At 28.9% G+C, this 98,075-nt stretch carries 87 protein-coding genes, 2 tRNA genes, 2 riboswitches and 3 other annotated features; of the genes, 19 read left to right on the forward strand and 70 right to left on the reverse strand.

The window, feature by feature from the left end:
• Positions 1-270, forward strand: a 270-nt coding sequence (locus I2E98_RS15865) for a hypothetical protein (protein ID WP_207737595.1), incomplete at its 5' end; no start/stop codon positions are given.
• Between the two features lie 80 nt (positions 271-350).
• Here the strand turns inward: I2E98_RS15865 and I2E98_RS09710 are convergent.
• The 19 genes from I2E98_RS09710 to purR all read right to left on the reverse strand — a co-directional run bounded on the left by I2E98_RS09710 (position 351) and on the right by purR (position 19,410).
• Positions 351-749: a S1 domain-containing RNA-binding protein gene (locus tag I2E98_RS09710; protein WP_133014606.1), complete on the reverse strand. Its 399-nt coding sequence runs from the start codon at positions 747-749 to the stop codon at positions 351-353.
• Positions 750-835: 86 nt separating this feature from the next.
• Positions 836-1,117, reverse strand: coding sequence for a septum formation initiator family protein (locus I2E98_RS09715; RefSeq protein ID WP_195468723.1), 282 nt, complete (start codon positions 1,115-1,117; stop codon positions 836-838).
• An 82-nt stretch (positions 1,118-1,199) separates the two neighbouring features.
• Entirely contained in the window at positions 1,200-1,592 is a 393-nt protein-coding gene (yabQ, locus tag I2E98_RS09720; protein WP_195468724.1) for a spore cortex biosynthesis protein YabQ, read from the reverse strand.
• A gap of 9 nt (positions 1,593-1,601) precedes the next feature.
• On the reverse strand, positions 1,602-1,895 hold the full coding sequence (gene yabP, locus I2E98_RS09725) for a sporulation protein YabP (protein WP_195468725.1): 294 nt from the start codon (positions 1,893-1,895) through the stop codon (positions 1,602-1,604).
• A 52-nt stretch (positions 1,896-1,947) separates the two neighbouring features.
• Complete coding sequence (locus tag I2E98_RS09730; RefSeq protein ID WP_195468726.1) at positions 1,948-2,208, reverse strand: RNA-binding S4 domain-containing protein; 261 nt, start codon at positions 2,206-2,208, stop codon at positions 1,948-1,950.
• A 73-nt stretch (positions 2,209-2,281) separates the two neighbouring features.
• On the reverse strand, positions 2,282-2,557 hold the full coding sequence (locus tag I2E98_RS09735) for an HU family DNA-binding protein (protein ID WP_042400053.1): 276 nt from the start codon (positions 2,555-2,557) through the stop codon (positions 2,282-2,284).
• 256 nt (positions 2,558-2,813) lie between these two features.
• Positions 2,814-4,262: a nucleoside triphosphate pyrophosphohydrolase gene (mazG, locus tag I2E98_RS09740; RefSeq protein ID WP_195468727.1), complete on the reverse strand. Its 1,449-nt coding sequence runs from the start codon at positions 4,260-4,262 to the stop codon at positions 2,814-2,816.
• A 17-nt stretch (positions 4,263-4,279) separates the two neighbouring features.
• Positions 4,280-5,809 (reverse strand): polysaccharide biosynthesis protein, encoded by a 1,530-nt coding sequence (locus tag I2E98_RS09745; protein ID WP_195468728.1) that lies wholly within the window; start codon positions 5,807-5,809, stop codon positions 4,280-4,282.
• A gap of 115 nt (positions 5,810-5,924) precedes the next feature.
• Positions 5,925-6,473 (reverse strand): stage V sporulation protein T, encoded by a 549-nt coding sequence (spoVT, locus tag I2E98_RS09750; protein ID WP_195468729.1) that lies wholly within the window; start codon positions 6,471-6,473, stop codon positions 5,925-5,927.
• 211 nt (positions 6,474-6,684) lie between these two features.
• Positions 6,685-7,701 (reverse strand): peptidylprolyl isomerase, encoded by a 1,017-nt coding sequence (locus I2E98_RS09755; protein ID WP_195468730.1) that lies wholly within the window; start codon positions 7,699-7,701, stop codon positions 6,685-6,687.
• 84 nt (positions 7,702-7,785) lie between these two features.
• Positions 7,786-11,310, reverse strand: a complete 3,525-nt coding sequence (mfd, locus tag I2E98_RS09760; RefSeq protein ID WP_195468802.1) for a transcription-repair coupling factor — start codon at positions 11,308-11,310, stop codon at positions 7,786-7,788.
• 24 nt (positions 11,311-11,334) lie between these two features.
• Positions 11,335-11,910: an aminoacyl-tRNA hydrolase gene (gene pth, locus I2E98_RS09765; RefSeq protein WP_195468731.1), complete on the reverse strand. Its 576-nt coding sequence runs from the start codon at positions 11,908-11,910 to the stop codon at positions 11,335-11,337.
• Positions 11,911-12,135: 225 nt separating this feature from the next.
• Complete coding sequence (locus I2E98_RS09770; RefSeq protein ID WP_195468732.1) at positions 12,136-13,272, reverse strand: S1C family serine protease; 1,137 nt, start codon at positions 13,270-13,272, stop codon at positions 12,136-12,138.
• Positions 13,273-13,376: 104 nt separating this feature from the next.
• On the reverse strand, positions 13,377-14,786 hold the full coding sequence (locus I2E98_RS09775; RefSeq protein WP_195468733.1) for a HAMP domain-containing sensor histidine kinase: 1,410 nt from the start codon (positions 14,784-14,786) through the stop codon (positions 13,377-13,379).
• Complete coding sequence (locus I2E98_RS09780; protein WP_195468734.1) at positions 14,787-15,473, reverse strand: response regulator transcription factor; 687 nt, start codon at positions 15,471-15,473, stop codon at positions 14,787-14,789.
• Positions 15,474-15,613: 140 nt separating this feature from the next.
• On the reverse strand, positions 15,614-16,573 hold the full coding sequence (locus tag I2E98_RS09785) for a ribose-phosphate diphosphokinase (protein WP_195468735.1): 960 nt from the start codon (positions 16,571-16,573) through the stop codon (positions 15,614-15,616).
• Between the two features lie 64 nt (positions 16,574-16,637).
• On the reverse strand, positions 16,638-18,011 hold the full coding sequence (gene glmU / locus I2E98_RS09790) for a bifunctional UDP-N-acetylglucosamine diphosphorylase/glucosamine-1-phosphate N-acetyltransferase GlmU (protein WP_195468736.1): 1,374 nt from the start codon (positions 18,009-18,011) through the stop codon (positions 16,638-16,640).
• 168 nt (positions 18,012-18,179) lie between these two features.
• A complete protein-coding gene (gene spoVG, locus I2E98_RS09795) occupies positions 18,180-18,461 on the reverse strand; it encodes a septation regulator SpoVG (RefSeq protein ID WP_195468737.1) in 282 nt (93 codons plus the stop codon).
• 133 nt (positions 18,462-18,594) lie between these two features.
• Positions 18,595-19,410: a pur operon repressor gene (gene purR / locus I2E98_RS09800; protein ID WP_195468738.1), complete on the reverse strand. Its 816-nt coding sequence runs from the start codon at positions 19,408-19,410 to the stop codon at positions 18,595-18,597.
• Between the two features lie 418 nt (positions 19,411-19,828).
• Between purR and murC the strand changes: the two genes are divergently transcribed.
• Both murC and I2E98_RS09810 read left to right on the forward strand, forming a co-directional pair.
• A complete protein-coding gene (murC, locus tag I2E98_RS09805) occupies positions 19,829-21,217 on the forward strand; it encodes a UDP-N-acetylmuramate--L-alanine ligase (protein WP_195468739.1) in 1,389 nt (462 codons plus the stop codon).
• 13 nt (positions 21,218-21,230) lie between these two features.
• Positions 21,231-22,049, forward strand: coding sequence for a purine-nucleoside phosphorylase (locus I2E98_RS09810; RefSeq protein WP_195468740.1), 819 nt, complete (start codon positions 21,231-21,233; stop codon positions 22,047-22,049).
• 89 nt (positions 22,050-22,138) lie between these two features.
• On the opposite strand, the gene I2E98_RS09815 is transcribed toward I2E98_RS09810, so the two are convergent.
• The gene (locus tag I2E98_RS09815) at positions 22,139-23,215 is read right to left on the reverse strand and encodes a Xaa-Pro peptidase family protein (protein ID WP_195468741.1); all 1,077 of its coding nucleotides are present in this window, start codon (positions 23,213-23,215) and stop codon (positions 22,139-22,141) included.
• A 198-nt stretch (positions 23,216-23,413) separates the two neighbouring features.
• On the opposite strand from I2E98_RS09815, the gene I2E98_RS09820 reads away from it, so the two are divergent.
• On the forward strand, positions 23,414-24,112 hold the full coding sequence (locus tag I2E98_RS09820) for a metallophosphoesterase family protein (RefSeq protein ID WP_195468742.1): 699 nt from the start codon (positions 23,414-23,416) through the stop codon (positions 24,110-24,112).
• An 803-nt stretch (positions 24,113-24,915) separates the two neighbouring features.
• On the opposite strand, the gene I2E98_RS09825 is transcribed toward I2E98_RS09820, so the two are convergent.
• A complete protein-coding gene (locus I2E98_RS09825; protein WP_195468743.1) occupies positions 24,916-25,338 on the reverse strand; it encodes a cytochrome b5 domain-containing protein in 423 nt (140 codons plus the stop codon).
• A gap of 98 nt (positions 25,339-25,436) precedes the next feature.
• Positions 25,437-25,725, forward strand: a binding site (T-box leader).
• 78 nt (positions 25,726-25,803) lie between these two features.
• Between I2E98_RS09825 and asnS the strand changes: the two genes are divergently transcribed.
• Positions 25,804-27,198, forward strand: coding sequence for an asparagine--tRNA ligase (gene asnS, locus I2E98_RS09830; protein ID WP_195468744.1), 1,395 nt, complete (start codon positions 25,804-25,806; stop codon positions 27,196-27,198).
• Positions 27,199-27,441: 243 nt separating this feature from the next.
• Here the strand turns inward: asnS and nrdG are convergent, their stop codons facing one another.
• The 4 genes from nrdG to nrdD form a co-directional block, all read right to left on the reverse strand.
• A complete protein-coding gene (gene nrdG, locus I2E98_RS09835) occupies positions 27,442-27,948 on the reverse strand; it encodes an anaerobic ribonucleoside-triphosphate reductase activating protein (protein ID WP_195468745.1) in 507 nt (168 codons plus the stop codon).
• A gap of 30 nt (positions 27,949-27,978) precedes the next feature.
• Entirely contained in the window at positions 27,979-30,264 is a 2,286-nt protein-coding gene (locus I2E98_RS09840) for a hydratase (RefSeq protein WP_195468746.1), read from the reverse strand.
• 2 nt (positions 30,265-30,266) lie between these two features.
• The gene (nifV, locus tag I2E98_RS09845) at positions 30,267-31,439 is read right to left on the reverse strand and encodes a homocitrate synthase (RefSeq protein WP_195468747.1); all 1,173 of its coding nucleotides are present in this window, start codon (positions 31,437-31,439) and stop codon (positions 30,267-30,269) included.
• Positions 31,440-31,766: 327 nt separating this feature from the next.
• Entirely contained in the window at positions 31,767-33,884 is a 2,118-nt protein-coding gene (gene nrdD, locus I2E98_RS09850; RefSeq protein ID WP_195468748.1) for an anaerobic ribonucleoside-triphosphate reductase, read from the reverse strand.
• Between the two features lie 225 nt (positions 33,885-34,109).
• Here nrdD and I2E98_RS09855 point away from each other — a divergent pair, with 225 nt between their 5' ends.
• From I2E98_RS09855 to thiT, 4 genes are all read left to right on the forward strand, one after another.
• Positions 34,110-34,955: a DegV family protein gene (locus tag I2E98_RS09855; RefSeq protein WP_195468749.1), complete on the forward strand. Its 846-nt coding sequence runs from the start codon at positions 34,110-34,112 to the stop codon at positions 34,953-34,955.
• Positions 34,956-34,958: 3 nt separating this feature from the next.
• Positions 34,959-35,414 (forward strand): PadR family transcriptional regulator, encoded by a 456-nt coding sequence (locus tag I2E98_RS09860; RefSeq protein ID WP_195468750.1) that lies wholly within the window; start codon positions 34,959-34,961, stop codon positions 35,412-35,414.
• Between the two features lie 85 nt (positions 35,415-35,499).
• A complete protein-coding gene (locus tag I2E98_RS09865) occupies positions 35,500-35,703 on the forward strand; it encodes a hypothetical protein (RefSeq protein ID WP_195468751.1) in 204 nt (67 codons plus the stop codon).
• A 25-nt stretch (positions 35,704-35,728) separates the two neighbouring features.
• Positions 35,729-35,829: riboswitch (TPP riboswitch) on the forward strand.
• Between the two features lie 51 nt (positions 35,830-35,880).
• A complete protein-coding gene (gene thiT, locus I2E98_RS09870; RefSeq protein WP_195468752.1) occupies positions 35,881-36,528 on the forward strand; it encodes an energy-coupled thiamine transporter ThiT in 648 nt (215 codons plus the stop codon).
• 109 nt (positions 36,529-36,637) lie between these two features.
• Here thiT and I2E98_RS09875 read toward each other — a convergent pair whose 3' ends face one another.
• The 9 genes from I2E98_RS09875 to metG (I2E98_RS09915) form a co-directional block, all read right to left on the reverse strand.
• Positions 36,638-36,826: a ferredoxin gene (locus I2E98_RS09875; RefSeq protein ID WP_195468803.1), complete on the reverse strand. Its 189-nt coding sequence runs from the start codon at positions 36,824-36,826 to the stop codon at positions 36,638-36,640.
• Between the two features lie 83 nt (positions 36,827-36,909).
• Positions 36,910-37,734 carry a hypothetical protein gene (locus I2E98_RS09880; protein WP_195468753.1) on the reverse strand — a complete coding sequence of 275 codons (825 nt, stop codon included), beginning with the start codon at positions 37,732-37,734 and terminating at the stop codon, positions 36,910-36,912.
• Between the two features lie 157 nt (positions 37,735-37,891).
• Complete coding sequence (locus tag I2E98_RS09885) at positions 37,892-39,091, reverse strand: hypothetical protein (protein ID WP_195468754.1); 1,200 nt, start codon at positions 39,089-39,091, stop codon at positions 37,892-37,894.
• Between the two features lie 97 nt (positions 39,092-39,188).
• On the reverse strand, positions 39,189-40,031 hold the full coding sequence (gene rsmA, locus I2E98_RS09890) for a 16S rRNA (adenine(1518)-N(6)/adenine(1519)-N(6))-dimethyltransferase RsmA (RefSeq protein ID WP_195468755.1): 843 nt from the start codon (positions 40,029-40,031) through the stop codon (positions 39,189-39,191).
• The gene (gene rnmV / locus I2E98_RS09895) at positions 40,032-40,586 is read right to left on the reverse strand and encodes a ribonuclease M5 (RefSeq protein WP_195468756.1); all 555 of its coding nucleotides are present in this window, start codon (positions 40,584-40,586) and stop codon (positions 40,032-40,034) included.
• A gap of 247 nt (positions 40,587-40,833) precedes the next feature.
• A complete protein-coding gene (locus I2E98_RS09900; protein ID WP_195468757.1) occupies positions 40,834-41,883 on the reverse strand; it encodes a G5 and 3D domain-containing protein in 1,050 nt (349 codons plus the stop codon).
• A 227-nt stretch (positions 41,884-42,110) separates the two neighbouring features.
• Positions 42,111-42,896: a TatD family hydrolase gene (locus tag I2E98_RS09905; protein WP_195468758.1), complete on the reverse strand. Its 786-nt coding sequence runs from the start codon at positions 42,894-42,896 to the stop codon at positions 42,111-42,113.
• A 365-nt stretch (positions 42,897-43,261) separates the two neighbouring features.
• Complete coding sequence (gene metG, locus I2E98_RS09910) at positions 43,262-44,890, reverse strand: methionine--tRNA ligase (RefSeq protein ID WP_195468759.1); 1,629 nt, start codon at positions 44,888-44,890, stop codon at positions 43,262-43,264.
• A gap of 239 nt (positions 44,891-45,129) precedes the next feature.
• Entirely contained in the window at positions 45,130-47,073 is a 1,944-nt protein-coding gene (metG, locus tag I2E98_RS09915; protein ID WP_195468760.1) for a methionine--tRNA ligase, read from the reverse strand.
• 139 nt (positions 47,074-47,212) lie between these two features.
• Positions 47,213-47,449, reverse strand: a binding site (T-box leader).
• A gap of 247 nt (positions 47,450-47,696) precedes the next feature.
• On the opposite strand from metG (I2E98_RS09915), the gene I2E98_RS09920 reads away from it, so the two are divergent.
• Complete coding sequence (locus I2E98_RS09920) at positions 47,697-48,194, forward strand: aromatic acid exporter family protein (protein WP_195468761.1); 498 nt, start codon at positions 47,697-47,699, stop codon at positions 48,192-48,194.
• A gap of 193 nt (positions 48,195-48,387) precedes the next feature.
• Here the strand turns inward: I2E98_RS09920 and I2E98_RS09925 are convergent, their stop codons facing one another.
• From I2E98_RS09925 to I2E98_RS09945, 5 genes are all read right to left on the reverse strand, one after another.
• Positions 48,388-50,103, reverse strand: a complete 1,716-nt coding sequence (locus I2E98_RS09925) for a Na+/H+ antiporter NhaC family protein (RefSeq protein WP_347708026.1) — start codon at positions 50,101-50,103, stop codon at positions 48,388-48,390.
• A 123-nt stretch (positions 50,104-50,226) separates the two neighbouring features.
• Positions 50,227-50,401, reverse strand: a riboswitch (Lysine riboswitch).
• 85 nt (positions 50,402-50,486) lie between these two features.
• A complete protein-coding gene (locus I2E98_RS09930; protein WP_195468762.1) occupies positions 50,487-51,743 on the reverse strand; it encodes an aminopeptidase P family protein in 1,257 nt (418 codons plus the stop codon).
• 40 nt (positions 51,744-51,783) lie between these two features.
• Positions 51,784-52,224, reverse strand: a complete 441-nt coding sequence (locus I2E98_RS09935; RefSeq protein ID WP_347708027.1) for an ACT domain-containing protein — start codon at positions 52,222-52,224, stop codon at positions 51,784-51,786.
• Positions 52,225-52,635: 411 nt separating this feature from the next.
• Positions 52,636-53,160 carry a nucleoside recognition domain-containing protein gene (locus I2E98_RS09940; protein WP_195468764.1) on the reverse strand — a complete coding sequence of 175 codons (525 nt, stop codon included), beginning with the start codon at positions 53,158-53,160 and terminating at the stop codon, positions 52,636-52,638.
• Positions 53,161-53,178: 18 nt separating this feature from the next.
• Positions 53,179-53,754, reverse strand: a complete 576-nt coding sequence (locus tag I2E98_RS09945; RefSeq protein ID WP_195468765.1) for a nucleoside recognition domain-containing protein — start codon at positions 53,752-53,754, stop codon at positions 53,179-53,181.
• A 208-nt stretch (positions 53,755-53,962) separates the two neighbouring features.
• On the opposite strand from I2E98_RS09945, the gene I2E98_RS09950 reads away from it, so the two are divergent.
• On the forward strand, positions 53,963-54,148 hold the full coding sequence (locus I2E98_RS09950) for a hypothetical protein (RefSeq protein WP_195468766.1): 186 nt from the start codon (positions 53,963-53,965) through the stop codon (positions 54,146-54,148).
• Positions 54,149-54,430: 282 nt separating this feature from the next.
• Here I2E98_RS09950 and I2E98_RS09955 read toward each other — a convergent pair whose 3' ends face one another.
• Positions 54,431-55,429 carry a LacI family DNA-binding transcriptional regulator gene (locus tag I2E98_RS09955; RefSeq protein ID WP_195468767.1) on the reverse strand — a complete coding sequence of 333 codons (999 nt, stop codon included), beginning with the start codon at positions 55,427-55,429 and terminating at the stop codon, positions 54,431-54,433.
• Between the two features lie 175 nt (positions 55,430-55,604).
• Positions 55,605-58,715, reverse strand: coding sequence for an isoleucine--tRNA ligase (gene ileS / locus I2E98_RS09960; RefSeq protein WP_195468768.1), 3,111 nt, complete (start codon positions 58,713-58,715; stop codon positions 55,605-55,607).
• A 163-nt stretch (positions 58,716-58,878) separates the two neighbouring features.
• Positions 58,879-59,124 (reverse strand) — a binding site (T-box leader).
• A 291-nt stretch (positions 59,125-59,415) separates the two neighbouring features.
• On the opposite strand from ileS, the gene I2E98_RS09965 reads away from it, so the two are divergent.
• Positions 59,416-59,628, forward strand: a complete 213-nt coding sequence (locus I2E98_RS09965) for a (2Fe-2S)-binding protein (protein ID WP_195468769.1) — start codon at positions 59,416-59,418, stop codon at positions 59,626-59,628.
• Positions 59,629-59,756: 128 nt separating this feature from the next.
• Here I2E98_RS09965 and I2E98_RS09970 read toward each other — a convergent pair whose 3' ends face one another.
• Positions 59,757-60,017, reverse strand: a complete 261-nt coding sequence (locus I2E98_RS09970) for a GIY-YIG nuclease family protein (protein WP_195468770.1) — start codon at positions 60,015-60,017, stop codon at positions 59,757-59,759.
• A 146-nt stretch (positions 60,018-60,163) separates the two neighbouring features.
• On the opposite strand from I2E98_RS09970, the gene I2E98_RS09975 reads away from it, so the two are divergent.
• Positions 60,164-61,339 carry a class I SAM-dependent rRNA methyltransferase gene (locus I2E98_RS09975; RefSeq protein WP_195468771.1) on the forward strand — a complete coding sequence of 392 codons (1,176 nt, stop codon included), beginning with the start codon at positions 60,164-60,166 and terminating at the stop codon, positions 61,337-61,339.
• 90 nt (positions 61,340-61,429) lie between these two features.
• On the opposite strand, the gene I2E98_RS09980 is transcribed toward I2E98_RS09975, so the two are convergent.
• From I2E98_RS09980 to I2E98_RS10000, 5 genes are all read right to left on the reverse strand, one after another.
• Entirely contained in the window at positions 61,430-61,858 is a 429-nt protein-coding gene (locus I2E98_RS09980) for a DUF2752 domain-containing protein (protein WP_195468772.1), read from the reverse strand.
• 25 nt (positions 61,859-61,883) lie between these two features.
• Positions 61,884-62,618, reverse strand: a complete 735-nt coding sequence (locus tag I2E98_RS09985; RefSeq protein ID WP_195468773.1) for a hypothetical protein — start codon at positions 62,616-62,618, stop codon at positions 61,884-61,886.
• A complete protein-coding gene (locus tag I2E98_RS09990; RefSeq protein WP_243251049.1) occupies positions 62,611-63,156 on the reverse strand; it encodes a sigma-70 family RNA polymerase sigma factor in 546 nt (181 codons plus the stop codon). Before I2E98_RS09990 ends, I2E98_RS09985 begins: the two co-directional genes overlap by 8 nt.
• A gap of 223 nt (positions 63,157-63,379) precedes the next feature.
• Positions 63,380-64,306, reverse strand: coding sequence for a TIGR01212 family radical SAM protein (locus I2E98_RS09995; protein ID WP_195468774.1), 927 nt, complete (start codon positions 64,304-64,306; stop codon positions 63,380-63,382).
• Between the two features lie 154 nt (positions 64,307-64,460).
• Positions 64,461-65,543 (reverse strand): hypothetical protein, encoded by a 1,083-nt coding sequence (locus tag I2E98_RS10000; RefSeq protein ID WP_195468775.1) that lies wholly within the window; start codon positions 65,541-65,543, stop codon positions 64,461-64,463.
• Positions 65,544-65,687: 144 nt separating this feature from the next.
• On the opposite strand from I2E98_RS10000, the gene I2E98_RS10005 reads away from it, so the two are divergent.
• On the forward strand, positions 65,688-66,746 hold the full coding sequence (locus I2E98_RS10005; RefSeq protein ID WP_195468776.1) for a transporter: 1,059 nt from the start codon (positions 65,688-65,690) through the stop codon (positions 66,744-66,746).
• 593 nt (positions 66,747-67,339) lie between these two features.
• On the opposite strand, the gene I2E98_RS10010 is transcribed toward I2E98_RS10005, so the two are convergent.
• The 16 genes from I2E98_RS10010 to proB all read right to left on the reverse strand — a co-directional run bounded on the left by I2E98_RS10010 (position 67,340) and on the right by proB (position 86,204).
• The gene (locus tag I2E98_RS10010) at positions 67,340-68,671 is read right to left on the reverse strand and encodes a peptidoglycan-binding domain-containing protein (RefSeq protein ID WP_195468777.1); all 1,332 of its coding nucleotides are present in this window, start codon (positions 68,669-68,671) and stop codon (positions 67,340-67,342) included.
• 64 nt (positions 68,672-68,735) lie between these two features.
• On the reverse strand, positions 68,736-72,299 hold the full coding sequence (locus I2E98_RS10015) for a S8 family serine peptidase (RefSeq protein ID WP_347708028.1): 3,564 nt from the start codon (positions 72,297-72,299) through the stop codon (positions 68,736-68,738).
• Between the two features lie 178 nt (positions 72,300-72,477).
• On the reverse strand, positions 72,478-73,152 hold the full coding sequence (locus I2E98_RS10020) for a helix-turn-helix transcriptional regulator (protein WP_195468778.1): 675 nt from the start codon (positions 73,150-73,152) through the stop codon (positions 72,478-72,480).
• Complete coding sequence (locus tag I2E98_RS10025; protein WP_195468779.1) at positions 73,145-73,519, reverse strand: DUF3783 domain-containing protein; 375 nt, start codon at positions 73,517-73,519, stop codon at positions 73,145-73,147. The genes I2E98_RS10020 and I2E98_RS10025 overlap by 8 nt, the downstream gene beginning before the upstream one ends.
• A 128-nt stretch (positions 73,520-73,647) precedes the next feature.
• Positions 73,648-74,172 (reverse strand): peptidylprolyl isomerase, encoded by a 525-nt coding sequence (locus I2E98_RS10030; protein WP_195468780.1) that lies wholly within the window; start codon positions 74,170-74,172, stop codon positions 73,648-73,650.
• 203 nt (positions 74,173-74,375) lie between these two features.
• A complete protein-coding gene (locus I2E98_RS10035; RefSeq protein WP_195468781.1) occupies positions 74,376-74,648 on the reverse strand; it encodes an STAS-like domain-containing protein in 273 nt (90 codons plus the stop codon).
• Positions 74,649-74,804: 156 nt separating this feature from the next.
• Positions 74,805-75,581 carry a glutamate racemase gene (gene murI, locus I2E98_RS10040; RefSeq protein WP_195468782.1) on the reverse strand — a complete coding sequence of 259 codons (777 nt, stop codon included), beginning with the start codon at positions 75,579-75,581 and terminating at the stop codon, positions 74,805-74,807.
• Positions 75,582-75,701: 120 nt separating this feature from the next.
• Positions 75,702-76,004, reverse strand: a complete 303-nt coding sequence (locus tag I2E98_RS10045) for a hypothetical protein (protein WP_195468783.1) — start codon at positions 76,002-76,004, stop codon at positions 75,702-75,704.
• A gap of 184 nt (positions 76,005-76,188) precedes the next feature.
• Positions 76,189-79,398: a carbamoyl-phosphate synthase large subunit gene (gene carB, locus I2E98_RS10050; protein ID WP_195468784.1), complete on the reverse strand. Its 3,210-nt coding sequence runs from the start codon at positions 79,396-79,398 to the stop codon at positions 76,189-76,191.
• A 13-nt stretch (positions 79,399-79,411) separates the two neighbouring features.
• Positions 79,412-80,461 carry a carbamoyl phosphate synthase small subunit gene (locus I2E98_RS10055; protein WP_195468785.1) on the reverse strand — a complete coding sequence of 350 codons (1,050 nt, stop codon included), beginning with the start codon at positions 80,459-80,461 and terminating at the stop codon, positions 79,412-79,414.
• A gap of 550 nt (positions 80,462-81,011) precedes the next feature.
• Complete coding sequence (locus I2E98_RS10060) at positions 81,012-81,815, reverse strand: HAD family hydrolase (RefSeq protein ID WP_195468786.1); 804 nt, start codon at positions 81,813-81,815, stop codon at positions 81,012-81,014.
• Positions 81,816-81,826: 11 nt separating this feature from the next.
• A complete protein-coding gene (locus I2E98_RS10065) occupies positions 81,827-82,609 on the reverse strand; it encodes an SDR family oxidoreductase (protein WP_195468787.1) in 783 nt (260 codons plus the stop codon).
• A gap of 145 nt (positions 82,610-82,754) precedes the next feature.
• A complete protein-coding gene (locus I2E98_RS10070) occupies positions 82,755-83,351 on the reverse strand; it encodes an ElyC/SanA/YdcF family protein (RefSeq protein WP_195468788.1) in 597 nt (198 codons plus the stop codon).
• A gap of 70 nt (positions 83,352-83,421) precedes the next feature.
• Entirely contained in the window at positions 83,422-83,868 is a 447-nt protein-coding gene (locus I2E98_RS10075; RefSeq protein WP_195468789.1) for a GNAT family N-acetyltransferase, read from the reverse strand.
• A gap of 261 nt (positions 83,869-84,129) precedes the next feature.
• A complete protein-coding gene (locus I2E98_RS10080) occupies positions 84,130-85,374 on the reverse strand; it encodes a glutamate-5-semialdehyde dehydrogenase (RefSeq protein WP_195468790.1) in 1,245 nt (414 codons plus the stop codon).
• Positions 85,375-85,397: 23 nt separating this feature from the next.
• On the reverse strand, positions 85,398-86,204 hold the full coding sequence (gene proB / locus I2E98_RS10085; protein ID WP_195468791.1) for a glutamate 5-kinase: 807 nt from the start codon (positions 86,202-86,204) through the stop codon (positions 85,398-85,400).
• 297 nt (positions 86,205-86,501) lie between these two features.
• Between proB and I2E98_RS10090 the strand changes: the two genes are divergently transcribed.
• Entirely contained in the window at positions 86,502-87,878 is a 1,377-nt protein-coding gene (locus I2E98_RS10090) for a YjiH family protein (RefSeq protein WP_195468792.1), read from the forward strand.
• An 87-nt stretch (positions 87,879-87,965) separates the two neighbouring features.
• On the opposite strand, the gene I2E98_RS10095 is transcribed toward I2E98_RS10090, so the two are convergent.
• From I2E98_RS10095 to I2E98_RS10105, 3 genes are all read right to left on the reverse strand, one after another.
• Positions 87,966-88,040, reverse strand: a tRNA-Glu gene (locus tag I2E98_RS10095).
• Positions 88,041-88,144: 104 nt separating this feature from the next.
• The gene (locus I2E98_RS10100) at positions 88,145-89,839 is read right to left on the reverse strand and encodes an ABC-ATPase domain-containing protein (protein WP_195468793.1); all 1,695 of its coding nucleotides are present in this window, start codon (positions 89,837-89,839) and stop codon (positions 88,145-88,147) included.
• Positions 89,840-89,842: 3 nt separating this feature from the next.
• Positions 89,843-90,415 (reverse strand): DUF1836 domain-containing protein, encoded by a 573-nt coding sequence (locus tag I2E98_RS10105; RefSeq protein WP_195468794.1) that lies wholly within the window; start codon positions 90,413-90,415, stop codon positions 89,843-89,845.
• Positions 90,416-90,634: 219 nt separating this feature from the next.
• On the opposite strand from I2E98_RS10105, the gene I2E98_RS10110 reads away from it, so the two are divergent.
• Both I2E98_RS10110 and I2E98_RS10115 read left to right on the forward strand, forming a co-directional pair.
• A complete protein-coding gene (locus I2E98_RS10110; protein ID WP_195468795.1) occupies positions 90,635-91,282 on the forward strand; it encodes a hemolysin III family protein in 648 nt (215 codons plus the stop codon).
• Positions 91,283-91,642: 360 nt separating this feature from the next.
• A complete protein-coding gene (locus tag I2E98_RS10115) occupies positions 91,643-93,232 on the forward strand; it encodes an ATP-binding cassette domain-containing protein (protein ID WP_195468796.1) in 1,590 nt (529 codons plus the stop codon).
• A gap of 26 nt (positions 93,233-93,258) precedes the next feature.
• Here I2E98_RS10115 and I2E98_RS10120 read toward each other — a convergent pair whose 3' ends face one another.
• Positions 93,259-93,819: a TetR/AcrR family transcriptional regulator gene (locus I2E98_RS10120; RefSeq protein ID WP_195468797.1), complete on the reverse strand. Its 561-nt coding sequence runs from the start codon at positions 93,817-93,819 to the stop codon at positions 93,259-93,261.
• 199 nt (positions 93,820-94,018) lie between these two features.
• On the opposite strand from I2E98_RS10120, the gene I2E98_RS10125 reads away from it, so the two are divergent.
• Complete coding sequence (locus I2E98_RS10125; RefSeq protein ID WP_195468798.1) at positions 94,019-94,909, forward strand: phosphatidylserine decarboxylase; 891 nt, start codon at positions 94,019-94,021, stop codon at positions 94,907-94,909.
• A 13-nt stretch (positions 94,910-94,922) separates the two neighbouring features.
• Here the strand turns inward: I2E98_RS10125 and I2E98_RS10130 are convergent, their stop codons facing one another.
• The 3 genes from I2E98_RS10130 to I2E98_RS16195 form a co-directional block, all read right to left on the reverse strand.
• Positions 94,923-96,062 (reverse strand): DUF1887 family CARF protein, encoded by a 1,140-nt coding sequence (locus tag I2E98_RS10130; RefSeq protein ID WP_195468799.1) that lies wholly within the window; start codon positions 96,060-96,062, stop codon positions 94,923-94,925.
• A 98-nt stretch (positions 96,063-96,160) separates the two neighbouring features.
• Positions 96,161-96,235, reverse strand: a tRNA-Arg gene (locus I2E98_RS10135).
• Positions 96,236-96,304: 69 nt separating this feature from the next.
• Complete coding sequence (locus tag I2E98_RS16195; RefSeq protein WP_347708029.1) at positions 96,305-96,811, reverse strand: DUF1189 family protein; 507 nt, start codon at positions 96,809-96,811, stop codon at positions 96,305-96,307.
• A 58-nt stretch (positions 96,812-96,869) separates the two neighbouring features.
• Between I2E98_RS16195 and I2E98_RS10145 the strand changes: the two genes are divergently transcribed.
• Entirely contained in the window at positions 96,870-97,925 is a 1,056-nt protein-coding gene (locus I2E98_RS10145; RefSeq protein WP_195468801.1) for an IS1595 family transposase, read from the forward strand.
• The last annotated feature ends 150 nt before the right edge of the window (positions 97,926-98,075 follow it).

The following is a 98,075-nucleotide window of genomic DNA, read 5'->3' on the forward strand; positions in this document are numbered from 1 at the left end:
GGAATCGAACCGGTACGGTATCGCTACCGCAGGATTTTAAGTCCTGTGCGTCTGCCTGTTCCGCCACTTCAGCGTATTTTTCTTTGCCGTCATCTGACGACAAAATTAATTATATATGATGAACATAATACTGTCAACATTTTTTTCGCTTTTTTTTATATTTTTTTATATTTTTTTATAAACCCTAGTAAAATAGCCATTTCCAGCGGTCTTATTTCTGAAATTTCTCTATTAATTTTATGGTTAAAATCAATAAAATCAAAAAAATAAATAAAAAAAGAGAATGATAAATTCAAATATATCATCTCTCTCTTATATATAAAACTTATATTATGTCTAAAATCTAAAATCTAAAAACTCTTTCTTGATCTTGCTTTAAATTCTTGATGCTTTTTGAAGTCTTGTTGTCTTTCTTCACTATCTTTTAAGAATCTAGACATTATATCTTCAAAATTTGCTGGAGCAGCTTTCTTCTCAGTTTTCCATTCAATTTCTGCTGGTTTAACTGATTTTTTCTTAACATTAGCTTGCTTTATAGATAAGCTGATCTTTCCATTATCATCTATAGATATAACTTTTACCTTAACCTTATCTTGTTCATTAAGATGTTGTCTTATATCCTTAACAAAAGAATCTGCAACTTCTGAAATATGAACTAATCCTGTTTTACCTTCTATCTCTACGAAAGCTCCGAAGTTCGTAATATTTACCACTGTACCCTCTAATATGTTTCCTGCCATTAAGGTCATTTTACAAAGAATCCTCCTTAAAATTAAATAATCTATGTTATTAATAATAATAACCACATTAATAGAAATTTAAACTTAAACCAATACTATTCTGAATTGTTATCTGGAATAACTTGCTGCTCGCCTTCTTTTATTAGCCCTAATCTTTCTCTTGCTAACTTTTCTAAATATTCATTATTACTCTGAGCTCTATCTAGCTCTGCTTGCAACTTAATATTTTTTTCCTTCAACTCTTGTAATTCTTGAGTTTGAATAGCAATATCGTTCTTTATCCTTCTTAGTACAGTTAATTGCTTTATTAAGCATATACTAAAAACTCCTACAATTAAAACAACAATAATTCCCTTAAGGTTTATGTTTTTTTTCATAAATATCTAGTACCCTTCTTTTATATCATTCTATAAATATATTGTAAACACTCTACATATTTAATTCAAGATATTTTTTATACTAATTATTTTTCCCCGTAATATTATAAAATATAATTTTAAATGGATATATAATATTTTTGAAAATAATTCTAAACACTTTACCTACTCCATTAACTACTTCTAATTCAAATCTTATACACTTATTGCTAACAAATTTCATATATAACCCTAAGGATATCAACATGAATGTATAAACATATACTCCTAAGAATGCATAATTTGTGTAAAGGAGAAATGCAAAAATGATCATAGCAGCTAATACCCAAAACAACGTATCCTCTATTACTATTATAGCTTTTGGCACCTTGCTACCTCTAATTATTCTATATAAGTCAAACATTAAGCCGGTTAATATACCTGCCAATAATGCATACAATATAATGCTAAATTGTATATTAGTATCTAATGGCATAATAACCTCCTACTTGAAAAGCCTTCCTACTATGCTTTCCTTCTCTTTCTTTATTTCTTTTCCACTATAGACAATATAATATATTTCTCCATTTATCATTACATCGCCATTTTGTACATCTAATTTATTCATTTTTAAATTTAATCCCTTTATTGTTAGTGCTCCTAATTTAGTGTTAAGTAATATTTTTTCGTCATCAAAGCTAATAACCTCTTCTACTCCAGTTAATGTCATCTTCTTTCTATTTTCTAGTATAATGTTTCCTCTATTATCCTCAATTTTATTATCTATTTTTTTCTCCATTATCTATTCCTCCATATATTTCTTGATTAAATATATGAAGTATTTTAAAAAATTATTCTTGGTCTTCTACACCTTCTAAGATTTCATACATTTCCTTAGCATTTTCTTTTCTTACATGTTCTGCTATGTTTACTATTTTTGCCTTTAATTTTCTATTTGCAAATGTAATTTCAATTATATCTCCTTCTTTAACATCAGTTGATGGCTTTGCTACTTTATCATTAATAGATACTCTTCCACCTTCACAAGCTTCTTTTGCAACTGTTCTTCTTTTTATTATTCTTGAAACTTTTAAGTATTTATCTAATCTCATTTCTGTTTCCCCTTACATTCAAAGTATTTTTGTGTATCAAAAAGCCCGAGATAACTCGGGCTTAAATTTATAATTACTTATTAACTCTTTCTTTAAACTCTTTTCCTGCTTTAAATACTGGAACAGTTGAAGCTGGAATGTTTATAGTTTCTTTAGTTCTTGGGTTTCTTCCTTCTCTAGCTGCTCTTTCTCTAGTTTCAAAAGTACCAAATCCAACTAATTGAACTTTTTCTCCATTTTCTAAAGCTTCTTGAACTGAATCAATAAATGCCTTTAAAGCTGTTTCTGCATCTTTCTTTGTTAATTGGCTTTTTTCAGCCATGCTAGTAATTAATTCTGCTTTATTCACGATTTACATCCTCCTTAAATAAACAGTTAAAAATATTGTAGTTAACTATTTTTAATTATGTACTATAACTACATTACCTTATTATATATCCACTTTATAAAGTAGTCTATAGTAATATGGGTATTTTTCTATAAAAATATATTTATTACAACTTTTTCTTGTAGTATAGTCATTAATTTGTTATTCTCTTTAAAAATATTCTGCATAAACTTCAAAAATCCTTCTATTACTGCAGAAAATTCACTTTTTTTCTTTACTAATCGTACTTTTTAGAAGTTTCCCATAAACTATTCATTTCATCTAATGTAACACTTTTTAAATCTTTTCCTTGTTTTAATACATTATCTTCAATAAAGCCAAATCTTTTTATGAACTTTTTAGTTGATTTGGTTAATGCTTCTTCCTCATCTACATTTAATAATCTAGATACATTAACACAAGCAAATAATAAATCTCCAACTTCATTTATTATTTTTTCCATATTATTGGTTTTATATACATCTAATACTTCATTTATTTCTTCTTCAATCTTTTTAACTGCTTCATCCACACTTTCAAAATCAAACCCTACTTTGGCAACTTTCTTTTGCACTTTATGCGCTTTTGTTAAAGCTGGTAATGTTTTTGCTATTCCGTTTATTTCTTCAGTAAGTGTTTCATAACTTTTCTCTTTCTTTTTTAATTCATCCCAATTTGCCAATACTTCTTCTGAATTATTAGCAGTTGCATCTCCAAAAACATGCGGATGTCTATAAATCATCTTAGAAGTAATTGCTTCTATTACATCTGATATGTTAAAGTATCCATCTTCTTTTCCTATAATTGAATGGAATACAACTTGTAATAAAACATCTCCTAACTCTTCAATTAATCCATCTATATTATCATCTTCTATAGCCTCAATTACTTCATAAGCTTCTTCTAAAAGTGAATTCTTTATACTTTCATGAGTTTGTTCTCTATCCCACGCACATCCATTTTCACTTCTTAAAATTTCTATTGTATCAACTAAATCATAGAAATCTTTTTTGTTATTTATATCCTTAGGAATATATACAGAAGTTAAATAATCTATATCTTCTTGCATATCAAGTTCATATATTGGAATTTTTCTTATAGATTCTTCTCCTTCTATTCCTGCCGCTCTAACATAATAAATTTCAGTTTCATCATGATAATATTCTAGCAATTCAAGTTTAACTTCTGATGCTATTAATGGATTATACACTTGAGTTATTATAGTGCCAATTCTTTTATCTAAAATTTGATTTTTTATATCAAATGCATCTATAATCTTTAGTCCTTCTATAGGATCTATTTGTAATCTATCCATCATAGCATCTACAAAGCTAACTGCTGGTAATATTTTATACTCAATATTGTTTTTATTACATAAATTAATTAAATTTAAAACTGATCTTTCTGCAACTAAAGGATGACCTGGAACTGCATACACCAATTCTCCAGATATCTTATATTCTTCTATCATACTTCTAGCGATATTAGAATACACTTCATCAAAACTACTTCCTTCTTCATAATAATTATCACAAGTCTTAAAAGTTTCTAATCTATTCTTTAAATAATCAACTGTAGGATGCTTCTCCGTTCTAAAATATAAGTTTTTACTTCCTTGTAAAGCCTCAACAGCTCCTATAGTTAATGCATCTGGTGAACCTGGTCCTAATCCAACTATTTTTATCATATAGTACTCTCCTTACATCATTTTCTTGCTAATCTATTCTTTATTTCATCAACTTCAAATACTTTAAAGATTAAAATAGCTATCATATATATAATAATACCCATAAATATTGATAATAAGCAAGAAATACTATTACTATCTAACCTTTCCATAATAAAATTATAACTAAATAAAACTACAACTATCATTGCAACAGAAGCATAACCTGGCTTTACAAAAGAATCATATATACTTATTTTACATTTAGTTTTTGTTCTAAGTGCTATAAGATTTAATATAGTAACTACAATATATGCAGAAACACTTGCTATTACAGCTCCAAAGATATTTATTCTTGGGATAGGGACTAAAACCATTGTCAAAACAACCTTTATAATACATCCTATTATCAAGTTAATAACTGGTCTTATATAATGGTTAGTTGCTTGTAATATAGATGTAGTTGTTTGAGTTGTTATTACAAAAGGAATTGATATAGACAGATATCTTAATATTTCTACCCCTTCATATTTATCAAAAAACACCAATTTCATTATTGGACCTGCTAAACAAAACATTCCTAAGGTACATGGTAATGCTATTACAGCTGATAATTTCATTGCTATATTTATTTTGCTTTGCATTTCTTCTTTTCTGTTTAGTATATAATGCTCTGAAATTATTGGAATTAATGATGTACATATAGCCATGGATAATGTTAATGGTATATTTACTAACACAGCAGCCTTACCTGTAAGTTGTCCATATAATGCCGTAGCATTGGTAACTCCAGATTCTATTAGCTTTTGAGGAACTACAATAGAGTCTATTAAATTCATTATAGTTCCAACTGTAGCTCCTAAAGAAATAGGAATTGCCATTTTCAATATTTCATTTAATATATCTGTATTGGTTTTTATCTTTTTAATACCCATCTCTTTTCTTACTTTTATATATTTAATCCATAAATATATACATGCTATCATCGCACCACCAGCAGCTCCAAATGCAGCTCCACCTGCCGAATACTCTATTCCCTTTGGTAAAAGTATATAAGCTAGTCCAACTCCAATTACTACTCTACCTATTTGTTCTAATATTTGCGACGTTCCTGATGGAGTCATATTTTGTAATCCTTGAAAAAAGCCTCTAAATACATTAACGAAAGAAACCATCATAGGTGCGAAAGATATTCCTATTAATGCATAATATGATTTCATATCCCATTTCAAAAAATTAATTATAGGCTTTGCAAAAAAGAATAATATTAAAGATGTTCCAATACCTAATGTCATCATTAAATAAGATGATTCCTTAACAACTTCATAACCACCTTCAATATCACCCATTGCATTTTTTTCTGAAATCATTTTCGAAACTGCAACAGGTACTCCACTTGCCATAGCAACAAAAAACATATATAAAGGATAGGATAATTGATAATACCCTATTCCCTCATCACCTATTAGCATAATTAATGGCCATCTAAAGAAAAAACCTAACACTTTTGCTACCATTCCTGCTAATCCTAGAACCAAACTTCCCTTTATAAGAGATTGTTTCTTCATAAAATACCTCCAAACTTAAATTACTAACTACTACTAATTTTTATTTAAAGCTTAGAGGTATTATTACATATATTCTTTGTTTATTTTCTAAATATTGTAATACTAATTTAATAACTTATTGTTCCATTTGCTTTCCTAGGAAAGCGGCTGCAGTTTCTGCTAATTTTAATTGTAAATCGCCAAATTTTTCTCCAGTTTCTTTTGAAACAATAAGTACAGCTCCAATAGCATCTCCTTCTGTTATTATTGGTGCTATTACTTGGCTTGTATATTCTCCTTGGTCCTCGTCATTATGTAGCGGTATTGTTTTACCTTCTTCTGTTATTATAGAAGCTTTTCTACCATCCATAATTTCTTCTAGTTCTGAACTTATTTTTCTCTCAAAATAATCTTTTTTTGTTGCTCCACTTACAGATATAAAAGCATCTTTGTCCGCAATTAAAACAATATGACCAATTGATTGTTGTAAGCTTTCAGCATACTCCTTGGAGAAATCTGTTAATTCCCCAATAGGAGAATATTTTTTTAATATTACCCCACCTTCTCTATCTGTAAATATTTCTAATGGATCCCCTTCTCTAATTCTTAAAGTTCTTCTTATTTCTTTTGGTATAACTACTCTTCCTAAATCATCAATACGTCTAACTATTCCTGTCGCTTTCATTATTATGAGCTACCTCCTTGATTAGTTTATATAATTAACTGCAGTATTATTATTTGAACTATTAGAAATTTTATACACATATACCCAATATTTATCCTTTACTATTTATTGAGGAATTCTTTGAAGTCTATGGCAATAAAGCAAAAAAATTTTTAAATATAAATAAAAGGTTAAGCAAAACTTTAAATTTTGCTTAACCTTTTATTAAAAATTATAATCTATCTTCATATAACTTAACATTTAAGTCTTTTTTCCATTCTTCTAATGTTGAATTATATACTTCCTCTTGTTTTTCACTTAATAAAGTAGATTTTATACTATCTTTAACATCATCAAGTGGAGTTACCTTATCTTCTGTTTGAACACCTTCAACTTTAATTATATGGTAACCAAATGAACTTTTAACTGGTGCTGAAACTTCACCTTCTTTTAAAGTTTTGAATCCAGCTAAGAAATCTGTATCATAGCCTTCTTGCTCATTTTCAACATATCCTAAATCTTGAGAAACAGGTAGTGTTCCGCTTCCATTATTGTTAGATTCATATTGTGCATATATTTCATCAAATGTAGCTTCACCAGAATCAATTTTATTTTTAGCTGATTGTGCTTCTTCTTCAGTCTCAAATAAGATGTGCTTAGCATTTGCCCCAGCTTTAACTGTATACTTATCAATATTGTCATTATAATATTGTTCAACTTCTTCATCAGTTACAGTAACATCCTTTATGATAGCTTCTTTAACTTTGTCAGTTTTAACTAAATTTTCTATAAATGAATTAAATTTTTCATCTGACATTCCATAATATTCTAGAGCTTCTTTTAATCCTTCTTCTCCACCATATGCCTCTGTAAACTTAGCTTTTTCTTGTTCTATAGCAGTTGATAATTCTTCATCTGATGGGATATATCCAAGCTCTGTACCCTTAGTTATTAATACTTTATCGTCAACTAACTGTTGTAATACTTGTGTTCTAGCTGTTTTTAATTGTTCCTTTAAGCTATCATCAATGTTTTTTTCATAATCTTCGCCATATGTTTCTGTTAAATAGTCTATATCAGCTTGTAATTCACTATTAACATCAGCCATAGTAATTTTATCATTCCCAACCTTTGCTAAAACAGTTTTTTGTATAGCCTCTGGAGTCTTTTCTATCATTTTACATCCTGTTATAGAAAAAGCCATTGTAGTTATAGCTGCAGCTATCACTATATTTTTTATTTTTCTCAATTCATTTCCCTCACTTTACTTAAATAATAATTTGTTACATAAATTAGTATATCAGTAATATCCTTTTTATTCAAATTTTACTGTCTATTTTTTACGTGAATTTTCAATTAATTCCTTAAGAAGCTCTTTATAAAAATTCAACATTTCCTCTCTCTTTATAGTGTTAATTCTTACAGCAAAAAATGGCGTTTCTCCAAAATATAAAACTACATTATCTTTATATTTACTTAAAAGGACCCTATATACTTTATTAACATTTTTAAATCCTTTCTGGAATTTAAATCTTATTTCTTTTTGATTTTCTTTTATCTCTTCAATTAAAAGTATCTTAGCTAAACTCTTAATATATGCTATATCCATTAAATTATAAACGGCTTCTGGAATACTAGAGTATCTATCCTCTAATTCTTCTTTTATCTCAGTATAATCATCCATATTTTCAATTGCTGCTATCTTCTTGTAAACCTCTATTTTTTGTATTTCATCTTCAATATATGAAGCTGGAATATATGCATCCATTTTTATATCAACAGTAGTTTCAATAGGCTCTTGCTCTATTTCACCTTTGATTAACTTAACAGTATCTTCTAACATTCTACAGTATAAATCATATCCTATAGCAGCCATATGTCCATGTTGAGATGAGCCCATCATATTTCCCGCTCCTCTTATTTCTAAATCTCTCATGGCTATTTTAAATCCAGAACCAAGCTCTGTAAAATCTTTTAAAGCTTTTAATCTCTTTTCAGCAACTTCAGTTAATACCTTATCTTTAGTATACATAAAGTAAGCATAAGCTATTTTATTAGAACGTCCAACTCTTCCTCTTAATTGATATAATTGCGATAATCCCATTTTATCTGCATTATTTACTATCATTGTATTTACATTTGGTATATCAATACCTGTTTCTATAATAGTTGTACATACTAAAACGTCATATTCTTTTTGCATAAAATTAATCATTTCGGCTTCCAACTCTTTCTCTGTCATCTGCCCATGAATGATTCCAACTTTACATTCAGGAACTAACTCCCTTATATAATTGGCCATACTTTGTATACTTTCTACTCTGTTATAAACAAAATAAACTTGCCCACCTCTTCCAACTTCTCTTAAAATTGCATCTCTAATAAGTTGGTCATTTTGCTCTACAACATATGTTTGAATAGGGTATCTTTCCTCTGGTGGAGTTTCTATAACTGATATATCTCTAACCCCTGTAAGTGACATATGAAGAGTTCTTGGAATTGGTGTTGCACTCAATGTAAGTACATCTATATTTTTCTTTAAAGATTTTATTTTTTCCTTTTGAGCAACTCCAAATCTTTGCTCCTCATCTACTATTAATAATCCTAAATCTTTAAATGCAATATCCTTTGATACCAATCTATGAGTTCCTATTAAGATATCTACATTTCCTTCTTTTAAAGCTTGCAAAGTAGCCTTTTGTTGCTTTGCAGTTCTAAATCTACTAATCATGTCTATTTTAACTGGGAAGTCCGAAAATCTCTTTTTTAAATTTTTATAATGTTGTTCAGCTAATATAGTTGTTGGTACAAGAAATGCAACCTGTTTTCCATCCATAACAGCCTTAAAAGCAGCTCTTATAGCTACCTCTGTTTTACCATATCCAACATCTCCACAAAGCAATCTATCCATTGGCTTATCTGATTCCATATCATGCTTTATCTCTTCTAATGATGATAATTGATCAGGCGTTTCTTCATATGGGAACTCATCTTCAAATTGTCTTTGCCATTCTGTATCTTTAGAATATTTATACCCTTTTAATGCTGCTCTAGCTGCATATAACTTTACTAAATCTTCAGCAATCTCATTAATTGATTTTCTAACCTTAGCCTTAGCTTTTTGCCACTCATTTCCACCCAATTTATTAATCTTAGGTGTCTTTCCTTCACTTCCTATATATTTTTGAACTAAATCTAATTGATCCACCGGAACATAAAGCTTATCGCCCTTATCATATACAATATCTAAGTAATCTCTCGTATTACCAGCTATGTCAATTTGTTTAATTCCTTTAAATACACCTATCCCATGATTTGCATGTACTACATAATCTCCTGGTTTTAACTCTGCAAAGCTAGTTATCTTTCCTACACCCTTTTTCTTATTTGTCTTTTTAGGCAGGGACTTTTTAGCTTCACCAAATACCTCTTTATCAGATATTACACATATCTTTAAATCAGGATACTCAAACCCTTTCATTAAATTTCCAAATGTAACTACCGCTTGACCTAATTCAATATTATTTACTTCATCCTTATAAACACTTTCAACATCTCTATCTCTAAGTGTTTTTACCAATCTTTCTCCTCTAGTTCTAGTACCTGCTAATATTAAAGTTCTAAATCCCTTTGCTTTTCTTGATTTTATATCTTCAATGAGTAAATCTAATTGTCCATTATAATTATTTGATGTAATTTGATTTAATTCTATGCTAGTTAACGGAAATAGAATATCTGCTCTTGTATCAAATGTATTCAATGTTATAACATCAGACTTTTCTAATCGAATCAATAATTCTTCTTTATCTATTAATAATTTATTTTGAGAAGGTAATATATCACCTCTTTGAAGAAAAGCTAAATAATTTTCATTAAACTCATAATATATACTTTCAATTTTCCCCTGACATCTCTTTAAATCATCAATTATAAATGTATATCCTTCTAAATAATCAAAAAATGATTCCATTTCTTTATAAAAGAAAGGTAAATAACTATCAATAGTTTCAAATGTTGAAGTTTCATTCAACATTTCTAGATTTTTATTAACTATTCCTCTTATTTTATCAATTTGTTCATTATTTTTCTTATTTGATTTTTCAATTATTGAATCAAGCTCACTAATTATTTTATCATTGGCACTTTTTTTTGCCTCTTCATCGACTATTACTTCTTTTGCTGGGAAAATTTCCACAAATTCAACCTTTTCAATACTTCTTTGGGATTCTATATTAAAAGTTCTAATAGAATCTATCTCATCTCCAAAAAGCTCAATTCTATATGGATAAACAGCTATAGGAGGGAAAACATCTAGTATCCCTCCTCTGAATGAAAATTCGCCCTTACCTTCTACTACCTCAACTCTTTCATATCCACACTCAATTAACTTTTTCGAAATTTCTTTTAAATCTACTTCATCGCCATTCTTTATACTAATGCTATAATTTAAGTATTTTTCTCGAGGTGTATATAATGAGGTCATTGCATCAATTGATGTAACTATTATTTTTTTATTTTTATTATTAAGTATTTCTTTTATTACTTTTAACCTTGCCCATCTAAGATCTCCTGAAATCGCATCAACATTATAAAACACAACTTCTCTTATAGGTAAAAAGTATACATTAGTAGAGTAAAGATTCAAATCTTCATATAAATTTTTAGCCTCAATTTCATTATGTGTTACTATAACTAACGAATTATCTATCTCATTAAATATTCCATCTATTATATAACTTTTTCCTGAATCTGATAATCCAGATATATTTATTGGAAACTTTTTATTTTTTATACTATTTATCACCGTAATAAATTTGTCATTTTCCTGTAAGGGTTGTAATAGCCCTTGTAATCTCATTTTATCACCTTCCATAACTTCTCTTTAACTTTCTTTACATGCATTAAATCCATTTAACTTATTCATTGCTTCTTTAGCATCTGACTTTATCATTATACTTACCGCATCACTAGATGCCTTTATTGTTTCTCTTAAAATTTCAATCTCATCTTCACTAAATTTCCCTAATACATGCGAAACTAAATTTCCCTTTGGTGCTCCTACACCTATTTTAACTCTTGGAAATACATCAGTACCTAAGTTAGCTATGATACTTTTTATTCCATTGTGTCCACCATGACTACCTTTTTCTCTTATTCTTAATCTTCCTACTTCCAAACTAATATCATCATAAATTACAATTACTTCTTCATTGGATATTTTATAAAAGTTAATTACTTCTCTAATACTTTCTCCACTTAAGTTCATATACGTAGTTGGCTTTAATAGAATTACCTTCTTTCCGTCTATAAATCCTTCGCCAAACACACCTTTAAATTTTATCCTATTTAATTCTATATTATACTTATCAGCTATATAATCTACTGCTGCAAATCCTATATTGTGTCTTGTCCCGTCATATTCTTTCCCCGGATTTCCTAATCCAACTATTAAAAACATTCTTTATTCCTCCGTTACTTTTAAAGTGACTATTTTATATTATACCATTTTTTTCAATAATAAAAGTTTTTTATTATTATATTGTTAAACACATTATTCATTTTCATTCCTAGGTGTAAGTTCGACTAGCTAAATTGAAAATTTAGACTCTCACTTATGAAACACACTACTGATTTTAAAGCAAAAATTTAGACCAACTCTTAATTAGAATTAGTCTAAATTGCTTTATGTTAATATTTTGATATCTACATGCTTCATTTCTCCATCGCTTAAAACCTTACAATGTAGTATATCATCCTTTTTCTTATCTTGTAACAATTGTATTAAATCATCAACATTCACAACTTCATATCCATCTATTTCTATAATAATGTCTGTAGGTTTAATCCCAGCTAGATACGCGTTTCCGTTCTTATCTAGTTCTTGTATATAAAATCCATTAAAATCTCTTGTTTCATCAACAACTACTCCACCATCAATTATTCCTAAAAGTCTCTTAAATGCATTTGTTGAATTAATCATATCTTGAAGTTCTTCCATCTGTAGTCCATAATAAAGCCCATCTTCATTTCGTTCATTAGTAATAGATAAATCGGCAATTCCAACTAATTCTCCTTTAGAATTACAAATTGCACCTCCTGTATTTTTTTCATTTATAAGTGCATTTATTTGTAAAAGTGATTGGCTTTTTCCTTCTTCTATATTTAGCTTTTCATTTTTTGATGTAATAATACCTGGAATTGAGCTTCCTATATATTCATCACCTATCGCATTTCCTAATACAACTATTCCTTGCCCTTCCTTTATACTATCCGGATCTGCTATTTTTATAGCTTGTAATTCTCCATCAAATTCTATTTTTATTATTGCTAAATTTCTATCTTCATCTTCAACTAATATTCGTGCTTCTATTGGCATTGCTGCTACTGATGGTAACTTTACATATATTTTGCTTTTTTCTTTAATTGAAGAATAATTCGTTAATATTACTCCACTTGAATCTATTATAATTCCAGTTGTATTTCCTTCAAAATACTCATCTTCAGTAAGTTTTTCTTCTGAATCACTAATACTAACTAATGATTGTGATACTTCTTTTATAACTTTTGTATAATCTAATATAACCATATCTGCACTTTCTTTAATTTCTTTAATTTGCTGCATGGCTCCACCATACTTATTTCTAATGCTTATATTAGCTAAAATCGAGCCTAAAAATCCTGCTATGACTACGTACAGAATTATCTTAACCCCAAATTTAACTCTTGCTTTAGTACTATTTTTCTTTTCAAAAATTATATTAGATATCCTATCTTGTGGAGTATTTGATATTCTTCTTTTTATATTTTCTCTATTATTCATATCCACCTCTTACTATTGAAATATTGTATACCTTGAATTAATCTCAATATTTCTATATCACATAGTAAAATCTAATTTTTTATATTAAATTATGACGCATTCCTTTAGTTATTTCGTTGTAATGTAAATATAAACCTTACACCCTTATCTTCTACATTTTCTACCCATATATCTTGATTATGTTGTGATAATATTAATCTTACTATAGGTAATCCTAATCCTGTACTAATTTTATTAGTTCTTGATTTATCACTCTTATAAAATCTATCCCAAATATGATTTAGATCATGTTCTGAAAGAATATCACCTGAATTAAATATACTTACGAATATTTTTTCACTTTTTGTTGATATATTGACTTCTATTTGTCCATTATCTTCACTATATTTAATAGCATTTTCAAGTAAATTGGTCATAACTTGAAGTATCCTATCTCTATCACCTATTGCAAAGCATCTTTTTTCATGAAATGTTGCTTTAACATTTAAGCCTTTTGTCTGTATCTTACTTTCTAAATTTAATATACACAGACTTACCGTTTGATTAATATCAAACTCAGAAATATGTAAATTAAACTTTCCTGATTCCATAGCTGAAATATCTAATAAATCATTAACAAGTCTAGCTAATCTATCTATTTCATCATAAACTATTTTTAAATAATAATTTTCTTTATCTCTAGGAATAACTCCATCTAATATTCCCCCAATAAAGCCTTTTATTGAAGTTATAGGCGAACGTAATTCATGAGAAACATTTGAAATAAATTCTTTTCTAATATTATCAGATTCCTCAATAGATTGTGCCATTCTATTAAATGATTGAGCCAATTCTCCAATCTCATTGTTTCCAACAACTTTTACTCTTTCTTGTACATCACCTTTAGCTAGTCTTTTCGCAGCATTATTGATTTGTTCTATTGGCTCTACTACTAATAATTGAGCAAAATATTTTACAATTGCCGCTGCAACTATTACTGCTAATACAACAGATATCCATATTATAATTATTGTACGCTTTTCATTTACAGGATCATTTTCAATCATTATTATATAACCATCTAATTGTTTATTTGAATAAATAGGTTTAATAAATGCATCTACTTTTGAATCCTTTGTATCATCTATTGAAATTTTCTTATAAATCATTTCTCCATCAGTAGGCATTTTAGTGCTAGTTATATCTATATTAGTATATTTAAGTTCACTATATTCACTACTAGATACCATATAGATATATCCTAATCTATCTAATATAATTCCATCCATATTATTAGTTAAACAAGCTATCTTTAATAACCTATTAACTTCATCATAGGTACCTTCTTGGTATTTTAAATAACTACCTACTGATTCTGAAACAACATCTAATTGTTTGTTTAGTGTATCTACAAGTTCATTGTGGCTAATTCTATAAAACCCTATACTTAATACTAATCCAACAAGTATTAATAATCCTCCTGTTATTGAAGAAAAAGTAATTATTAACTTTCGTACTATACTATTTTTCTTCACCTATCTCACCTCAAATTTATAACCAACACCCCATACTGTTTGAAGTTCCCAACTTTCCCCGCCTTTAACCTTTTCTCTTAGTCTTTTTATATGAACATCAACAGTTCTTGAATCTCCTGGATAATCATAGCCCCATACTTCATACATAAGTTGTTCTCTAGTAAAAACTTTATTAGGATTACTTGCCATAAAATAAAGTAACTCTAATTCCTTAGGTGCTAATTTCACAGTACTTCCTTTATATGTTACCTCATATGCTCCAATATCAATTATTAAATCTGAATATTTTATTATATCCTTTGATTGATTATCAACTACATATCTTCTTGTTACAGCTTTAACTCTTGCTAATAATTCTTTAGGATCAAATGGTTTTACCATATAATCATCAGCCCCTAACTCTAATGCAAGTACCTTATCAAAAACTTCACCCTTAGCTGTTAACATTATTACTGGAATATCGCTACTTTTTCTTATATATTTAAGAACCTCTATTCCATCCCTTCCTGGTAACATTACATCTAATATTACTAATCCAATATCTTCTGTTGACACTATATTGCAAGCATCATTCCCATTAAAACATTTCTTAGTACTATATCCTCCACTTTTTAAATACATATCTATAAGTTCGTTAATGTGAGCATCATCATCTACAATTAAAACTTTTCCTAATTTATCTTCCATCTTTTATTCACCTTCCTTATTTACTATTTTATACTATATTTAAAAAAACAATAATAGAGTTCTTATAAAATTTACATTTGTAACACAATATTTAAAAAAACATAAAAATAGACTGCTACATATGTAGCAGTCACAAATTATTAATTTTCAAATAATTTACTTATTGGCTCATCGTCATATATTCTTTTAATTGCTTCTGCAAATAGTGGTGCAACAGAAATAGATTTAAATTTATCTAATCCCTCTTTTTCTGGAAGTGGAATAGTATTTAGCATTACTAGTTCTTCAATTGCAGAATTATTTATTCTTTCAAATGCTGGCCCTGATAATACTCCATGAGTACAACAAGCATAAACATTCTTTGCTCCTAATTCTTTTAATGCATTTGCAGCATTTGCAATAGTTCCAGCAGTATCAATCATATCATCAATTAATATACATCTTTTCCCATCAACATCTCCGATAATATTCATTATCTCAGATACATTTGCCTTTGGTCTTCTCTTATCAATAATTGCAATTGGTGCATTTAATTTGTCAGCAAATTTTCTTGCTCTAGTAACACTACCTAAATCTGGTGATACAACAACTACGTCATCTTGATCACTAAATCCTTTATCAACAAAGCTCTTAGCTAATATTGGTGAACCTAATAAATGATCCACTGGTATGTTAAAGTATCCTTGAATTTGAGAAGCATGTAAATCCATTGTTAATACTCTATCTGCTCCTGCTGCTGTTAATATGTCTGCAACTAATTTTGCAGTAATTGGATCTCTTGATTTTGCCTTTCTATCTTGTCTAGCATATCCATAATACGGAATAACTGCAGTTATTCTACCTGCTGATGCTCTCTTAAAGGCATCTATCATTATTAATAGTTCCATTAAGTTATTATTAACTGGTGAACTAGTTGATTGTACTATAAATACATCTACACCTCTTACCGTTTCATTAATATCTACTGATATTTCACCATCACTAAAAGTTGAAACTTTCGCATTTCCTAGTGGTAGTCCTAGTAAATCAGCAATTTCTTTAGCTAGTTCAGGATGTGAATTCCCTGTAAATATTTTTATTTTTTTCCCATGAGATATCATAATTATGAGCCCCTCCTTAATTTACAATAACGTTTGCCATATTTATCTTATAGTTTAATATATATTATTTTTTATTAATAAGACCTTTTTTATCTACCCAACCTTCAATATTTCTTTGCTTAGCTCTCGCAACGGCTAATTCTCCGCTCTTTACATTATTAGTAATAGTTGAGCCAGCTGCAATGTAAGTATTATCTTCAACTGTAATAGGTGAAATTAAGTTTGTATTACATCCAATAAAACTGTTATTTCCTATGATAGTCTTATTCTTGTTTTTCCCATCATAATTAACAGTAACAGTTCCACATCCAAAATTACATCCTTCTCCCACCTCAGCATCTCCTACATATGTTAAATGAGATACCTTAGTATTATTGCCTATCGTAGATTTTTTTATTTCTACAAAATCACCGATTCTTACATTATTTCCGATGATAGATTCTGGACGAATATAAGCGAAAGGACCAACCGTTGTATTATTACCAACTTCACTTTCTAATATCACAGATGATTGTATATCTACACCTTCACCGATAATACTATTGTTTATTCTTGAATTTGGATATAGAACACAATTCCTACCTATTATTGTTCTTCCTTCAAGAACATTTCCTGGATATATTATGGTGTCTTGACCTATCTCTACATCAATACCAATATACGTTGTATTTGGATCAATTATAGTTACACCATTTTCTAAATGTTTATTATTTATTCTCTTTCTTAAAATAGCTTCAACTTCTGCAAGCTGAACTCTTGAGTTTACTCCTAGTGTCTCTTCATGATTTATTACAAGTGCTCCAACCTTCTCATCTTTTTCTTTTAGCATTCCAATTACATCTGTTAAATAATATTCACCCTGAGAATTATTATTAGAAAGATTTCCTAGACATTCAACTAAACTTTCAATTTCAAAGCAGTACATTCCAGAATTTATTTCTTTAACCTTTAGTTCTTCCTCATTACAATCCTTATGCTCAACTATCTTTAATACTTCATCTCCATCTCTTATGATTCTTCCATATCCTGAAGCATCATCTAAAATAGAAGTAAGTATAGTTGCACTATTTCCACTTTCCTTATGCGCCTTAAATAATTCTTCTATAGTTTCTTCTTCTATTAAAGGAGCATCCCCGTTAAAAACTGCAACCGTACCTTTTTTGTTTTTTAGAAAATCTATAGCACACTTAACAGCATGACCAGTACCTAATTGCTCTTCTTGTAATGAATAACTAACATTTCTTGATTCAGTATTCTTTTTTACTAATTCTGCACCTTTACCTACAATAACATTTATATCCTCTACATTCCCTTTTCTTAATGTATCAATTACATGATTAACCATCTCTTTACCACAAACTTTATGTAAAACTTTAGGTAAATCTGATTTAATTCTCTTTCCTTGACCTGCTGCTAATATCAGAGCACATCTATACATAAACTCACCTCTCTATAAAATTTAAGGATAAAATATAAATTTTATCCTAAAACGTTCGTGTATATTTCTTATATATTATATTGCATTAACTAAAGTATTTCAACACTTCAATAAAATTATAAAATGAGAGGAATATATACATGTATATATTCCTCTCATTTTAAGTTATTATTCATTTATAACAACGTTTTCTTCTTCTACTGCAGCCTCATAAGCCTTTAATATAGATGATTGAATTTTTTCCCTAGTATCTGTGTTTATTGGGTGGGCAATATCTTTAAATTCTCCATCCGGTGTTTTTCTACTTGGCATTGCAATAAATAAACCGTTTTGTCCTTCGATAACTTTAATATCATGAACAACGAATTCATTATCAAATGTTATAGAAACTATAGCTTTCATTTTTCCTTCTGCTGCTATTTTTCTAATTCTAACGTCTGTGATTGTCATTTCACTACACCTCCAGTTGCTTTATAATAATACTATTTCTATAAAAAGTTTAAAAATCCTTTTTTTTACTTAAATTTTTTTAAATTTTTCCATTATTTATTTGGTTATATATTTAAAGCAACTGAATTTGTGACTATTTTATAAAAGATGATGGTCTAACGTTAAGTTTTTCCTCTTCTTTATTGTATTCTAAATCAATAATTGAAATATAGTCAGTAGTTCTCTTATTTTCTATTCCAACATTATCAACAAGTACTCCTGTTCCAACTAATTCACTATCAAACTCTTTTAAAAGATCTTTAATTCCTTCAGCTGTTCCACCACCTCTTAAGAAGTCATCTATAAATACACACTTACTTGATGGTTTCATGCATTTTTTAGCTAATGCCATTTGCTGAATTCTTCCACTTGTACCTGACACATAATTAATTGTAACTGTTGGTCCTTCTGTAATTTTATTATCTTTTCTTATTATTACTAGTTCTATTCCAAGACTTTTAGCGACCTCATAAGCTAAAGGAATCCCCTTTGTTTCAACAGTAACTATATAATCTATATTCATATTTTGAAAGTGTGAAGCTAAAATAACCCCAGCTTTACTTACTATTTGTGGGTTATACATTATATCTGTTAAATAAACAAAATTTCCAGGTACAATTCTACCTTCTTCTAATAACGCTTCACATAATTCATTTGCAAACTCTTCTCTAGCTTGTTTACCCATTGAAGGAATAAACTTAATTCCTCCTGCTGCTCCTGAAATAGTTTCTATAGATCCCATCCCTAATTTTTCTAATACTTCTCTAACTATTACTATATCTTCACTAATAGTTGATTTAGCTGCATTTAAAAGTTCCGAAAATCTATTTAGTCCTATAACTTTATTAGGAGTTTCTATTAATATCTTTGTAATGGCTACAACTCTATTATTTCTACTTAATTTTTCCACTTTACTCACCTTCCTTATTTTCTCAAAAACACGAATTTTTTCAATTTATCTCACCCGAATATTCATATTTTATTCTATATTCATTACATTATCAATACTTTTTTAAGTTATTTATCAGTAATTCCTTATATAAGTTATTTTCTCTGTTTAATTATAAAAATTTATCTTTTTTCTTCCATTTGTAAACGCTTTATAAACACTTTTCTTCTTATATAATTTTGCTCTTTTTTTTGTAAAATATTTTATATATTTTTTATTTTTTGTGTTCAACCTAGCAAATTTGTATATAATTATAAATATATATTTAAATGAGAATCTAATTTTTAATTTAATCATATTTAAATTATGTATAATAGGTTAATTAAATATTAGAAACAAAAATCTCATATTATAATCATACAATAAAGGGGTTGATATATTGTCTTTTGATCTTAATTCAAGTAAAAATAGAAAAGTACATTTTATCGGGATTGGCGGGGTAAGCATGAGTGGACTTGCTGCCGTTTTATTAACAAAAGGATATAAAGTATCTGGATCTGACGCTAAAGAATCTGAAGTTTTAAATAAGCTTAGAGCGTCTGGTGCTGAAATTTACATAGGGCATAAAGGTGAAAATCTTAAAAATGTTGATTTAGTAGTATATACCGCTGCGGTTGCCTCTACTAACCCTGAAATAATTGAAGCAAAAAATAAAAATATAGAATTAATGGATAGAGCTGAATTTTTAGGCTATATAATGAAAGGTCATAAATACAATGTTGCTGTTGCTGGGACTCATGGAAAAACAACTACAACTTCTATGTTATCTCATATAACATTAAATGCAGACTTAGATCCTACAATCTTAGTTGGTGGGGATGTTGATGCTATTCATGGTAACTACAAAATTGGTGAAAGTGAATATTTCGTAACAGAAGCTTGTGAATATAAAGCATCATTTTTAAAATTCTATCCTTATATAGGGATAATTTTAAATATAGACGCAGATCATTTAGATTATTATAGAGATATAAATCACATTGAAGATACTTTTAAAAAGTTCTCTGATTTAATTCCATCTGATGGATATTTAGTTGGATGTGCTGAAGATCCTAGAGTATTAGAGGTTATTAATTATGCAAAATGTAATACTATGAGCTATGGTTTTACTAAAGGTGATGTAACTGCAACTAATATTTCATTTAATAATAAAGGATGTGCTACATTTACAGTTTGTAAAGACGGTCAAAATTTATTTGACGTAACATTAAGTACAACTGGAAAACATAATATACTTAATGCTCTTGCTACTATATGTACTTCTTTAATATTAAATATCCCTAAAGAATCTATAATTAGTGGATTAGCTGAGTGTAAGGGTGCTCATAAAAGATTTGAATATAAAGGTGAGTTCAATGGTGCTACTATAATAGATGATTATGCTCATCATCCTGTTGAGATAAAAGCAACATTATCTACAGCAAAACTTATTGAACACAATAAAACATACTGTGTATTCCAACCACATACTTATACTAGAACAAAAACGCTTTTTGATGAATTTACAACTTGTTTCTCTTCTGCTGATGAGTTAATCCTAATGGATATTTATGCTGCAAGAGAAAAGGATACAGGTTTAGTATCCTCTGATGAGCTTGGAGATGCTATAAGAAAAACTGGATTAAATTGCATAAATCTTCATAGTCATGAAGAAGTTGCTGATTATTTAGCATCAAAGGTTCACCCTAAAGATCTAATACTTACAGTAGGTGCTGGAGATGTTGTTAAAGTTGGCGACATACTTTTAAATAAAGCAAAAGAAAAATAACGAGGTGATTTTTATGGATTTATTAACTCAAATTAAAGCTTCAGCTGATTTTATTTTAAAAGAAAGTAAATACAAACCAGAAATAGGATTAATACTTGGTTCTGGATTAGGTTCATTAGCAGATACTATCGAAGATGCAGAGTATTATAACTATTCTGATATTCCTAATTTTCCTACATCAACTGTAGAAGGGCATGCTGGTAGATTAGTTATTGGTAAGCTTGGAAATAAACAAGTAGTTGCTATGCAAGGAAGATTCCATTACTATGAAGGATATTCTTTAGATAAAGTAACTTTCCCTGTAAGAGTGATGAAGTTATTAGGTGTTTCAAAGCTTATAGTTACAAATGCTGCTGGTGCTGTTAATAAAGATTTTAATGCTGGAGATTTAATGATTATTACTGATCATATTAACTTCTGTGGATCAAATCCTTTATTTGGACATAATCTTGATGAATTTGGACCTAGATTCCCTGATATGTCTGAAGCTTACAACTTAGAACTTAGAAATAAGGTTTTAGAAGCTGGTAAAGGGCTAGGAATAAAATTACAACAAGGAGTATATGTAATGTTCTCTGGACCTACTTACGAAACTCCTGCTGAAGTAAGATTTGCAAAAATTATGGGTGGAGACGCTGTTGGTATGTCAACTGTTCCAGAAGTAATTGTTGCAAACCACTGTGGTATTAAAACAGTTGGTATTTCTTGCTTAACAAATATGGCTGCTGGAATACTAGATCAACCTTTAAATCATGAAGAGGTTATCGAAACTTCTGCTAGAGTTAGAAATGACTTTATAAAATTAATGAATAGAGTAATTGAAGTAATATAAAAATAGTTAAAGCTACACACTTACTAGTGCGTAGCTTTAATAATTTAATCCCTTATTTATGATATAGTTCACTTTCAATTATTTTAAAACTATAATACCGTAATTTCTTTAGTAACAGTATTTAATACTTCACATCCATCTTTAGTTACAAGAACTAAGTCTTCAATTCTAACTCCTATATTATCCTTTAAGTAAATCCCTGGCTCAACAGAGAATATCATACCAGCTTTAACTTCATCATCATTTACAGAACTAACATTTCCGAAGTCATGAACTTCAATTCCTATACTGTGACCAGTTCTATGAGTGAAATATTCTCCATATCCAGCATCAGTAATTACATTTCTAGCTGCCTTATCAATATCAGAGAACTTAACGCCTTCCTTAATTATTGAAATTGCCTTTTCATTTGCATTCTTTACTATATTATAAACTTCAGCATGTTCTTTACTTGGCTCTTTACCTATAAATACAGTTCTAGTCATATCTGAGCAGTAATTTTTATATTTTCCTCCAATATCTAAAACTACACTATCTCCAACCTTTATTTTATCCTTACCTGTTCCATGATGTGGATCAGCACCATTAGGACTTGTCGCTATTATTGGTGAAAATGAAAAGCCTGATGCCCCTTCTTCTTCATAAATTTCATGTAAAAGATTTGCATAATACTTTTCTGAGAATCCTGCCTTTAAGTTCTTCCAAAGCTTTAACATTACTGCATCATTTATTTTAGAAGATTCTCTCATTATTTGAATTTCTTCTTCATCTTTTATCATTCTTAAAGTATCTATTATAGGTGATGAATTAACAAAAGCTTTTACAACATTTCTTCCCATAAGGTCTATTAAAAAATGTGATGGTAAATTTTTATCTACCCCTAGTACTTCACCTTTTCTCACTATATTAGCTAACCTATCTATTGGATTTTCTATATCATCATACCAAACTATTTCTACACCTAAATCCTCATTTATAGGAAACAATTTATTTACTATAAATTTATGATTTCCCTTAGAATCCAAATATAAAGCTATTAATCTTTCACCAGGATGGATCATCTTTCCTGTTAAATAAAATATAGACTCCATAGAAGTAACTATTAATTGTGGAATTTTATTTTCATCCATTTTTATTAATACTTCTCTAACTCTAGAATTCTTCATATGTAACACCTCCATATATTGCTTTTATATTCTAGTCTTTATAATAACTTAAAATTTTCATATTATCCATAATTTAATTTACTACTTTTATCGTTTTTTTTATTTATAGTGATATAATTATTTTATAATAATTTATCTCTATTTTTTGGTTATGACCATATAAATAGTCTAATTTTAAGAAAATTGGAGGATAATAAAATGAAATTGGCAGTTATATCAGATATTCATGGAAATATTTATGCACTAATGAAAGCTCTTGAAGATATAGATGAACAAAAAGTTGATAAAATAATTTGCTTAGGCGATTTAGTTGGATATGGCCCTCATCCAAATGAAGTTGTGGCATTAATTAAAAGACGAGAAATTCCTTGTATAAAAGGTAATTATGATGCCTCAGTAGTAGATGGTGACTATACCTATATTAGAAATACTGCAATAAACTCATTTGCACTACCTTGGGCAAGTAACGAAGTTAGAGTTTCAAATAAATACTTTTTAGATTCACTACCAACATCACTTAAATATACCTTTAATGAAGTTAACTTTCTATTTACTCATGGAAGTCCTAATGCAATTAATGATTACTTATTTGAAGATGCCGCTAACACAATAGAAGTTATGAATCAATTAGAAGATGATGTTTTAGTATGTGCTCATACTCATATACCTTGTGCAAAAAAATATGGAAACAAATTATTAATTAACGTTGGTAGTGTTGGAAAACCTAAAATAGGAAAACCTAATCCTACATATGCAATAATCGAAATTGAAGATAATGGAGAAGTTAAAGTTACATTTAGATATTTAGAATATGAATTTAAAAGAATAGTTAAAGATTGTACCATGTTAAACTTCCCCCCAGCCATTACATCTTCTTACGAAACCGGAAAAGAATAAACTTATAACTAAATTGTTCGTTAAAGCTTAAGTGCCGTGATGCCGAAAATTAATGATATTACCTCCAGGAATTAGTGTAATGTTCGTTAAGAATTTATATTGTTTTTTCCAGAAAAAGTCCTAAAGCTTCGAAGTTCACTATCGTTTACCTCAGCCTCTTAACGGACTTTTTCTTCCAAAAACAATTAAATTCTAGAACTTAATTACAATATTCCTTCCGATAATATCATTAATTTTTCTATATCACTAGCTTTTAAGCTAAAGGATACAATTTCCTGTGTAACCACCTTAAGAGTTAACGACTTCTGCTATATTTTATATAATAACTTGTTAACTTATAAATATATATTTTTAAATAAACTAAAAATATTAATATACAAATTAACTTTAATACAAGAAAAATTTGTAGCACAAAACATTAACTATAAAGTGGTGTCTTATAAGCAAACACATGTAAAAAGAAAAAAATGAAATATTAATTTGGAGGTATGATTGAAATTAAACCGTAGAATTTAATAATTGATGGAGTAAAGTTTGCGTTAAGTGAAGCTCTAAATCTTGATTTAGTTAGCTGAACTTACTCCTCTGAGCGATAGTGAAGAGTGAGTTTCATTTTAAAAGGAAGCACCTTCTCCTTGCGTCGAATGTGTAAGTTCGATTTACAAAATTGAAATTTTGAATCTCACTTAAGTTTAAAAACTTTAGCTAACTTTACGGAATCAATTATATAAATTCTAGGTGAAAATTTCACCATTACTGGAAAATAAATATTTCATTTTTTCGCTTCCATGTTGTGCGCAATATTATTCGATTATTGTTCCAACAATTCGTAGCTTTTTCAATATATCTTTTTCATCTTTATGACATGTTTCAAAATATTCTGTTAAATCTCTTCCTGCACTTAATCCATAATGATTCCCACCACTCCATTTTGACACACCAGTCACATCATACACTATTCCTCCAACTGAAATATATGACTTTGCTCCATTTTTTCCATTGTATTTAGCTAATTCACCTACTGTAAATACTCTTTGATGCTGTACTTTTTTTACTGTAGTTTTCAACTTATTCTTTTCCTCATCTAAGTATTCTGTTATTTCATCAAAAACCTTTTCCATTACCTTAATTATTGTTTCACAATACTCTTTTGGATATGTTTGCAGTAAATTTTTCAATTGATTAATTTCACAATATTTTTGTTGCAAGAAATCTTTTTTAATCATTATTTCCTCCAAAAAACATTCTTTAAATATATATTATGAAATTAAGTTGCAAATGTTAGTAAAGTGTTGTAAAATCGTATTAATAAAATCTCAAAATTTTACTGACTATGATGAGAAGAGTAACTTTTGAAGGTAGTTTTAGCGAGTAAGGGATGGTGTAAGCCTTATACGAAATCAACTGTGAAGAACATCTCTGAGTTTCTAACTGAACAAGTGAAAAAGGATTCATCTTTTCCTATGGTCAAGATGTAAGTTCGACTAACCAAATTTAAATTTGGAGTCTCACTTAATTAGGCTTAGACGGCTAAATGTCGTTATTAATTTACTAAGTGGCCTTTTTTAGGCAATTTGGGTGGTACCACGTAAGTAATTCCTTTCGTCCCATTTATATGGGATGAAGGGATTTTTTTATTGCTTTTATTTAAATTTGAAAATAATAAAAATATTTTTTAACAGGAGGTTATTATGAAAAACGTAGTTTTAGTAAAATCACTTTATAGAAATACTGATGAATACTTATCTAAAGAAATCACAATTTCTGGATGGATAAGAACTTTAAGAGCTTCTAATGCATTTGGGTTTATCGAAGTAAATGATGGTTCTTTCTTTAAAAATATTCAAGTTGTTTTTGATAACAAATTAGAAAACTTTAAGGATATTGCTAAATTACCAATTAGCTCATCAATAAAAGTTGTTGGTACTTTAGTTCCAACACCAGAAGCTAAGCAACCATTTGAAATTCAAGCAAAAGAAGTTATTATCGAAGGAATGTCTGATTCTGATTATCCACTACAAAAGAAAAGACATACATTTGAATACTTAAGAACAATTGCTCACTTAAGACCAAGAAGTAACGCTTTCTCAGCTGTATTTAGAGTTCGTTCCGTTGCTGCTTATGCTATTCACAAGTTCTTCCAAGACCAAGGCTTTGTATATACAAATACACCAATCTTAACTGGAAGTGACTGTGAAGGTGCAGGTGAAATGTTTAAAGTTACTACTTTAGACTTTGACAATGTTCCAAGAACTGAAGATGGAAGTGTTGATTACAAAGAAGATTTCTTTGGTAAAGAAACTAACCTTACAGTTTCTGGACAATTAAATGCAGAAACATTTGCTTTAGCATTTAGAAATGTTTATACTTTCGGTCCAACTTTCAGAGCTGAAAACTCAAATACAGCTAGACATGCTGCTGAATTCTGGATGGTTGAGCCTGAAATAGCATTTGCTGATTTACAAGATGATATGGAATTAGCAGAAGGAATGTTAAAATACGTAATTAAATACGTTATGGATGAATGTCCAGAAGAAATGGCATTCTTTAACCAATTCGTTGAAAAAGGTCTATTAGATAAATTAAATCATATTGTAACTTCTGATTTTGGAAAAGTTACTTATACTGAAGCAGTTGAAATGTTAAAGAACTGTGGTAAGACATTCGAATATCCAGTTGAATGGGGAGTTGATCTTCAAACTGAACATGAAAGATATTTAACTGAAGAAATATTTAAGAGACCAGTATTCGTTACTGACTATCCAAAAGATATTAAAGCATTCTATATGAGACTTAACGATGATGGAAAGACTGTTGCAGCAACTGACTGCTTAGTTCCTGGTATAGGTGAAATCATCGGTGGTAGCCAAAGAGAAGAAAGACTTGATGTTTTAAAAGCTAGAATGGCTGAATTAGGTCTTAAAGAAGAAGATTACTGGTGGTATTTAGAACTTAGAAAATACGGAGAAACTAAGCATGCTGGATTTGGACTAGGATTCGAAAGATTAATAATGTACATTACTGGTATGTCAAATATCAGAGACGTTATACCATTCCCAAGAACTACTGGTCAATCTGACTTCTAAAATTTAAACAAAGAGCTAGCAAGCATAAAATCGCTAGCTCTTTATTTACTTAAAATTATTTTTGAATTTTTATATTTATCTGAATAAAAATTTACGATTAGGTACATAATTATAATGTAAATATAAAACCTGTAATACACAGGTTCCCATCCCCCCATTATAAAAAAAAGCGCGCAAGCGCTTTTTTTTATATGAAAAAGAGATATTAATTTTATAAAAACAAATTAATATCCTTAAAAAAACTTATCCTATAACCACTATCTCTCCTGTATCTAAGCTCTTCTTCACATCAATTACTCTTTGATTACTTGAGCCCTTATACTTTAATCCTTCTTTTTTATTCATTATTTCAAACTTTCCATCAACTAATACATCTATATTATTTAAAAGTTCTCTAATTGCTGTATCTACCTTCATGACTTCTAAAAGTTTTTCAAATGTATATCCTGTATAGCACCATATATTTAAATTAGAGTTCTTAAATGCTTTTGCCATATAGGCAAAACTGTGAGCTTGCTCTATTGGATCTCCTCCACTGAATGTTACTCCTTTTAACATAGGATTATCTAAAACATCCTTTATTAACTTATCCATATCCATAATTTCTCCATCATCAAAACTATGTGTTTCTGGATTAAAGCAACCTTCACACTTATGTTTACATCCTTGTGCAAAAAATACCCTTCTCATTCCAGGTCCATTTACTAAACTTTCATAAGCTATTCCTGCTAATCTCACAGTTTTATTCATTTTTAACAAACCTCCAAAAGCATTATAATTTTATGCTTTATAGTAATTAATTAAGCATCCTTTTAATATAATTTCTCTTTCATCATCTGTAAGTTCGCCTAATTTTAATTCAAATTCTTTCATTGATTTATTAACTACATATGCCTTTATAGAAGTCTTCTTTTCTTTAATTGCTTCTATTATATTAGGTACAAACAAATAGTCTCCATTATCAAAACATATCTCTTCCTTAAGAACAAACGGAAGCATACCCCAATTTATTAAATTAGAACGATATCTTTTTGTAGCATACTCTTTAGCTATATTAGCCCATCCACCTAATACTTTTTGACATGATGCAGCTTGCTCACGTGCTGATCCATCACCAGGTTTAACAGCATAAATAGTACTTCCTATTCCTGTATTTTCATTATTAACATCAGTAAACACTTCTTTAATTGAAGTAAATATAGAGCCTAACTCATTAACAGCATCAATTGGTGATTCATTTTCTATTCTTGCTTTTTCAGCTTTTTGAATCTCCTTAGCTCTTCCAACATATGCTGGATCTTTACGTGATAAAGTAAATTCGGCTAAACCTAATGGATTAGAACGATATGATGAAGTTTCACCTGATGGAATAAGTTCATCAGTTGTAGTAACTGGATCATGAATCACAGAAACTACCTTTAATAATAAATTATCAGTTAAAGCTGACATTTTAGGCCAATCCACTATATTAGGACCAAATTTAATTTCTACTGATGGATCTGCTTTTCCTACACCATCATAAACGCGATTTTCATATATAGATTTATCAAAATAATATTTTGGCTTTGTAAAATTAACATCTATATCAGTTGCAGCTATTAAATACCCCTTATTAGCAGCTGTTGCCGCAATAGATCTAGCATCCATTAATGCAACTGATGCAATTTGTCCATTAGTTATCTTTGACCCTTCTCTATTAGGGAAATTTCTTGTTGAATGACGTATACTTAATCCGTTATTTGCTGGAACATCTCCTGCTCCAAAGCAAGGACCACAGAAGGCTGTACGCACAGTAGCACCTGTAGCCATAATATCTGCAATTCTACCATTCTTAACAAGTTCCATAAATACTGGCTGAGATGCTGGGTAAACACTTAATGAAAATTCATCACTACCTATTGAAGTTCCTCTTAAAATATCTGCTGCATCACATATATTTTCAAATCCTCCACCTGCACATCCTGCAATTACACCTTGTTCAACATAAAGCTTACCATTATGAATTTTATCTCTTAATGTAAATTTAACTTTATTATCTAAACTAATTCCGGCCTTCTTTTCAACATCAGCTAATATATCATTTAGATTTGAATTTAATTCTTCTATACTATAAACATTACTTGGATGGAAAGGCATAGCTATCATTGGCTTAACCTTAGCTAAATCAACATAAATCATTCCATCATAGTATGCTACACTTCCTGGATTTAATTCCTTATATTCATCTACTCTTCCATGAATATCATAGAACTCTTTTATCTTATTATCAGTTTTCCATATAGATGATAAACATGTTGTTTCTGTAGTCATAACATCAATACCTATTCTAAAATCAGCACTTAAGTTATCAACTCCGTCACCTATAAATTCCATTACTTTATTATTAACATATCCATTTGCAAAAACTGCCCCAATTATAGCTAAAGCAACGTCTTGTGGTCCAACACCCTTTTGAGGTGAACCTGTTAAATATACACCTACTACCTCTGGTCTATTGATATCGTAAGTTTTGCATAATAATTGTTTAACTATCTCAGGACCACCTTCTCCAATTGCCATGGTTCCTAAAGCACCATAACGCGTATGGCTATCAGATCCTAATATCATTTTTCCACAACCAGCTAACATCTCTCTAGCAAATTGGTGAATTACTGCCTGATGTGGTGGTACATATATTCCACCATATTTCTTTGCACATGAAAGTCCAAACATATGATCATCTTCGTTTATTGTTCCTCCAACTGCACATAAGCTATTATGACAATTTGTTAAAGCATATGGTACAGGGAACTTTTCTAATCCTGATGCTCTTGCTGTTTGAATTATTCCCACAAAAGTAATGTCATGAGATGCCAATTTATCAAATTTTATTTTTAGTTTGTCCATGTTTTCTGATGTATTATGTTCTTTTAAGATGTTATAGGCAATAGTATTTTTTTTAGCCTTCTCTTTACTTGGATAACTGTTTCCAAGTTTATTTTTTAATATTAAATTAATTTCATTACAATCTTCTACTATCTCCCTATTATTAATAAGGTAAACACCATTTGAAAATAACTTTATCATCTTTAATTCTCCTTACCCTTTTCTTTATTTAGTCGCTTGTATTCTTTATAAAGCTTAACTAATTCCTTATCAAATAATGTTCTCTTTAATCTAACAGAAGCAGCTCTTACCATTTCTAGTATTCCCTTTGCCTCTTCATCATTTAATTCAATATTGTATTCCTTAAACTTATTTATTATCCCAGCTTTACCTGAATGCTTTCCTATAACAATTTGTCTTTGTAATCCAACAACATCTGGATCAAATGCCTCGTAAGTTTTTGGATTTTTTATTGCTCCATCAGCATGTATTCCTGACTCATGAGCGAACATATTATCTCCAACAATAGCTTTCCAAATAGGAAGTTCTCTTCCTGATGCTTGTGCAACATACTCTGAAACTTCTCTAAACATCTTTGTATTTACATCAGCTTTATAACCATAAACGTACATAAGAGCCATTAATACTTCTTCTAAAGCTGCATTTCCTGCTCTTTCCCCAAGTCCATTTACAGTTAAACCAACATGACTTGCTCCTCCTAATATACCTGCAATAGCATTTGCTGTAGCCATTCCAAAATCATTGTGAGTATGCATTTCTATATCAAAGCCTGTTTTTTTGTATAAGTCCTCAATATTTTTTCTTATAGAAAATGGTTCCATTATTCCAACTGTATCACAATATCTAAACCTATCAGCTCCTGCTTTCTTAGCTTCATTAATAAATTTCACTAAGAATTCATTATCAGCCCTTGATGCATCTTCACCATTTACAGATACATATAAACCATTTTTCTTTGCAAACTCAACGGATTTAATCATATTTTCTAATACCCATTCTCTTGATGTTCTAAGCTTATGTTTAATATGAATATCAGATACTGATACTGAAATTGCTACTGCATCAACTCCACAATCTATAGATTCTTCAATATCACTAATAACAGCTCTATTCCAAGCCATTATGCTTTTTCTACCATTATTTCTTTTTACAATTTGCTTAATTGCTTCTTTTTCATCTCCACCCATAGTAGGAATTCCTACTTCTAGTTGATCAACCCCAAGATCACTTAACATATCTGCAATAATTAATTTTTCTTCATTTGCAAAAACAACTCCTGCAGTTTGCTCCCCATCTCTAAGAGTCGTATCGACTATATAGATTTTTCTGTCTTCATTGACATTTGTAATAGCCATTTTTTTGCCCCCTTTATTTTGTATATATTTTTAAAATGCTTTTATAATTTGATTTATAAAAAATAGAGGTAAGTTTATACCTCTTCGTTTTTATATACCTTTTTTTACCATAATATCATAATTATAATAATTTCTCAATAAAAAGCTAATATTTTTTTCTAACAATTGCAAGTTTTTTATTTTCCACTTCATTTTAAAAGAATATAATTACTCTTATACTCATTATACTTTCAAATTTTGCAACTATTTTTACTACTCCTTCATTTTATGCAATAAACCTTCATATCTGCCATATGACTATAACTTATATGAAGGTTTTACATTTATTTATAGTATTTCATAATTATTTTTGTAACTTCCAGTATGAGATCTTCTATCAATTCTCTCTTTATATTTTCCTGGTCCAAATCTTTCATCAAAACTTAAATATCCAGTTACTCTTGAAATCCCCTGTATATCTCTACTATTACACTTAGGACATTTACTCTCATTACTTAATAATGTTTCACCACAATCTTTACAGTACCTAATATGAAAATTTATACCTATATAGCTTATATTAGTGTGTTTGTATGCATAATTTATTATATCCATTATATTTTCTGGCGAAGGTGAATCATCTACTTCTATATATGAAATATGCCCTGCATTGCAAAGCTTATGGTATGGTGCTTCTATATCAATCTTATCTTTTATTGATATATTATAATTTACAGGAATATGAAAACTATTTGTATAATACTCCTTATCTGTTACCCCTTTTATTATTCCAAATATCTTTTTATCATGTTTTATAAATTTTCCTGATAACCCTTCTGCTGGTGTTGCATAACAACTCCAATTAAGTTTAGTTTCTTCTACTAGTTTATCTGTATATTCTCTTATAAATCCAATTATTCTCAATCCTAATTCTCTAGCTTCTTGTGATTCTCCATGATGACATCCCAATAAAGAATATAACGTTTCTGCCAAACCAATAAATCCAATTCCCCATGTTCCTTGTTTAAGTATTGGTTCAATTGAATCTTCAGCTTCTAATCTTTCTGAACCTTTCATAAGTCCCTGTCCAGCTACAAATGGTAAATCTTTAACCCTTAAGTTTTTAAGAACACTATACCTATGAAGTAACGCTTCTTTTGCTAATACTAATCTATCTTCTAATATCTCAAAAAATTTATTTATATCTTTATTAGCTTCTATTCCTATACGAGGTAGATTAATAGTTATTGGTGCTATATTTCCTCTTCCTTTACACCCTGGTTCTCCATTAACATTTTTCATTAAATATGTTCGACATCCCATTGTTGCTGGAATATATCCTTGGACGTAATATTCCTTATTAAAATCTGCATCTATATTCATAAATGTAGGATTCATTCTTTTTGATGCTACTTCACAAGCTAATTTATATAAATAATAATAAGGATCTTCTATTTCTCTATTTATTCCCTTCTTCACTCTAAAAATTATATTAGGGAATATTGGTTGTTCACCTTTTCCTAATCCCTTTTCATATTCTTTTAAAAATATCTCACATACTAAGGCTGCATCTTTAGAATTTGGTATACCTAAATTTATAGAAGAAAAAGGTACTTGTGATCCAGCACGGGAATGCATAGTGTTTAAATTATATACAATCCCTTGCATAGCTTGGTGTACTCGTGATTTTAATTTTTCTTCTACTATTATTTCTAACTTTTCACCTTCAATTCCATAAGAGATTAATTCTTCCCTTATTTCTTTTCTTGTTGGCTCAATAAATTCAGCCATATCATTATCAAAATCTGGGTGTGACTGACCTCCAAACATATCATTTTGAGTAGATTGAAGTAATATACAAGATAATTCCGCAGCAGTCTCTATACGCTTAGGCGGTTTTATAGTTCCATATCCAGTATTAAAACCTCTTTTTAATATCTCTCCTGTAGGGATATGAAGACAATTTATAGTTAAATTATAAGAATCAAGGTCATGGAAATAAACTTCACCGACTTCATGTGCTTTTGCTAAATATTTAGGCATATTATAAAGATTATGCCACTTGTTAGACTCTGAAGCTATTCTTAATAACTTAGAACTAAAATTATTTCCAACATTAGCATTATCTCTATCAGTTTCTATTCCTATTTTTTCAATTGCCTTCATTAAATCTGATTTAATCTCTCTAACCCTAGTTCTTTCTCTTCTATAAGAAGAGTATGCTCTTTGAATATTTTTATGATTACTATCAATTAAGGCCTTTTCAACCAAATTTTGTACTTCTTCTACTGATACCTTCTCTTTTTTTGCAACTTCAATATACTCAATAATTCTTTGTATACATTCTAATATTTGATCTTCTCTTAACTGCTCTCCAACTTCGTCACTTGCCTTTCTTATTGCATTAACGATTTTATTTCTATCAAATTTAACCTCTCTTCCATCCCGTTTTACTACATATAGCAAAATAACCGCCTCCTACAAATCCACACTATATATTGTATATTATATGTATCAAACACAATATATAGTATATAATTCTATTTGAACTTTTATTCCCCTTCAAATTTTGGATAAAATTTGAATAAAAAATATTATCAATAGTGATAATGATTTTTCTTTATCACTATTGATAATATTATCTAATATGATATACTGAATTTATATAATTAAATTTTTGGAGGATTTTTTATGCAAAAAATTGCTTTAATAACAGATAGCGCATGTGATCTTGATTTAAATACATTAAAAGAAAATAACATAAATTTATTACCACTTAGAATAATTTATTCTAATAGTGATTATAGAGATAGAATAGATATTTCACCTCAAGAGGTATATGATAACTTAGAAAAAGAAGTTCCTAAAACTTCTTTACCAAGTGCTCAAGAAACTGAAGAAATTTTAAATAAATTAGAAGAAGAAGGATATACTCATGTAATTTGTATTTCAATTTCTAGTGGTCTTTCTGGAAGCTTTAATGCTCTAAGATTAGCTTTAGAAGATCATCCAAAACTTACTTCTTTTGTTTACGACTCAAAAATACTAGCTTATCCTCAAGGAGAAATAGTTTTAGAAGTTGCTAAACTTATAAAAGAAGGTAAAAGTTATGAAGAAATAGTTAGAGAAATACCTGAGATAAGAAAAAGAGTCATTGGCTACTTTACTATTAATACATTAGAATATTTAAAAAGAGGTGGAAGAATTGGTAGACTTGCAGGAACTGTTGGTGAATTACTAAATCTTAAGCCTATAATAACTACAGACGAAGATGGTGTTTATTATAATGTTGCAAAAGTAAGAGGTAGAAAACAATCTTTATCAAAAATGACTGAATTATTAAAAGGATATTTAGCTAAAGGTAAATGCGAGGTTGCCGTTTTACACGCAGGTTGTGAGGATGAAGCTATTAAATATATGAATTCACTTAAAGATTTAACAAATGTAGTCTCTATAAAAATTGCAGAAATAAGTCCTGCTCTTGGTATTCATGGTGGTCCTGGATTAATAGGATTTTCTGTAAAGATGGTTAAATAATCTATGAGTGATTTTGATTTTAATAATCTTGAAGATTTAAAAGCTGAAGAAAAGAGATTATATGATGAATATAAAGCTAAACTTGCAGAACTAAAAAAAGTTCAAAAAGAAAAAGAAGCTGTTGGGCAAGTATTCACAAAAGGATTACTACCTATATATGTTCTTCATATTTTAAAATCTGGTCCAACAAACGGTAATGAAATTTCTACTAAGGTTTCTGAAAGAACTAATGGACTATGGACTCCTAGTACTGGTGGAATATATCCATTATTAAAAAAGCTAGAAAAAGAAGGATTAGTTATTGGTGAATGGGATGATCCTAAAAAGAAATTCCAAAAATTTTATTCTCTAACTCCATTAGGTGAAATTGAATTTGCTAATAGAAAAAAATTACTTAAACATAAAATAGAAGAATCATTAAAAGTCTTTCAAATTGTTTATAAAGACCTTTATTTATAAAAATACATCCAAGAATTTTCTTGGATGTATTTTTATTATTATTTATGTGTAAACTAATATAAACTTATTTAGGAAGGTGTTAAATATGAAAGGAATGATATTAGATTATACTGGCAATGATGCTTTTATTCTATTAGAAGATGATTCTATTATAACAATGCCTTTAACTTCTTTTGAGACACTTATGCCAATAGGTAGTAACATAAGTTTATCTAATTTATATAATAACTCTTGTAATACAAATTATAAACCTTGCCAGATGATAAATAAAACTGTTGACTTTTTGTAATTTTTTTCCTAGAATTAAATTATATTTAAGTTGCTAGGGGTGCCCCAAGGCTGAGAGATGAATTTTCATCAACCCTTTTAACCTGATCTGGATAATTCCAGCGTAGGAAAGCCATCATAGAATTTTATATTCTCATGCTAAGGTACCCTCTTACGCAAAATAAGGAGGTATTTTTTTATGTCAAATTTTCTAGCAACACTAGGAGAAAATTTCAAAACACTTTTTAATAATCCACTTACACTAATTACTTTAATAGGTTGTGCAATTTTACTAATTGCCCTTATAAAATTTAAGTCATTAAAGTTTAATTCAAAATTAGTAGCTAGAATAGGACTAGCTATTGCTCTTGCTTTTATTCTAGATATGTTAAAAATTTATAGACTACCAAATGGTGGCGGAAGTATTTCCTTAGGAAGTATGATTCCTATAATGTTAATTTCGTTTGTTTACGGTCCATCAATAGGATTATTTACCGGCTTTCTATTCGGAGTATTTAAATTAATTGTTGATCCATATATCCTGAATCCAATTCAAGTCTTATTTGATTATCCTTTACCTTTTATGGCAGTTGGAATTGCAGGATTCTTTAGAAATAAATATTTAGGTGCTACATTAGGAATGCTCCTACGATTTGTATTTCATTTTATTGCTGGCGTAGTATTTTTTGGTTCTTATGCACCAGCAGGAATGTCTCCTATAATTTACTCTCTAGCTGTAAATGGATTTGCTGTAGGTGGTGAACTTTTAATTTGCTTAGCATTATTAGCATTTTTACCTATAGAATTATTAATTAAAACATTAAAATCAAATATATCATTAACATAAGTGAGATTCTAAATCTTTGATTTAGATAACCGAACTTACAACTAGTAATTTATAGAGAGTTATTTCATAAAAAAATATACCATATAGCTTAAAGCTATATGGTATATTTTTAATCTAGACTTATTGCATTTACCGGACAACTTGATTCCGCATCTCTTGCATCATCTTCATTTCCAGCTGGTACAGGATTATTTTTAGCTACGGCCTTACCATCATCATCCATTTCAAAAACTGATGGACATATTGATGGACATAATCCACATCCAATACAAGTATCCTTATCTACAGATGCATTCATAATTTCAACCCCTTTAACAAATTTCAATACTATTCTTTCCAAAATTCTAATATGTTATGTAAGTTGAAAAAACTTTTTTATTTTTACCAATTATCAGGCTTACTTTCTAATATATCTATATTCCATTCTTTAAACTCATTAACTGCTACAACATAATATTTGCTTTCTGTATTTTCTTTCTTATTAGCTACCGTAATTAATGTCTTAAAATTAGTACTATCATATCCTCTATTTTTAACAGTAAATACAACATCAAAATCGCCCTCGTTATTATTTACCAATTCTACATTTGGTACAATTTGTTTTGCTTTTCCCATAAACGTAATTAAATCAGTAGAAAATACATACTTTAAGCAATCTACATCTCCCTTTATATTAATACCAACCTTACAATCATTAATATCACTATTTTTACTAGCAGTTTGTAATACATCTAAAATAGATTGATAATATATATAATCAAAATCTCTAGGTTTTCTTATAAATGAAAGATTTTTTATAATTCCCTCATCTAACCTTTTTGAAACTGAAAATGTATTTTCGTCATTATAAAAATTCCCCTCATCAGTTCCTACAACATAATAAAATTCTTTTACCTCATCCCCTAAATCAAACTCGAACTTATAATCTGGATCTAAAGTTGACTTATTTTCGCTTATTTTGGCCTTTGATAATAGATTAGACATTTCCTTAATTGCACTTTCATCAGTTACTATAAACTTAAATCCTGTATCCCTAGTACTCTGTATACTTATTTGCTCTACATCATTTGAATTTAAATAATCAAAATAATCATTTTTTAAACCTAACTTTTTCTCTATACCTTCTATTGCTGTACATCCAGAGAAATTCAAAATACCTATTATTAAAACTCCCAGTAAGATATGTCTTTTTAATACTCTTAACATTCGTTTCTCCTTTTACTTTTATACTAAAATAATAGGAGAAGCTTATGCTTCTCCTAATAAAGATAATTATAATACTTTATTCCAATATTAGCAATTTACTTTCTCTATTATCTTATATTTACCTTTAGTTCAACATATGTTTTCATCTAAAATTCTACTATTTCATTGGAACAACAACAGTAGAATTTTTAAAATCGTAAAACATTAACCAACAACCATCCTTATCCTTGCCACTTAAGTTAACCCATGTAACAAAGCCAGTTCTTCCATCATAAGGTTGTTCATCCTTATCTTTTTTCCCTGGAATTGCATAAATTATATGTTTTAGATTCCCTTGCGAATCACATTTATACCCAAGCATAAAATATCCATACTTCTTTATATAAGGATAGTAATTTAACATTGGATAATAAGCTAGTGTATACTTGTTGTAATTTGACATATTGCACATTTCATGTAAATCATGTACGGGTATTTTATACCACTTAGTATATTTTAGCTCATCTATACTATCGTAATCCCTATCGAATCCTTCTACGATTGATTCAAAATATTCTCCTATACTACCTCTTATCTTGCTACTAACAGGATCAAATTCCTTACTAGCCTCTATTTCATCTTCATAATCTTCAAATTTGCCTCTCAAATTTTCCCTTCGGAAATATTTTTCTTTAGCTTCTTTGAGACTTTCAACTTCTGCTTCCACTTCAACTTCTGATTCTACTTCAATTACTTCTTTAGAATCCTCTTCTTCAACTCTTTCAGTCTTTTCTACAATTGGCTCTTCAACAATTTCCGCTTCTACAACAGTATTTTCTATAGCTTTATCTTTAGGCTTTTCCATCTTAATTTCTGGCTTTCTTGGCTCTTTTTTATGTTCTTTTTCTGCAACCTTCTCTATTGCTCTTGCCCTAACTTCCTTAGCCTTAATTACGGTATAATTTTTCCAGTTTTCAGATGGTTGCTGTCCATTTAAGAAACCACACATTACAAATACAGGTATTCCATCTTTAACTTTTGCTATAGCCGTACCAGATATTTTATCAAATTGTATATCTAAGCCACCAATATTTGATACATTGTATTCTTTTGTTGCTTCAGCTTTACCTGTATCAGTTACTTCTATTGGGCCTAAGTTAACTATTTGTTTCATATCTTTCTTACAACAAATAATCATCATATAATAATTATCATTATCCTTTTTAAGATTTTGGGCATAAAAAGATATTTTACATTTATCTCCTTTTGCCTCTATCTTAGAATATCCAGATAATGTTTTATCACTAGAATTTGAGTATCCACGTTCATCCTCCTGTAATATTACGAAGTTTCTATACAACCTATTATTGCTTGCCATTCTCTAGAACCCCCACTTTATATTAATTCCATATATTATATGTTCTATATATTGAAATATGTTATTAATTTTAATAGTAGGAATTCATATAAATAAATTATAAAATTTCGTTAATACAGTTTGATAACGTTGCAAATTCTTGTATAGATAAAGTTTCTCCTCTTCTCTTCGGATCAACTCCTGCTTTTTCAAATGCCTCTTCAAGCTTTTCCTTCGCAGGTCCTATACTCTTAACACCATTCCATAAAGTTTTTCTTCTCATATTAAATGAATTTCTTATTATATCAAAGAATAACTTTTCATTATTCACTTTAACTCTTGGTGAATCTAACTTATCAAGTCTAATAACAATTGAGTCAACCTTAGGTCTAGGAATAAAGCAATTAGGTGGAACTCTTCTTACTATACTAGTATTACAGTAATATTGAACCAATAAAGATAATGCTCCATAATCCTTATTTCCTGGCTCTGCATTCATTCTTTCTGCAACTTCTTTTTGAATCATTATTGTTAATGATTTAAAATTATAACCTTCTTTAAGTAATTTAACTATTATAGGTGTTGTTACATAGTAAGGTAAGTTTGCAACTAATTTCACACTCTTCTCATCACCTATAATTTCATTAAAATCTACTTTTAGGGCATCATTATGTATAAGAGTAAAATTAGGATTATCACCTAACTCTTGTTCTAATATAGGAATTAAATCATTATCTAATTCTATTGCAACTACTCTCTTAGCAGTTTTTAATAATTGAGCCGTTAGTGTTCCAACACCAGGTCCTATTTCTATAGCTAAATCCTCTTTATTAACATCTGCACCAGAAACTATATCCCTAGGAACAGAATCATCAACTAAAAAGTTTTGTCCTAAGCTTTTTGAAAATTTGAAATTATATTTCTTAACTAACTCAGCTGTTTTTACATCTTTTATATCCATCTATTTCTTCCCTTCTAACTCTTTATCAACATAATTAATAGCCTCTATAAATTCTTCTTTTGTGATGCCATAATTATTTAATCTAGATAACATCTGATTTGCATTTCCATAACCAATACCCAATTTATTTCCAAGTTTTATTCTTCTTTCCTTTGCATTTGGATCTCCATTTAATCTAAAGAAGAACATATCTTGTGAATCAAAGATATTTTCCTTTACTTCAATAGTAACCTTTGCTCTATTTAAAGCTTCTATTATAACTTCTGGTGTAGCATTTTCTACACCTATATCATCATCTTTAATTCCATCTTCTTGAGCAATATATGCATGCTTTATTCCAGGAACCCTCTTTGCTATTATTTTTCTTATTTTTTCACCAGCAAAATCTGGATCAGTTAAAACTATAACACCTTTTCTTTTTTGTGCTTCCTTTATTCTTGAAATAATCTTTGCATTTATTCCGAAACCACCAACAGCTATCATTTCCGCATCAACTGCTTTTTTAACCGCAGCTACATCATCTTTTCCTTCAACAACTATAACCTCTTTAATCAAAAGCCTTCTCTTCCTTTCCTCTATTATCTCTTATTAATTTATCCCCATATTTCTATTATGTCAAACCTTTAATTAGTTATAAATTAATAGTTTTAATTTAATTTCTAAATTAATTCATAATATTTGGTTCATAAAAACGTATTTTTGACTATACTATGTAGTAATCTCTTATAAATTTTTAACTAGATCTTTTAAAACAAAAAGGCAATATCAAAACACTAAAGTTTTGATATTGCCTTTTTTTACTTTACCATTCTCCTGGATAAGCTAAAATATATACTGGTACGTTATATTTTCTTCCCCATGATATACAATCTGATTCTGAATTAAGGAATACGTCTATAATTTTTCCTTTTATAACTCCACCGGTATCTGCAGCAATTGCTTTCCCGTAATTCTCTACGTAAACTAGCGAACCTAGTGGTATCACTCTTGGATCAACTGCTATTGTACTTATTCCTCCTGGATTATAGGTTGGTACTGTTCCTGTTGCAGTTATAGTATCTCCTGCATAAGCAGTAGCTTCACAATAGATTACATCTCTATATTCCATTTCACCATCTCTGCTAGCAAATACTCTTCTAGTTCCTTGAGCTATAATTTCATTTATAGGTTCTTTTGTAACCTTAGATTGAACTATTTCTCTAGATACTTCAACGCCATCCTTCTTAATAACTTTATAAGTTATTTCCTTTTCTCCTGCCTCACCAGCTTGTCTAACATTTTCAGTATTAATGTCTAGGTTTTCATCTTCCTCAACTATTGTTTCATAGTCAATGCTTTCTACAGCAACCTCATTTAATACTTCAACTTTAACTAATTGAATTGTAAGACTATCCGATATTTCAGTATCTAATGAAGGTGTTATTTCATCAACTCCTTCAACAAATTCAACTCCTTCGGCTCTTAGTTCATCCTTTTCAGCTTCTATCATATCTTCCACAGTATCTTCAGCAGTTTTTATAACAATTGTTTTGTTACCAACTACCATCTCTACTTCTACAGCCTTTTTAATTGTAATAACATCTTTTGATGATATTTTTTCATTTAAAGCTGGTTGTACTTTATCCTTATGAGCTATTTCTATCTCATTCTCTTCAAGTACATCTTTAACAGTCCCTTTATATGTTATATATGCTTCTTCTTTTCCGTCTATAATTATTACTATGTTTTTTCTTACACATGTAAATGTTATCGTTAATGCTATTATTAATACTCCAATAACACCTACCATTATTTTTGCCTTAGGACTATTAGAAAAATTGTTTTTTAAATTTTCTTTCCATTTTTCAATCATCTACATTTAACCTCCCCTGGCAAGAGTGACCATTGAATTATATAAACAATTCTTATTTTTGTCAAATTTTCCACTCTTGTTTTAATGAAACTGCTTAAAAATGCATTTATATGCACTATAAATATTAATTGAAATAAAAAAATAATGGCGTTTTTACAGTTTGAAGTTTTGTAGGTATAGACTGAAATGTTTTCTATTTTTTTACAATTGTTAATATTAATTTTACTTTATTTCTTATTGTGAATCAAGCTGTGAAAATTGTAATTTACAGCCAAATTTACCTCTTTTGAGCTAATTTCTTTTATCTCAGCTATTTTTTCTATTATATATGCAATATAATCGGATTTATTCCTTTTCCCTCTATTTGGTGATGGAGCCATATATGGACAGTCAGTTTCTACTAATAATCTTTCAAGTGGAATTTCTTTTACAACTTCACAAATTTTCTTTGCATTTTTAAAAGTAACTACTCCAGTAATTCCAATATAGTAACCTAGTTTAACACATTCCTTAGCAAATTCTACGCTTCCTGAAAAACAATGTACTGTTCCTCTAACATTGGGAAAATCCTTCATTATTTCTAATGTATCCTTATGAGCATCTCTATCATGAATTACTACTGGCAATCCTAATTCTTCTGCCAATTTCATTTGTTCTCTAAATACTTTTTTTTGAATTTCCTTATCTGGATTCTCATCCCAATAATAATCTAATCCTATTTCACCTATAGCTATAATTTTCTTATTACTATTATATAAATTAATTATTTCATTCTTAACGCTTTCATCATAATCATTTGCATCACTAGGATGAATTCCAAGCGCTCCATAAATAAAATCATGTTTTAAAGTTAATTCATTTGTAGTTTTTAAACTTTTTTTAGAACATGCACAATTTAATATACCAATTACCCCTGCATCCTTTATTTGTTCAAAAACAGCTTCTCTATCTTCGTCAAAAGCCTCATCATCATAATGTGAATGAGTATCAAAAATTTCATATTTAAATTCCATTGTCTTTTCTCCCTCTTTTAAAATAAATTTTTCTTATTATTTATTATATCAAATTAAAGAAAAAAAATATTTACCTTTGAAGTTAAGTTATAAACAAGTTACTCAAAGGTAAATACTTATATTTCATTAATTAAGTTATGATTTCGAAATATATTGTTAATATTTTCTTCAGATTTTTGACACCTAACTGACACAATTAATGTTTATTATAGTACTTGTAAAGTAGTTAAAGCATTATTATTTACCCCTAAAACCATCTTTTAAATATAACTTCCACCATGTATTGTGGTTAAGAAGTTGTTTTTTAAATTGGTTTCCTAGAGTTATTCGTCCCCCAAATGAAATGACTCTAGGTTTTTTTTATTCTAAATTTTCTTTTCTTTTAATCTAATTATTTCTTCAGTAGCTCTCTTTTTATCAATTTTATTAAACAAAGTACTACATTCCCTAATTACACCTTCTTTTTTTTCTGTGAAACTCCAAATTCCTTCTCCTAAATTTAAAGAAACTTTTATTTTATCACATGTATTAGGCATAAATGGATATAGTAAATTAGATAAATTAACTATTATCTGAATGCAATTGTATATAATCTCTTTACACTTTAAAGGATCTTGACTTAATAAGTCCCAGACCTTATTACTTTCAAAATATTTATTTCCTTTTTTACATAAATTAATTATATCAATTAAGCCTTCACTAAAATGACCTTCTTCCATTTTATCTCCAATATTAAAATATAAATTTAATATATCACTTTTTAAATTTTCGTTCATCTTTCCACTTGGTATTCTATTAGAGTAATTTTTCTTTGAAAAAACTAACACCTTGTTTATAAAACTAGATAATTCATTAACTAAATCATTATTATGGATATTTATATATTCTCTCCAAGTAAAATCAGTATCTTTATCTTCCGGCGAGTTTAAAGTTAAGTAATATCTAAAGCTATCAACATTATATTTATTACAAACATAATCCGCCCATAAAGCCCAATTTTTAACAGTAGAAAATGCTTTTCCTTCTAATTTTAAATATTCACTTGATATTATACGTAAATTAGGTTTTTTTATACCAAGTCCTGAAAGTATAGCTGGGAATATTACAGCATGAAAGGGAATATTATCTTTTCCATGAATAAAATAAATTCTTGAATCTTCTCCTTGCCAATACTCCCTATAATCTTCTCCCCGTTCCTCTAAGCATTTCATACTAGCTGTTAAATATCCCATAACTGCTTCAATCCAAACAAATATTTTTTTATCTTCATAACCCTCTAATGGAACATCTACACCCCAATTAAAGTCTCGTGTTACAGCTCTATCTCTTAATCCTTCATCTAAATATCTTTTTAATATTTTTTGTGCATTTTCTCTCCATCCACACTGTATTATATACAATCTTTTAACATCATTTTCGAACTTAGATAACGCAAAAAATAGATGTTTTGTTTCTTTTAATGTAGGCTTAGAATTGCAGCTTTTACATCTCATATCTATTAATTCACTAGAGTCAAATTCTCCATTACAATTTTCACAGCCATCACCAGTAGCTTCCTCTCCGCATTTAGGACATCTACCTATAATATATCTATCAGATAAATATTCATTGCAATTTTCACAAAATGTTTGTTCTACTACCTTTTCATATATATATCCTTTTTTATATAGCTCTAAGATAAACTCTTTTACCTTTTCCTCATGATATTCTGAATGAGTTTTAGCAAAAATATCAAAAGAAAAACCTAATAATTCAAAACATCTTTGAAATTCAGCATGATATTTTTCTACAACTTCTAAAGGTGTAATTCCTTCCTCCTTAGCTTTCATAGTAACAGGAGTACCATGACAGTCAGTACCTGAAAGAAAAACAACTTCATCTCCCATCATCCTATGATATCTTGCTAAAATATCTCCTGGCAACAAAACTGCAATTCTTCCTAAATGCAACGGACCATTTGCATATGGCCATGCATTACCTATAATAATATTCATTAAAAAACCCCCTTTAATCAGTGACAAGTTGTAAGTGGCAAGTAACAAGTTATAGTAAAAAAGTCAGCATAGCTGACTTTTTTTATATTTTCTAAAGAGTTGCCCTAAGGCAACTTTATTGCTTAATTTATCACTCTTAACTTACTTCGCTTGTTACTCTTAATTTATAAGGAAACACCCTACTCCTTTCAGTCGCAGGTGTAAGTTCAGCTAACTAAATCAAAGATTTAGAGCTTCACTTATCTAACAACGCTTCCTGTTTGTAATTCACCTGGATTTACTAGCTTTAATACGCTATCATCATCTGTAGCTGCAGCTAAAATCATTCCTTGTGATAACTCTCCTCTTAGAGTAACAGGTTTTAAGTTTGCAACTAAAACTACATATTTACCAACTAATTCTTCTGGTTTATAGTGCATTGCTATTCCTGAAATAACCTGTCTTTCTTCTCCATTTAAATCAACTTTTAATTTTAATAATTTTTTAGCTTTTTTAACAGGTTCACATTCTAATACTTTAACTACTCTTAAATCTATTTTTTCAAAGTCTTCAATAGTTATTTCTTCTTTAATTGGTTGCATTTTATACTCTTCTTTTGGCTTATTAGCCTCTAATTGAGCTAATCTCATAGCTTCTAATTCTTCTAAAGTCTTAGCTACATCTATTCTTGGGAATAAAGCTTCACCTTTTTTAACTTCAGTTCCTGGAGTTGTTCCATCAAATCCAGATAATGAATCCCAAGATGTTGTAGTTATATTTAATTGAGCATTAATTTTTTCACTTGTACTTGGTAAGAAAGCAGATAATAATACAGACGCAAATCTTAAGCTTTCAGCTAAGTTATATAAAACTGTACCTAATCTTTCTTTCTTTTCTTCATCCTTAGCAAGTATCCAAGGAGTTGTTTCATCAATATATTTATTTGCTCTTCCTATAAGTTCAAATATATTTTCTAACGCCTCTGGAATTCTTAAATTATCTATTGCTTTTGTTACCTTAACTGGAGTTTCTAAAGCTAAACTTATTAATTCATTATCAATATCTTCTTTAGCTGTTGGTGCTGGTATCACTCCACCAAAGTACTTTTCAATCATTGCTACTGTTCTTGATAATAAGTTACCAAGATCGTTACAAAGATCTGAGTTAATTTTCTTTATGAATATTTCATTATTAAATAATCCATCCGCTCCAAAAGGAATTTCTCTTAATAAATAGTATCTAACTGCGTCAACACCAAATTTATCTACTAAAACTACTGGGTCAACAACATTTCCTTTTGATTTTGACATCTTTCCACCATCAACAAGTAACCATCCATGCCCAAATACTTGCTTTGGTAACTCTTCACCTAATGCCATTAACATAATTGGCCAGTAAATAGTGTGGAATCTTAATATATCCTTACCTATTAAATGAACATCTGCAGGCCAATACTTCTTGTATAACTCATCATTATCACTTCCATATCCTAAAGCAGATATATAGTTTGATAATGCATCTATCCAAACATAAACTACATGACCTTCATCAAATGTTACAGGAACTCCCCAATTGAAGCTAGTTCTTGATACACAAAGATCTTGTAATCCTGGTTTTAAGAAGTTATTAACCATTTCATTTTTTCTTGATTCTGGTTGAATAAATTCTGGATGAGCTTCAATATACTCCATTAATCTATCAGCATATTTGCTCATTCTAAAGAAGTAAGCTTCTTCCTTTGATTTTTCAACTGGTCTTCCACAGTCTGGACAATTTCCATTTACTAATTGAGTTTCAGTCCAGAAAGACTCACATGGAGTACAGTATAATCCTTCATATGAAGATTTATATATATCTCCTTGATCATATAATTGCTTAAATATTTTTTGAACAGTTTTCTTATGATAATCGTCAGTTGTTCTTATGAATTTATCATAGCTTATGTCCATCATACTCCATAGTTCTTTAATACCTGCAACTATTTCATCAACATGCTCCTTTGGAGTTATTCCTTTTTCTTCAGCTATTCTTTGTATTTTTTGACCATGCTCGTCAGTTCCTGTTAAGAACATTACATCGTATCCATTTAATCTTTTAAATCTAGCTAAAGCATCTGCTGCTACTGTTGTATAAGTATTACCGATGTGTAATTTAGTTGATGGATAATAAATTGGCGTAGTTATATAGTACGGTTTCTTTGTCATTTTTCTTCCTCCTACTTTCTCCATTATTTATATGTAAAAGTTAATAGTATAAATTGAAAATATTAATTTAAAATCAGCTTACTTATTTTTACCATAAACTCTTAACTAAAAAAAGCCTCTATATAGGCTTATATACCCATATAGAGACGTTATATACGCGTTACCACTCTATTTTATATTTATTTCACAATAAATATCTCACTAGGTGACTATCATCACCTTGCAATATAACGGTTGCTACCGTATTATCCTAACTATCAAAGCTCAGATAATCTGCTCCAAGACCATCTTCATAAAGTTCAATATCACTAGTTTTCACCATACCTAGCTCTCTGTAGATATATTCCTAAACTACTCTTCTCTTCTATGCATTTATTAGTTTTATAATATTCTAAAATGTAAAAACTGTCAATAAGTTAAAGATCAAATTTAAACTTCTAATAAAATTATCTTCTTTTCTTTTATTATCTCCAACTAACTACTATTTAAAACTTATTAAATATCCATATTTTATACTGCTATTATATCTATTAATTTATTAATTTTATACTAAAAATATTATGTATAATAATGAAATTTAGTTAGTTATTATATATAATATCATAAGGATAGGAGGCTTAATTATGGATAATTTTAAAATTCCTAAGATTGGACTTAGGACAATAAAATCAGGTATAGCTGTTTTCTTATGTTTATTACTTTTACCTAACGAACCTTTTTTTGCCTGCCTTACAGCTGTAATTTGTTTACAAGACACTGTTTATAACTCGATTCATATGGGAATAAATAGAGGGGCAGGAACCATAATAGGGGCTAGTTTTGGTTTAATATTTCTTTACTTATTTAGATCATTAGAAATTCATATACCAAATCAATACATAGCAAAATTAGTAATATATATTATTATTTCATCTGGAATTATTTTCATGATTTATTTATGTAATATTCTAAAAAGACCAGGTGCTATAAACATAACTTGCATAGTATTTCTTGGAGTTACTACAGCTCACGCTTATAGTGATCCTTTATTTTATGCCACTAATAGAATAATAGAAACATTACTTGGCATAGTAATTTCAATATTAGTGAACAAGCTAATAACACCACCACCACATAAATAGTCAGTGGTGTTAAGTTAGTAGTTAAGAAAGAAACTGCTATCGCAATTTCTAAAAAACATAGATTTTCCAAAGTCACCCCAAGCTGACTTTATTCCTTAACTATTAACTCCTAACTTATAACTCTTAACTGTAAAAAGGTTGTGCTTTCGCACAACCTTTTAATTTAGCCCTTTTTATTTTATTTTCTTATTGCTTAAGCTTCTTCAACCTTCTTACCGAATATTTGAACCCCTACATATAACGCAATTAATGAAAGTGGTAATACTACATATATTGGAACTCCAAATCCTGATGGAATATATCCAAATAATATAGTTACTGCTGCAACAAATAATGAATACCACATTTGAGTCTTAACATGTTCAATGTGATTACATCCAGCTCCCATTGAAGAAAGTATAGTTGTATCAGATATTGGTGAACAATGATCACCAAAAATAGCTCCTGTTAACACAGCACTTGTACAAACTACTACAAATGACATATCTGGATTTATTGAATGTGCTAATGGAATTGCTAATGGCATTAATATACTCATTGTTCCATATGCAGTTCCTGTAGAGAATGAAATTACTGCCCCTAAAATAAATATTAAACTTGGTAATAAGAATGCTGGTATTGCCCCTTTTAATACCTCAACTAAGTAATATGCAGTTCCAAGTTCTTTAATTACTGATCCTAATGACCAAGCTAGTATTAATATAACACCAGTTATTATTAATCCTTTCATTCCATCAACCCAAACTTCAATAGCTTCACTTAAAGTGAATATCTTTTTAACAACCCCCATTAAAATAGCAACTACTGAAGCAAATAATGCTGATTGGAATAATGCTACAGAAGCATCTGAAGCAGCAAATGCTTCCATTATACCTTTAAATGAAAATGGTGAACTCATCATAATTTCTTGAGCTGCTGATGGATCTCCACCAATTATTGTACTGTATCCACTATAATAAAATGCTACTAATGCTGAAATTATTAATGCCCCGATTGGAATAATAGCATTCCATATACTAAGCTTAACACCTTCTTTTGGTTCTAATTCATCCATTTCAGCTGATGCTTCAACTGCAATTTCATCTTTAAGAGATTTGTTCTTATTTCTTGCTGCAACCTCAGCTTTTCTCATTGGTCCAAACTCTTTTAAAGTTAAAGCTGTTATTACTATAAATGCTAGAATTAATATATTATAAAATCTATAAGGTATTGTTTGAAGGAATACTCCAAACCCACTTGCTTCAACTCCAATTGAATTAAAACCATCTCCAATTAAACTTACTTCTAGACCAATCCAAGTTGATATAATAGCTAGTCCCGCTACTGGAGCTGCTGTAGCATCTATTATAAATGCTAATCTTTCTCTTGATATCTTCATTTTATCTGCTACTGGTCTCATTATTGGACCAACTATTAATGAATTTGCATAATCATCAAAGAATACACATAAACCTAAAAGCCAGGTTGTTAACTGAGTACTTTTTACAGTCTTAGCTTTTTTAGCTAATGCTTCTGCTATTGCCTTTGCACCACCCATTTTAGCAACTAAATTAATAACTCCTCCAATAGCAAGTACTTGAAGAACTATACCTGCATTCCATGGATCTGCAAGAGAATTCAATGCTCTATTTACAAAGTCTAGAAAAGCTTGTATAAATGCACCAAATACATTATGTCCAGCAAGACTAACTAGAAAACTACCTGATAAAATACCTATGAATAGCGAAATAACCACGTTTTTTGTTATAAATGCCAATACTATGGCAACTATTGGTGGAATTAATGTCCATATTCCAAACTTATCCGCATTCACCGCTGCTGGCTCAACTTCTGCTGCAAATGCAACTGTAGTTGAAAAGATAAATACTAACATTGTAAGTAATAAAACTTTAAAACTTCTTTTTTTCACTTTTATTTCCCCCCTAATTAATTTTAAAAGTGAATAATAAGGATACCCCAAACTAACAAAAAAAGACCTTGAGTTAACACTCAAGGTCTTGTATGTACTAAAAATAATATAAAAATACAAGTCTCAAATGATAGCTCACCACAAAATACTTTGTGACAGTAGTGCATATATTTTATACACTCCCAGCTATACAACCTTAAAGCATCAGTTGTATGCTTCGGCGATTGCTCCTTTCTTATTGAATCACAGTGCTTTTCTCATCAATAATACTATTAACTTTCGCGCCTCTACCCTAAGTTATTCACTTTTGTTTTATAATAATTCGATTATATAATCAATTTATTGTATTTGCAATACCATTTTATAACTTTTCTAAACTTTTATTACTTTTGAACTTTTTTCATAAATTCTTCAATTTCATCTACACTTTTTATTATATCACTTGATAAATTAATAACTCCATCTTCTGTTACTAATATATCATCTTCTATTCTAATTCCTATACCTTCTTCTTCAATATATATTCCAGGTTCAACAGTAAATATAACTCCTGGCTCAAAAGTTATATCTCTATGTGGCGTCTCAATATCATGAGTATCCATGCCTAAACTATGACCTATGCTATGATAATAATACTTTCTAACATCTTTCTTATCTGTAATAAGGCCAAGCTTTATACATTCTTCAGCTATTAAATCTGTTGCTTTATCATTTACATCTTTATATTTAACACCTGGTTTAATTAATTTAATAATTTCTTCATTTACTTTTAAAACAGAATTATAAACTTCCTTTTGTCTTTCAGTAAACTTACCATTAACAGGGAAAGTTCTTGATATATCAGCATTGTAACAATTATATTCTGCACCTAAGTCAAAAAGAATTAAATCATTTTCCTTAAGCTCTGAATTATTATCAACATAATGTAATGTTGTAGCATTTTTTCCTGCTGCAGCTATTGTTGTAAAAGCTAAGCCTGTTGCACCTTTAACTTTACAATTAAAATCAAAATATGCTTCTAATTCATATTCCTTCATTCCAACACGTGCTTCAGTCATTAATCTTTCAATACCACTTTTAGTTATTTCAATAGCCTTTTTAATTTTTTCTACTTCCTCTTGTGATTTCTTTAATCTTAACTCACCAATCTTACTATAAACGTTATTTATTCTAACCTGAGGATACTTGCTTACTATTTCATTAGCAAATTTATGAGAAATAGTTCCTTCTCTATTTGCACTCATTCTTTCTAAGTCTAAATAAAGATTTACTTCTTCCTTCATAGTAATCATTCCATGAATATCCCCATCAAACTGACTCTTAAATTTAACTTCATCCACTGCTGTAAGCTCACTAGCCTCTTCTTTTCTAATGCTCTTTCCAATCCATTTTTCTAATTCTAAATCAATATCTTTTACGTAAAGCTTAGAAGATTTTATTCCATTAATTTTTGACATAACTAATATATGTTCTTCTTCTTTTATTCCTGTTAAATAATAAAAATTTCTATTTGGAGTAAATGGATAAGTTTGATCTCCAGTTTTTTGAATTGCTTTTCCAGCAAATAAAATTACAATTGAATTATCTTTAATCTTATTTAAAAGATTATCTCTGTTTACTTTATAAATATTTTGATTCATAGCCCTATCTCCTTTTATAATATTTTAGGATTACTTTTTATTATTCTGCTGCTAATAATTTAACATTTCTAACATTGGGTAAAGAGTTTAACCTTGCTGCTAATTGACTAACGCTTTTCTCCATATGAGAAATATCAATGGTAACTGTGACATTAGCCGATAAATTAATTGGAATATCTTGATTTATAGTTAATATATTGCCTTTATAAAATGCAATACAATCTAACACTTTAGATAAAGTACCAGACGTATGTGTCATTAACAATATTAAAGTTACCTTCTTAGATTGCATATCTTGCGCCATCGGAAATACGTCATCTTTATATTTATAATATGTACTTCTACTAATTCCAACTAATTTTATAGCTTCACTTATATCTTTTGCATTGCCAAGTTCAATATTCTCCTTTACCTCAATTACCTTTTTAAATATCTCTGGTAATGATCTTTCATTTACAATGTAAAACCTGTCTTCCCCCATAATCATTCTCCATTCGATTCATTTTAGTAATATTATACAACCAAACTCTTTACAGTGCATTAAAATTTTTACATATTATCCCCTTAATTCTAATTTATTCGTTAAAGCTTAAGATACCGTGATGGCGAAAATTAATGATATTATCTCCAGAATTTGTGTAATTTTCGTTAAGAATTTATATCTTTCTTTCAATAAAAATTGCTAAAGCTTCGAAAGTCACTTCGTTCCCTTAAGTGAGATTCAAAATTTTAATTTTGTTAATCGAACTTACATATTCGACGAAAGGAGAAGGTGCGTTCTTTTAAAAGGAAACTCACTCTTCGCTATCGCTCAGAGGAGTAAGTTACACCATTCCTAGAGGTTATATCATTAATTTTTTCTTCTCACGTGATGAACAATAGAATTCAACTATTACAGTATTAAAACTTTTACCATTAATATTGCCATAATAATGGCAGTCATATCTGCCATAATTGCTGCCCAGACTGTATGACGTGTTTTCTTTATTTTAACTGCTCCAAAGTATACAGTTACAGTATAAAATATTGTCTCTGTAGTTCCCATGATTACTGAAGCTACTAAACCTATAGCTGAATCAGCACCATAATTTTTTAAAATATCCGTAAAAATCCCTACTGCCCCACTACCGGAAAGAGGTTTAATTAAGACTAACGGAACAACCTCTTTAGGCAAATCTATTAGCCTACAAAGTGGCGCAATTGCATTATTTAACATATCTAAAAGATTAGCCTCTCTAAATATTTGTACAGCTATTATCATAGCTAAAAGATACGGAAAAATATTCAAACATACATTTAAACCTTCCTTTGCTCCTTCAATAAACCAATCATATACCTTTCTACCTTTTATCATTCCATAAGTTATAATAATTAAAACTATTATAGGAATAATACTTTTAGTTATATAGCTAAACATATTAGTACCCCCATAATTCTAAAAATATCTTTGTAAAATTTTACAGCAAATAACACCAACAATTGCTGCTATACCAGTTGATATTATTGCTGGAAGTATTATTGATCCTGGATTTGAAGAACCTGCTGCTGCTCTTATAGATAATACTGTTGATGGAACTAACTGAATACAAGCAGCATTTAACACTAGAAATAAAGCCATATCATTACTAGCTACACCTTTTTCAGTATTTAATCTATCCATTTCTTCCATAGCTTTAATTCCAAAAGGTGTTGCTGCATTTCCAAGCCCCATCATATTTGCTGTTATGTTCATAACTATAGCTCCTAGAGCCTTTTCATCTTTAGCTGCATCTTTAAATATAAGTTTTAATATAGGTTTCATAAGCTTAGCTAATTTTTCTGTAAATCCACTATTTTGTGCAACTTTCATAACCCCACACCAAAAACACATTAATCCGACAAGTCCTATAATAAATGTAACTGTAGTATCAATAGAACCTATTATTGCATTAGAAATACCTTCACCATTTCCAGTAAATATTCCAACCACTAATCCCAGAAAAATCATTACAAACCATATATAGTTAATCATTTTCTATTTCCCCCTATTTATTTTTTCTTTACAATATATGCCTTGCAACGCCTATTTATTAGTGATAGGATAAAGATATCAACATAAGTTTAACTGAAAAACTATAAATATTAATTTAGTAAGTTTATGTTACACCGAGGGTATACCTTCGTATTTATAAGAAAGTGTTTTTTATATTTTTTATTTACCTAACAAAGGAGATACGTCTATGAAAGAATCAAACTTAAAATTAGCTCAAAAAGATATTGATGATGCATTAAAAACTGTAGAAGAAATGGAAAACTGTATTAGTGAAGGAAATGAAAAAAATAATATAATAAAAGAAAAATTTATGACTTTAACAGAAAAAGTACAAAAATTAGAAAACTTATTAAAGACTGAAGGAATACTTTAATAATAGAAAAAAGAGGATAGTTAATCTATCCTCTTTTATTCTACTTACTAACGTAGCAATTATTTTATGATGCTTTGATAACTACCTTTATACCCTAATCCTCAAATTCCCAATAATATTACCTATACCTAATTGATTGTGTACCCAATTTAGAAATAACCGCCATTGGTAAACGTTATCAAACAATTTCAATTGTATCATTTTTTTCCTATTATTTCAACATATTTTTGTAAAAAAATTAACTATCTTTAATTTAAAAGAAAATTAAAGATAGTTAATTGCCTATTTAGAGCTTTCTCTTTGTATTAACTTATAATTTAACACATATTGATCTTGTTCTAACGGTTTATTATTTAATATTTTAATAAGCATTCTCATTGCAACTGATCCCATATCATAACTTGGTTGCTTAACTGTAGTTATTTTAGGATAGAAATAAGATGCAACAGCATTATCATTAAATCCTATTACACTTACATCTTCAGGAACTTTTATACCATTTTCTCTTAACGCATTAATTACACCAATGGCAATTTCATCAGATGAACATACTACTCCATCAAACTTTTTACCAGTAGCTAAGAAGCTTTCAACGGCTTTATATCCACTCTTAACTTTCAAATCTTTAAAGAATTCTAAATCTTCATCAATAGAAAGACCACTTTCTTCTAATGCCTTTTCATAACCCTTATGTCTTTCTCCCCAAGCATTAGCAGCACCTTTGTTAATACCAACAAAAGCAATATTCTTTAATCCGTTATTAATTAAACTCTTTGTTGCATCATATGATGCTTGTATATTATCAATAATTACACTTGGTAATCTACCTTCTTTATCCTTAGACTCTGCAAGAACTGTTTTTAAATCTAATTCATTTATTATATCTAGAGTTTCTTCTTCTAAACAAGAACTCATATAGATAACACCATCAACCATCTTTTCCTTAAGCACTCTTAAGTAATCTTTTTCCTTATCATAGTCAAAATCTGAGTTACATAATATCACATTATAATCATAAATATTTGCAACATCCTCTGCTCCTCTAACTATCTCTGGATAGAATCCACTTGAAATATCAGGAACTAATATTCCAACGGTTTTTGTTCTTTGTGTCTTTAAACTTCTCGCTACAATGTTTGGTCTATATCCTAACTTTTTAATAGCATCTAATACCTTTTTTTTAGTATCTTCATTAACAACATCTATATCATTTAATACTCTAGATACCGTAGCTATTGAAACGCCAGCTTCCCTAGCAACATCTTTTATAGAAGTAGCCATATCAACATCACTCCATTTTCATTTTAATTATTAATTATACCTTTTTTTCCTAATTAATACAATGAGTTTGCTTACTTTTTACGCTTAATAATTCATAATTTAAACTATAATATTAGTGTTTGAAAAAAGGGTAGGAATTATTACTTAATCCCTACCCTCTGTAATAAAGCTATAATTATTTAATAACTTCTACAGTCATATTTAGCTTTTCACCATTTATAACTGTTTCAGTATAATTAGCTTCCTCATTGTAAACTATTTCTTGGGTTAAGGTTTCCTTCTTAATAACCTCAGCAAACTTTTTAATTACATCTAATAGCATTTCGTTATCTGCTACATATAATTTAATCTTGTCTGCAACCTCAAACCCTTTATCTTTTCTCATATTTTGAATCTTAGAAATTATTTCTCTTAAGTGACCTTCTTCTCTAAGCTCTTCAGAAATATGAGTATCTAAAACAACACCAATTGAACCTTCACCAGCAAATGCATAACCCTCTAACCCTTGCATAGTAACTAATAAGTTTTCCTTATTTAATTCAATTTCTGTTCCATCAACATTAATAACAACAACTCCACCATTTTGAATAGTTTGAGCTAATTCCATTTGATTTCTTGCTGCTATTTCTCTTCTTATTCCAGGTATTAACTTACCATAAGCTCTTCCTAACACTGGTAGGTTTGGCTTAATTTCAAAGTTAACATGAGTAGAAAGGTCAGCACCAAATTCAACTGCTTTTATATTTAACTCATCTGTTATTATTTCTCCATAATATTCTGGAAGTGAATCTGTAGAAACTAGCATCTTAGAAAGTGGCTGTCTATTCTTAATGTTAGCACCATTTCTTGCACTTCTTCCAAGCTTAACTATTGTATAAGCTAAGTCCATTTCTTTTTCTAAGTTCTTATCTATAGCATTTTCATTAACTTCTGGCCAGCTACATAAGTGAATGCTTTCTGGAGCATTTTCATCTAATCCAACTACTAAGTTTTGATAAATGTTTTCTGTTATAAATGGAACAAATGGAGCTGCTACTTTAATTAAAGTTGTTAATACTTTGTATAAAGTTACATAAGCACCTATCTTATCATCAGTTAATTCTTCAGACCAATATCTTCCTCTATTTCTTCTTACATACCAGTTAGATAATTCATCTGTAAAATCTTCAATAGCTAATGCTGCTTGAGTTATTTGGTATGAGTTTAACATAGAGTCAACATCTTTAACTAATGTATTAAGTTTTGACATAACCCATTTATCCATTACATTTTCTGATACGAAATCATTATACTTTAATGGATTAAATTGATCTAATTCAGCATATAACACGTAGAATGAATAAACATTCCATAATGTCCCCATGAATTTTCTTCCGGCTTCTCCAACGTCATCTATAGAGAATCTTGTTGGTAACCATGGAGCACTTGCAGTATAGAAGTGCCATCTTGTTGCATCAGCACCTTGTGCATCTAATACATCAAATGGATCTACAACATTTCCTTTAGATTTTGACATCTTTAAGCCCTTCTTGTCAAGAACGTGACCTAAAACTATACAGTTTTCAAATGGATTTCTATCAAATATAGCAGTTGATATTGCTAATAAAGTATAGAACCATCCTCTTGTTTGGTCAACAGCTTCTGATATAAATTGAGCTGGATAGTTTTGTTCAAATAATTCTTTATTTTCAAATGGATAATGTAATTGTGCGAATGGCATTGAACCTGAATCGAACCAACAGTCAATAACTTCACCAGTTCTAGTCATTTCCTTACCACATTTTTCACATTTTAAATGAACATTATCTATATATGGTTTGTGTAATTCGATATCTTCTGGAACATTAATTCCCTTTTCTTTAAGTTCTGCAATACTTCCTATACATTCTTTATGTCCGCATTCACAATTCCAAATTGGAAGTGGAGTTCCCCAATATCTATCTCTTGAAATACCCCAGTCGATAACATTTTCTAAGAACTTACCAAATCTACCAGTTCTAATGTTATCAGGATACCAATTAATTTTATTGTTATTTTCTAAAAGCTTATCTCTTAGAGTAGTCATTGCAACAAACCAGCTTTCTTTTGGATAGTAAAGAAGTGGTGTGTCACATCTCCAACAGTGTGGATATGAGTGTAAGTGCTTTTCAGATTTAAATAATTTATTATTTTCTTCTAACCACTTACAAATGCTTTCATCGCACTTTTTAACGAACTTTCCAGCCCATGGAGTAACTTCTTCTACGAATCTACCTTCTCTATCAACTAAGTTTATGAAAGTAATTCCATTAGCCTTAGCTACTAAACTATCATCTTCACCATATGCAGGTGCTATATGAACTATACCAGTACCATCTGATAAAGTAACATAATCACCGTGAATTACTTCGAATGCTTTTCCTTCTACTTTACCGAAAGGCATTAATTGCTCATATTTAGTTCCTAAAAGTTCAGTTCCAGGGAATTCTCTAACTATTTCATAGTCTTCTCCTAAAACTTTATCAGCTAAGTCTTTAGCTAATATTAATATTTCATCTCCAACTTTTACTTCTATATATGTATAAGCTTTGTTTATACATAAAGCTAAGTTTGAAGGTAATGTCCAAGGAGTTGTTGTCCAAGCTAATATGTACTTGTTGTCTTCTCCTTCAACCTTAAATTTAGCAACACAAGTTAAATCCTTAACGTCTTTATATCCTTGTGCAACTTCATGAGATGATAATGCAGTACCACATCTTGGGCAGTATGGCATTACTTTATGTCCTTCATATAAAAGGCCTTTATCCCACATTTGTTTTAATGCCCACCAAACTGATTCAATATATGGGTTGTGATAAGTTACATATGGATTTTCCATATCAACCCAATAACCAATTTGATTAGTCATTTTTTCCCACATACTTACATAGGTAAATACGCTTTCTTTACATTCTTTAACGAACTTTTCTACACCGTACTCTTCGATTTGCTCCTTACCTGAAATACCAAGCTTCTTTTCTATTTCAAGTTCTACAGGAAGACCGTGAGTATCCCATCCAGCTTTTCTTATAACTTTATATCCCTTCATAACTTTGTATCTTGGGATAATATCCTTCATAACTCTTGTTAACACGTGTCCAACGTGTGGTCTACCATTTGCTGTTGGTGGCCCATCATAGAAAGTGAAGTATTCACCATCTTGATTCATATCAAAATTCTTTTTTATAACATTTCTTGCAGTCCAAAGATTTGCTACTTCTTTTTCAAGACCAACAAAACCATTTGGTAATTCTACTTTTTTGTACATAAGAATTCTCCTTTCTCTACGTTTATTGATTATTAAAATTATTATCTTAAAGACATATTTTAATTCTTTATTTAATGAAACTCCTTCTCCTATCGTGGAATGAGTAAGTTCTCCTTACCAAATTAAAATTTGGAAGATCACTTAAATAAAAAAAACTTCATCCCAAAAGGACGAAGTGAATTCGCTATACCACCTAAGGTTAATAAACCCATAATTATACTATGAGTCATAATTCAGATACTTTCATATCCTATCCCTTAACGCGGGCTAACGTGATAACTTAATCGTAAAAAAACTTTCAGCCTCAAACTCCTAGGTGATTTTCCTTAAGTTATCTTATGACTTCACACCAACCAGTCACTCTCTTAAAAGAATAAACTAAAGTACTTATCCTAATCATAGTCTTTAATGAATTTATTATATATTAACTAATTATGATTTGTCAATTGCATCCAAAATTTTATAATTAATTTTTTTATTACTAAATTTAATATTTTAAGGTATTAATTATGCAATAATACTAATAATATTACTGTAATAATTTCCATTAAATAATAGTTATTATTATTTAATATTTAATGTTGACTATTTTAGTATACTATGATTTAATATAGGTGTTGAAACGTATTACTCAGAAATTAATTTACCTAATAATTAATTTTTGTGTTTCCTAATATCTTTGTATTTTGGAGGATCCGTTATGGAAAATAATTTAAACACTGATATCCTTGATAAAATAACAAAAGTTTGTACCTGCAAGTCTATATCTAAGGCAAAAATTAAAGAAGCTATTAAAAATGGTGCCCATACCGTAGAAGAAGTTTCTAAAGTAACCGGTGCATGTACTGGCAGTTGTCATGGATTTAGATGTAAATCAAAGATTCAGGATTTAATTAAGGATTATTCAAAATAATACCCAATCCAAAACTCCCCTATAAGTTTAACGATTTAAACCACTTACAATGTAAGTGGTTTTTTATTGCAAAATTTAAGGTGAACTAGTAGTTTTAAATTACTAGTTCACCTTTAGCAGTGTAAGCTTCAAGCTTCATCCACTTTACTACATTTATTTATTAGCATTAATTTTTCACTTCTTTTTAACTGTTTAATTGCATACTCTCTTTTCATAGCTTCTATCTTATCTTCAAATTCTTCAAAATAAACTAATTCAACTGGTAATCTAGCTTTTGTATATTTTGCTCCTTTTCCTTCAGAATGTGCTTTTATTCTTTTTTCTAGATTGTTTGTCCATCCTGTGTATAAACTATCATCATTACATCTTAATATATATACATAATTCATATTCAATCTACCTATCTATAAACTTCTTAATATATATTATATATCTAACATAAATAAATTTCCCTCTTTTCATAAATTAAATTTTGTACTGTTATTTAATAGTTATGTTATAATCGTATAAGATTTAAGATAAGGAGATGTAAATGATGATTAGTAAATTTTTCTTACATAAGGGAAAGAACAAAAGAGCTGAACAAGGTCGTCCTTGGATATACATAGATGAAATAAATGAATATGATGGTGACTATGAAAATGGAGATATAGTTGAGGTATATAACCACAAAAATCATTTCATTGGTAAAGGTTATATTAATGATAGAAGTAAGATAACAATTAGAATAATGACAAGAGATATTAATGAAGAAATAGATGAAGAATTCTTTAAGAAAAGATTTGCTGCTGCATGGGATTATAGAAAAACTGTTATCGATACATCATCATGCAGATTTATATTTGGAGAAGCCGATTTCTTACCTGGATTAACTGTTGATAAATTTGAAGATTACTATGTAATTCAAATATCTACATTAGGAATGGATAAATATAGAGATTTAATAGTAAAAATACTAGTTGAAGAATACGGCGCTAAAGGTGTTTATGAAAGAAGTGACATAAAAACTAGAGAAATTGAAGGTTTAGAACAAACTAAAGGCTTCTTAACTGAACCATTTGATACTGATATTGAAATTATTGAAAATGGAGTTAAATACATAGTTGATTTAGAAAATGGGCAAAAAACTGGATTCTTTTTAGACCAAAAAGAAAACAGAGCTGCTATGCATAGAATTTGTAAAGGTAAAGATGTTTTAGATTGCTTTACTCATACTGGTTCATTTGCTTTAAATGCCGGAATCGCTGGAGCAAAATCAGTTCTTGGAATCGATGTATCTCAACATGCTGTAGATTGTGCTACAAGAAATGCTGAATTAAATAATTTACAAGATGTTGTTAAATTTGAATGTCATAACGCATTTGATGTTCTTGGAGATTGGTCAAGAGAAGGTAAACAATATGATGTTGTTATTCTAGATCCACCAGCATTCACTAAATCTAGAAACACTGTTAATGCTGCAATTAGAGGTTATAAAGAAATTAATCTTAGAGGTTTAAAAATGGTTAAGCCAGGTGGTTACTTTGCTACATGCTCATGCTCTCATTATATGAGTGAAGAACAATTAAAGAAAACTGTTCTTGAAGCTGCTCATGATGCTAGAAGAACTTTAAGACAAATTGAAGTTAGAACTCAAAGCTCAGACCATCCAATTCTTTGGAATTCAGATGAATCATACTACTTAAAATTCTTTATATTCCAAGTAGTATAAAGGCTTTTGATAACTAACTAAAATTAATAGAAAAAGTCGGCTTATGCCGACTTTTTAATATATACATAATTAAGTACTTTTCTTTAATTATTAGTTTTTATTCTCTATAATCTGATTAAGTATTGACCTCTCATTATATTGCATAGGTTCTATATTTGGAAAAAGCATTGTCATTCTTAAAATATAAACAAGCATTATTAAAATAATAGAACCTATTAATATCTTCTTAAAAAATCTTCTTTTAAAAATTATAAGTAGTAATGCTACAAAAGGTAACCAAAATAATGGGTGAAATTTAAATGCATTTATAATATCACCATTAATAACTGCTATAATGGCCCTACTCATTCCGCATGATGGACATGGAATTCCTGTTAATCCTCTTATTAAACAAATACTTCCTGTTACTTTTCCAAACCTCTTTATAAAGAAAAATATAATAGATAGTCCTAATAAAGCTGATATTAATACCTTTCCTAATTTAATATTTTTACTATTATCTTTAAAATTTTTATTCATACCCTAAACTTAATCCATTTATAAATTAAAAATCACAATAAGGTATTTTATTTTCATCATAATTTAAATCGTTATACATAACCTTAAAATTATTAACCTCTTCAGCATTTATTTTATAGTACTTATTATCTATATTCATAATATTATTTTTAATAATTATAGTATGATTACTTTCCACTCCATTAGTTTGTATTAAAAAATCCCACTCTCCTAAAGTTTGGTTTTGAATTTCTTCCTTTGGAATATTATTTATAAAACTAATAATCTTTTCTATATCGTTCTTATTATCTATAGATTTATAAGTATTATCCTCTACTATATTTTTAATTATTATCTTATTAATGTTGTTAGAATCTATAATTTCATCACCAAGGGTATCTTGTAAACTAAATTCTTCTACTTCCTTTTCTGTTGCTCCATTTTTAGTAATACCTCTAGCTTCTGCTTCGTTACGACTGGCAACTTCTGGAACTCCTCCACTATATTCTGTAATTTGATTTTCTAAATTTCTCTCTATAGAACTTAATTTATTTGAATCGACTCCATATCTTATTGATACTCCTGCTAAAAATACAAGTGCAAAGCAGGCTGCCATAGTCCATAGTTTCTTATTCATATACCATACATTAGTTTTGCTTTTATTTTCTTTATCTAAATTTTTTAGAGTTTCTTCAAGTTTACATTCAAAAGACTTTGGCAAAACAAATTCTTCATTTTCGCTTTTACTTTTATTTTTTAAGTATTCATCAAATTTATCCATGAAGCTCCTCCTTTAAAATATTATATAATTTTTCTTTTGCTCTAGATAATCTTGATTTTATAGTTCCTTCCTTAACGTTAAGAATTTTCGCTATATCCTTATATTTCATATCCTCAAAATAAAATAATATTGTAGTAATTCTTAAATCCTCATCTAATGAATTAATTGCATTATATAAAGATAAATCTTTATAATTATCATTAACCTTTATGTTTTTAAAGTGATCTTTATCTACAGCTATTTCCTTAAATCTTTTTTTATATAAATTATTACTTTCATTTATAACTATTCTTATTAACCATGTTTTAAAAAATGCTTCATCCTTTAATGTTTGTATGTTTTTATAAGCCTTTAATATAGATTCACTAACTGCGTCCTCTATATCTTCTTCTTTATTTAATATAGCTTTTGCAACTCTATATACTGCAACTTTATTTAATATAATTAAATTACAAAAAGCTTCTTTATCTCCACGCTTTGCCCTTTTTACTTCCATTATTAATTCATCTTTACTAATATTATCTACTGAAGCCTCCAAATTCTTCGCTCCCTTCACCTATTAGACTTATTGTTTAATCTGTTTGTTCCATAAATAAGACTTTAAATCTTCGATTTTGATTAATAGAACTTATACCTACCATCATTAGAAAGTAAGTATTTTCTTAATATTATTATAAATAAAAAAGCGACTGTTACAAAAATTATTTACACAGTCGCTACAACATCTTTCCTTAACATAATATAAATTAATAAAGCTTTCTTTATTTAAAATCTTTTCCTTGCCAAATATTATTATCTACAAGTGCCTTATCAATGTCATTTAATACTTCCCACTTTTTCAAACTCCACATCGGTCCAATTAAACTTTGTCTTGGAGCATCACCTGTCAGTCTATGAACCACCATCTCTTCTGGTATCATAGCTATCGCCTTACATATTAAATCAATATAATCTTCTTTGCTTAAAAGCTGTAATTCTCCACTTTCATATTGCTCTACCATTTTAGTTCCTTGCATTAGGTGCAATAAATGAAACTTAACTCCTTGAGCACCTGAATGTGCAACATAATCTACAGTCTTTAACATATCTTCTTTAGTTTCTCCAGGAAGTCCAAATATAGTATGTACAACAACTTCTATTCCTCTTTCTTGTAATTTCTTCAAACTACTATCAAAAGTTTCGAAATCATAACCTCTATTAAAATTACGAGCTGTCTTATCATTTATAGTTTGTAATCCTAATTCAACCCAAAGATAAGTCTTCTTATTTAGCTCTTCAAGATAATCTAAAATATCATCATCTAGACAATCGGGTCTTGTTGCTATAGATAAAGCAATAACATTCTTTTGAGCTAATGCTTCTTCATATTTTTTTCTTAACTCTTCAACTGGTGCATAAGTGTTAGTATAAGCTTGGAAATAAGCAATATACTTACCATCCTTCCACTTCTTTTCCATCATTTCTTTTCTATCTGCAAACTGTTCTGTAATAGATAATATTCTACTTCCAGCAAAATCTCCTGATCCTCTTGCACTACAGAAAGTACATCCACCCTTTGCAACTTTTCCATCTCTATTAGGACAAGTAAATCCCCCATCTAATGATATTTTATATATCTTTTCCCCAAATTTATTTCTTAGGAAATAATTTAAACTATGATACCTTTTTCCATTCCATTCCTTTATCATTTTTTTCTCCTTATATTGATCAGTATATTTAATAACTAATTATATTAATACTCCACTTGCTTTAAGATTAAATTACAAAATTAAAATAGAGGTAATGTATAATAACATTAACCTCTTTTATTTTTTACTATATTATAAATTACTTATCACTTAATTACAATTTAATCATTTCTTCACTCTTCATATTAAAACTATATTTACCTGTAACATCATCAGTAGTACCATCAGATTTATAAACATCAAACATTAATCTATCCTCATCAAAATATCCAGCCTTAACATTATATATATTCTTATTAAAAACATCATCTAATTTAGCATCTATCATAGTTCCATCATCTGCTTTATATATATTTAATCTCTCTATACCTGCTTGATTTTTATAATTAACAGCTATATTATCATCTTCCTTAGAAAATATAAAATTCTCTATTTGAACATTATTTAATAAATCTACAGGTACAACCTTACTTGTAATAGGTTTTTCTAAAACCTCTTGTAATTCACTGATTTGGCTTCCTTGTGAAGTTGTGCTGCTAGATATATCATCAGTACCATTCTGCATTAATGTATTATCAATATAAGCAATACAAATAAATGCACTCTTGTCATCTACAGTAGAAATAGCTATTTTTTGTCCTGTAAATCCCAAAACTACCTTTCCAAAGTTATTGTTAGGCACCTTTTCCTTATATAGCATAATCTTATTCTCTCTTAAATACGTATCCTTAGGAATATTATTTAAGCTTATTACTAAACTACTTTTTCCACCTTTTTCCCCAATTATTCTTAAAGAATTATTTTTTATATATAATTCTCTTTGTGACTTTGCCTTAATTTCACTTACACTATAATTATCTCCATTTCTATTTACCTTTATGATGTAACTTTCCAAATCACTCTTAGGCTCTGTATTAGAATCTCTAATAACATTAAAAATATAATATGCAAATTCACTACTTGCTATAGTTTTATCTAATTGAAATCCTGCTATATCAGAAACTCCTTCAGACAAATTAATATTATTCTCAACTAACTCTTTAACACATACCTCATTAGCTTTTTCTATATCACCATTTCTAATATTTATTAAATAATTTGTTGCTAAATCTTTTCCTCTAAATACATCAAATAAATCTAGCGTTACTTCATTATCTTCTTTCACTTTACTACAACCAATTAATATACTAATTGTTAAAACCAATATACCACTTAAAACTCTTTTAACACTAACCATATTAATCTCCTTACATATTTTATTACACATAAATAATCTCTTAAATTTATTTTACCTAATAAAATATAGCTTATTCACAAAAAAAGAATAATTCTACTGTAACGTTTATATATTAGATATTAGAAATATATTGGGGGGATACGCGTGAAGAAAGATTTCACTAAAGTTTTTCAAATTGCTGCTGTGTTTATTGGAACAGTTGTTGGTGCTGGACTTGCTTCAGGTAAAGAAATTACTCAATTTTTTACTTCTTTTGGCGTGACTAGCTTTTTGGGAATACTCTTTTGTGGAGTATTTTATGTATTGATGGGATCAATAATAGCTAAAATAGGTATTAAATATAATCTTAACTCTTATAGTGATGTTCTAAAAATAATAAGCCCTAACCTACTCGGTAAAATAACAGGAGTAATAACAACCTTTTATTTAATTTCTAGTGCATCAATTATTCTTGCAGGAAGTGGTGCTTTAATTAATCAATTTTTTGGAATCCCCAAAATTATTGGTTCATTAATTATGCTTTGTATTGCATGTGTGTTTTTACTAAGAGGTACTGAAGGTCTTATTGAAGTAAACTCATTTATTGTTCCTGCCCTACTATGTACAATTACTCTTATTCTAGTTCTATATTTTTTATTTTGTAAAGATTCAATTTCGTTGCAATATATATCTAGCTTTGAACCTCCTAAAGATGGTGTTTTTATTTCTACTATACTTTATGCTGGATATAACATACTTTGCTGTTCGGGTGTATTAGTTCCATTAAGCAATGAAACTAAAAGCTCCAAAACAATGGTTTACGGTATTGCATTAGGAGCCTTAGGTTTAACTTTATTATCTGGTGCTATTAACCTATTATTATTGGCTAATCAACCATATATATTTGAACTTGAAATACCATTGCTTTTAGTTGCACAAAGATTCGGTAATGTTATACAAGCCCTACTACTAGTAATAATTTGGCTTGAAATGTTCTCTACCGAAGTCTCAGATGTTTACTCAATTAGTAAAACATTAGAACAAAGTTTTAATATTAACTTTAAAAAGGGAATTTTTATAGTTCTAGCAGTGGCTTTACCAATATCTCAAATTGGATTCTCAAATTTAATTTCAACATTATATCCCCTTTTTGGTCTACTAAGCTTAATATTCATAACTCAATGTATTTATTTCTATTACAAACATAAATCAGACCTTAACTAAATTGCGAACTATCGTGTTAATGCCGTGATGCCGAAAATTAATGATATAACCTCCATTAAGTCATATAATTTCGCTAAGAATTTATATTATTATTTCCATAAAATCAGCTAAAGCTTCGAAGTTCGCTATCGCTTACCTCAGCTTCTTAACGCTAATTTTATTACAATAATAATTAAATTCTAAGGCTTATTATATAATACTTCCTTCCGGTTATATCATTAATTTTTCTCTATCACTAGCTTTAAAGCCTAGATCTGCAATTTTGAAAAGTTGAACCCCTCTAAAGTTAACGACTTGTCATACAAATTTGTATCAAAAGTCGTTAACTATAAGGTGGGGGAAATAAGCAAGATAGTGAAGAGAAAAAATGAAATATTAATTTGGAGGGAAGCATTGAAATTAAGCTATAGAATTTAATAATTGATGTAGTAAATTTGCGTTAAGAAGATTTTACTGTTTGAAGCTTTAGCAAGTTTAAAATCTTTAGTAAATTTTACGGAATCAATTATATAAATTCTTAGCGAAAATTTCACCGCTTCCCGGAAAAGTAATATTCCATTTTTCGTTTTCACTATGTGCGCAATATTTTTCAACTAGTCGTCGAAGTAGTTCATTTTGGGTACTTGTTTTGAATTTAAAATATCAAATGATAATGGTGGGACAAATGTTCTTTGCTTAATAGATGATCTTAATTCTGCAATTCTTGTTACTCCAACATAAACATCTGAGATTTTATACCATGTTGCATAATCTACAACTCCTGTTTGTGGTAAATTAAATACGCTTTGAAATACTTTAACTGCTTCTGATGTTTTTGATCCATAAACTCCATCAACTGCTGACTTAGGTATTAATGGATAATTTTGAGCTATTCTATTTAATTGCTCTTGAATTGTTTCAACTTCAGTTCCACTAGAACCTATAGTTAAGTCATATCCCGGATAAGAACTTGGAATTCCCTCAACAATATCTGCTGTAACTAACTCAATATCAGTGCCATAGTAATTAGTTAATATCTCATAAGGAGTTTTTCCTTCATCACCAAGATATTTACTTCCCCATTGAGTCATCCAACCTGGACATTGAACATTCTTTCCATCGCAATACTGTGTTAATAAGGGTTGCTTTCTACCTACTCTTCTTATATAACTTGAAAAAATATCATCAACAACTGCGCTTATACTATCATATATATTTCTTCCATAAGTAAAAGCATGATCATATGCTGTAGAATTAGTTATATCATAATTCTTTCCTTTTCCCCTATACCATTCCGTATATATTCTATTTAATGTAAATGATATTATTGCATAAACATTAGCCCTTATAGTATTTTCTGGCCAAGTTGAATATATTTCACATGAAGCTACATTTTTAATATACTCCTTATACAAAACAGTATAATTAGGTGCTGAAGTATTGCTTGGCGTTCCAGTATGAACAGTTATAAACTCTGGAACTACTGGCTTTGGAAGTACAACTCCACTAGTTGGAGGTGGTAAAGGCTTATCAACTTCTTCTGGAATTTTGGCTGGATAATTTCCATTTAATGTATTAGGGCCTATATTTATTACATCTGCTCTGCTATTCCTACTATCAGATTTTATTAATTGACATTGTTGAATTGCTGTTTGGCCTGGAAATATTTGAACACCATTAATAACTAATGTTTGAAACCCCTCCCTATCTATTCTTAAATCATACAAACTGTAGGGTGTTGGTTGTGATGGTTCTTGTGAATATTCTAGTGGTGGTGCATTTAATTCAATAACTTGCGATTCTCCTGATGAATTAGTAACTAAGTTAACTTCTTTATTATCACTCGTTTTACCTGAAGATGATACTATGGTTATCTTACCACCCTCTACAGGTATATAAGTATCACCTACAAAACATTGTATTTTTAACCTACCTTTATCAGCCATAATAACTCCTTAATATATTAATCCATTAATTATTAATATGCTTTTTTATTATATTTAGTGATTATTATAAATCTCTAGGCTTTCTAATAAATAAGTTTTTAACTCTATACTCCTCAAAATCTGTATTTATTCTAGGTGTATATGTTTGTTGTATCCAATCAAATACACCTTGTAAATCAAACATTCCATATCCCCATTGCCTATTAGGATAAATATCACCAGGTCTTGTCTTTGCTCCACTTATAATATATGTTTTTATTTGTGATGAATATATACCTGGATAATTTCCATCAGTAACTGCCCACTGAAGAATAAGAGCACAACATCCTGCCACAACAGCACCTGCAACTGAAGATCCACTCATCACTGAAGTTGCTCCTCCTGGAATAGTAACTAAAGCATTACTTCCTCCAGCTACTATATCCGGTTTTATACTTCCATACCTTGTATAACCATTACTGGATTCTGATACAATGGAATTATTATTTTGATTATAATATCCTACTGAAATTGCATTATTAGAAGTACTTGGTAATGTAATAGTTGTATATTCAACTGGATTTAAAAACTTAGTTTCATCATCTATAAGTTCCCTTTGAGGTATCCATGCATAATAATTACCCTCTACTATATATTCTCCAGTTAACCTAAATTTCCAAATTCCTGGTCTTAAATTATATGCTCTTATAAAAATAAGTGTATCACCTGTTGATAATTCAGGTGAATTAAAATTAACTATCATTTCAGTTTTTTCATATAAAAATTTTATTCTTCTATTATTTGTATTTTTGGCTTCCATGTTATCAATTATTTCTCCTGTCGGTGATATTATTGATAACTTAACTCTATTAGGTTTATTTATCCATATTGTTATTGGTAAGTTTTTTTGCCTTTCGCCAATTCTTATTTCTATATCTTTAATATCACCTGCTTTCTCAATTATTCCTTCAGTATGAGTATCTGTATTTCCTTGGTTTCCAACTGGAACAACAATTACAGTTTCCGCTTCAGTTGAATAGTTATCAATAATACTTTCATCAATTCCATTTCCAGTATGAGAACCCATATTGCTTCCCATTGGAATAAATAGAACTAATGGCTTATTTAATTCCCTTGCAACTGAAACTACATATCTTATTCCCAGCAATACACTCCATGGGCTATATGATGGCACATCCATTTTATCAATAAGTGCTGCATCAAGTTCTACCTTAGTTGTTCTAGATAACTTAACAATAACAAACTTACAATCTGGGGCAACTCCCTTTAAATCTGGGTTTATTCCTCTTCCACCAATAATCCCACTTACCTTAGTACCATGCCCAATCTCATCCTTAGATGGAACTATACTATATGGATCCCCACCTGAAGTTTGCAAACTTATTGCTTGATTTATTTGATCTTCAGTATATTCTACTCCATATTTTAATCCATATATATACTTATCTCCTTGAATAGTTTGATCCCATAACCTTACTATTCTTGTTGTATCATCTTCCATTTGAAATTCTTTGTTAAGATAATCTATTCCAGTATCAATTACTCCAACCAATACGTCTCTTCCATTAAGCCTTAAATATGGATTGGTATTAAATACAGGTGCTCCACTTGCTTCTACTGGTGAAATATCATTTAATGTTAATATAGTAGAAACTTCAATATTAACTATTCTAATTGCTAATTTTTTTACTTCGTCAACTTTATCAGCTGGTGTAATTATCACCGCAAAATTTGATGATATCATTACTCCTTCAATATCTTGTATTTTCAATAAATTTTTTAAAACTTCTTGATTTGAAACTTCAGCTAAAAGGAAAATTTTATCTTTACTATCTGAATTATAATCCACATTTATTTCATCTGCTCTTTTAAGATAATCATCCATAAGTATAACTTTACTCTCTTTATTTCTAAGACCTAACCCTAATGTTTGAGATACTAAATTAATACTTTCTCTTAAACAAAGTTCACCATATCCCCAGCCTGCATCTGGATACTCTATATCTTGCCTAGTCTTTTTTGAACCTAGAATTAAAAAATATTTTACTCTTTCCCCATATAAATAAGGATCATTTCCATTTACTATTCCCCATTGCATCATAAGAGCTGCGGCACCTGTAACTTGTGGTGTTGCCATAGAAGTTCCTGTTTTTTTATCAAATCCCCTATTAGGTATAGCAGAATAAATTCCTTCTCCTGGTGCAACTATATCAGGCTTTATATATTGTCCATTATATTTTTCTCCTCTTCCACTAAATGGTGAAATAATATCAACTAAATAATTATAACTTCCAACTGATATTACATTTTTAACTGTGGCAGGTATTCCTAATGTTTTATAAACAACAGGTTCTAAAAACTTAGTATTAACATTTAATCCTTCTGAAATAGGTAACCACATATCAAAGTTTCCGTCATATTTATTTAATTTTCTTAATGTTATTTTCCATTGTCCTGAAGATACAAAGCCATTAATTCCAGTTAATATAATTCCAATTTCTCCACTTACATCAAATGGCTTAGGTCCAGTTAAATATATGGAATATCTAGAATTTCCTATTGTTCCTTCATTAACTCCTTCTTTTACTAATATTTCACCAGTACCAATTCCATATGGAGAAATTAACTCTATACTTAATTGTGGCAATATTGATTTATATAAATTTATTACAACTATAGATTCATCTGATGAAATATTAAAATACACATCATTTACTTCTTCTAATGTTCCTCCTACATGATGTGCTGCTTCACCTTCATTTCCTGCTGCTATAACAATTGTTACTCTTTCAGTAGCAGAAACTGTTGAAATATATTGTTCAAGCAAACTACTACCATTATGTGCTCCATCATTAGTACTTAAACTCATATTTATAGCTAATGGCATATTTAGCTCTTTTCCCTTATCAATAAGAAACTTTATTCCCTTCATTATTTGAGTACTTAATGCAAATCTACTTCTAGCCACCTTGACCATTGCTATTGAACTTTCAGGTGCTACACCATAATATTGCTTATCTATTTTTCCTCCAGCACAAGCTATTCCTACAACATGTGTTCCATGTCCAGTAATATCAGTTGAATTAACTATTGAATATGGATCAGATGATTTAAGTGCTTCATTAATTTGCTCCTTAGTATATACCTTTCCACCTTCATCTAAATCATATATATATTCTATTCTAGTTGTTCCATCAGGATTTCTAAATGCAGGATGAGTATAATCTATTCCAGTATCAATAAATCCAATTAAAACTCCCTTTCCATTAAATTCACTTAAATTTAACTGTGTAATACAAGAAGCCCTATTACTTTCATAATCATCTGCATATAAACTTTTAGGTAGTTCTATATATTGAATTTCTGGGCTAGTTGCTAAAACAACAAGATTTTCTATTGGAATTTCTGCTATTCCATATCCATATCCCAAATCAACATACTTTCCATTTAAGTTTTCCACTATTTTAGAAATTTCACTTGGAGAAGCTCCTGAAATTATACTTACTTCAATTTCAGAATCATTATTAGTTGCTAAAAAGCTATGTGATATATTAAGCTTTGATAATATTGATGTTGGCATATTCTTTAATATACCTAAATTATTTAAATTACCTTCTATGTTTACCACCTCGTAATAATTTCTCTTATCAATATATGTTTAATTTAAAATATCTGAACTATTAAATTTATTATTAATATCAAAGTTATCCACATGTTTTATTAAGTTATCCACACTATCCACATATTAATATATTGTTTTTTATTTTATTATTTATATAATAAAAAAGGTGCCCTTTGGCACCTTTTTATAATCTAATTTCTATTCTTTCTAACTTTGCAATTACCGATATTTCTCTAGATTCTACAGTTTCAGTCATAAGAGCTCCCCCGTTACTTACAAGAAGTAGCTTTGAATTTCCTAAGCTCTTTATTTGTCTTATTTTTCTATTTCCTTTATAATCAACCAAGAATATTCCATTATTGCTTATTTCCTTTACTAAATGAGCAAAAGCTAAATCCCCTTGCATCATTCTAAATCCAGACATCTCATTATCTTGGATCTCTAAATACATAACTTTATCTTGAGGAAAACCTTCTACTTTATTTGAATGAATAGGTAACTCTATTTTTCCTTTAACATTTTTTAAACTATAATCATAAATTGGAACGTTCTTTAAAACAGATGAAAATGCATTATCCCATACTTCTTCTGTTTCTATCTTTGCTGGCTTCTTATTAATTGTAGCATAAGCCTTTCTTTCTTCCATTAATGCTTCATCTGTTACAACCATACTTACATCATTTAAATCTGCTTTTAAGATTTTAGCAGCCTTATCTATAAATGATTCTTGTACAATCCTTCTACCCGTTTCAACTTCATTTATAAATTTTTCTGCAACACCTAACTTCTTTGCAAGTACTTTTTGTGTCATACCAGACTTTAATCTGGCTTCCTTTATCTTTTCACCAACTCTACTCATTGCTCTTTTCCTTTCTAACTTTTGAATACCATTCTTTTTCATCTCTTAAATGCTTAATAAGATAACTTATTTGCCAATTAATAGATTGCTGTGTTACTACAGCTAATATCCCATCTTTAATATTTTGCCTAGTATCCGTTATTGCTTTTCTAAGTTCATCTTGTGATAAATTATTATATAGTATTACCTTTTCTTTAATTGGATTACTATTGAATATTTCTAATCTCATACCAAGTAACACATCCATTAATGTCATCTCACACATTTCAGGAGTTATTTCTATTATTTTATATCCTAACTCCTTTAAATTCAATAACTCTACATTAGATAATCCATATACTAAAATACACTTATTATTATCAAGCATTACAATCACCCCAGTATACACATATAAATTTAATTTAAGGCTGTATTAAAATTCAATGTGAAAACCATACTGAATTATTCACATATTTATTTTAATACAGCCCTTAAAGTTTTAGCCCTAATGAAATATTAGTCTTCTATTATTTCAGGCTCATCAAACTTTTCACCAAAAGTTTCTACTGTTACTTTTTTCATTACTTGATCTTCATATGGTTTATCACTGTAATCTCTCTTAGCGTTAACTATCTTTGTAGCAACATCTAATCCTTCTATTAACTTACCAAATGAAGCATATTGTCCATCTAAGTGTGGTGCATCTTCAACCATTATGAAGAATTGGCTACCTGCAGAATCTGGGTGCATTGCTCTAGCCATAGATAAAACACCTTTTGTATGTTTTAAATTATTTGCAAATCCATTTCTTGAGAATTCACCTTTTATACTATATCCAGGTCCTCCAATTCCCATTCCTTCTGGACATCCACCTTGAATCATAAATCCAGGTATTACTCTGTGGAATATTAATCCATCATAAAATCCTCTATTTATTAAATCAACAAAATTCTTAACTGTATTTGGAGCTATTTCTGGGTATAACTCCGCTTTCATTATATCTCCATTTTCCATTTCTATAGTTACTATAGGATTTTTCATATAATTACCTCACTTTCATTTTTTGGTATAATTTATTATTATCATATTTCTATATAGTAATTCAATGTTTTAATTAAATTTTTTATTTTTTAAATATATTTTAAGAGATAAAGAAAAAAAGCCTCGAAAATTGAGGCTAAGAAAATTACAATTACTAAAGGACTGTCCTTTAAAATATATTATACTGAATTGAAAAGTTTAATTTATTGTTGAAATGCAGTACCTAAAACTACTCTTGAATAATCACTATAGTTTGATAAATTTTTAACATTAATTTGTTTAAAAATATAGTCTCGTCCAAATTTATTTATCAAATCATTAAATAGACATATTAAAAAAGTTGATGGAATTCTTTCTAAACCGTCAAAATCTAAAGTTACACCTTCATCCAAATTATTTTTTACTATTTCTCTTAATAAAATAGCATCTTCTATTGAATAGCTTTCCCCTAAAAACTCTTTTATCTTTATATTCATACTCATTACCCCATTCTTCTTTTTTAAATTTTCTGAAAATTCTTTCTATACTAATAATATATACAATCTTCAGAATATTGTCAACTATTTAACAATTATTTTTTTATAATTTCCTATTTATAGCTATAAATAAAAAAACGCCTCTTGGCGCTTTTCTTATTTATGGTTGATTAACTTTAAACTTAGATCAATAACCCTTTGTTCATCTAGTGAATTATATATAGTTATACTTCCTGTTTCAGCTCTATCTGTTAATAAATCTTTTTCCTTTAATCTTCTTCTAATTTCTCTTGCTGTTCCTTCTCCACCATCTATTATAGCAACATTACTTCCCACAATCTTTGCTATTGTATCTTTTACAAATGGATAATGTGTGCAACCAAGAACTATAGAACTAATATCATCTTTATTATATAAACTTAATTTTTCTTCTAAATATTCCTCTAGTTCTTTTCCGCTTAATACGCCATCTTCGATAAACTCCATAAGTCCAGCACATGGTATTGGAACTATTTCAGCCTTTTCTTTATATTTATTAAGTAACAAATTAAACTTTTCTTGTTTTATAGTCATTGGCGTTGCCATTATTAATATCTTACCATCTCTATTTAACTCTACTGCTGGCTTTATTGCAGGTTCTATTCCAACTAATGGCATATCAGGATATACTCTTCTTAGTTCGCTTACTGCTGCACTAGTAGCTGTATTACATGCAACAACAAGCCCCTTTATCCCTTTTTCCATTAAAAACTCAACTACATTAAATGTTAAATCTCTAATCTCTTTTGTTGGTTTTACACCATATGGAGCATTTTTTGAATCTCCAAAATATATATAATTTTCATTAGGCATTATCTTTATGGCTTCTCTCATCACACTCAAACCACCTACGCCCGAATCTAAAAAACCTATTGGTAAATCCTTTTTGTTCAAGTTATCTCACTCCAATTTATATATTCCTTAACTTTATTTTATACCTTAATTAATAGTAAATCTACTTTCATTTATTATAATACATAAATTATTGTGTATTTTTCTTTCAACAAAAAATTCTTAATTATTACACATCCAATGTGGTATTGATACTCTATCATTTTCAATTAACTGTGAGTGTAATAAATCTTTCTTTTTAGCTAATTCTCTCCTAGCAGAATTTATACTTAATAATTCTTCTGCTTCTCTTATACTCTTAGCCTTAAAAACCATTGTCCATCCATCTTTATTATATTTTCCTGCACACATAACATATTTATCTTTATTTCTATTTATTCCATTCATACTATCATAAATAAAACTATTAAGCTCTCCGATATTTTTATAATTAACTTTTACGAATATTCCTCTATTACCTTTCATACCGCACCTCCGAACAAATGTTCATTTCTTAACTAAAGAATATCAGAACATTCGTTCGAAGTCAACATTTTTTTGGTTTATTTTACATAATAATTGGATTTTTATTCATGTTAAATTGTTATTATAAAAAAAGAGGATGCTTTTACATCCTCTCTTCAATACCTAAGGCATAATTAACTTTTAACTAAATTTCAGCTATATTAAATACTTCTAAATCTCTCTTATCAATTTCAGATACTTTAACATCAGCAATGGCCCTTAATGTATCTAATGCTGTAATAACTCCGATATTTCTCTCGATAGCAGCTCTTCTAATTAAGAATCCATCTCTCTTAGAGTCATTACCCTTAGTTGGTGTATTAACAACTAAATCAACTTCCTTATTCTTAACAATATCTAATATGTTTGGCTCATCTTCATTAAGTCTTCTTACCTCTTCTGCATGAATACCTGCTTCTCTTAATAATTTACAAGTACCCTCTGTTGCTATAAATCTATATCCAGCCTTAGCTAAATCTTTAGCTATTGGTAAAAACTCAGCTTTATTATGTTTGTTTATTGTAGCTAATATTTTTCCTTTTTCCATTGATGGATACATTCCACCACCAACAAATCCTTTATATAAAGCTTCTTTAACATCTCTACCTACACCTAAAACTTCTCCAGTAGATTTCATTTCAGGTCCTAAAGATACTTCAACCTTTGGTAACTTTTGCGTTGAGAATACTGGAACCTTAACAGATACTAGTTCTGGTTCTGGATAAACATTTACTCCATATCCTAAGTCCGCTAATTTTTCTCCAAGCATAACTTTAGTAGCTAAATCTACTATTGGAACTCCACTTACCTTACTGATATATGGAACTGTTCTTGAAGCTCTTGGATTAACTTCTATTACATAAAGGTTTCCTTCAAATTCTATGAATTGAATGTTTATCATTCCCTTTATTCCTATAGCTAAAGCTAATTTTTTAGTATAATCTAAAACTTTTGCTTTTATTTCATCACTGATATTTTGACTTGGATACATTGTTACAGAGTCTCCTGAGTGAACCCCAGCTCTTTCTAAATGTTCCATTATACCAGGTATTAAGATATTTTCTCCATCAGATATAGCATCTACTTCGATTTCTCTACCCATTAAGTACTTATCTATAAGAATTGGATTCTTCTTATCCTTCATGAATGCATTCTTTAAGTAGTATGTTAACTCTTCTTCATCGTGAGTTATCTCCATACCTTGACCACCTAAAACATATGAAGGTCTAACAAGTACTGGGAATTTTAATCTTCTTGCTTCTTCTATACCTTCTTCTAAAGTCCAAACACCTTTACCCTTAGGTCTAGCTATATTAAACTTTTCAAGTAATTCTTCAAACTTTTCTCTATCTTCAGCCATATCAATTTGATCTGCTGTAGTTCCTAAAGTTTTGATTCCTTTTTCCTTTAAGAAGTTTGCAAGCTTAATTGCTGTTTGACCACCGAACTGAAGAATAACTCCATATGGATTTTCTTTTTCAATGATGTTTAATACATCTTCTTCTGTTAATGGCTCAAAGTAAAGTTTATCTGATATATTAAAATCTGTACTTACTGTTTCTGGGTTATTATTAACTATTATAGTTTCAATTCCCATTTTCTTTAATGCCATTACACAGTGAACTGATGCATAGTCAAATTCTATCCCTTGACCTATTCTGATTGGTCCTGAACCTATTACTATAACTTTTTTCTTATCTGATACTTCAACTTCGTCGTATTGCTCATAAGTTGAGTAGTAGTATGGTGATAATGCTTCGAATTCTCCACCACAAGTATCAACCATCTTATAAGCAGGCTTTATATTCCAAATACTTCTTAATCTATAAATATCATCTGGACTAACCTTTAACATGTCAGCTATAGCTTTATCAGAGAATCCTTTTCTCTTAAGGTTTAATAACCATTCTTTATCTAAATCATCTATTTTGCTTAACTTCAATCTAGTTTCTTCATGAACTATCCATTTGAATTTTTCTAAGAAGAATATATCTATTCCAGTAATCTTAGCTATACTTTCAATTCTATAATCTCTTCTTATCATTTCTGTAAGAGCAAATAATCTTTCATCATCTGGCTTCATTACAGCTTCTTTTAATTCTTGTATGCTCATTTCTTTAAACTTTGGATGGTCTAAAGAATATTTTCCTATTTCTAAACTTCTGATACCTTTTAATAATGCTGACTCTAAGTTAGCACCTATAGCCATTATTTCTCCAGTTGCCATCATCTTTGTTCCTAAAGCTCTATCAGCTGTAAAGAATTTATCGAAAGGCCATTTTGGAATCTTAACTACTACGTAGTCTAATGTTGGCTCAAAGCATGCATAAGTTTTTTGAGTTACTGCATTTTTAATTTCATCTAATCCGTATCCTAAAGCTATCTTAGCTGCAAGTTTTGCTATTGGATATCCAGTAGCCTTTGATGCTAAAGCTGAAGATCTAGAAACTCTAGGGTTAATTTCTATAACTGCATATTCAAATGAATTCGGATTTAAAGCAAATTGTACATTACATCCACCTTCGATACCTACTGCATTAATTATGTTAATTGATGCAGTTCTAAGCATTTGATATTCTTTATCTGATAAAGTTTGAGATGGGGCTACAACTATACTATCTCCTGTATGAATACCTACTGGGTCAATATTTTCCATATTACATACAGTTATACAGTTTCCATAAGAGTCTCTCATTACTTCGTACTCTACTTCTTTCCAACCTTTAACTGACTTTTCTAGTAAAACTTGCCCTATAGTACTTAATTGTAATCCTGATGCAAGAATAGTTCTTAATTCTTGTTCATTTTCAGCTATTCCACCACCAGTTCCTCCTAATGTATAAGCTGGTCTTACTATAACTGGGTAACCAATTTTGTTTGCAAAAGCCATTCCCGCTTCCATATCAGTTACTATTTCAGATGTAATAACTGGCTCATTGATTCTGTGCATCATATCTCTAAATAACTCTCTATCTTCACCTTCTTTGATAGAAGCTATTGATGTTCCTATAACTTTAACGTTATATTTTTCTAATATTCCTGCATCATGTAAATCAACTGCTAGATTAAGTCCTGTTTGACCTCCCATACCGGCAAGTAAGCTATCTGGTCTTTCTTTTGCTATTACTTTTTCAACGAATTCTAATGTTAATGGTTCTATATAAATTTTATCTGCAACTTCTCTATCAGTCATAATAGTAGCTGGATTAGAGTTAACTAATACAACTTCTATTCCTTCTTCTTTTAACGCTTGGCATGCTTGAGTTCCTGAATAATCAAACTCTGCAGCTTGCCCGATAACTATTGGTCCTGATCCTATAACTAAAACTTTTTTAATATCTTTATTTAATGGCATTTTCTAAACCCTCCTATAGTGCATATTCCATAAATCTGTCAAATATATATTCACTATCCTTTGGACCTGCTGCAGCCTCTGGATGGAATTGAACTGAGTATATTGGTAAAGTAGTATGTTTCATACCTTCTATTGTTCCATCATTGATATTTATATGTGTTGCTACAACTCCTTCTGGTAATTCGTCAACTACATACCCATGATTTTGAGAAGTAATATGAACTCTGTTTCTTTCTAAGTCTTTTACTGGATGGTTACATCCTCTGTGTCCAAACTTCAACTTAGTAGTTTTTCCGCCTAAAGTTAATGCTAATAATTGATGTCCTAAACAAATACCAACTATAGGTTTAACTCCAACAATCTTCTTAATATTTTCTATTACAGTTCCTAAATCCTCTGGGTCCCCAGGGCCATTTGATAAAAATACTAAATCAGGATTTACTGATAATACTTCTTCTGCAGTAGCTGTCATTGGGAAAACTGTTATTTTACAATTTCTCTTTTTGAAATTTCTTATTATATTAGATTTTATTCCAAAATCCATTATTGCAACATGCTTGCCAGTTCCATCAATTGTGTAAGTTTCCTTTGTTGAAACTATACTAACTGCTTCTTTATTTGAAAAAGCTTTAATCTTTTCTTCTACTTCTTCTAAGTTTTCATGTTCTAATGAAATAATTCCTTTCATAGTTCCATTATTTCTTAAAACTTTAGTTAAAGCTCTTGTATCTATTCCTTCTAATCCAATTATTTTATTTTGTTTTAAATAATCTTCTAATCCAATTTCACATCTAAAATTATTTGGGAAGCTACATTTTTCTCTTACTATAAATCCTCTTACCTTTGGTGCCTCTGATTCATTATCCTCTAAATTTATTCCGTAGTTTCCTATTAACGGATATGTCATAGTTACAATTTGTCCATAGTATGATGGATCTGTTAATACTTCTTGATAACCAGTCATTCCTGTTGTAAATACAACTTCTCCTACGCTATCTTTTAAATATCCAAATGCCTTACCTTCAAAAGTCATACCATTTTCTAATATAAGCCTTGCTTTCATTCCTAGCCCTCCTGAAATTTATGTATATAACAGCTAAAAATACACTTTCTAAAAGCTCCTTAACTTTAAATATAGTTTACCTATTAAATTCACCATATATTAGTGAAAATAACAGAAAAGGATAGTAGGGAGACATTTAACTATGTAATCTCTCCATACTATCCTTATAATATTTAAAATTAACTTTAGAAAATTCCTTTGATAAATCGATGTAACTATTGCTATTTACGTATAACATACCTACATACTCCTTTCTGGCCTCTCTGGACCAATTTAAAGTGTACTTTTTAACTAATTAACTTATTCTATATCTTTGTATATTATTCTATATGGCACACGAATTAATGTCAAGAATAAAATAGTCATATTCGTCACTTTTTGTATAATTAGTTAATCTAACACCTTTATTTCAAATATTTAGCTGTTTATTTTTATAATTATACATTTCTTCAAATATTTATGCAATAAAGTTATATTTTTATAAATATTTAAAGATAAAGCTATTGAAAGTGTTAACCTCAATAGCTTTATCCAATATTAAAATTTGCAATTATTTTAATTCCTGTAACCATTTTATTATAAATTCAATAGGATTATCATCATTACTAGGTGCTAGATATTTTGATCTTTTCTTTAGTTTCTCACTGCCATTGCTTATACAAAATCCATAGTGAGCTTCTTCTAATAATTCAACATCATTCATATTATCCCCAACAGAAATTATCTTAAATTCCTCAAGTCCCTTATGTACTACTAGTTCTTTTAAAGCTTGTCCTTTTGATACTCCCTTTGGTATTATTTCTAAATATACATCTGAACTTCTTACAATATCTTTATCTCCATATGTTTCTCTTAAATATGTTTCAACAAAATCTAATTCTTCTCTTTCCCCTACAATCAAGGCTTTAGTCCATTTCTTATTCCAGATACTATCATCAAGATTATAAATTACATCATAACCTAGCTTGCTAAATCTTTCTGTCTTTTTACATGCTTGATAAATATATACTATTTCGTCACTATATATTTCTATTCCTACATTAGGATTAATTTCATTAACTACTCTAATTATTTCTTTTCGCTCTTCTTCTAAAAACTTTTCCCAAATTACTTCATCATTATTAAAATCATAAACTTTTGTTCCATTATACATAATTACAGGAAGTGTAACCTTCATTTTATGAATATGTCTCTTTATAGAAGGTAACATACGTCCGGTAGCTAAAGTAAATTGTCCTCCATTATTTACAAAATACTCTATAGCATTTTTATTTTCCTCCGATAATTTTCCTTTACTATTTAAAAGTGTTCCATCCATATCTGAAACTAATAAATATCCATCAAAAATCCCCATATTTTTCTCCTTTATTTTCTATTAGTCTTTAGTATTATCTTTCTTGAAATACTTCTAGGTAAAATCTTGTTTCCCATAACTAATAATCTATTTTTCATTCCTGGAATTATAATGAGCTTTCCTTTATTAAAATCCTTATAGCAAACCTTAGCTACCTCTTCTGCATCCATTAAATACTTCTTAGCAGCTTCACTTTTCTTAATACCAGCCTTACCTTGGAAACTGGTCTTAACTGGTCCTGGACAAAGACACGATATCTTTATTCCATTATCTTTATATTCTTCATATATAGCTTCTGTTAAGTTAAGAACATATGCTTTTGATGCATAATATGCAGCCATTCTTGGCCCTGAACAAAAAGCTGCAGTAGAAGCAACATTTAAAATTCCCCCATTTTTACACTCTACTATTTTAGGTAAAAAATATTTTGTTAATTGCGTTAATGCCTTTATATTTATATCTATTAACGCTTCTTCCTTTTCCCACTCAATATCATTAAAATCTCCAAAGGTTCCTATACCAGCATTATTAACTAAAATATTTACATTTAATTTATTTATTTCTATATAACTAAATAAACTTTTAATATCTTCACTACTTGCTAAATCCAATCCTAGGATTTTTATATCTATATTATATTTTAATAATTCATTCTTTACAGATTGTAATTTAATTTTATTTCTAGAAACTAAAATTAAATTATGTTTATCTTTTGCAAATAACTTTGATAATTCATAACCTATTCCTGTAGATGCACCTGTTATTAACGTATATCTTATATTACTATCAGTCATAGCCCCCTCCTAATCTCTGTACTATATATTTTAACTTTTTATTTTTATTATAAAATATTCTTAGAATAAAATTATATATTTTATTTAATAATGTCAAAAGTAATTAAGTTAATCAAATCTAAAAATAGCCTTATAAAGCTACATATTAATGTATCCTTATAAGGCATAAAAAGAAATCTTTAATTTGTGCTAATAATTCTCTTCTTTTATATTTTTTCATCCTATCATATTTCCTCATATCAGAAGCAATACCATAAGCATCAATTCCTAATTTTCTTGCAATATATATAGCCCTTGGTAAATGATATCTATTGGTTGATATTATTGCACTTTCTATATTAAACACTGTTTTTGCTCTATACATACTATCAAATGTACAGAATCCACAATTATCGATAAGTAAATCCTGTTCTCTTATATTTGCTTTAGTGTAATTATTCATAATCCAATTTTTCATAACCTTAAGTTCATTATAGCTTTCTCCACTATTATCTCCAGTTAATAAAATTGTTTTACTTATTCTTCTTACATATACCTTAGCTCCGGTATCTAACCTATCTGCTAATATATCACAAGGATTTCCATCAGGTCTTACTCCCGCTCCTAAAACAATTACTGTATCACAATCTATCGGAAGGTCTTTCATGTCTAAAATGTACTTTTGTCCATATCTATCCATTACTACTAAAATCTCAAGAACAATTAGCACTATCATTAAACAAAAAATCAATACATAAGCCATATATTATTCCTTGTCGACTATTTCTACTACTATATGATATGTATTGACTCTTTTATTTGTACACTATTTTTTATAATTCTATTTTCATCTTAACATGCGGAATATTTACTTCATCATAAACATCTGATACAACTTTGAAGCCTACACTTGAATACATTTCTTTTACATACTCTTGTGCAGATAATACGACTATATTTTCATCTAAATTATTTTTAATAAATTCCAAAGCTGCTTTTATCATCTTTTGTGCTATACCTTTTCTTCTATGACTATTAAGTACTAAAACTCTACCTATTGAAATATGTTCATATCCACTTCCCTTAGGCACAATTCTACTATAAGCAACAATTCTTTCATTTTCTTTTAACATTACATGATGACATACTTTATCTTTATCATCAAAGTCCTGTTCTTCAGTGATTTCTTGCTCACAAACAAAAACTTCAAACCTTGATTTTGCAATTTCATACATCTCATCAACTGTTAATTCGTTAAACTTCTTTATTTCAAACTTCATAACCTTCTCCTCCCTTCTTATATAGAAACTCTCTATTCGCTTCGCTCATAGGAGTAAGTTCAAGCAACCAAATTACCAAGTAGGTAACTTCCACTAACTAAATCATAGATTTAGAGTGTCAGTTAAAATTTGGGCTTTTTATCTGAAACTCTCTATTCGCTTCGCTCATAGGAGTAAGTTCAAGCAACCAAATTACCAAGTAGGTAACTTCCACTAACTAAATCATAGATTTAGAGTGTCAGTTAAAATTTGGGCTTTCACTTATCTAATTTGGCCATTTCCATAGATAATATATTTAATAGTAGTAAGTTCCTTAAGTCCCATTGGCCCTCTTGCATGAAGTTTTTGAGTACTAATACCTATTTCTGCTCCAAATCCAAACTCTTCACCATCAGTAAATCTAGTTGATGCATTTACATAAACAGCTGCTGCATCTACCTTTTGTAAGAATTTTTGTGAATTTGCATAATCCTTAGTAACTATAGCTTCAGAATGTCCTGAACCAAAATGATTAATAAGGTTAATAGCTTCATCTATATCTTTAACTACTTTAACACCAATTATATAATCTAAATATTCATTATACCATTCTTCATCATTTGCCTTTATTATTGAAGCATCATAAGCAATTGAAGATTCATCCCCTCTAATTTCTACTTCCTTCTCTTTTAAAGCATTTAAAATTATTGGCATAAATTCCTTAGCTATCTTTTCATGAACTAATAGCTTTTCAGCTGCATTACATACTGATGGTCTTGAAGTCTTTGCATTTAAAACTATATTTTTAGCCATTTCAAAATCTGCATATTCATCAACATATATATGACAATTACCTGTTCCAGTTTCAATTACAGGTACAGTTGCATTTTTAACTACTGCTTGAATAAGCCCTGCTCCACCTCTTGGAATTAAGACATCTATATAGTCTTTTAATTTCATCATTTCAGTTGCAACTTCCCTGCTAGTATCTTCTATTAATTGAATTGCATCTTCTGGAAGATTTACAGACTTAAGACCAGCTCTTAAAACACTAACTATAGCCTTATTAGAATTAATAGCTTCACTTCCACCTCTTAAAATAACTGCATTACCAGCTTTAAAACAAAGTCCTGCAGCATCACTTGTTACATTTGGCCTTGCTTCATATATTATTCCTATAACTCCTAAAGGAACTCTTTTTTGACCTATTTGTAATCCATTAGGTCTAGTCCACATTCCTAAAACTTCTCCAACGGGATCCTGAAGTGCTGCTACTTGCCTTAATCCATTGGCCATTCCTTCTATTCTTTCTTCATTTAAAGATAATCTATCAAGCATAGATTTAGATGTACCTTTTTCTACTGCTGCTTGTAAATCTATTTTATTAGCATTAATAATTTCTTCTTTATTATTAACTAAAAAATCAGCCATTGCATTTAAGCCTTTATTTTTTTCTCCTGTACTCAAATTTCCTAATATAAAAGAAACTTCTTTAGACTTTTTACCTTTAATAATTAATTCACTCATTTTTATTTAGCTCCTCCCTATAATTATTTTCTTATAAACAATGTTCCAATCTCTTTTCCCTCAGTAATTTCTAATAATATCCCTGGATTATCTCCGTTAGCTAATATCATATTACATCCTGCATTTATAGCTCTTTTTGCTGCAGTTAATTTTGTAGCCATTCCTCCTGTCCCAAGTGAACTTCCTGCACCACCTGCACAAGCTTCTAATTCAGGTGTAATTTCTTCTACAGTTTTTATAAGTTTAGAATCTGGATTCTTTCTTGGATCTGAATCGTAGAATCCATCTATATCAGATAATATAATTAATAAATCTGCTGATACTAGTTGTGCAACTATTGCAGATAAATTATCATTATCACCAAATCTAACTATATTTTCTATCTCATCTATAGCAACAGTATCATTTTCATTAACTATTGGTATTATTCCATTTTCTAATAAAGTTTCAAATGTATTAACAACATTTTCTCTTATATGATCATCCTCAACAACATCTCTTGTTAAAAGAACTTGACCAACAACATGACTATATTCTCCAAAAAATTTACTGTATATATGCATAAGTTCACATTGTCCTACTGCAGCTACCGCCTGCTTTTCTTTTATACTTGTTGGTTTTTCTTTTAATTTTAGTTTATTAACTCCAACACCAACTGCTCCAGATGTAACAAGTACAACTTCTTTTCCTGAATTCATTAAATCTGATAGTACTCTTGTTAATTTTTCAATTCTTGTTAAATTTATATTTCCATTATCATAAGTAAGAGTAGAGGTTCCTACCTTAACTACTATTCTATTACATTCTCTTATTTGCTCTCTATAATCCACTTCACTCATCTCCCTAATCTTAGATTGTTATCTCTATATTATAATTATCTTTATTCTTATTTACCATAAAAATTTCCTTTACATTTATAACCTTAGTTTCCTCTTAAAATGATTTCTAGTTATAAAGTTGAATAAAAGCCTTATAAAATTTAATATTTTTGCATAAAAATTAAATTTTATAAGTTTTTTTTAGATTTTTATGCATAAAAACTATTGATTTTTAATATTCTTGCATTTAAAATGAACATGTATTAATACTTATAAAAAATTTATGTATATAAATATAAAGGAGACAAAATGGAAATTTCGAATTTAAAACCATTTGATAATAATAAAGTTACCTTAAAAGATAACTTAAAATTTATAATACCTTCTATAATTGGTATCTTATTATTTATGATTCCAATAAAGCACGAAGGTGATGTAACAATTCCAATTGCTATTTTTTCTGGAATGTTGGTAGATTTCCTTGGGGAATATATAGTATACATAATCACCGGAACATTAGCTATCTCTGCTGTACTTAGTTTAATAACTACATTATTTAAACCTAAATTTATTACTAATAATAAATTATTAAACTCGCTTTTTAGTACTACACCTTTATGGTTAACAGCTAGAGTTCTTGGTGGAATATTTGGAGTTCTTGCAGCATTTGAAATAGGTCCTGAAATGATAATAAGTGCAGATACTGGTTCATTTGTATTACATGATCTTTTAACTGTATTATTCTCTATATTTTTATTTGCAGGATTATTTTTACCACTATTACTTAACTTTGGATTACTAGAATTCTTTGGTTCTTTATTAACAAAAGTAATGAGACCTTTATTTAAATTACCTGGTCGTTCATCAATCGATTGTATTACTTCTTGGTTAGGTGATGGTACTTTAGGTATAATGTTAACTAACAAACAATATGAAGATGGATTTTATACTGAAAGAGAAGCTGCTACTATAAGTACTACATTCTCTGCGGTTTCAATTACATTTAGTTTAGTTGTAATAAATACTGTAGGACTTGGAAATATGTTTGTACCATTCTATTTAACTGTTACATTTGCTGGTATAGTTGCAGCAATAATAGTTCCGAGAATTTATCCATTATCAAAAAAGAAAGATACTTATTATAATGGTGAAACTAAAAAAATAGACGAATCTATTCCTGAAGGATATACTTCTTTATCATGGGGATATGAACAGGCTATAGCAAAAGCAAGAAAAAATTCTAGTATAAAAGAATTCTTTACTGATGGTTCTAAAAATGTTTTAGATATGTGGATTGGAGTTCTTCCGATTGTTATGTGTATGGCAACAATAGCTCTTATAATAGCTACTTATACTCCAGTATTTAAGATTTTAGGATTACCATTTGTTCCAATACTACAATTATTACAAGTACCTGAAGCACTTCAAGCTTCTCAAACATTAGTTGTTGGTTTTGCTGATATGCTATTACCTTCAGTTGTTGCCTCAACAACAATAACTAGTGAAATGACAAGATTTATAGTTGCTGCAGTGTCTGTAACTCAGCTTGTATATATGTCTGAAGTTGGTGGAGTATTACTTGGATCAAAGGTTCCAGTAAACATAAAAGAATTAATTGTAATATTTATAGAAAGAACATTAATAACTTTACCTGTTATAGTTCTAATTGCAAATTTCATTTATTAAAATATTTAAGCTATCCTTTTAAGGATAGCTTATTTTATTTTAAATAAAAAGAAGCAAACATAATGTTTAACTCCTAAATCCTTGATATGGTGACCTGTAGGGGAATCGAACCCCTGATTTCACCGTGAGAGGGTGACGTCTTGACCTCTTGACCAACAAGCCATTGTAAATTATTTACTTTACAATATTAATATTACCACATCTCACGAAAATATACTAGATATTTTTTCCATTTTTTTAAAATTATTTATTTAATAATATATAATTTATTTCTTAACTCGTAGCTTTCTAAACCTATTATAGGCACTTATTAATTCTTGTTTCCTTACAGTAGCAAGACTTCCATATCCACCTTTTGTTCTATCAATATTCATAAGATTATCATTTATATCCTCAATTACTTTGTCTGCAATTTCAATTAAAGTTAAATCTTTTCCCATTAAATTATTTTCAACATATTTCATTATGACACCTATAGTATTTAATTGTTCACTATCTACAATCTGTTCAATAGCTCTTAAGTCTATATTATCTTTATTAATAGAAAGTCCATCTTTACCTAGAGTTTTTATTTTAATACCTTTTGGCCCAGACTCTATAGTTCCCTTAAGTATTACTCTATTAAAATTAATATTAATATCTAAATCCTTACTATGATCTTTATTTCCTTTACTTAAAGCTTTAGCCTTTTTCGTAACTTCAAAAGGTTCATAATTATCCATTTGAATAACTAAATCTGCAATATCAAAAAAGTCTCCTGAACTACCTGCAACTAATATAGTTGATATACCCTTTTTATTATAAAGACTTCTTGCAACATCAATAAATGGAGTTATTGGTTCTTTATCCTTTGCTACAAGCTGTTGCATAATAGTATCTCTAATCATAAAGTTAGTTGCTGAAGTATCTTCATCAATTAAAAATACTCTTGTTCCACTTTCAATTCCTTCAACAATATTAGCTGCTTGAGATGTACTTCCACTTGCATTCTCTGTATAGAATCTTACTGTATCTTTTCCATTAGGAAGGTTATTTATAAATAATGATATATCTGTTCTAGTTATTGCTCTTCCATCTTCAGCTCTAACTTTTAAAGCACTATCATCAGTAATAACAAATTCTCTACCATCACCTTCAATATGATTATATACACCAAGTTCTAATGCTCTAAGTAATGTTGATTTACCATGATATCCACCACCAACTATAAGCGTTATTCCTTCTGGTATTCCCATTCCCTTTATAATTCCTCTATTTGGCGTATTAAACTCTATTTCTAATTCTTTAGGTGATATAAATTTTTTCCCATCTTTTAATGGTTTTTGTGATACTCCACTTTCTCTTGGCAAAATAGAATTATTAGCTACAAATGCAACTAATTTCCTCTTTTTAAGCTCACCTCTAATAAATTCTTGATCTTGAACTAAGTTTATTCTTTCATTTAAAGCTTTATTGCTTATATTAGTATAAATTAAAGTATTCTCTATTATATTAGGTAGAATATTAAATAATATCTTTTCTAATTCAGCTGATAATACACTTCTTCCTCTTGCAGGAAATCCTACATAAAATCTTGCTTCAATTTTTTCATTGTCTATTACTATTGAAGTTCTTTCTAATATCTGTTGTGGGCATCTACTTATCTCTAAAAGTCCACTCTTACCTGAACCAAATATTTTTTCATCATATTTATATATATTTTTGCTAAATAATCTAGTCAAAAAATCGCATAGTGCAGTTTTCTTATATTTCTCATTAAACAATTGCCCTGGAAATTTATTAATCTTATTTTCTACTATTACCCTAACTCTTGATGGTGATGCAAATGGATCTCCTTGAACATGATCTATGCTTAATATATAGTTATTAAATTTATATTGTCCCTCTAAATCTTTATATGACTTATATCCTCGGCCATTGATTCTATCTAGTTCTCTTTTTAAATCACTTGCATTTTTCATATATTACTCCTGTTCAGCAAAAAATTCATCAATTAATTTTTCACTCATTCTTCTATACATATTACTCATATTTACTAAAGAACATAACAATAAAAATCTTTTTTCAAATTCATTATTCAATACTTCATTTTCATCAATTTTATTATTTATATTTTCAATTTTATTAATAACATCTTCTTTAAAATTATTTTCATCATTTATGCATTCCTCTAAAAAGCAAGAGTATAATTCTCTTAATGGATAATTTTCTTCTTCTGATTTATTTATAATCTTATCTAAAGAAAGCTTTATATCATTAATAGATAATGCCCCCTTTAAATTATAAATTAAAGACATTAATATTATATGCTCTTTTGAATACTTCTTATTTTTTATTGGTAATAACAACTTACCTTTGGCATAATTATTAATCATAGTTTTTGTTAATATCTTTTCATCTTCTTTTCTTTTTTGCTCACTTAACTTTGATTCAAATAATTGTATTACTTGATCCATGTATAAATCAATCTCTGGTATTTCATCTAACTTTATATTACTTTCCAAGTGTAAACTATTTAATATTTCTAATGTATCCATAGTATCCTCCACATAGTTTTAAAAACCATATCATATCATTTCTACATTTAATAATAATAGCATTTACTAATATTTGCAAGAATATTTGATGTAATTAATGATAATTTCCTTAAATCCCCTATTATAAACTTTGACTCTTTTGCACATATAACAAATAATATTAATATAATATCATATAGTTTTAAAAGCTATATGTTGAATTGAGAGGTGTTTATTTATATGTACAAAAAATTAAGAGAACCTATTAACTCTATTACTCATCTTGCTGGAGCTGGCTTATCTTTACTTGCTTTAATAGCAATGTTAAATAAAACTATATCATCAAATGCTTCTAGTATTGCAATATTGTCAGTAGCTATTTTTGGAATTAGTTTAATTCTTTTATATATAACGTCTGGAACTTATCATGGAATAATTTCTAGTGAAAAGGTAATTTCTACTTTTAAAAAACTTGATCACTCAATGATTTTTGTTTTAATTGCTGGATCTTATGCTCCATTCTGTTTACTTTCTATTGGTGGTAAATTCGGCATTACAATGTTTCTAATAATGATCACTCTTGCTATTGCAGGAATTATATTTAAACTTTGTTGGTTTAATTGTCCTTGTTGGGTTGATAGCGCAATGTATATTGGAATGGGATGGGCTGCTTTGTTTATGATTGAACCTTTAGCTACTATTCTGCCTGGAATAAGTTTATTTTGGTTAGTTCTTGGTGGAATTCTTTATACAATTGGAGGAATTATTTATGCCACTAAATCTAAAAAACTAACTATAGGTAATTGGGGCTTTCATGAAATATTTCACATTTTCATATTACTTGGTAGTTTAAGTCATTTCATCTGTGTATATACTTATGTAATATAATTAAATTTATTTATGAGAGGTTTATATAATGCTTAATCTTAATTTATATGAAGAAGGTATCGAAGTTGGAATAGAACGTGGTCAATACTTACTGCTAATTAAGTTATTACAAAAAAAGTTATTTAATATAATAAACTTATTTTAAGCCGAAACTATTCGGCTTTTTTCTTTTTTATTACACATTTAAATATTATTTCTTTTTTTCGATATTAAATCATTTTATGTATATAAAATTTTTACAATGATTTTTTTCGCAGAATTCTCACTAATTCACTATCTTAATATTGCATATTTTTATGAAAAGATAAAAACTTTGTGTTATAATATCGGAAGAATAAGAAATGAAATGAGGTATGTTGAGTGATAAATGTTTTAAATGTAAGTTTAAGATACGGGTCTCGTAAATTATTTGAAGATGTTAATATCAAATTTACTCCTGGTAACTGCTACGGTGTTATTGGTGCTAACGGAGCTGGAAAATCTACATTCTTAAAAATATTATCTGGAGAAGTTGAACCAAATACTGGTGAAGTTATAATTGCTCCAAATACAAGAATGTCTGTTTTAAGTCAGGACCATTATAAATATGATGAATTCCCAGTTTTAGAAACAGTTATAATGGGTAATGAAAGACTACATACTATAATGAAAGAAAAAGATGCTTTATATGCTAAACCTGACTTCTCAGATGAAGACGGAATTAAAGCTGCTGAATTAGAAGGTGAGTTTGCTGAGTTAAATGGTTGGGAAGCTGAATCTGAAGCATCATCTTTATTACAAGGTTTAGGAATCGGAACTGATGCTCACTATAAATTAATGTCAGAATTAACTGGTGCAGAAAAAGTTAAGGTATTACTTGCTCAAGCTTTATTTGGTAATCCAGGAATATTAATTCTGGACGAGCCTACTAACCACTTAGATATTAAATCAATTAAATGGCTTCAAACTTTCTTAGGTGACTTTGAAGGTACAGTTATAGTTGTATCACACGATAGACACTTCTTAAACGAAGTTTGTACTCACATGGCTGATGTTGACTTCGGTAAGATTAAGCTATATGTTGGTAACTATGATTTCTGGTATGAATCAAGCCAATTAGCTACTCAAATGGCTAAAGACCAAAATAAGAAAAAAGAAGAAAAAATTAAAGAATTACAAGACTTCATCGCTAGATTCAGTGCTAATGCTTCTAAATCTAAGCAAGCAACATCTCGTAAAAAGTTATTAGAAAAAATTACTTTAGATGATATCCAACCATCAAGCAGAAGATATCCATTCGTTGGGTTCAAACCTGAAAGAGAAGTTGGTAATGATATATTAGTAGTTGAAGGATTATCTAAGACTGTTGATGGAGTTAAAGTTTTAGATAACGTAAGCTTTAGAGTAAATAAAGATGATAAAATTGCTTTTGTTGGAAATGAAATTGCAATTACAACTTTATTTAAGATAATCAACGGAGAAATGGAACCAGATGCTGGTGAATTCAAATGGGGTATCACTATAACTAAAGCATACTTCCCTAAAGATAACTCTGAATTCTTTAACGATTGTACATTAAGCTTAGTTGACTGGTTAAGACAATTCTCTGAAGAAAAATCTGAAAGTTATATCAGAGGATTCTTAGGAAGAATGTTATTCTCTGGAGAAGAAGCTTTAAAAGAAGCTAACGTATTATCTGGAGGAGAAAAGGTTAGATGTATGCTTTCTAGAATGATGCTTTCTAGTGCAAATGTATTAATTTTAGATGGTCCTACTAACCACTTAGACCTTGAATCAATTACAGCTGTAAATAATGGATTAAAGGATTATAACAGTAATGTATTATTTGCTTCTCATGACCACCAATTCGTTCAAACAGTTGCAAATAGAATTATAAGAGTAAATGATGATGGATCTATCTTTGATAGAACTATGACATATGATGAATTCTTAGAAAAATTCGGTGAATAATAGGAGAGCCAGTAATACTGGCTCTTTTATTTAATTGCTAAACCATTAAACATTATATCTACAATATTTTTCATAGTATTTTTATAATCTAGGTTTTCTTTATGTAAATTATTATCTTCAATTAAAATTCTAATACTACCAATTAAAACACTCTTCATAAGGGATAAATTTACTTTTTTAATTAATCTCTCTTCAATGCATTTATTTACTAGTATTTCTGTTGGTTTCCAGCATATATCTAATCTATTAATTATTTTTTCATAAATATTAGGATAAAACTTCTTTATTTCATGTATCTTTGTATAATCAATAGTATTATATGAAGTTGGAATTATTGTTAATAATCGCTTTAACTTTTCTAAATCATCTATACTAGTATCTTCAATTATTTTATGTCCTTGCTGTTTAATTGAATCAAACACCTCATCAACTAATAAGCTTAATAATGTTTCTTTACTATCTATATTTTCATAAAGTGTTCTTTTACTAACTCCTAACTTGTTAGCAATATCATCCATTGTAAATTTAACACCTTTTTCCCTAAAAATATCTATAGTCGCATTTATTATTTTTATTTCTAAGCTCATATTATCCTCCACAATTTAACAAACTACTTCCTATGAATTATTCTATAGTTTTAAGTTTATACTTTCAAATAATTTTTCTATTATATTAATGTTAATAAACTATTAAAAGAAAATATGTTAATATATTATAAGAATATTATTGTATTTTTACTTATAATAATATTTTTCTTAATTACAATAATTAATATGAGGTAAATTTATGATACAAATTTATAATAGAAAAACAAATAAATATGATACTGAGAATGTTGCTGGTGGAAAGTACATAAAATGGGCTTATGAGTCACCAATAGGTAAAAGCTTTGTTGAATTATTTATAAAAAGAAAACTTTTTTCCAAATTATATGGTAATTATTGCGATAGTAAATTTAGTACTAAAAAAATTAACTCATTTATTAAAAACTTTAATATTGATACTGATATATTTACTAATGATCCTTCTGATTTCAAAAGTTTTAATGACTTCTTTATTAGAAAACTTACTCCAGAAGCTAGGCCTATTAATAAAGATAAAAATATCTTAATCTCTCCTGGTGATGGACGTTTATTAGCTTATACTGATATTGATATAGATTCTTTAATTCAGGTAAAAGGAATTACTTATAGCCTATCTGAATTAATAGAAGATAATCCTATTGCAAATGAATACGTTGGTGGTACTTGCTTAGTTTTAAGGTTATGTCCTACAGACTATCATAGACTACATTTTATTGATAATGGTATTCCTGAAAAATCAAATATAGTTAAAGGAAATTATTATTCAGTTAACCCTACTGCTTTAGAAAGAGTTCCTAAATTATACTGCCAAAATAAACGTGAATGGTCTATTTTTCATTCTGAAAATTTTGACGATGTAATTCTTATGGAAATAGGTGCAACTTGTGTTGGATCTATAGTTCAAAGTTATGAACCTAATAAAAAGGTTGCTAAAGGTGATGAAAAGTCATATTTTAAGTTTGGTGGTTCTACTACTATTCTTTTCTTTAAGCCAAACACAGTAAATATAGATGACGATATACTTATTCAATCATCCTTTGGCTTTGAAACAAAAGTAATCATGGGAGAAAAAATAGGAGAAAAATCTAACTAAAGTGCTTTGCACTTTAGTTATTTATTATATTCTTAATTTCTTTAATGAATTTTTCTTCGTTTCCATCAAAAATAATCAAATAAATCCCCATTTCTTTTGCTCTTGTTCTTACTGGAGATTTTATTGGCTCTTTTGTAGCTACTAATATTTTATAAGAATTTTCTCCTCCAAATTTAGTAGCATATACATTTAATTCATTTAATGCCATTTCATTATATTTATCACTATCTTTACAGGAAATAAAAATTGGAACTGAATCTTTTACTGCAACAACATCAAGTTCATTTCTAACAGATTGATTTTCATCATTCCATAAAAACATTACTCCATTTTTAGATTCGTCTATCTCTTCAATACTATTAATTAATTTATTTGTTTCTATTTCTAACCATGTTCCACTTTTAAATATAAAGGCTTTTAAGTACTCATTATTAAAGTTAACAACTACTCTATTTTTTTCTTTCTTATAACTAATCTCATTCATCTCTTTAAATTTAGATAATATTTTATCTAATAAATTAATTTCTTCATCTTCTAAGGTTTGAGTATGAATATATATTCTTTGTGTTTCATTGCTATCATGTTCAAATATACTTGATTCGTATAATTGTTGCTTATACTTATGCCATAATTCTAAATTGCTAGATATTTTTTCTGCAAAGTAAATTAAATCTTTTTTATTACATAACTCTGAAGAATCTTCAATAATTTTTCCTCCTGAGGCTTTAACAATATCATCAATCTCTAGATCTTCAAAAGTTTTTTCATATATTTTTATATTATCCTTAAATTCATATATAATTTTCTTCTTAATATTTATATATAACGCTATAAGTTTTTCTTTTATACACAAATCTAATAAAATTAAAGAATTTATTCTTTTTCCCCCAGTTAAGTTAATTAAGATATTTCTATTCTTTTCTTTTAATCTACTTATTATCTTTTCTAACCTTTCTTTATCTCCTTCTTCAACAAGTAATTCTTCAATTTTAATTTTTTTAAAATTTTTTTCATAATATAATCTAAGTGTTTTCATTTTTTCTTCTGAGTCTTTATCTTTTATGAAATAAACTAAATTTGGCTTAAATTCTTGAGTTGCTAGGATATTACTTTCATTATGCTCATCTACTTGATTTATCAATATATCAATCATATATATCTACCTCTTTATTCTAACTCTAAAAATAGTTTTCCTAGTAACATAAAATTTTATAATAAAAAAAGAACTGTTGAAATTCAACAGTTCTTTTTTGGCAGAGCGTAAAGGAATCGAACCCTTAATGCGCCGTCCGTAGCGGCGTGTTATATCCGTTTAACTAACGCTCCATAGTGTTAACAACTCTATGTTAACACAAAAATTATAATTTATCAACAATTAAAATTTTTTACATTTAATTAATTACTTTCTATGTTTTGCTTTTCATTATTTAAAAATATATAGCTTAACCCAAACATTAATATAATTCCACCAACTAAAATAAAATATCCACCAATTGGATATATTAAATTAATTATTGCTGGTAATGTAACAGCATATAATGAAAGATTAAATAACTCTCTATAAGATATCTTTCTATTTCCAATTAGATTGCTTAATAAACCTACTAATGAAATTAATAATGCTTGACCTTCCTCTTCTTTTATAGGAGATGCTTTAAAATCTAATATTCCATTTTTCATCTCAAATTGAACTTCATCTTGATTTAAAATCATTTTTGTAGTTTTTTCTAAACCAGAAATAACTATAGCACTCATAGCCCCTTGAATAACTCCAATAATCAAAGCAAGTACTAAAACATATAGAAATGCTTTACTTAATTTTTCTTTATATAGATAAACATATTTTTTAGGATTAATACTAAAAATAAATGGCTTTGTTTTAATAAACTGTTGATATTTGATTAACCTCTATAAATATGGTTATAATATAATATATAGCGACTATTTAGGAGGTTTTTTCATGCCAAGAGTTAATAATGTTATTCAACAAGTTTCACAATTAAATACATATGAGCAAGGTAAGGTATTTGAATTTTTGAAGAATGTATTGATGTCAAATATAATTACTAACTCTGTAAATGAAGAAATCGCTGAAAATAGATTTAATAAGGGAAAGTGTTGCCCTTTTTGCAATCATGACAAAATATCTAAGTATGGAAAATATCATGGTAAAAATGGTGTTAAACAAAGATATAAATGTCAGAATCCAGATTGTAAAAAAACTTTCAATGACTTTTCAAAGTCTCCAGTTTCAAGTAGCAAAAAGGGAATAGATAAATGGTTACTATATGCCCAATGTATGGTAAATGGTAATACAATTAGGCAATGTGCCGAAATCGTTGAAATTAACATTGCAACTGCTTTCTTCTGGAGACATAAAATTATAGACGCAATTAGAAAGTTTGTTGGCTACGGTTCTCTTGAAGGTGTTATTGAGCTTGATGAAACCTACTTTGCTATTAGCTATAAAGGCAATCACAGTAAAAGTTCTAATTTTACTATGCCAAGGGAGTCGAGAAAGCGTGGTAAAGAAATAAATACAAGAGGTATATCCAAGGAATTCGCCTGTGTGTTATGTGGTGTAGATAGATTAGGAAATATCTATACTGGTCTAATATGTGATGGTAGACCTAAATATACTGATATAGATAGAGCTTTATCAGATGTTGTTGAATCAAATTCTATATTATGCACTGATAAGCATAGGAGTTATATCCATTTTGCAGCTCAACATAACTTAGAATTACATCAAATTAGAGGTGGAAGAAAAACTGTAGATGTTTATAATATTCAAAGGGTTAATGCTTTTCACAGCAGTTTAAAAAGATGGATAAATAAATTTAATGGTGTCTCAACAAAATACTTAACTAATTACCTATTCTGGTATAAATGGAGTCAACTATTTAAAACAGAAATTGAAAGAAATAAGCCTAAGAAATTCTTTATTCATGCTAACTCAACACATTCTATATCTTTAATAAAGGACTTTAAGATAAGAAGACCAATATATGTATAAAAGGTAAAATTTGTTTTTATTTTACTGTTTTTAGTGTACAATAAATATAATGATTGATGAACAATCGTTATATAGAACTAAATCGCTAAAAGCGACGGCTGGATTAAGTGATTATTAAAAGTTTATATGGAAAAAATAAGAAGTGAAGTT

Source organism: Clostridium sp. D43t1_170807_H7 (assembly GCF_015555905.1).
Classification (GTDB): domain Bacteria; phylum Bacillota; class Clostridia; order Clostridiales; family Clostridiaceae; genus Clostridium.

Excerpts from the sequence above, each read along its gene's own strand:
- I2E98_RS10020 (WP_195468778.1), bottom strand. The coding sequence starts at position 73,152 with ATGAGTAGAGTTGGTGAAAAGATAAAGGAAGCCAGATTAAAGTCTGGT.
- I2E98_RS10090 (WP_195468792.1), top strand. The coding sequence starts at position 86,502 with ATGGAAATTTCGAATTTAAAACCATTTGATAATAATAAAGTTACCTTA.
- I2E98_RS09840 (WP_195468746.1), bottom strand. The coding sequence starts at position 30,264 with ATGATAAAGTTATTTTCAAATGGTGTTTACCTTATTAATAATAGGGAG.
- I2E98_RS09985 (WP_195468773.1), bottom strand. The coding sequence starts at position 62,618 with ATGGATAAATTTGATGAATACTTAAAAAATAAAAGTAAAAGCGAAAAT.
- I2E98_RS10025 (WP_195468779.1), bottom strand. The coding sequence starts at position 73,519 with ATGCTTGATAATAATAAGTGTATTTTAGTATATGGATTATCTAATGTA.
- I2E98_RS10035 (WP_195468781.1), bottom strand. The coding sequence starts at position 74,648 with ATGAATATAAAGATAAAAGAGTTTTTAGGGGAAAGCTATTCAATAGAA.
- I2E98_RS09935 (WP_347708027.1), bottom strand. The coding sequence starts at position 52,224 with ATGGGGGAAGACAGGTTTTACATTGTAAATGAAAGATCATTACCAGAG.
- ileS (WP_195468768.1), bottom strand. The coding sequence starts at position 58,715 with ATGTACAAAAAAGTAGAATTACCAAATGGTTTTGTTGGTCTTGAAAAA.
- I2E98_RS09995 (WP_195468774.1), bottom strand. The coding sequence starts at position 64,306 with ATGATAAAGGAATGGAATGGAAAAAGGTATCATAGTTTAAATTATTTC.
- I2E98_RS10055 (WP_195468785.1), bottom strand. The coding sequence starts at position 80,461 with ATGAAAGCAAGGCTTATATTAGAAAATGGTATGACTTTTGAAGGTAAG.
- metG (WP_195468759.1), bottom strand. The coding sequence starts at position 44,890 with ATGAATATTATTATAGGTAATGCATGGCCATATGCAAATGGTCCGTTG.
- I2E98_RS10130 (WP_195468799.1), bottom strand. The coding sequence starts at position 96,062 with ATGATTGATATATTGATAAATCAAGTAGATGAGCATAATGAAAGTAAT.
- I2E98_RS09770 (WP_195468732.1), bottom strand. The coding sequence starts at position 13,272 with ATGAATAATAGAGAAAATATAAAAAGAAGAATATCAAATACTCCACAA.
- I2E98_RS09965 (WP_195468769.1), top strand. The coding sequence starts at position 59,416 with ATGGAAAATAATTTAAACACTGATATCCTTGATAAAATAACAAAAGTT.
- I2E98_RS09865 (WP_195468751.1), top strand. The coding sequence starts at position 35,500 with ATGAAAGGAATGATATTAGATTATACTGGCAATGATGCTTTTATTCTA.
- I2E98_RS10065 (WP_195468787.1), bottom strand. The coding sequence starts at position 82,609 with ATGACTGATAGTAATATAAGATATACGTTAATAACAGGTGCATCTACA.
- I2E98_RS09940 (WP_195468764.1), bottom strand. The coding sequence starts at position 53,160 with ATGTTTAGCTATATAACTAAAAGTATTATTCCTATAATAGTTTTAATT.
- I2E98_RS09715 (WP_195468723.1), bottom strand. The coding sequence starts at position 1,117 with ATGAAAAAAAACATAAACCTTAAGGGAATTATTGTTGTTTTAATTGTA.
- I2E98_RS09905 (WP_195468758.1), bottom strand. The coding sequence starts at position 42,896 with ATGGAATTTAAATATGAAATTTTTGATACTCATTCACATTATGATGAT.
- I2E98_RS10080 (WP_195468790.1), bottom strand. The coding sequence starts at position 85,374 with ATGAGTGAATTAATTATTAAAGGTAAAAAGTCTAAAGAAGTTTCTTTT.
- I2E98_RS09930 (WP_195468762.1), bottom strand. The coding sequence starts at position 51,743 with ATGAATCAAAATATTTATAAAGTAAACAGAGATAATCTTTTAAATAAG.
- I2E98_RS10060 (WP_195468786.1), bottom strand. The coding sequence starts at position 81,815 with ATGGGGATTTTTGATGGATATTTATTAGTTTCAGATATGGATGGAACA.
- I2E98_RS10000 (WP_195468775.1), bottom strand. The coding sequence starts at position 65,543 with ATGGTTAGTGTTAAAAGAGTTTTAAGTGGTATATTGGTTTTAACAATT.
- I2E98_RS10010 (WP_195468777.1), bottom strand. The coding sequence starts at position 68,671 with ATGGCTGATAAAGGTAGGTTAAAAATACAATGTTTTGTAGGTGATACT.
- I2E98_RS09975 (WP_195468771.1), top strand. The coding sequence starts at position 60,164 with ATGATTAGTAAATTTTTCTTACATAAGGGAAAGAACAAAAGAGCTGAA.
- yabQ (WP_195468724.1), bottom strand. The coding sequence starts at position 1,592 with ATGCCATTAGATACTAATATACAATTTAGCATTATATTGTATGCATTA.
- metG (WP_195468760.1), bottom strand. The coding sequence starts at position 47,073 with ATGACAAAGAAACCGTACTATATAACTACGCCAATTTATTATCCATCA.
- carB (WP_195468784.1), bottom strand. The coding sequence starts at position 79,398 with ATGCCATTAAATAAAGATATTAAAAAAGTTTTAGTTATAGGATCAGGA.
- I2E98_RS09920 (WP_195468761.1), top strand. The coding sequence starts at position 47,697 with ATGGATAATTTTAAAATTCCTAAGATTGGACTTAGGACAATAAAATCA.
- I2E98_RS09745 (WP_195468728.1), bottom strand. The coding sequence starts at position 5,809 with ATGAAGAAACAATCTCTTATAAAGGGAAGTTTGGTTCTAGGATTAGCA.
- I2E98_RS10070 (WP_195468788.1), bottom strand. The coding sequence starts at position 83,351 with ATGGCTTATGTATTGATTTTTTGTTTAATGATAGTGCTAATTGTTCTT.
- nifV (WP_195468747.1), bottom strand. The coding sequence starts at position 31,439 with ATGGCTATTACAAATGTCAATGAAGACAGAAAAATCTATATAGTCGAT.
- I2E98_RS09785 (WP_195468735.1), bottom strand. The coding sequence starts at position 16,573 with ATGATATCTCATGGGAAAAAAATAAAAATATTTACAGGGAATTCACAT.
- I2E98_RS09880 (WP_195468753.1), bottom strand. The coding sequence starts at position 37,734 with ATGTTAAGAGTATTAAAAAGACATATCTTACTGGGAGTTTTAATAATA.
- I2E98_RS09810 (WP_195468740.1), top strand. The coding sequence starts at position 21,231 with ATGGATTTATTAACTCAAATTAAAGCTTCAGCTGATTTTATTTTAAAA.
- rsmA (WP_195468755.1), bottom strand. The coding sequence starts at position 40,031 with ATGGATATAAAAGATGTAAAAACAGCTGAGTTAGTTAAGAAATATAAT.
- I2E98_RS10120 (WP_195468797.1), bottom strand. The coding sequence starts at position 93,819 with ATGAGCTTAGAAATAAAAATAATAAATGCGACTATAGATATTTTTAGG.
- I2E98_RS09730 (WP_195468726.1), bottom strand. The coding sequence starts at position 2,208 with ATGAGATTAGATAAATACTTAAAAGTTTCAAGAATAATAAAAAGAAGA.
- I2E98_RS09945 (WP_195468765.1), bottom strand. The coding sequence starts at position 53,754 with ATGATTAACTATATATGGTTTGTAATGATTTTTCTGGGATTAGTGGTT.
- I2E98_RS09825 (WP_195468743.1), bottom strand. The coding sequence starts at position 25,338 with ATGATTAAAAAAGATTTCTTGCAACAAAAATATTGTGAAATTAATCAA.
- I2E98_RS09900 (WP_195468757.1), bottom strand. The coding sequence starts at position 41,883 with ATGATTGAAAAATGGAAAGAAAATTTAAAAAACAATTTTTCTAATAGT.
- mazG (WP_195468727.1), bottom strand. The coding sequence starts at position 4,262 with ATGATAAAAATAGTTGGATTAGGACCAGGTTCACCAGATGCATTAACT.
- thiT (WP_195468752.1), top strand. The coding sequence starts at position 35,881 with ATGTCAAATTTTCTAGCAACACTAGGAGAAAATTTCAAAACACTTTTT.
- I2E98_RS10075 (WP_195468789.1), bottom strand. The coding sequence starts at position 83,868 with ATGAAGTTTGAAATAAAGAAGTTTAACGAATTAACAGTTGATGAGATG.
- I2E98_RS09710 (WP_133014606.1), bottom strand. The coding sequence starts at position 749 with ATGACCTTAATGGCAGGAAACATATTAGAGGGTACAGTGGTAAATATT.
- I2E98_RS10045 (WP_195468783.1), bottom strand. The coding sequence starts at position 76,004 with ATGAAAGGTAATAGAGGAATATTCGTAAAAGTTAATTATAAAAATATC.
- yabP (WP_195468725.1), bottom strand. The coding sequence starts at position 1,895 with ATGGAGAAAAAAATAGATAATAAAATTGAGGATAATAGAGGAAACATT.
- I2E98_RS10110 (WP_195468795.1), top strand. The coding sequence starts at position 90,635 with ATGTACAAAAAATTAAGAGAACCTATTAACTCTATTACTCATCTTGCT.
- I2E98_RS09855 (WP_195468749.1), top strand. The coding sequence starts at position 34,110 with ATGCAAAAAATTGCTTTAATAACAGATAGCGCATGTGATCTTGATTTA.
- I2E98_RS09980 (WP_195468772.1), bottom strand. The coding sequence starts at position 61,858 with ATGAATAAAAATTTTAAAGATAATAGTAAAAATATTAAATTAGGAAAG.
- I2E98_RS10105 (WP_195468794.1), bottom strand. The coding sequence starts at position 90,415 with ATGGATACATTAGAAATATTAAATAGTTTACACTTGGAAAGTAATATA.
- I2E98_RS09950 (WP_195468766.1), top strand. The coding sequence starts at position 53,963 with ATGAAAGAATCAAACTTAAAATTAGCTCAAAAAGATATTGATGATGCA.
- I2E98_RS09815 (WP_195468741.1), bottom strand. The coding sequence starts at position 23,215 with ATGAAGAATTCTAGAGTTAGAGAAGTATTAATAAAAATGGATGAAAAT.
- I2E98_RS10030 (WP_195468780.1), bottom strand. The coding sequence starts at position 74,172 with ATGAAAAATCCTATAGTAACTATAGAAATGGAAAATGGAGATATAATG.
- nrdG (WP_195468745.1), bottom strand. The coding sequence starts at position 27,948 with ATGAATAAAACTGTGAGATTAGCAGGAATAGCTTATGAAAGTTTAGTA.
- I2E98_RS09875 (WP_195468803.1), bottom strand. The coding sequence starts at position 36,826 with ATGAATGCATCTGTAGATAAGGATACTTGTATTGGATGTGGATTATGT.
- pth (WP_195468731.1), bottom strand. The coding sequence starts at position 11,910 with ATGTTTTTAATAGTTGGATTAGGAAATCCGGGGAAAGAATATGACGGG.
- I2E98_RS10145 (WP_195468801.1), top strand. The coding sequence starts at position 96,870 with ATGCCAAGAGTTAATAATGTTATTCAACAAGTTTCACAATTAAATACA.
- I2E98_RS09970 (WP_195468770.1), bottom strand. The coding sequence starts at position 60,017 with ATGAATTATGTATATATATTAAGATGTAATGATGATAGTTTATACACA.
- I2E98_RS10100 (WP_195468793.1), bottom strand. The coding sequence starts at position 89,839 with ATGAAAAATGCAAGTGATTTAAAAAGAGAACTAGATAGAATCAATGGC.
- asnS (WP_195468744.1), top strand. The coding sequence starts at position 25,804 with ATGAAAAACGTAGTTTTAGTAAAATCACTTTATAGAAATACTGATGAA.
- mfd (WP_195468802.1), bottom strand. The coding sequence starts at position 11,310 with ATGAGATTACAAGGGCTATTACAACCCTTACAGGAAAATGACAAATTT.
- I2E98_RS09885 (WP_195468754.1), bottom strand. The coding sequence starts at position 39,091 with ATGGCAAGCAATAATAGGTTGTATAGAAACTTCGTAATATTACAGGAG.
- spoVG (WP_195468737.1), bottom strand. The coding sequence starts at position 18,461 with ATGACAATCACAGACGTTAGAATTAGAAAAATAGCAGCAGAAGGAAAA.
- I2E98_RS09820 (WP_195468742.1), top strand. The coding sequence starts at position 23,414 with ATGAAATTGGCAGTTATATCAGATATTCATGGAAATATTTATGCACTA.
- I2E98_RS09860 (WP_195468750.1), top strand. The coding sequence starts at position 34,959 with ATGAGTGATTTTGATTTTAATAATCTTGAAGATTTAAAAGCTGAAGAA.
- I2E98_RS09955 (WP_195468767.1), bottom strand. The coding sequence starts at position 55,429 with ATGGCTACTTCTATAAAAGATGTTGCTAGGGAAGCTGGCGTTTCAATA.
- glmU (WP_195468736.1), bottom strand. The coding sequence starts at position 18,011 with ATGTATAGATGTGCTCTGATATTAGCAGCAGGTCAAGGAAAGAGAATT.
- I2E98_RS09780 (WP_195468734.1), bottom strand. The coding sequence starts at position 15,473 with ATGGAAGATAAATTAGGAAAAGTTTTAATTGTAGATGATGATGCTCAC.
- I2E98_RS10125 (WP_195468798.1), top strand. The coding sequence starts at position 94,019 with ATGATACAAATTTATAATAGAAAAACAAATAAATATGATACTGAGAAT.
- spoVT (WP_195468729.1), bottom strand. The coding sequence starts at position 6,473 with ATGAAAGCGACAGGAATAGTTAGACGTATTGATGATTTAGGAAGAGTA.